Source organism: Nonomuraea sp. NPDC049419 (assembly GCF_040676995.1).
In the GTDB taxonomy this organism is placed as follows: Bacteria; Actinomycetota; Actinomycetes; order Streptosporangiales; family Streptosporangiaceae; genus Nonomuraea; species Nonomuraea salmonea.
In genome coordinates this window covers 280,202-392,431 of the sequence record NZ_JBFAQB010000006.1, presented here as the reverse complement: position 1 = coordinate 392,431, position 112,230 = coordinate 280,202, and the positions used below count along the sequence as shown (strand labels likewise).

106 protein-coding genes and 1 pseudogene (2 of these 107 only partly in view) are annotated in these 112,230 nt (G+C 72.4%); 48 read left to right on the top strand and 59 right to left on the bottom strand.

Features of this window, described 5'->3' with window-relative positions:
* Window positions 1-652, top strand: partial view of a zinc-binding alcohol dehydrogenase family protein gene (locus AB0K12_RS21515; protein WP_364563716.1) — the 3' portion only. Its footprint begins 305 nt before the window's first position; only the last 652 of its 957 coding nucleotides appear in the window; its start codon lies off the left edge, out of view; the stop codon is at window positions 650-652.
* A gap of 88 nt (window positions 653-740) precedes the next feature.
* Here AB0K12_RS21515 and AB0K12_RS21510 read toward each other — a convergent pair whose 3' ends face one another.
* Both AB0K12_RS21510 and AB0K12_RS21505 read right to left on the bottom strand, forming a co-directional pair.
* The gene (locus tag AB0K12_RS21510) at window positions 741-1,544 is read right to left on the bottom strand and encodes an IclR family transcriptional regulator C-terminal domain-containing protein (RefSeq protein ID WP_364563713.1); all 804 of its coding nucleotides are present in this window, start codon (window positions 1,542-1,544) and stop codon (window positions 741-743) included.
* A 159-nt stretch (window positions 1,545-1,703) separates the two neighbouring features.
* Window positions 1,704-2,327, bottom strand: a complete 624-nt coding sequence (locus AB0K12_RS21505) for a helix-turn-helix domain-containing protein (RefSeq protein WP_364563710.1) — start codon at window positions 2,325-2,327, stop codon at window positions 1,704-1,706.
* A 91-nt stretch (window positions 2,328-2,418) separates the two neighbouring features.
* Between AB0K12_RS21505 and AB0K12_RS21500 the strand changes: the two genes are divergently transcribed.
* Both AB0K12_RS21500 and AB0K12_RS21495 read left to right on the top strand, forming a co-directional pair.
* A complete protein-coding gene (locus tag AB0K12_RS21500; protein ID WP_364563708.1) occupies window positions 2,419-3,135 on the top strand; it encodes an SDR family NAD(P)-dependent oxidoreductase in 717 nt (238 codons plus the stop codon).
* 81 nt (window positions 3,136-3,216) lie between these two features.
* Window positions 3,217-5,247 carry a SpoIIE family protein phosphatase gene (locus AB0K12_RS21495; protein ID WP_364563705.1) on the top strand — a complete coding sequence of 677 codons (2,031 nt, stop codon included), beginning with the start codon at window positions 3,217-3,219 and terminating at the stop codon, window positions 5,245-5,247.
* A gap of 4 nt (window positions 5,248-5,251) precedes the next feature.
* On the opposite strand, the gene AB0K12_RS21490 is transcribed toward AB0K12_RS21495, so the two are convergent.
* The 7 genes from AB0K12_RS21490 to AB0K12_RS21460 all read right to left on the bottom strand — a co-directional run bounded on the left by AB0K12_RS21490 (window position 5,252) and on the right by AB0K12_RS21460 (window position 11,445).
* Window positions 5,252-5,995, bottom strand: a complete 744-nt coding sequence (locus AB0K12_RS21490) for an ABC transporter ATP-binding protein (protein WP_364563967.1) — start codon at window positions 5,993-5,995, stop codon at window positions 5,252-5,254.
* A gap of 5 nt (window positions 5,996-6,000) precedes the next feature.
* Window positions 6,001-6,819 carry an ABC transporter ATP-binding protein gene (locus AB0K12_RS21485; protein WP_364563702.1) on the bottom strand — a complete coding sequence of 273 codons (819 nt, stop codon included), beginning with the start codon at window positions 6,817-6,819 and terminating at the stop codon, window positions 6,001-6,003.
* The gene (locus AB0K12_RS21480) at window positions 6,816-7,613 is read right to left on the bottom strand and encodes an ABC transporter permease (protein WP_364563699.1); all 798 of its coding nucleotides are present in this window, start codon (window positions 7,611-7,613) and stop codon (window positions 6,816-6,818) included. The genes AB0K12_RS21485 and AB0K12_RS21480 overlap by 4 nt, the downstream gene beginning before the upstream one ends.
* Window positions 7,610-8,569, bottom strand: a complete 960-nt coding sequence (locus tag AB0K12_RS21475) for an ABC transporter permease (protein ID WP_364563696.1) — start codon at window positions 8,567-8,569, stop codon at window positions 7,610-7,612. The genes AB0K12_RS21480 and AB0K12_RS21475 overlap by 4 nt, the downstream gene beginning before the upstream one ends.
* The gene (locus tag AB0K12_RS21470) at window positions 8,569-10,065 is read right to left on the bottom strand and encodes an ABC transporter substrate-binding protein (protein WP_364563693.1); all 1,497 of its coding nucleotides are present in this window, start codon (window positions 10,063-10,065) and stop codon (window positions 8,569-8,571) included. Before AB0K12_RS21470 ends, AB0K12_RS21475 begins: the two co-directional genes overlap by 1 nt.
* 130 nt (window positions 10,066-10,195) lie before the next feature.
* Window positions 10,196-11,014, bottom strand: a complete 819-nt coding sequence (locus AB0K12_RS21465; protein WP_364563690.1) for an ergot alkaloid biosynthesis protein — start codon at window positions 11,012-11,014, stop codon at window positions 10,196-10,198.
* Window positions 11,011-11,445 carry a nuclear transport factor 2 family protein gene (locus tag AB0K12_RS21460; RefSeq protein ID WP_364563687.1) on the bottom strand — a complete coding sequence of 145 codons (435 nt, stop codon included), beginning with the start codon at window positions 11,443-11,445 and terminating at the stop codon, window positions 11,011-11,013. The genes AB0K12_RS21465 and AB0K12_RS21460 overlap by 4 nt, the downstream gene beginning before the upstream one ends.
* 93 nt (window positions 11,446-11,538) lie before the next feature.
* Between AB0K12_RS21460 and AB0K12_RS21455 the strand changes: the two genes are divergently transcribed.
* The 4 genes from AB0K12_RS21455 (at window position 11,539) to AB0K12_RS21440 (ending at window position 14,336) form a co-directional block, all read left to right on the top strand.
* Window positions 11,539-12,132, top strand: coding sequence for a TetR/AcrR family transcriptional regulator (locus AB0K12_RS21455; protein ID WP_364563684.1), 594 nt, complete (start codon window positions 11,539-11,541; stop codon window positions 12,130-12,132).
* A gap of 53 nt (window positions 12,133-12,185) precedes the next feature.
* On the top strand, window positions 12,186-12,758 hold the full coding sequence (locus tag AB0K12_RS21450) for a TetR family transcriptional regulator (protein WP_364563681.1): 573 nt from the start codon (window positions 12,186-12,188) through the stop codon (window positions 12,756-12,758).
* Entirely contained in the window at window positions 12,755-13,459 is a 705-nt protein-coding gene (locus tag AB0K12_RS21445; protein WP_364563678.1) for a nucleotidyltransferase domain-containing protein, read from the top strand. Before AB0K12_RS21450 ends, AB0K12_RS21445 begins: the two co-directional genes overlap by 4 nt.
* 76 nt (window positions 13,460-13,535) lie before the next feature.
* A complete protein-coding gene (locus tag AB0K12_RS21440; RefSeq protein ID WP_364563675.1) occupies window positions 13,536-14,336 on the top strand; it encodes a glycerophosphodiester phosphodiesterase family protein in 801 nt (266 codons plus the stop codon).
* Window positions 14,337-14,340: 4 nt separating this feature from the next.
* Here AB0K12_RS21440 and AB0K12_RS21435 read toward each other — a convergent pair whose 3' ends face one another.
* A complete protein-coding gene (locus tag AB0K12_RS21435) occupies window positions 14,341-15,261 on the bottom strand; it encodes an FAD binding domain-containing protein (protein ID WP_364563672.1) in 921 nt (306 codons plus the stop codon).
* Between the two features lie 211 nt (window positions 15,262-15,472).
* Window positions 15,473-17,977, bottom strand: a complete 2,505-nt coding sequence (locus tag AB0K12_RS21430) for a molybdopterin-dependent oxidoreductase (RefSeq protein WP_364563964.1) — start codon at window positions 17,975-17,977, stop codon at window positions 15,473-15,475.
* A 105-nt stretch (window positions 17,978-18,082) separates the two neighbouring features.
* Here AB0K12_RS21430 and AB0K12_RS21425 point away from each other — a divergent pair, with 105 nt between their 5' ends.
* Window positions 18,083-18,628 carry a TetR/AcrR family transcriptional regulator gene (locus AB0K12_RS21425; RefSeq protein WP_364563669.1) on the top strand — a complete coding sequence of 182 codons (546 nt, stop codon included), beginning with the start codon at window positions 18,083-18,085 and terminating at the stop codon, window positions 18,626-18,628.
* 172 nt (window positions 18,629-18,800) lie between these two features.
* Window positions 18,801-20,114 carry a M23 family metallopeptidase gene (locus tag AB0K12_RS21420; protein WP_364563666.1) on the top strand — a complete coding sequence of 438 codons (1,314 nt, stop codon included), beginning with the start codon at window positions 18,801-18,803 and terminating at the stop codon, window positions 20,112-20,114.
* A 1-nt stretch (window position 20,115) separates the two neighbouring features.
* Here the strand turns inward: AB0K12_RS21420 and AB0K12_RS21415 are convergent, their stop codons facing one another.
* The gene (locus AB0K12_RS21415; RefSeq protein ID WP_364563663.1) at window positions 20,116-21,276 is read right to left on the bottom strand and encodes an erythromycin esterase family protein; all 1,161 of its coding nucleotides are present in this window, start codon (window positions 21,274-21,276) and stop codon (window positions 20,116-20,118) included.
* A 37-nt stretch (window positions 21,277-21,313) separates the two neighbouring features.
* Window positions 21,314-22,219, bottom strand: coding sequence for an SDR family NAD(P)-dependent oxidoreductase (locus AB0K12_RS21410; RefSeq protein WP_364563660.1), 906 nt, complete (start codon window positions 22,217-22,219; stop codon window positions 21,314-21,316).
* A gap of 60 nt (window positions 22,220-22,279) precedes the next feature.
* Here AB0K12_RS21410 and AB0K12_RS21405 point away from each other — a divergent pair, with 60 nt between their 5' ends.
* Entirely contained in the window at window positions 22,280-23,245 is a 966-nt protein-coding gene (locus tag AB0K12_RS21405; protein ID WP_364563657.1) for an AraC family transcriptional regulator, read from the top strand.
* Here the strand turns inward: AB0K12_RS21405 and AB0K12_RS21400 are convergent.
* The 3 genes from AB0K12_RS21400 to AB0K12_RS21390 form a co-directional block, all read right to left on the bottom strand.
* Complete coding sequence (locus tag AB0K12_RS21400; protein ID WP_364563654.1) at window positions 23,182-23,487, bottom strand: hypothetical protein; 306 nt, start codon at window positions 23,485-23,487, stop codon at window positions 23,182-23,184. The two genes, AB0K12_RS21405 and AB0K12_RS21400, sit on opposite strands and share 64 nt — an antisense overlap.
* A gap of 34 nt (window positions 23,488-23,521) precedes the next feature.
* Window positions 23,522-23,788 (bottom strand): hypothetical protein, encoded by a 267-nt coding sequence (locus AB0K12_RS21395; RefSeq protein WP_364563651.1) that lies wholly within the window; start codon window positions 23,786-23,788, stop codon window positions 23,522-23,524.
* Between the two features lie 99 nt (window positions 23,789-23,887).
* The gene (locus tag AB0K12_RS21390) at window positions 23,888-24,748 is read right to left on the bottom strand and encodes a helix-turn-helix domain-containing protein (RefSeq protein WP_364563648.1); all 861 of its coding nucleotides are present in this window, start codon (window positions 24,746-24,748) and stop codon (window positions 23,888-23,890) included.
* Window positions 24,749-24,896: 148 nt separating this feature from the next.
* Here AB0K12_RS21390 and AB0K12_RS21385 point away from each other — a divergent pair, with 148 nt between their 5' ends.
* On the top strand, window positions 24,897-25,862 hold the full coding sequence (locus AB0K12_RS21385) for an alpha/beta hydrolase (RefSeq protein ID WP_364563646.1): 966 nt from the start codon (window positions 24,897-24,899) through the stop codon (window positions 25,860-25,862).
* A 78-nt stretch (window positions 25,863-25,940) separates the two neighbouring features.
* Here the strand turns inward: AB0K12_RS21385 and AB0K12_RS21380 are convergent, their stop codons facing one another.
* From AB0K12_RS21380 to AB0K12_RS21370, 3 genes are all read right to left on the bottom strand, one after another.
* A complete protein-coding gene (locus AB0K12_RS21380; RefSeq protein ID WP_364563643.1) occupies window positions 25,941-26,381 on the bottom strand; it encodes a carboxymuconolactone decarboxylase family protein in 441 nt (146 codons plus the stop codon).
* Window positions 26,382-26,446: 65 nt separating this feature from the next.
* Window positions 26,447-26,932 (bottom strand): Rrf2 family transcriptional regulator, encoded by a 486-nt coding sequence (locus AB0K12_RS21375; protein ID WP_364563640.1) that lies wholly within the window; start codon window positions 26,930-26,932, stop codon window positions 26,447-26,449.
* 53 nt (window positions 26,933-26,985) lie between these two features.
* The gene (locus AB0K12_RS21370; protein ID WP_364563637.1) at window positions 26,986-27,624 is read right to left on the bottom strand and encodes a TetR family transcriptional regulator; all 639 of its coding nucleotides are present in this window, start codon (window positions 27,622-27,624) and stop codon (window positions 26,986-26,988) included.
* A gap of 185 nt (window positions 27,625-27,809) precedes the next feature.
* Here AB0K12_RS21370 and AB0K12_RS21365 point away from each other — a divergent pair.
* The 3 genes and pseudogenes from AB0K12_RS21365 to AB0K12_RS21355 form a co-directional block, all read left to right on the top strand.
* Window positions 27,810-29,240 (top strand): annotated as a pseudogene (locus AB0K12_RS21365) (MFS transporter); the annotation flags it as partial.
* A 45-nt stretch (window positions 29,241-29,285) separates the two neighbouring features.
* On the top strand, window positions 29,286-30,203 hold the full coding sequence (locus AB0K12_RS21360; protein WP_364563962.1) for a carboxypeptidase regulatory-like domain-containing protein: 918 nt from the start codon (window positions 29,286-29,288) through the stop codon (window positions 30,201-30,203).
* Between the two features lie 85 nt (window positions 30,204-30,288).
* On the top strand, window positions 30,289-31,167 hold the full coding sequence (locus AB0K12_RS21355; RefSeq protein ID WP_364563634.1) for a YceI family protein: 879 nt from the start codon (window positions 30,289-30,291) through the stop codon (window positions 31,165-31,167).
* Here the strand turns inward: AB0K12_RS21355 and AB0K12_RS21350 are convergent.
* Window positions 31,148-31,816 carry a GAP family protein gene (locus tag AB0K12_RS21350; protein ID WP_364563631.1) on the bottom strand — a complete coding sequence of 223 codons (669 nt, stop codon included), beginning with the start codon at window positions 31,814-31,816 and terminating at the stop codon, window positions 31,148-31,150. The two genes, AB0K12_RS21355 and AB0K12_RS21350, sit on opposite strands and share 20 nt — an antisense overlap.
* A 65-nt stretch (window positions 31,817-31,881) precedes the next feature.
* Between AB0K12_RS21350 and AB0K12_RS21345 the strand changes: the two genes are divergently transcribed.
* A complete protein-coding gene (locus tag AB0K12_RS21345) occupies window positions 31,882-32,532 on the top strand; it encodes a TetR family transcriptional regulator C-terminal domain-containing protein (RefSeq protein WP_364563628.1) in 651 nt (216 codons plus the stop codon).
* On the opposite strand, the gene AB0K12_RS21340 is transcribed toward AB0K12_RS21345, so the two are convergent.
* A complete protein-coding gene (locus AB0K12_RS21340) occupies window positions 32,504-34,285 on the bottom strand; it encodes an alpha/beta fold hydrolase (RefSeq protein ID WP_364563625.1) in 1,782 nt (593 codons plus the stop codon). The genes AB0K12_RS21345 and AB0K12_RS21340 overlap by 29 nt on opposite strands.
* 273 nt (window positions 34,286-34,558) lie before the next feature.
* Between AB0K12_RS21340 and AB0K12_RS21335 the strand changes: the two genes are divergently transcribed.
* The 5 genes from AB0K12_RS21335 (at window position 34,559) to AB0K12_RS21315 (ending at window position 37,864) form a co-directional block, all read left to right on the top strand.
* Window positions 34,559-35,164: a DUF6461 domain-containing protein gene (locus tag AB0K12_RS21335; RefSeq protein ID WP_364563622.1), complete on the top strand. Its 606-nt coding sequence runs from the start codon at window positions 34,559-34,561 to the stop codon at window positions 35,162-35,164.
* A gap of 40 nt (window positions 35,165-35,204) precedes the next feature.
* Window positions 35,205-35,570 carry a VOC family protein gene (locus tag AB0K12_RS21330; RefSeq protein WP_364563619.1) on the top strand — a complete coding sequence of 122 codons (366 nt, stop codon included), beginning with the start codon at window positions 35,205-35,207 and terminating at the stop codon, window positions 35,568-35,570.
* A 71-nt stretch (window positions 35,571-35,641) separates the two neighbouring features.
* A complete protein-coding gene (locus AB0K12_RS21325) occupies window positions 35,642-36,229 on the top strand; it encodes a hypothetical protein (RefSeq protein WP_364563617.1) in 588 nt (195 codons plus the stop codon).
* Between the two features lie 520 nt (window positions 36,230-36,749).
* Window positions 36,750-36,983, top strand: coding sequence for a hypothetical protein (locus tag AB0K12_RS21320; protein WP_364563614.1), 234 nt, complete (start codon window positions 36,750-36,752; stop codon window positions 36,981-36,983).
* 101 nt (window positions 36,984-37,084) lie between these two features.
* A complete protein-coding gene (locus AB0K12_RS21315) occupies window positions 37,085-37,864 on the top strand; it encodes an integrase (RefSeq protein ID WP_364563611.1) in 780 nt (259 codons plus the stop codon).
* 41 nt (window positions 37,865-37,905) lie between these two features.
* On the opposite strand, the gene AB0K12_RS21310 is transcribed toward AB0K12_RS21315, so the two are convergent.
* Window positions 37,906-38,847, bottom strand: a complete 942-nt coding sequence (locus tag AB0K12_RS21310) for a WYL domain-containing protein (protein ID WP_364563608.1) — start codon at window positions 38,845-38,847, stop codon at window positions 37,906-37,908.
* 93 nt (window positions 38,848-38,940) lie between these two features.
* On the opposite strand from AB0K12_RS21310, the gene AB0K12_RS21305 reads away from it, so the two are divergent.
* On the top strand, window positions 38,941-39,300 hold the full coding sequence (locus AB0K12_RS21305; protein WP_364563605.1) for a VOC family protein: 360 nt from the start codon (window positions 38,941-38,943) through the stop codon (window positions 39,298-39,300).
* A gap of 7 nt (window positions 39,301-39,307) precedes the next feature.
* On the opposite strand, the gene AB0K12_RS21300 is transcribed toward AB0K12_RS21305, so the two are convergent.
* Window positions 39,308-40,465, bottom strand: a complete 1,158-nt coding sequence (locus AB0K12_RS21300) for a macrolide family glycosyltransferase (protein ID WP_364563602.1) — start codon at window positions 40,463-40,465, stop codon at window positions 39,308-39,310.
* Entirely contained in the window at window positions 40,462-41,118 is a 657-nt protein-coding gene (locus AB0K12_RS21295) for a CatB-related O-acetyltransferase (RefSeq protein ID WP_364563599.1), read from the bottom strand. The genes AB0K12_RS21300 and AB0K12_RS21295 overlap by 4 nt, the downstream gene beginning before the upstream one ends.
* 57 nt (window positions 41,119-41,175) lie before the next feature.
* On the opposite strand from AB0K12_RS21295, the gene AB0K12_RS21290 reads away from it, so the two are divergent.
* A complete protein-coding gene (locus AB0K12_RS21290) occupies window positions 41,176-41,790 on the top strand; it encodes a TetR/AcrR family transcriptional regulator (RefSeq protein WP_364563597.1) in 615 nt (204 codons plus the stop codon).
* Here AB0K12_RS21290 and AB0K12_RS21285 read toward each other — a convergent pair.
* Window positions 41,780-43,048, bottom strand: a complete 1,269-nt coding sequence (locus AB0K12_RS21285) for a hypothetical protein (RefSeq protein WP_364563595.1) — start codon at window positions 43,046-43,048, stop codon at window positions 41,780-41,782. The two genes, AB0K12_RS21290 and AB0K12_RS21285, sit on opposite strands and share 11 nt — an antisense overlap.
* Before the next feature lie 159 nt (window positions 43,049-43,207).
* Between AB0K12_RS21285 and AB0K12_RS21280 the strand changes: the two genes are divergently transcribed.
* The 5 genes from AB0K12_RS21280 to AB0K12_RS21260 all read left to right on the top strand — a co-directional run bounded on the left by AB0K12_RS21280 (window position 43,208) and on the right by AB0K12_RS21260 (window position 46,099).
* Window positions 43,208-43,585: a hypothetical protein gene (locus tag AB0K12_RS21280; RefSeq protein ID WP_364563593.1), complete on the top strand. Its 378-nt coding sequence runs from the start codon at window positions 43,208-43,210 to the stop codon at window positions 43,583-43,585.
* A gap of 14 nt (window positions 43,586-43,599) precedes the next feature.
* Window positions 43,600-43,926, top strand: a complete 327-nt coding sequence (locus AB0K12_RS21275) for a hypothetical protein (RefSeq protein WP_364563590.1) — start codon at window positions 43,600-43,602, stop codon at window positions 43,924-43,926.
* Between the two features lie 165 nt (window positions 43,927-44,091).
* Complete coding sequence (locus tag AB0K12_RS21270; protein ID WP_364563587.1) at window positions 44,092-44,610, top strand: hypothetical protein; 519 nt, start codon at window positions 44,092-44,094, stop codon at window positions 44,608-44,610.
* A gap of 46 nt (window positions 44,611-44,656) precedes the next feature.
* Window positions 44,657-45,166, top strand: coding sequence for a hypothetical protein (locus AB0K12_RS21265; RefSeq protein WP_364563585.1), 510 nt, complete (start codon window positions 44,657-44,659; stop codon window positions 45,164-45,166).
* 57 nt (window positions 45,167-45,223) lie between these two features.
* Window positions 45,224-46,099 carry an alpha/beta fold hydrolase gene (locus AB0K12_RS21260; protein WP_364563582.1) on the top strand — a complete coding sequence of 292 codons (876 nt, stop codon included), beginning with the start codon at window positions 45,224-45,226 and terminating at the stop codon, window positions 46,097-46,099.
* Here the strand turns inward: AB0K12_RS21260 and AB0K12_RS21255 are convergent.
* Genes AB0K12_RS21255 through AB0K12_RS21245 form a run of 3 tightly spaced genes read right to left on the bottom strand, consistent with a single transcriptional unit; the run spans window position 46,055 to window position 48,860 of the window.
* The gene (locus tag AB0K12_RS21255; protein ID WP_364563579.1) at window positions 46,055-46,825 is read right to left on the bottom strand and encodes an ABC transporter ATP-binding protein; all 771 of its coding nucleotides are present in this window, start codon (window positions 46,823-46,825) and stop codon (window positions 46,055-46,057) included. The genes AB0K12_RS21260 and AB0K12_RS21255 overlap by 45 nt on opposite strands.
* Window positions 46,822-47,865 (bottom strand): iron ABC transporter permease, encoded by a 1,044-nt coding sequence (locus AB0K12_RS21250; protein WP_364563576.1) that lies wholly within the window; start codon window positions 47,863-47,865, stop codon window positions 46,822-46,824. The genes AB0K12_RS21255 and AB0K12_RS21250 overlap by 4 nt, the downstream gene beginning before the upstream one ends.
* Window positions 47,862-48,860: an ABC transporter substrate-binding protein gene (locus AB0K12_RS21245; RefSeq protein WP_364563573.1), complete on the bottom strand. Its 999-nt coding sequence runs from the start codon at window positions 48,858-48,860 to the stop codon at window positions 47,862-47,864. Before AB0K12_RS21245 ends, AB0K12_RS21250 begins: the two co-directional genes overlap by 4 nt.
* A gap of 222 nt (window positions 48,861-49,082) precedes the next feature.
* Here AB0K12_RS21245 and AB0K12_RS21240 point away from each other — a divergent pair, with 222 nt between their 5' ends.
* The 4 genes from AB0K12_RS21240 to AB0K12_RS21225 all read left to right on the top strand — a co-directional run bounded on the left by AB0K12_RS21240 (window position 49,083) and on the right by AB0K12_RS21225 (window position 54,362).
* On the top strand, window positions 49,083-50,150 hold the full coding sequence (locus AB0K12_RS21240; protein WP_364563570.1) for a hypothetical protein: 1,068 nt from the start codon (window positions 49,083-49,085) through the stop codon (window positions 50,148-50,150).
* A 389-nt stretch (window positions 50,151-50,539) separates the two neighbouring features.
* A complete protein-coding gene (locus AB0K12_RS21235) occupies window positions 50,540-51,472 on the top strand; it encodes a hypothetical protein (RefSeq protein WP_364563567.1) in 933 nt (310 codons plus the stop codon).
* A gap of 170 nt (window positions 51,473-51,642) precedes the next feature.
* On the top strand, window positions 51,643-52,995 hold the full coding sequence (locus AB0K12_RS21230) for a hypothetical protein (protein WP_364563564.1): 1,353 nt from the start codon (window positions 51,643-51,645) through the stop codon (window positions 52,993-52,995).
* Between the two features lie 32 nt (window positions 52,996-53,027).
* The gene (locus tag AB0K12_RS21225) at window positions 53,028-54,362 is read left to right on the top strand and encodes a hypothetical protein (RefSeq protein ID WP_364563561.1); all 1,335 of its coding nucleotides are present in this window, start codon (window positions 53,028-53,030) and stop codon (window positions 54,360-54,362) included.
* Window positions 54,363-54,366: 4 nt separating this feature from the next.
* Here the strand turns inward: AB0K12_RS21225 and AB0K12_RS21220 are convergent, their stop codons facing one another.
* From AB0K12_RS21220 to AB0K12_RS21170, 11 genes are all read right to left on the bottom strand, one after another.
* A complete protein-coding gene (locus tag AB0K12_RS21220) occupies window positions 54,367-54,762 on the bottom strand; it encodes a VOC family protein (protein ID WP_364563558.1) in 396 nt (131 codons plus the stop codon).
* Between the two features lie 30 nt (window positions 54,763-54,792).
* Window positions 54,793-55,851, bottom strand: a complete 1,059-nt coding sequence (locus AB0K12_RS21215; protein WP_364563555.1) for an LLM class flavin-dependent oxidoreductase — start codon at window positions 55,849-55,851, stop codon at window positions 54,793-54,795.
* Window positions 55,852-55,937: 86 nt separating this feature from the next.
* The gene (locus AB0K12_RS21210) at window positions 55,938-56,666 is read right to left on the bottom strand and encodes a peptidase E (RefSeq protein WP_364563552.1); all 729 of its coding nucleotides are present in this window, start codon (window positions 56,664-56,666) and stop codon (window positions 55,938-55,940) included.
* A gap of 42 nt (window positions 56,667-56,708) precedes the next feature.
* On the bottom strand, window positions 56,709-57,980 hold the full coding sequence (locus AB0K12_RS21205; RefSeq protein ID WP_364563550.1) for a cytochrome P450: 1,272 nt from the start codon (window positions 57,978-57,980) through the stop codon (window positions 56,709-56,711).
* Window positions 57,981-58,017: 37 nt separating this feature from the next.
* Window positions 58,018-58,227, bottom strand: coding sequence for an MbtH family protein (locus tag AB0K12_RS21200; RefSeq protein WP_345404707.1), 210 nt, complete (start codon window positions 58,225-58,227; stop codon window positions 58,018-58,020).
* Window positions 58,228-58,248: 21 nt separating this feature from the next.
* Complete coding sequence (locus AB0K12_RS21195) at window positions 58,249-59,943, bottom strand: ABC transporter ATP-binding protein (protein ID WP_364563547.1); 1,695 nt, start codon at window positions 59,941-59,943, stop codon at window positions 58,249-58,251.
* A 1-nt stretch (window position 59,944) separates the two neighbouring features.
* Window positions 59,945-70,879, bottom strand: a complete 10,935-nt coding sequence (locus AB0K12_RS21190) for an amino acid adenylation domain-containing protein (protein WP_364563544.1) — start codon at window positions 70,877-70,879, stop codon at window positions 59,945-59,947.
* Window positions 70,880-70,959: 80 nt separating this feature from the next.
* On the bottom strand, window positions 70,960-72,747 hold the full coding sequence (locus tag AB0K12_RS21185) for an ABC transporter ATP-binding protein (protein WP_364563542.1): 1,788 nt from the start codon (window positions 72,745-72,747) through the stop codon (window positions 70,960-70,962).
* Between the two features lie 37 nt (window positions 72,748-72,784).
* The gene (locus AB0K12_RS21180) at window positions 72,785-73,792 is read right to left on the bottom strand and encodes an iron-siderophore ABC transporter substrate-binding protein (RefSeq protein ID WP_364563539.1); all 1,008 of its coding nucleotides are present in this window, start codon (window positions 73,790-73,792) and stop codon (window positions 72,785-72,787) included.
* A 138-nt stretch (window positions 73,793-73,930) separates the two neighbouring features.
* Complete coding sequence (locus tag AB0K12_RS21175) at window positions 73,931-74,992, bottom strand: iron chelate uptake ABC transporter family permease subunit (RefSeq protein WP_364563536.1); 1,062 nt, start codon at window positions 74,990-74,992, stop codon at window positions 73,931-73,933.
* Entirely contained in the window at window positions 74,989-76,023 is a 1,035-nt protein-coding gene (locus AB0K12_RS21170; RefSeq protein ID WP_364563533.1) for an iron ABC transporter permease, read from the bottom strand. Before AB0K12_RS21170 ends, AB0K12_RS21175 begins: the two co-directional genes overlap by 4 nt.
* 69 nt (window positions 76,024-76,092) lie before the next feature.
* Here AB0K12_RS21170 and AB0K12_RS21165 point away from each other — a divergent pair, with 69 nt between their 5' ends.
* Window positions 76,093-77,175 carry an alpha/beta hydrolase-fold protein gene (locus AB0K12_RS21165; RefSeq protein WP_364563530.1) on the top strand — a complete coding sequence of 361 codons (1,083 nt, stop codon included), beginning with the start codon at window positions 76,093-76,095 and terminating at the stop codon, window positions 77,173-77,175.
* Here the strand turns inward: AB0K12_RS21165 and AB0K12_RS21160 are convergent.
* Entirely contained in the window at window positions 77,172-78,119 is a 948-nt protein-coding gene (locus tag AB0K12_RS21160) for a methionyl-tRNA formyltransferase (RefSeq protein WP_364563527.1), read from the bottom strand. The genes AB0K12_RS21165 and AB0K12_RS21160 overlap by 4 nt on opposite strands.
* A gap of 112 nt (window positions 78,120-78,231) precedes the next feature.
* On the opposite strand from AB0K12_RS21160, the gene AB0K12_RS21155 reads away from it, so the two are divergent.
* From AB0K12_RS21155 to AB0K12_RS21145, 3 genes are all read left to right on the top strand, one after another.
* Window positions 78,232-79,530, top strand: coding sequence for a lysine N(6)-hydroxylase/L-ornithine N(5)-oxygenase family protein (locus AB0K12_RS21155; protein WP_364563524.1), 1,299 nt, complete (start codon window positions 78,232-78,234; stop codon window positions 79,528-79,530).
* Window positions 79,531-79,622: 92 nt separating this feature from the next.
* The gene (locus AB0K12_RS21150) at window positions 79,623-80,009 is read left to right on the top strand and encodes an alpha/beta hydrolase (RefSeq protein WP_364563521.1); all 387 of its coding nucleotides are present in this window, start codon (window positions 79,623-79,625) and stop codon (window positions 80,007-80,009) included.
* Window positions 79,996-80,469, top strand: coding sequence for a winged helix DNA-binding protein (locus AB0K12_RS21145; RefSeq protein WP_364563518.1), 474 nt, complete (start codon window positions 79,996-79,998; stop codon window positions 80,467-80,469). Before AB0K12_RS21150 ends, AB0K12_RS21145 begins: the two co-directional genes overlap by 14 nt.
* Before the next feature lie 147 nt (window positions 80,470-80,616).
* On the opposite strand, the gene AB0K12_RS21140 is transcribed toward AB0K12_RS21145, so the two are convergent.
* Complete coding sequence (locus tag AB0K12_RS21140) at window positions 80,617-81,015, bottom strand: STAS domain-containing protein (RefSeq protein ID WP_364563515.1); 399 nt, start codon at window positions 81,013-81,015, stop codon at window positions 80,617-80,619.
* A gap of 145 nt (window positions 81,016-81,160) precedes the next feature.
* On the opposite strand from AB0K12_RS21140, the gene AB0K12_RS21135 reads away from it, so the two are divergent.
* Complete coding sequence (locus AB0K12_RS21135) at window positions 81,161-81,493, top strand: helix-turn-helix domain-containing protein (RefSeq protein WP_364563513.1); 333 nt, start codon at window positions 81,161-81,163, stop codon at window positions 81,491-81,493.
* Window positions 81,494-81,508: 15 nt separating this feature from the next.
* Here AB0K12_RS21135 and AB0K12_RS21130 read toward each other — a convergent pair whose 3' ends face one another.
* The gene (locus AB0K12_RS21130) at window positions 81,509-81,898 is read right to left on the bottom strand and encodes an STAS domain-containing protein (protein WP_364563510.1); all 390 of its coding nucleotides are present in this window, start codon (window positions 81,896-81,898) and stop codon (window positions 81,509-81,511) included.
* A gap of 376 nt (window positions 81,899-82,274) precedes the next feature.
* Between AB0K12_RS21130 and AB0K12_RS21125 the strand changes: the two genes are divergently transcribed.
* The 3 genes from AB0K12_RS21125 (at window position 82,275) to AB0K12_RS21115 (ending at window position 85,139) form a co-directional block, all read left to right on the top strand.
* Complete coding sequence (locus tag AB0K12_RS21125; RefSeq protein WP_364381526.1) at window positions 82,275-82,670, top strand: hypothetical protein; 396 nt, start codon at window positions 82,275-82,277, stop codon at window positions 82,668-82,670.
* 268 nt (window positions 82,671-82,938) lie between these two features.
* Window positions 82,939-84,312 carry an MFS transporter gene (locus tag AB0K12_RS21120; RefSeq protein ID WP_364563507.1) on the top strand — a complete coding sequence of 458 codons (1,374 nt, stop codon included), beginning with the start codon at window positions 82,939-82,941 and terminating at the stop codon, window positions 84,310-84,312.
* Window positions 84,309-85,139, top strand: coding sequence for a ChbG/HpnK family deacetylase (locus AB0K12_RS21115; RefSeq protein WP_364563505.1), 831 nt, complete (start codon window positions 84,309-84,311; stop codon window positions 85,137-85,139). The genes AB0K12_RS21120 and AB0K12_RS21115 overlap by 4 nt, the downstream gene beginning before the upstream one ends.
* A 7-nt stretch (window positions 85,140-85,146) precedes the next feature.
* On the opposite strand, the gene AB0K12_RS21110 is transcribed toward AB0K12_RS21115, so the two are convergent.
* The 3 genes from AB0K12_RS21110 to AB0K12_RS21100 all read right to left on the bottom strand — a co-directional run bounded on the left by AB0K12_RS21110 (window position 85,147) and on the right by AB0K12_RS21100 (window position 87,665).
* A complete protein-coding gene (locus tag AB0K12_RS21110; RefSeq protein WP_364563502.1) occupies window positions 85,147-86,088 on the bottom strand; it encodes a hypothetical protein in 942 nt (313 codons plus the stop codon).
* A gap of 52 nt (window positions 86,089-86,140) precedes the next feature.
* The gene (locus AB0K12_RS21105) at window positions 86,141-86,659 is read right to left on the bottom strand and encodes a pyridoxamine 5'-phosphate oxidase family protein (protein WP_364563499.1); all 519 of its coding nucleotides are present in this window, start codon (window positions 86,657-86,659) and stop codon (window positions 86,141-86,143) included.
* Window positions 86,660-86,867: 208 nt separating this feature from the next.
* On the bottom strand, window positions 86,868-87,665 hold the full coding sequence (locus AB0K12_RS21100; RefSeq protein ID WP_364563496.1) for an SDR family NAD(P)-dependent oxidoreductase: 798 nt from the start codon (window positions 87,663-87,665) through the stop codon (window positions 86,868-86,870).
* 85 nt (window positions 87,666-87,750) lie between these two features.
* On the opposite strand from AB0K12_RS21100, the gene AB0K12_RS21095 reads away from it, so the two are divergent.
* Window positions 87,751-88,323: a TetR family transcriptional regulator gene (locus tag AB0K12_RS21095; RefSeq protein ID WP_364563493.1), complete on the top strand. Its 573-nt coding sequence runs from the start codon at window positions 87,751-87,753 to the stop codon at window positions 88,321-88,323.
* On the opposite strand, the gene AB0K12_RS21090 is transcribed toward AB0K12_RS21095, so the two are convergent.
* From AB0K12_RS21090 to AB0K12_RS21075, 4 genes are all read right to left on the bottom strand, one after another.
* Complete coding sequence (locus tag AB0K12_RS21090; protein WP_364563490.1) at window positions 88,283-89,827, bottom strand: long-chain fatty acid--CoA ligase; 1,545 nt, start codon at window positions 89,825-89,827, stop codon at window positions 88,283-88,285. The two genes, AB0K12_RS21095 and AB0K12_RS21090, sit on opposite strands and share 41 nt — an antisense overlap.
* Window positions 89,828-89,892: 65 nt before the next feature.
* Entirely contained in the window at window positions 89,893-90,351 is a 459-nt protein-coding gene (locus AB0K12_RS21085; RefSeq protein WP_364563488.1) for a MaoC family dehydratase, read from the bottom strand.
* Window positions 90,351-91,226 (bottom strand): amidohydrolase family protein, encoded by an 876-nt coding sequence (locus AB0K12_RS21080; protein WP_364563960.1) that lies wholly within the window; start codon window positions 91,224-91,226, stop codon window positions 90,351-90,353. Before AB0K12_RS21080 ends, AB0K12_RS21085 begins: the two co-directional genes overlap by 1 nt.
* Window positions 91,227-91,236: 10 nt before the next feature.
* On the bottom strand, window positions 91,237-92,163 hold the full coding sequence (locus AB0K12_RS21075) for an SDR family NAD(P)-dependent oxidoreductase (RefSeq protein WP_364563486.1): 927 nt from the start codon (window positions 92,161-92,163) through the stop codon (window positions 91,237-91,239).
* A gap of 105 nt (window positions 92,164-92,268) precedes the next feature.
* On the opposite strand from AB0K12_RS21075, the gene AB0K12_RS21070 reads away from it, so the two are divergent.
* Window positions 92,269-93,144, top strand: a complete 876-nt coding sequence (locus AB0K12_RS21070) for a PaaX family transcriptional regulator C-terminal domain-containing protein (RefSeq protein WP_364563483.1) — start codon at window positions 92,269-92,271, stop codon at window positions 93,142-93,144.
* Here the strand turns inward: AB0K12_RS21070 and AB0K12_RS21065 are convergent.
* The 10 genes from AB0K12_RS21065 to AB0K12_RS21020 form a co-directional block, all read right to left on the bottom strand.
* Entirely contained in the window at window positions 93,054-94,376 is a 1,323-nt protein-coding gene (locus AB0K12_RS21065; RefSeq protein ID WP_364563480.1) for a 2-hydroxyacyl-CoA dehydratase family protein, read from the bottom strand. The genes AB0K12_RS21070 and AB0K12_RS21065 overlap by 91 nt on opposite strands.
* On the bottom strand, window positions 94,364-95,428 hold the full coding sequence (locus AB0K12_RS21060) for a 2-hydroxyacyl-CoA dehydratase family protein (protein ID WP_364563478.1): 1,065 nt from the start codon (window positions 95,426-95,428) through the stop codon (window positions 94,364-94,366). Before AB0K12_RS21060 ends, AB0K12_RS21065 begins: the two co-directional genes overlap by 13 nt.
* 1 nt (window position 95,429) lies before the next feature.
* A complete protein-coding gene (locus tag AB0K12_RS21055; RefSeq protein ID WP_364563475.1) occupies window positions 95,430-96,668 on the bottom strand; it encodes a CoA transferase in 1,239 nt (412 codons plus the stop codon).
* On the bottom strand, window positions 96,661-97,782 hold the full coding sequence (locus AB0K12_RS21050; RefSeq protein ID WP_364563472.1) for a CapA family protein: 1,122 nt from the start codon (window positions 97,780-97,782) through the stop codon (window positions 96,661-96,663). The genes AB0K12_RS21055 and AB0K12_RS21050 overlap by 8 nt, the downstream gene beginning before the upstream one ends.
* A complete protein-coding gene (locus tag AB0K12_RS21045) occupies window positions 97,779-98,585 on the bottom strand; it encodes an amino acid ABC transporter ATP-binding protein (protein ID WP_364563470.1) in 807 nt (268 codons plus the stop codon). Before AB0K12_RS21045 ends, AB0K12_RS21050 begins: the two co-directional genes overlap by 4 nt.
* Window positions 98,582-99,430, bottom strand: a complete 849-nt coding sequence (locus tag AB0K12_RS21040) for an amino acid ABC transporter permease (RefSeq protein ID WP_364563468.1) — start codon at window positions 99,428-99,430, stop codon at window positions 98,582-98,584. Before AB0K12_RS21040 ends, AB0K12_RS21045 begins: the two co-directional genes overlap by 4 nt.
* 23 nt (window positions 99,431-99,453) lie before the next feature.
* The gene (locus AB0K12_RS21035) at window positions 99,454-100,347 is read right to left on the bottom strand and encodes a transporter substrate-binding domain-containing protein (RefSeq protein WP_364563465.1); all 894 of its coding nucleotides are present in this window, start codon (window positions 100,345-100,347) and stop codon (window positions 99,454-99,456) included.
* A gap of 110 nt (window positions 100,348-100,457) precedes the next feature.
* Window positions 100,458-101,381 (bottom strand): PaaX family transcriptional regulator C-terminal domain-containing protein, encoded by a 924-nt coding sequence (locus tag AB0K12_RS21030; protein ID WP_364563462.1) that lies wholly within the window; start codon window positions 101,379-101,381, stop codon window positions 100,458-100,460.
* Between the two features lie 66 nt (window positions 101,382-101,447).
* A complete protein-coding gene (locus AB0K12_RS21025) occupies window positions 101,448-102,464 on the bottom strand; it encodes a PaaX family transcriptional regulator C-terminal domain-containing protein (protein WP_364563460.1) in 1,017 nt (338 codons plus the stop codon).
* 100 nt (window positions 102,465-102,564) lie between these two features.
* Window positions 102,565-103,902: an alpha/beta hydrolase gene (locus AB0K12_RS21020; protein ID WP_364563457.1), complete on the bottom strand. Its 1,338-nt coding sequence runs from the start codon at window positions 103,900-103,902 to the stop codon at window positions 102,565-102,567.
* Between the two features lie 215 nt (window positions 103,903-104,117).
* Here AB0K12_RS21020 and AB0K12_RS21015 point away from each other — a divergent pair, with 215 nt between their 5' ends.
* From AB0K12_RS21015 to AB0K12_RS20985, 7 genes are all read left to right on the top strand, one after another.
* Window positions 104,118-105,110 carry a phosphate/phosphite/phosphonate ABC transporter substrate-binding protein gene (locus AB0K12_RS21015; RefSeq protein WP_364563455.1) on the top strand — a complete coding sequence of 331 codons (993 nt, stop codon included), beginning with the start codon at window positions 104,118-104,120 and terminating at the stop codon, window positions 105,108-105,110.
* Window positions 105,103-105,933, top strand: coding sequence for a phosphonate ABC transporter ATP-binding protein (locus AB0K12_RS21010; RefSeq protein ID WP_364563453.1), 831 nt, complete (start codon window positions 105,103-105,105; stop codon window positions 105,931-105,933). The genes AB0K12_RS21015 and AB0K12_RS21010 overlap by 8 nt, the downstream gene beginning before the upstream one ends.
* Entirely contained in the window at window positions 105,926-107,599 is a 1,674-nt protein-coding gene (phnE, locus tag AB0K12_RS21005; RefSeq protein WP_364563451.1) for a phosphonate ABC transporter, permease protein PhnE, read from the top strand. The genes AB0K12_RS21010 and phnE overlap by 8 nt, the downstream gene beginning before the upstream one ends.
* 37 nt (window positions 107,600-107,636) lie before the next feature.
* Complete coding sequence (locus AB0K12_RS21000; RefSeq protein WP_364563448.1) at window positions 107,637-108,923, top strand: cytochrome P450; 1,287 nt, start codon at window positions 107,637-107,639, stop codon at window positions 108,921-108,923.
* Between the two features lie 98 nt (window positions 108,924-109,021).
* Window positions 109,022-109,936 (top strand): hypothetical protein, encoded by a 915-nt coding sequence (locus AB0K12_RS20995; RefSeq protein ID WP_364563446.1) that lies wholly within the window; start codon window positions 109,022-109,024, stop codon window positions 109,934-109,936.
* Window positions 109,933-111,312 carry an alpha/beta fold hydrolase gene (locus AB0K12_RS20990; protein ID WP_364563443.1) on the top strand — a complete coding sequence of 460 codons (1,380 nt, stop codon included), beginning with the start codon at window positions 109,933-109,935 and terminating at the stop codon, window positions 111,310-111,312. The genes AB0K12_RS20995 and AB0K12_RS20990 overlap by 4 nt, the downstream gene beginning before the upstream one ends.
* A gap of 80 nt (window positions 111,313-111,392) precedes the next feature.
* On the top strand, window positions 111,393-112,230 hold the 5' portion of the coding sequence (locus tag AB0K12_RS20985; RefSeq protein WP_364563440.1) for an NADP-dependent oxidoreductase. Its footprint extends 113 nt past the window's final position; only the first 838 of its 951 coding nucleotides appear in the window; the start codon lies at window positions 111,393-111,395; its stop codon lies off the right edge, out of view.

Here is a 112,230-nt window from a genome sequence, read left to right as displayed (position 1 = left end):
GCCCGGTGACGCAGAGCCCGTCGCCGTGGCGGCGCTCGGGCTGTCGGCGGTGGCCGCGTACCAGGCGCTGACCTGGCGCGGCGAGCTGGCCGCCGGGGAGCAGGTGCTGGTGCTGGGTGCGGGCGGCGTGGTCGGGCAGGCCGCCGTCCAGCTCGCCCGGGTCGCCGGCGCGCGCCGGGTCGTGGCCGCCGCCCGCTCGGCCGCCGGGCGGGAACGCGCCGGGAAGGCCGGCGCGGACGCCGTCGTCACGCTCGACACCGACGACGTGGCCGAGCTGGCCCACCGCCTGTCTGCCGCCTGCGACGGCCCGCTCGACCTGGTCCTCGATCCCCTCTTCGGCGCTCCGGCCGCCGCCGCTCTCCGCGTGCTCCGCCCGCACGGGCGCCTGGTCAACCTGGGCGGCTCGGCCGGCGAGACCTCCCCGCTCGACTCCTCCACGCTGCGCAGCCGCTCGTTGCGCCTGCTCGGCTACACCAACAACGAGCTGACCAGCGAACAGCGGGCCGCCGCCGTGGCGAAGGTCGCGGAGCTGGCGGCATCGGGCCGGCTCCACGTGGACCACGAGGCGGTGCCGCTGGAGGAGGTCGCCTCGGCCTGGGAACGCCAGAGCGCGGGAACGACCACCGGCCGCCTCGTCCTCACCCCACCCTGACAGGTGGCCGCCCGGACCGGCCCACACCCCGACGCCACCGCCGGGGCGGCCCTCACCCTCAGGTCAGGCCGGCCCGGCGGGCGGGCGCCTAGGAGGTCATGGTGGCGTGGGGGACGCCTTCGTAGGCGGCCCAGTCGGCGCTGATCGCGCCGGCCGTCTTGAGGAGCAACGGCAGGTGCCCTTCGGCCAGGCGCTCGACCGAGGTCTCGGCGGCGTGGGCGTTGACGTTGATGGCGGCGATCACGTTGCCGAGCCCGTCGCGCAGCGGCGCCGCCACGCTGCGGATACCGAGCGCCAACTCCTCGTCGGTCAGCGCCCACCCTTTGGCCCTGACCTCGCGCAGCGCGGCGTCCCGCTCGGTCACGCCGGGACGCCAGCGCGGCTCGACGCCGGAGCGGCTGGGCTCGGCCAGCACCCGATCGACCTCCTCGGGCGGCAGCGCGGCCAGCAGCACCTTGCCGAGCGACGTCTGCAGCGCGGGAAAGCGGGTGCCGATCTGCACCGACAGCGCGACGATCTTGGGGACGGCGACGCGGGCGACGTACACGATGTCGGAGCCGTCGAGCTGGGCGATGGAGCAGGACTCGCGCGTCTGCTCCACCAGCCGCTCCATGTGCGGCCTCGCCACCTCCCACAGCCCCATCGACCGCACGTAGGAGACGCCCAGCTCCAGCACGCGCGGCGTCAGCGCGTAGCCGCGCGGCTCGCTGCGGGCGTACCCCAGCTCCTGCAGGGTGAGCAGGATGCGGCGGGCGGTGGGCCTGGCGAGCCCGGCGGCGGTGGCCACCTCGGTCAGCGACATGACCGGCCGGCCCGGCTGGAACACCCTGATGACGTCGAGGCCGCGTGCGAGCGCCTCGATGAAGTCGGGGCCGGTGTCAGCACGTGCCATGGAAACGCCTCTCTGGGTCCCGCAGGACCCGACTCTAGACCGTCGCGGCCGGATGTCCGCACAGCGGCGGCCGGAGTGAGCATAACGGTGCCTGCGCCAGCCGCGCTGACAAGGTCCAGCGTACGGGGGAAGTGACGCCGGCGTTGCCAAGCGGTCGTTCTACGGACGGTTGTCCGTCACAACGGAGGGCGCTCCGGGCAGCAGCGGATGGGCGGCCTCGGCGCGCAGCCCGTCGAGGAAGAAGGACAGCACGCGCCGCCAGGTGCCCGGCGCGCTGTCCATCGACTCGCGGATGACCTGCGACATCGCCCAGATCAGGGTGACCAGGTCGGCCATGGTGAAGTCGGCACGCAGTCGCCCGGCTCCCTGGGCCCGCGCGATGATCCGCTCGGCGTCGAGAGAGCCCTGGTGGCACGCCTGGCTCACGTCGGTGGCCAGCGTGAAGCCCTGGGTCAGCGCGTCGTTGAGCATCTGGTCCTGCGACTGCAGGGTGAACAACCCCTCCAGGAACACCACGAACCCGTCCCACGGGTCGGGCTCGGCCATGGCGTCGGCGGAGATGCGCTCGAGCGCGGCGAGCTGCTGCGGCAGGACCTCCGCCAGCAGCGCCTCGCGGGTGGGGAAGTGGTTGTAGAGGGTGCCGATGCTGACGCCGGCGCGGCGGGCGATGTGTTCGAGAGGAGCGTCGATGCCGCGGTCGGCGAAGATCTCGGTGGCCGCGGCCAGGAGCTTGTCGCGGTTGCGCGCGGCATCAGACCGCAGCGGCTTGGGTCCGGCTGCCATGCCTCCCATCATACGAAGATGAGCCAACCCTCAAGTTTCATGATACGGTCGGCCCAACTTGAGGAACCCCTCAACTTCTTCTGGAGGAACCGTGCGCAAGACCGCCGTCGTCATCGGAGCCGGCCCCGGCCTCGGCATGTCCATGGCCCACCGCTTCGGCAGGGAGGGCTACGCCGTCGCCCTGATCTCCCGCTCACCCGACCGCCACCCCGTTCACGTCGCCGCCCTCACCGAAGTGGGCGTCGAGGCCGCCGCCTTCGCCGCCGACGTGTACGACCGCGAGCGCGTCCTGGCGGCCCTCGACGAGATCACCGCCAGGTTCGGCCCGATCGACCTGCTCTACTACGGCCCCGGCGCCACCGACGTCAGCCGGGTGCCGGAGCCGATCACCGAGACCACCTCCGACGACGTCAGGCAGGCGATGGCCATCGCGTACGCGGCCGTCGACGTCACCGGCCACGTACTGCCCGGCATGGTGGAAAGGGGCGAGGGCGGGCTGCTGTACGCCGGCGGGCTCAGCGCCGTCCTGCCCATGCCGCCGCTCGGTGCGCTGGCACCGGCCGCCGCGGCGCTGCGCACGTATGCGCTGACGCTCAACGCCGCCCTGGCCCCGCAGGGCGTCTACGCCGGGAGCCTGACGATCGGCGGGGTGGTCGAGCGCGGCGACATCCACCGGCAGATCGCCGCCGCCCCTGAGCGCTTCGGCGGCCTGAGCGGTCACACCCTCGACCCGGACGTCATCGCCGGGGTGGCCTGGGAGCTGTTCACGAAGCGGGACCGCGCGGAAGAGACCTTCAACGCCCTTTGACGAGACCGGCGAGAACGGCGTTCCGCGCGGTCCCGACACGGGTAGGCATGAGGGGAGATGTGGCCATCGGGGGAGGTCACGATGGGGGATGAGTGTGATCGCGAAACCAGCGGGCTGTCGTTCGACGTGCTGGACCCGGCACCCGTCGGCGTGGCGGTGACGCGAGGGGCGAATCATCAGCTCGTCTACACCAACGCCACCTACCGGGCGCAGTTCGGCCAACGCCCGATCGGCTCGCCGCTGCCCAAGTTGTTCGCCGACGATTACCGGCAACAGTACCGCGAGCTGTTCGACCAGGTCTACGCCACCGGCGAGCCGGTCGTGCTCACCGCCGCGCCGGCCAGCACCGACGAGGAGGACCGGTTCTTCACCTCCAGTCTGTCGCGGCTGTCGTTCGGGGCGGTCGAGCGCGGCGTGCTGGTGGTCACGATGGAGGTCACCGACCAGATCACGGTCGCCCAGCAGGTGCAGGCCCTCGCCAACGAGCGCAGCCACATCCTGCGCCGCTACCAGAGCCTCATGCAGGTCAGCGCGCAGATCTTCTGGGTGGCCGGGCCCACCGGGGACGTCATCGAGCACAGCGCGAGCTGGGAGCGGGTGACGGGACAGCCGTGGGAGGACTACCAGGGGCGCGGCTGGCTGAAGATGGTGCACCCCGACGACCGCGAGGCCACGGTGGCGACCTGGGAGAACGCCGTCGCCACGATGGAGGTGTGGGAGCACGCCTGCCGGCTGCGCACCGCCGACGGCTCCTACCGGCACTTCGAGGTCAAAGGTGTGCCCATCAAGGAGCACGGCCGGCTGGTCGAGTGGGTGGGCACCTGCGCCGACGTCGAGCAGCAGTGGCAGGAGCAGCGGGCCCAGCAGCTGCTCGACCGCGCCGCCGCGGCCACGGCAGACCTGACCAACCTGGAGGAGATGCTCGGCGCGGTCGCCGCCGTCATCGTGCCGGAGATCGCCGACGGCTGCGGGGTGCACCTCGTCACCGACCTCACCGGCGAGCAGCACGGCGGAGCGCCGTTCGTGGTCGAGCGGGTCGCCACAGCCGCCCGGCAGGGGCTGCACCGGCTGCCGCCGTACAGCGAGGAGCGGTTGCCGCCGGACAACGCGCTCGTGCAGGCGGCGCGGCGGCGGCGTCCGCTGGCGAGGAGGTTCCCGCCCGGCTGCCCGCCGCCCGGCCTCGCGCCGTCCTGGTCCCAGCAGTGGATGGTGGCGAACAAGGCCAACAGCGTGCTCGTGCTGCCCGTCGTGGTGGACGGCGTGGTCCCGGTCGTCGTGACGCTGATGACCTGCGGCGACCGCCCGCCGATCAGCCGGACGGACGCCGCGCTGCTGAGCCGCATGTTCGACCACGCGCACGACGCGCTCAGCAGCGCCATCCGCTTCCAGCGCACCCAGCAGATCGCGCTGGCCCTGCAGCACAGCCTGCTCGCCGCGCCGCCGAGGCTGGCCGGCCTGCGCTTCGAGGCCCGCTACCGGGCCAGCCCGGCCGCGGCCGAGATCGGCGGCGACTGGTACGACTCGTTCATCCTCCCGGACGGCGTCCCCGTCATGGCCATCGGCGACGTCGCCGGCCACGACCTCGGCGCCGCCGTCACCATGAGCCAGCTCCGCAACATGCTGCGGGCCCTCGCCATGGACCGGTGCGAGCCGCCGGGGGAGATCCTCACCCGGCTCAACATCGCCATGGGCTCGCTCTCGTACGAGGTGACGGCCACCTGCGCGCTGGCCAGGATCGAGGAGTACGGCGGCCGCCACCAGCTCAACTACGCGGTCGCCGGCCACCCGCCGCCGCTGCTCGTCACCGAGGACGGCACCGGCCGCTTCCTGGAGAGCTGTGTCAACCCGCTGCTCGGCATCCCCAACGAGGACGGCTGCCGCTCCACGGTCGAGCCGCTGCCGCCCGGCTCCACGGTGCTCTTCTACACCGACGGCCTCATCGAGCGGCCCGGCGAGAACCTCGACGACGGGCTCGAACGGCTGCGCCGCCTGGCCGGCTCGCTCGCCCGCTGCCCCGTGGAACGCTTCTGTGACCAGGTGCTCAGCGGCCTGCCGACGACCGGGCTCGACGACATCGCGGTCATCGCGCTGCGCCTGCCGCCCGACCGCTGAGGCGTCAGTACCTGCTCAGTCTCGGCACGCTCTCCACCAGCCGCCGCGTGTACGGATGCGACGGCGCGCCCAGCACGTCGGAGGCGGCGCCGCGTTCGGCGATCGAGCCCTTCTCGATGACCGCGATCTCCTGGCACAGCGCGGCCACCACGGCCAGGTCGTGCGAGACCATCACGACCGTCAGGTCGCGGTCGGCGCTGAGCTGTTTCAGCAGCTCCACCACCCGCACCCGGGTCGACACGTCCAGCGCGCTGACCGGCTCGTCGGCCAGCAGCACCCGGGGCTCGCACACGATGGCCCTGGCGATCGCGACCCGCTGCCGCTGCCCGCCGGAGAACTCGTGCGGGTACCGCTCGGCCGCGTCGGCGGGCAGGCCGACTGCTCGCAGCGCCTCCGTCACCCGGTCGCCGATCTCGTCGCGCGGGCAGGCACGCAGCGCCCGCAGCGGCTCCGAGACGATCCTGCGCACGCGCTGGCGGGGGTCCAGCGACGAGTACGGGTCCTGGAACACCGGCTGCACGGCCCGCCGGAACTCCCTGTCCCGCGTGGACGTCACCGGCCGCCCGTCGAACAGCACCTGCCCCGACGTCGGCCGCGCCAGGCCGAGCAGCAGCCGCAGCAGCGTCGTCTTGCCCGCGCCAGACTCACCGACGATCGCCAGGTTGCGCCCGCGCGACACCTCGACCGACACCCCGGACAGCACCGCCGCCCCGCCCCGGTAGGCGTAGCCGACGTCCCGCGCCTCCATGATCGTCACGGCGCCATCCGATCCAGCTCGGCCTCCAGTTCCCTGGCGCTGTCCACCAGGGATCGGGTGTAGGGGTGGCCCGGTTCGCGCACGATGTCCCGCGTCCTTCCCGACTCCACCGCGGAGCCCTCCTTGAGCACGATCAGCCGGTCCGCGACGCCCGCGACCACCGCCAGGTCGTGCCCGATGAACAGCAGCGCCATGTCCCTGGCCGCGATCAACCGGTCCAGCAGCGCGAGCACCTCGGCCTGCACGGTGACGTCCAGCGCCGTGGTCGGCTCGTCGGCGATCAGCAGCGCGGGCTCGCATGCCAGCGCCATCGCGATCGCCGCCCGCTGCCGCTGCCCGCCGGAGATCTCGTGCGGGTACGCCCGCGCGACCCGCTCGGGCAGGGCCACCTCCTCCAGCGCGGCCAGCACCGCCGAGCGCAGCGCGGCGCCGCGCAGCCCGCGCCGCCGCCTGATCGGCCCCGCCACCTGCCTGCCGACGCGCATCAGCGGGTCGAGCGCGGTGAGCGGCTCCTGGAAGACGACGGCCGCCGCCTGGCCGCGCAGCCGGTCGAGCCTCCGGTCGAGCCGCCGGTCGAGCCGCCGCCTGGGCGCGCCGACGACCTGCGTGCCCGACAGCAGCACGCTGCCGTGCGCGGTCAGGCCGGGCGGCAGCAGGCCCAGCACGGCGAGCGCGGTCAGCGACTTGCCCGAGCCGGACTCGCCGATCAGGCCGAGCCGCTCGCCGGGCGCGAGGGTGAACGCCAGGTCGTGGATCAGCTCGTGGCCGTCGGAGCGGCGTACGGACAGCTGCTCCACCGCCAGCAGCTCGCTCATCGGGACCTCCCTCCGCCCAGGTCGCGCAGCCCGTCGGCGAGCAGGTTCGCGCCGATGACCAGCACCACCAGCAGCACGCCTGGCGCGATCGCGCCGACCGGCGCCGTCAGCACCGTGGCCTGCGCCTCCTGCAGCAGCCGGCCCCACGAGGCGTTCGGCGGAGGCGGGCCGAGCCCCAGGTACGACAGCGACGCCTCGGCCAGCACAGCCAGGCCGAGCTGGAGAGCCAGGTTCACCAGGAGCGTCGGCCAGATGTTCGGCAGCACGTGCTCGGCGATCACCCGCGGCCACGAGCTGCCCGAGGTGCGCGCGGCCGTGATGTAGTCCTGGGAGAGCACCCGCTTGACCAGCACCCGCGTCAGCCGGGCCACCACCGCCGACATGGCGAGGCCGATGGCCAGGATCGCCGAGCCGAGCGACGCCTCGCGCACCGCCACCACCAGCATGGCCAGCAGCAGCGTCGGGAAGGCGATGAGGGCGTCGAGCACCGCGGCCAGCGCGTCGTCCAGCCAGCGGGTCGCGAACCCGGCCGCCAGGCCCGCCGCCACGCCGAGCAGCCCGCCCAGCAGCACCGACCCGGTGCCGGCCGCCAGCGCGATGCGGGCGCCGATCATCAGCTGGGTCAGCAGGTCGCGGCCCAGCTTGTCGGTGCCGAGCAGGTGGTCGCCGCCCGGCGGGGCCAGCCGCCCGCCCGAGGTGTCGGCCGGATCGTACGGCAGCCACACCAGCGACACCGCCGCCATGACCACCACCAGGCCGACGAGCACGCAGCCGGTCAGGAACGACTTCCTCATGAGCGCCCCAGCCTGGTCCGCAGCCGCGGATCCACCAGCCGCTGCACCACGTCGGCGGCGAACCCGATCATCAGCACCGTGAGCGTGCTGACCGCCAGCACGCCCTGGACCACCGGATAGTCGTGCTCGGCGATGCCCTTGACCAGCATCGTGCCGAGCCCGGGCAGCGCGAACACGCTCTCCACCACCACCGCGCCCAGGAACGTCGTCGCCAGCTCGATGCCGAGGATTGAGATGACCGGCACCGCCGCGTTGCGCAGCCCGTGCCGCCACATCGCGCCGCCGAACGATTCGCCCATGGCCCGCGCGGTGCGCAGGTAGTCGGCGGTCAGCACGTCGAGCGTGGCCGCGCGGATGTACCGGATCAGCGACGCCGACATGACCAGCGCGATCGTGACGACCGGCAGCGCGAGCGAGGTCAGCGCGCGGCCCGGCTCCGCCCAGTCCTGGCGCGGGAAGCCGCCGGCCGGCAGCAGCCGCAGCTTCAGCGCGAACACCGTCACCAGCAGCATCCCGATCCAGAACACCGGCACCGCGATGCCGAGCTGCGAGAAGCCGCTGAGCAGCGCGCCGTACCAGCGATCCGCTTTGTGCGCGGCCACGAACCCGACCGGCAGCGCCACCGCCACCGCCAGCGCGAACGCCAGCAGTGTCAGCGGCACCGTGACCGCCAGCCGGGCCGAGATCTCCTCGCCCACCGGCAGCTTGCTGATGTAGGAGGTGCCGAGGTCGAGCCGGGCGAGGTCGCCCAGCCAGGCCGCGTACTGCTGCGCCAGCGGCAGGTCGGAGCCGGTCTCGTGGCGCGCCGCGGCGATCTGCTCGGGCGTCGCGCCCATCGGCAGCAGCGCGTTGGCCGGGTCGCCCGGCAGCAACCGCAGCAGCACGAACAGCAGCGACGCCGCCAGCAGCAGCGAGGCCAGCAGGAACGCGGTACGGCGCAGCAGGTAGCGCCCCATCAGCCCTTCTTGATCCCGTACGCGTAGAACTGCGAGTTGAGCCCGTTGACCGGGTAACCCGACAGGTCGGAGGCGGCCACCACGATCTGCGGGTACAGGTAGAGCCAGTCGCCGGCGGCGTCCTCGGCGATCTTCCTGTTGGCCTTCTTCAGCAGCTCCGTCTGCTCGGCCTCGCTCGGCGCCTGCTCGGCCTCGTCGATCCACTTCGTGACCTGCTCGTCGTCGTAACCCCAGTAGAAGTCGGGGTTGCCGTACCAGACCACGTCGCGGTCGTTGACGTGCTCCTGGAGGGTGGCGGCGAAGTCGTGGTTCTTGTAGACCTTCGTGTACCACTCGTCGGCGGTGATGACGTTGATGTCCACGGTGACGCCGACCTTGGCCAGCTCGCTCTTGATGAACGTGGCGGCCGTCGGGTGGGGGTCGTAGTTGGGCGTGTCCAGGGTGAAGCGGAAGCCCTTGGCGTAACCGGCCGCGGCCAGCTCACGCTTGGCGGCCTCGACGTCGTAGGTGTCGAGCGCGGTCAGGTCCTCGTACCACGGGTCGGTGGGCGGCACCATCGAGCCGATCAGCGTGCCGTGCCCGGCCCACACCGACTCCAGCAGCTTGGCGTCGTCGATGGCCGCCGCGACGGCCTTGCGCACCTGCGGCTTGTCGAACGGCGCCTTGCGGTCGTTGAACGCGAGCAGCAGCTTCGTGGTCGACTTGCCCTCGCTGACCTTGTAGTCCGGGTTGTTGTCGAACTGGGAGAGAGCGTCCGGGCTCTGCTGGCTGGTCACCACGTCCACGGCGCCGGTCAGCAGCGCGTTGTTGAGCGCGGACGCGTCGGTGAAGTAGTGGAAGACCACGCCGCCGTTGGCCGGCTTGGCGCCCCAGTAGCCGGGGAAGGGTTCCAGGCTGAGCGTCGAGCCGCGCTTCCACGCCCCCAGCTTGTACGGCCCCGTGCCGTCGGCCGTGGTCGCCCTGTCCTTGGCGTCGGCGTTGACCACCCACACGTAGCTCAGGTTGTAGACCAGCGAGATCGAGCGGTGCTTCAGCCTCACCACGACCGTGCCGTCGTCGGGCGCCTCGACCGACGTGATGACCTCCAGGTTGCCCTTGCGCGCCGACTGGGAGTCCTCGGCCGTCACGCGCTCGATGCTGGCCTTCACATCGGCCGAGGTCAGCGCCTTGCCCGAGTGGAACGTCACGCCCTTGCGCAGCTTGAAGGTGTAGGTCAGGCCGTCGTCGGAGACCGTGTGGCTCTCGGCCAGCAGCGGCTCCACCTTGCCCGCGTCGGTCAGCCGGAACAGGCCCTCGTAGACGTTGCCGTTGAACGCCTCCGTGATGCCCTGGCCGCCGCCGGCGGTATTGTCGAGGTTCTGCGGCTCGTAGAGGGAACCGATCTCGATCGTGGCCGGCTGGGCCGGGCCGCCGGGCGAGGCGTCCTCCGGGCCGGAGCCGCACGCGGCGAGTGCGAGGGCCAGTGCGACCGCGACGCCGGCGAACTTCCTGTTCAACGTAAACTCCACCATTGCTTACCAATTTAGTAGGTTTACGGAATATACCTCCTTGTCGGGTTCTATGGGGCCTCGGGTCCCCGAGCGGGGCCCCGCTCGGGGACCGGCTGTCCAGTGCGTGCGCTCGTGTTCAGCGGAGCTCGTTGACCGCCCACTCGCGGAAGGTGCGCGGCGGGCGGCCGGTGACGCGTTCGACCGTGTCCGTCACCCGGTCCTCCGTGCCGGTGCCGATGCCGGCGTCCAGGGCGGCGAGCAGGGCGGCGAACTCCCCAGGCATCCCGTGGGCGGCGAAGTGCGCGGCGAGCTCGTCCGGCGTGACCGGGCGGTGGCGCAGCGGGCCGGCGCCCAGCTCGCTGAGCAGTGCGGCCACCTCGTCATAGGTGAGCGCCTCCGGGCCGGTCAGCACGTGGTCGGTGTCGTGTGGCACCGGATCCGTCAGGGCATGCCCGGCGACCGCCGCGATGTCGCCCGCGTCCACGAACGCCACCCGGCCGCCGCCCGTCGCGGAGATCAGCTCGCCGTCGCGGCGGCGCAGCGCGACGGCCTCGCCGGTGAAGTTCTGCATGAACCACGACGGGCGCAGCACCGTCCACTCCGGCATCACCGTACGGACCAGGTCGTACAGCGCCGCCGCCCCCGGCGTCCGCTCCGGCCGCGCCGACGTGCCGAGCAGCACCACGCGGCGCACCCCCTGGCGGACGGCCTCGTGCAGGAACGGCTCCACCAGCGGCACCGGCTCGGTCACCCCGATCGGCGGCAGCACATAGGCGGCCCGCGCCCCGGCCAGCGCCGGGGCGTGGGTCTCCGGCGCGGCCCAGTCGAAGCGCACGAACCCCGGCAGATCGCCCTTACGGCTCGCCGGCCGGACCGGTACCCCGCGCTCACGCAGAAAGGCCGTCACCCGCGAGCCGGTCGTCCCGGTCGCGCCGATCACCAGCACCTCGCTCATGCGGCACCGCCCGCGAACGCGCCCGTGAACGACTCGAGCCCGCCCAGCGCCTCGGCGGCCTGCAACGGGTTCCAGTAGTCGCGGTAGTGCTGGATCTCGCCGTCCCGCACGGTGACGATCGCGACATAGCTCATCCGGTACGGCTTCCCGCTGCGCGGCACGATCCCGGCCACCTCCAGCTCCACGACGACCACCTCCGGGTCCTCCGTCCGGTGGATCACCTTCCTGACGACCTCCCGGATGTCGTAGATGTCCGGGTAGCCGCGCAGGTACTCCTGGATCGCCGCACGCCCCTCCACCCTGGGCGGATACCCGGCGGGCGCGAACGGGAACTCGATCACCCCGTCCTCGGCCCACAACCCCGCGAACCCCGCCATGTCCTTGGCCAGCAGCAGCTCGACGCCGTGCTCGATCACCTCAGTGGCTTGCACAGTTCTCCTCCTCCGTCAGGACGAGACGGTACCGTCCCGACGTGAACCATAGACGAGACGGTACCGTCCCGTCCAATCGCTAGACTGCACGCCATGAGCCGCCGCACTCCCACCGGCGCAGCCTTGCTGCAGCCCCAGGTCACCGAGGCCATCACCGAAGCCGTGCTGGACGAGCTGGCCGCGAACGGCTACGCCCGGCTGTCGATGGAGGCGGTCGCCAAACGGGCCGGCGTCGGCAAGAGCGCGCTCTATCGCCGCTGGGCGTCCAAGCAGGAGATGGCGATGGGGGTGATCTGCGCGTACAGCATCGCCATGATCAGCGTGCCCGACACCGGCACGCTCCGCGGCGACCTGCGCGCCTCGCTCGACGTCCTCACCCAGTGGCTGACCCATCCGCGCTTCGCGCGCATCCTGCCCGACCTGGTGGCCGAGATGGCCCGCAATCCCGAGCTGGGCGAGGTCGTCGGGCTCCTGGTCGGCGAGCCGAAGCGGGAGCGTACGGCGGAGATCTTCCGGCGCGCCATCCAGCGCGGCGAGCTGCCCCGCGACACCGACATCGACCTGGCGCTCGACCTGATCGCCGCCCCCGTCTACTGGCGGCTCGCCGTCCGCGCCGCCGAGGCCGGGCCCACCTACCTCGACGATCTCACCGACGTGCTGCTGCGCGCGCTGTCCGCGACCTCCTGAGTCTCGGATCGATCATCCGAATCGAGCGGCTATCCGGTTGTAGGGTGGGGGACATGCCCACCACACCGCTGAGAAAGGACGCCGCCCGCAACCGCCGGCAGATCCTGCAGACGGCCAGAGCCATGGTCGACGCGGGCGCGACGCTGCAGCTCAACGCCGTCGCCCGGGAGGCCGACGTCGGGGTGGGCACCGTCTATCGCCACTTCCCGACCCCCGAGGCGCTGCTGGCCGCGCTCGCCGAGGAGCGGTTCGAGGCGATGATCGACGAGGTGAGCCGGGCCGTCGCCGCGCCCGACGTCCGCGCCGCCCTGCACGCGTTCCTCGACCACGCGCTCACCGCGTACGTCGAGGACGAGGCCTTCGCCACCGAGGCGCTCGGCCCCGCGCCGACCACCGAACGCACCCGCGAGCTCAGGGACGAGCTGGTCGGCATGATCCGCGACCTGCTCGCCCGTGCGGTCTCCGAAGGCGTCCTGCGGCCCGGCCTCGACGCGCCCGACCTGCTGGTGCTGCTGTGCGGCGTCGCGTACGCGGTCAAGAACAGCCCCTATCCCGACGATCCGGCCGTCGCGGCCCGCTACCTCAAGGCCCTGCTCCACGGCGTGCTGGCCACGGACGCCGGGTGACGGCCGCCGCCCCACCGGCCCCCAGGCTCGCCGCACTCCGCTCCCGCTGGCTCGACGCCGTGACCGCCGAGCTCCGCGACGACCCGGCCGTGGCGGGGGCCGCGCTGGCCGGCTCGTTCGGCACCGGCCGCGCCGACGACTGGAGCGACGTCGATCTGCTCGTCGTCGTGTCCGACGCCCGCCTCGACGGCTACGCGCCGCCCGCGCCCGTCGAGCCGGTCATCACCATCGACGCCCGCCACAACGGCCCGCGCGGCACGCGCGGCCTCAGCTCTCAGTACGTGACGGACGGGCTGCCGCTCTGGGCCGACTGGTACGTCCACCCCGTCTCGCTGGCGAGCTGGCCGTCCGACTGCGACGTCCTGTTCGACCGGCACGGCATCGAACGCAGCCCGCTCACCCTCAGCGAGCAGCTCGCGTCCGGCGAGCCGGAGCCGCCCACCCCCAAGGGCCCCGGCGAGGAACGCGCGCTGAAGCTCGGGCTCGTCCCCGTGGCGGGTAAGGGCGTCGCCCGCCGCTCGCCCGGCACGGCCGAGCTGATCGCGTTCATCGGCGGCCCATACGACCCCGACGCCCCCTGGGACGAGCACCTCGCCGCCCTGCGCCGCCTGCTCGGCGACTTCGCCGACCTCGGCCTGCCCGTCAGCGTGGCGGCCGGGCATGCCTACCTCGACCTGGTCGCCGACGCTCTCACCCGCTGACCTGTTGATCATCCGGGCTCGCGCCGCATAGCCTGCCCGTGCCGATCATCCCACCGACGCTAGGGAGTCAGCACGCATGACGATCATGAGGAAGGCGGCGCTGGTGGCCGCGCTGACCGCGCTCGGCGCGTCGCTCGCGACGCCGGCCGCGTACGCACGGCCGGTCGCCCGCGCCGCCGCCTGCCCCGAGGTCTTCGGCCACGGCGGTTACCCCAGCGGCTCCAACCCCTGGGACCGCGACCAGATCCGCCAGCCCAACCACGCCCGCGGCGTCGACGACCAGCGGGCGTGGGGCGCGGACGGGGTGGAAGGGGACGTCCAGCTCACCAAGCACGGCACGAAGGCCGTCATGTGGCACAACACCTCCACCAACGGCCTGACCGGCGTCCGGCGCAACATCACCGACCTGTGGTGGACGGCGGGCAGCGACAACCTGCGCGACCGCAGCATCGCCCGCGGGCCCTACACGGGGCAGAAGGTGCACACGCTGCGGCAGTGGCTGGACCACGTGCGCTCGCGCGGCATGATCGCGCTGCTGGAGATCAAGCCCGAGGCCCGGCCCGTCCTTTCTGACGGGACGTACGGGGCGGCGGCCTGGAAGGAGGTCTCCGACCCGATCAAGGAACGCCAAGGGTCGATGCGCATCCTCGTCTACTCGCAGGACTCCTGGATCCAGGCCGAACTCGCCAAGCGCCACCCGACCCTCCTCAAGGGCTCCCAGGCCCGCTGGACCGACGGCGTCGCCTGGCAGGAACCCCCGGCCGCCTGGACCGGCAACACCACCCGCTGGACGGAGGTGCTGGCCCAGGCCCCGAAGAGCGTGATGACGAACTACACCAAGGACTACCGCGCCTGGCTCAGCGGCAAGTGCACCTGACCGGTCAGTCGTCGGCCGCCGCTTGTTCCAGGACCTCCAGGACGGTGGCGGTGAGGAGGGTGACCTTGTAGGCGTTGTGCGGGGCCGGGGTGCAGCGGGCGGCGGCCAGGGCGGCGGCGGTCTCGAAGGGGTCGCCGGCGAGGAGGGCGCCTTCCACCTCGGCGAGCCGTAGCGGCACGCGGGCGACGCCGCCGACCGCCACCGCGGCGGTGGTGATCCTGGGGCCGTCCATCACCAGGCGGGCGGTGGCTTCCACCAGCGGCCACTCGCCCTCAGAGCGGGCGATGGCCCTCCGGTACGCGGCCCGCTCCCCGGCGACCGGCGGCGGCAGGTGCACCGAGGTGAGCAGTTCGCCGGGGCCGAGGAGGTGGTCGCAGGTCGGGTCGGAGCCGTCGCCGTACAGGTCGGCGGCCGGGAAAGGGCTCCTGCCGTGCACCTCGACGGCCCCGTCGTACGCCAGCAGCGCCATGGCCAGCGACGACGGGTGGGGTGCCAGGCAGGGGCCGGTGTCGATGACGGCGGCGTACAGGCTCTGGCCGGCACGGGCCGGGCAGGAGTCGCCGCCGTCCTGGTGGCAGGTGAAGGCCGGGTTGCGGTAGTACCAGCAGCGGTTGCGCTGGAGCAGGTTCCCGCCGACGGTGGCGACGGCCCTGATCTGCGGCGTGGCCAGCCCTCGCGCGGTCAGCGCCAGCGCCGGGTACGCGGCCCGCAGGCGCTCGTCGCGGGCCACCTCGGCGACGGTGGTCAGCGCACCGAGCCGGGCGGAGCCGTCCGGCTGCCAGGTGATGCCCGACATGCCGGGCACGTCACGCAGCTCAGCCAGATCCACGAACGGCCCGGCCACCGGCCGGCTCATCACATCGGTGCCACCCGCCCGCGGCACCCCGTGCCGCGCGGCCTCAAGAAGATCGGTGGAGACGGTCAAGGTCGGATCCCTTCGAGATGCGAAACGGCCTGAGGGGGAGAGGCGGCGGCCCGCAGGCGGTGAGGCTCAGCGGCGATCACCGAAAGCTCCCCGAGCGGCGGAGCCTCCTGAGCCCGCGCGTACCAGCGATGCGTGGAACGGCGTGGCATCGGGGTGGTCGCCGGGCGAGGTGCGGAGGCGCCGCCGAGGGGCGTCTTACGGGGTGGGGCGGTCATGGGGTGAGGCCCTTGAGGACGCGGTCGGGGCGGATGGGGAGGTCGTGGGGGCGCCAGCCGGTGGCGTTGTGGACGGCGTTGGCCACCGAGGCCGCCACTCCGACCGTCGAGACCTCGCCGAGCCCGACGCCGCCGCCGTTGACGTGGTCCCAGCCCTCCTGGTGGAAGTGGATGGTCATCTCTGGGGTGTCTCCGATGCCGGGGATGCGGTAGTCCTCCAGGTTCGCGGTGAGGACGGTGCCGGTGACGGGGTCGATGTGGCGTTCCTCGTACAGGGCGTAGCCGATGCCCTGGATGATGCCGCCCTCGCACTGGTTGCGGGCCGGGCGCTCGGCGTAGATGCGGCCGGCCGTGATGCCGCCCCAGACGCTCAGCGGCCTGATCGTCCCGAGCCTGGTGTCCACCTCGACCTCGGTGACGTGCACCGCGCCGCTGAACCCGCGCCCGATCGACATGCCCTGCACCGAGAACGGCGTCACGTACCCGCCCCGGTCGCCCCGCCGCCTGCCGACGACCTTGGCGCCGTGGGTCAGGCCCTGGGCGAGCAGGCGGCGGGCGGCGTCGCGGGCGGCCGGCGCCACCGAGGTGGTGCTGCGGCTGCCCAGCGCGGGCGGCCCCGGCACGGTGGCGGAGCTGCCGATCTCGACGCGGATGCGTTCGGCGGGCAGGCCCAGCTCCTCGCGCAGGACGCCGGCGATGACGCTGCGCACGCCGGTGCCGATGTCCTGGGTGGCGGTGCGCGCCACGACCACGTCGCCCTCGACCTCCAGCTCGACCTGGGTCGCCGTGGCGACGATGTAGATCCAGTTGGCCACGGCCACGCCGACGCCGCGGCGGAAGCGTCCCGTCTGCGACCCGCTGCGCGGTCTGTCCCGCCAGACGGGCAGCTCAAGGGCCCGCTCGTAGAGGGTGTGCCGCTTGGGGTTGCCGTCCCAGCGGCGGCGCAGCACGATCGGGTCCTCGCCGAGCCGGTGCGCCATCTCGTCCACGGCCTGCTCCAGCGCCCACAGCATCGGCGGTGCGCCGGGACCGCGGAAGGGCGTGCCGGGCGGCTCGTTGGTGACCACGTCGTAGTCGCGCAGCCGGCGGGGCGCCTTGCCGTACACCAGGCGGGCCAGCGACGCGGAGGCCGATCCGATGGAGACGCCGCCCCGGCCCCGCACGTCGATCGCGAGCGCGGCCAGCTCGCCCTCGGTGTCGGCGAGCAGGGCGATGTTCGTCCTGCTGCCGGGCCGGCTGCCGGCGTCCGTCAGCTCCTCGGCGCGGCTGAACACCACGCGTACGGGAGCGCCGTACGCCCGCGCCAGCTCGACCGCCGCGACCGACTCGACCGTGATGCCGGACTTCGCGCCGAACCCGCCGCCCACGTGCTCGGCGACGACGTGCACCCGGCTCTCGTCCAGCTTCCAGCGTTTGGCGGCCTGCTCGGCGGCCATGGCCAGCGTCTGCGTGGACAGGTGCAGGTGGAGGTCGCCGCGCTCGTCCCACCGCGCCACGCAGGCGTGCGGCTCCAGCGGCGTGTGCACCTGCACGGCGGTGCTGAACGCGCCCGTCACCAGCAGCGGATCGTCGCGCCGCCGGGCTTCGTCGATCAGCGTGGCCGCCTTGCCCGCCCGCTTGCTCGCCCCGCTGAACGGCCCGCGCACGTTGCCGTCCCAGCCGCCGGGCACCGTCATGCCCTCGCTGGAGCTGTGGGCGTTCTTCCTGCTCTGCTCGTCGTAGACCGGCGGGGCGTCGGGGCCGTCGTCGAGCGCGGCGGGGAACGGCTCGTACCCGATCCTGGCGCTCTCGGCGATCGCCTGGGCCTCCCGGCGGGTCGCGGCGGCGACGGCGGCGATCGGCTGGCCGGCGTAGCGGACGATCCGGTCCTCGGGCAGCAGGTCCACCACGGGGACGCCGTCCACCTCCACGGAGGTGACCCGCGCGTGCGCCTGCGCCGAACGGATGATCACGCCCTCGAGCTGGCCGTCCAGCCGGACGTCCGTGGTGTAGCGGGCGCGTCCAGTGATCTTCTCCATCGCCTCGACCCGGACGGGTGCGGGGGTGTCCGTGTCGTGCTCGCCCCGGCAGGCGGCCGCGACGGCCGCGTAGATCCCCGCGTACGCGCCGCAGCGGCACAGATGACCGGCCAGGGCCGCGGCGATCTCCTCGCGGGGCGGCGTCACGTCGCCGTGCTCGGCCCGCCAGGCGTCCACGAACGCGGCGGCCTCGACCACGAAGCCGGGCGTGCAATAGCCGCACTGCAGCCCGTCGTGGGCGGCGAACGCACGCTGCACGGGGTGGTCGAGCCCCTCGGCGGTGGTCAGGGCCCTGCCCTCCACCGCCGCGCAGGGCAGCAGGCAGCTCGCCTGCGGGGTGCCGTCCACGGAGATCGTGCACGCGCCGCAGACGCCTGTACGGCACACGGCCTTCGTCCCGGTGAGGCCCAGGCCGTCACGCAGGACGTCCACCACCGGATCGTCTCGCCCGGCGTCCACCTCGTGGGGCACGCCGTTCACCATGATCTTCATAGCGCTCCTGCTGACGTTGTCAACATTGGGATATGTTGACAGTGTCAGCGCCAGTGCTGACATTGTCAACACGGGAGGTCGTGAGAGAGTGAAGGCATGATCGACGGCACCAGGTCCCGGCTGATAGAGAGCGCGCTGACGTTGCTGCGCGAGGAAGGGCTCGACGCCGTGACGCTGCGCGCGGTCGGCGAGATGGCCGGCCTGTCGCGCATGGCCCCCTACCGCCACTTCGCCGACAAGACCGCGCTGCTCGCGGCGCTCGCCGCCCGCGTCATGTCCGACATCACCCAGCACATCGCCACCGCCGTGCTGTCGCAGGGCACGCAGGAGGAGCGGTTGCGCGCCTTCTACCGCAGCTACATCGACTACGCCGTACGCCACCACGAGGAATACCGGCTGGTCTTCTCCTCGGTCTTCGTCGCCGGGCGGCACCCCGAGATCGAGCAGGGCATCGACGAGATCATGACCGCGCTCAGCATGGACGACGGCACCGGCGGCCCCCGCGAGAAGGCCGCGGTCGCAGCCGTGCTGGCCAGCGCCCACGGCATCGCCGAGCTGGTCACCGTGGGTGATCTCGCCCACAAAGGGATCAGCACCGACGACATCATCGACGTCATCGTCGCCCGCGCCACCCGCCCCTGACGCCGCGGTACGTCCGGCCGCCCGCCGCTGGCCGCCCGCTTCCTGCGGTCCTCGCCCTGGACAGCCCGATCGAAGCGTCGGCATGCCTCTGGCATACCTCCGGCATACCTCCCCTCCCTACGGTCGTGGCCGTGGCGCCTCACGCCACGCATCCGTACTCGGGAGAGATGTCATGCGATTCTCACGCTTATCCGCCGTCGTCGCCGCGATGCTCATCGTCGCCGGCACGGCGGGCCAGGCGACGGCCACGTCCGCACGCGAGACGATGGCCGCGCCCGATCTCCAGCTCCCCTTCCCCTGCGGCCAGAAGTGGCAGCTGAACACCTGGCAACACGCCCCCGCGCTGGACATGGTCAAGGAGCCTGACCAGCACGGCACCCTGGGCGCGACGCTGATCGCCCCCGCCGCCGGGACGGTCAAGCAGTCGTACCAGCACGCGAACGCCGGCAACATGATCCAGATCGATCACGGCGGCCGCTACTTCACCACCTACATCCACCTGCACGCCCGTGACGTCTCGGTCGGCGACCGGGTGCAGCGCGGAACCGTGATCGGCCAGGTCGGCAAGGACGGCGCGACCGCCAACGGCCACCCGCACCTGCACTTCGAGCTCGGCTACGACGCCAACGGCGACGGACGGGCCTCCTGGGGCAGCGAGAACTCCGAGCGGGTCAGACCGACCTTCAACGGCGTCACCTACGGGCAGGCGGACGGCCGCGAATGGAACAACGTCACCAGCCACAACTGCTCGGCCACGTCCCCTGAGGGGACCGCGAAGATCTATGGGGCGTTGCCGGACGGGCGGCTCACCTACACGACGATCGATGCGGAGTCGGGTAAGCGGACGCATGGGGCGGTGGTTTCGGCGGCGAGTCTCGGTTTCACGCCGAAGGCGATGGCGACGTTGAATTTCAACACGCTGCTGGTGACCAAGCCCGGCAGCGACGGTGAGCTGTATCGGGTGGACATCCGGACGAACAACGAAGAGCTGATCTTCGAGACGCCTGTGCTGCTCGGTACCGGCTGGACGCATGACCTGCTGGCCTATGACGGCAGGAGTCATCTCTTCGGGATCGCGGCGGGCACGTTGCGCCGCTACACGCTCACGGTGGCCAAGCCGGCGATCAGCGACATCACCGGGAACACCCTCATCGGTACGGGGTTCACGCTCAAGACGCTGACGACGACGGGGCCTGACTGGATCCTGGGGACCACCACGAACGGGCTGCTGCTGTCGTACAAGATCAAGGGCAGGGACGATTGGGACCGGCACCAGCTCCGTGACAGCACCTGGCAGAACTTCGACGCCCTCCTGTCGCCCGGCGGAGGCGTCTACTACGGCCACAATCCGGCAGGCGCGCTCTACCGCTACCACGACGGCGACCCCTACGACGGCAAGGGCGACGACCTGAGCGGTCACGGCACCATCGACGCGACCGGCTGGGCCCAGACCCTGCTCTCCGCCCAGCCCGGCACCGTCACCTGAGTCACAGACCTGGCGGCAGGTCTCTGACGTAGAGCAGAGCGTCGCTGCCGGTCAGGTCGGCCGGGGTGAGCGGGAGGTAGCCGAACCAGGGGGAGTCGCGGGGGACGAGGCCGGTGGCGTCGAGCTCCCGGCCGGCGACCAGGAAACGGTCCCCGGGCATCGCGTGGAGCACGCCCTCGACGGTGTCAGGGGGAGGGGCGCCGACGCCCTCGTGGCGGATGGTGCCGACGGCGGTGGCGACGAAGGCGTAGGCCTCGCCGAGCCGGCGCGCGACCTGAGCGCCGGCGCTCCACCAGTCCACCCGCAGCTCGCCCAGCATGACCGTGCTGCGCTGCCGCTGCAGGTGACGGTTGTGGGCGTGGACGAGGGTCGGGCCGCGGTCGGCGAGGGCGAGCAGGTTGGCGGCCATCATCGCGTCGCGCAGGCCCATCATCGCGTTGACCCGGCCGGGCGCGGCGCCGGCCATCTGCGCGTGGTAGCGCAGCAGGCCGGTGGCGGTGCGGGCGTACAGGCGGGCTCGTTCCCACGCGTCGCGCCCGCCCGCCGCCACGAGCCCCGGCGCGTGGACGTCGAGCAGGCAGGCCAGGTCGTCGGCCGCGAGCCGCAGCTCGTTCGCCGCGTCCGACCGGCCGATCGACCGCGACGGGTCGAAGATCGCCTGGTCGTCCGCCCACCGCTCGTCGGGGCCGAGCAGGCGGTCGAGCGTCTCCGGCAGGACGCCGGTGTCCACGTGGGCGGCGAGGTAGGCGTGCAGGGCGGTGAGCGCCTGCCGGGGGCTCGCCGCGTGGGTCATCTCCATGGGCGCGTCGAAGCCCGCGAAGCGCACGCGGTCGGCGGGTGGGCGGCCCCTGTTGTACGCCCGCAGCCACCGCACCAGCTCGCGGTTGCCCGCCGCCGCCCCCGCCCCATGGCTGAAGCCGCTCTCCATCACCGCGGACAGGTCCCCGGCGCCCGAGGTGACGTGGTCGTCCACCACGAGCCCCTTCATGCAGTCGCTCTCGATCGCGACGCACCGGTAGCCCTCCTGCTCGACGAGCCGCCTGACCAGCTCGTTGCGCAGGCCGAGCAGGGTCTCGTCGCCATGGGTCGGCTCGCCGAGCGCGAGCAGCCGTGGCCGGGCGGGCAGCAGCCGCAGGAGATCGTCGTACGGGGAGTTCGTCATACCTTCGACGGTATCGTTGAACTCTCTGTTGAGACTTCTACGCCGAGATCGCGTCCAGCGCGTACGCCCAGAGCCGGTCGGCCGCCGCAGGGTCCACCGCCCACGACGCCACGCCCGACATCACCCCTGGCCCGCCCTGCACCACCTCGGCCTCCTGGTTGTCGGAGAAGAACCGGCCGGTCACGCCCGCCACCAGCGGCGACCCGGCCAGCAGCGCCGACGTGGCGGCCCCCTGCTCGGGGGTCTTGAAGTAGTCGGGGGTCAGCAGGCGGCCCGCCTCGTCCATCGCGCCCATCGCCCGCATCGTCGCGGCGTCCACGTGCCGCTGCAGGTTGGTGTGGATGTAGCCGGGTTCGAGGGCGTTGGCGATGATGCCGTCGTCCGCCCAGCGCCGCGCCGCGCCGACCGCGAGCAGCACGTCGGCCGTCTTCGACTGCGAGTAGGCCGTCCACGGGTCGTACGGGCGCTTCTCGAAGTGGGGGTCGTCGAAGTCGAACGGCGCTCCCAGTTGCGCGCCCGAGCTGACCATGACCACCCGCGCGTCGCCGGCCTGCCGCAGGTTGGCGTGCAGGGCGGTGACCAGCGCGAAGTGGCCGAGGAAGTTCGTGGCGAGCTGCAGCTCCCAGCCGCCGGCGGTGACCTGGCGGGTGGGCAGCGCCATGATGCCGGCGTTCGCGACGATCGCGTGCAGGGGTCCCGTCCATGAGGCGGCGAAGGCGCGGACGGAACCGAGGTCACTCAGGTCCAGCCGCCGCTCGCCCGGGGCCGGGTTGCGGGTGGCGACGGTGACGTCGGCCCCGGCACCCCGCAGCGCGCGTACGGTCTCCAGGCCGATGCCGGAGGCCCCGCCGGTCACGATGATCCGGCGGCCGGTCAGATCGACGCCGGCGAGCACCTCGGCGGCGGTGGTCCTGGCGGTGAAAGGGGTGCTGATACGTGTCATGCTCGTCACCCTAGAAAGCCGCGGTTGGACGCAGAAGCCTCGATCGTCCAGGATAGTTGCGTGACAGTCCGGCAAACCGATCCGCTCGAAGACGTGCTCACGCTCGTCGGCACCACCAGCCGCCTGTCCGTCGGGCTGGTGGCCGGCGGCCGGTGGGCGCTCGCGTTCGACCCTCCAGACGGGGTCAAGTTCAACGCCGTGCGCCGCGGCCACTGCCTGCTCACCGTGGACGGCGTGCCCGAGCCGATCGAGCTGCGCGAGGGCGACTGCTTCCTGCTCGTCCAGCCGCGCGCCTTCACCCTGGCGAGCGGCCCCGGCGTGACGCCCGCCCCGGCCGGGCCGGTGTTCAGGGCGGCGGCGGGTGGCCCGGCCCGCGTCGGCGACGGTGACGACGTCGAGCTGATGAGCGGCCGGTTCCACTTCGGCGAGCGGGCCGGTGAGCTGCTGTTCGACGTGCTGCCGCCGGTGATCCACGTTCCCGGCAGCACCACCGAGGCCACCACCGTGCGCTGGGCGCTCGAGCTGATCGCCGCCGAGCTGCGCGCCTCGCAGCCCGCCGCCACCCTGGTCACCGAGCACCTCGCGCTCGTCATGCTCATCCACCTGCTGCGCCTGCACGTCGCCACCGCGCCGGGCCAGACCTCGGGCTGGCTGGCCGGCCTCGCCGACCCCGTGGTGGCGCCGGCCCTGCGCGCCATGCACGCCAGCCCCGCCCACGCCTGGACGGTCGCCGAGCTGGCCGGCGTGTGCGCGGTGTCCCGCTCGACGCTGGCCGCCCGGTTCAAGCAGGTCGTCGGCAAGGGGCCGCTGGAATACCTCACCGGCTGGCGCATCGAGCTGGCCGCCGGACGGCTGCGCGACGGCGAGGCGACCATGGAGTCCATCGCCCGCGAGGTCGGCTACGCCTCGGTCAGCGCGCTCAGCAACGCCTTCAAGCGCCTGACGGGCTTGGCGCCGCGCGACTACCGCAGCGCCGCCAGCGCCGCCAGCCGCTCCGCCGACGCCGAGCCGGTGGGCGGGGTGTAGACGACGAGATAGAGGTCGGGGTCGGCCGTCGGCGCGAACGTCTCCCAGTGCAGCGTGAAGCCGCCGACCGCCGGGTGATGGAAGCGCTTGTCGCCGTACGTGCAGTAGGTCACCTGGTGCTCGGCCCAGTGCCGGACGAACTCCGGCGAGCGCGCCCTCGGCTTGATCGGCGCCTTCTCGGGCCGTTCCGGCGTGGCAGGCTCGTCCCGCAGGAACTCGCGCAGCTGGTCAGGCCGCCTCATACGGTCAGTAGGCGGCGGGCAAAGCCCAGGTCATTCACCTGGGGTGGAAGCCGCGCAACCGGTCACCGAACTGGCAGCCGTGCTCGACGGCGTAGGAGGGGTCGTCGAGCAGGCGCAGCTGCTCGACGACCCGCTCCAGCCGGGTGACGGCGTCGATGGCGCGGCACAGCAGCGCGTCCACGTCGAGCTCGTCGCGGTGCAGGCGGGCCTCCTCCAGCTCCACCCGCAGCGCGGCGACGGGCGTGCGCAGGGCATGACCGGCGTCCGCGCCCAGCCGGCACAGCTCGTGCGGCAGCGCCATCGTGCACATCTCGGTGACCTCTCCTCGGGTTCATCGGCGTTCACCTGTAGGAACGCCCCGGAACCCGCAGAAAGGGCACGCCGGCTGGCCCCGTGCAGACTAGGTCTGGCCGGTACCACCCACGCGGCTCGGCTCACCGGCCTGCCACGAGGCGAGCAGGCGCAGGCCGTCGTGCGACGGCGTGCCCGGCTCGGCCGTCAGCGTGATGAGCTGCTGGTCGGGGTCGGTGGTGCAGGCCAGGGCCGACCAGTCGAGCACCAGCCGCCCGGAGATCGGGTGGTCGATGACCTTCCTGCCGACGTCGCGCACTTCGACGTGATGGCCGCCCCACCACCGGCGGAAGTCGTCGTCGCGGACGGACAGCTCGCCCACCAGCGCGGCCAGCCGCGGGTCGGCCGGGTCGCGGGCGGCCTCCATGCGCAGCTGCGCCACGCAGGCCCTGGCGACGTGCTCCCACTCGGGGTAGAGCCGGTGGAAGGCGGGATCGAGGAACACCAGCCGCACGAAGTTCCGCTTCTCCTCCGGGAGCTGCGCGAAGTCGGTGAACAGCGCGGCGGCCATCGCGTTCCAGGCCAGCACGTCGGTGCGCCGGCCCAGGACCACAGCGGGGGTGGTGGCCAGGTCGTCGAGCAGCCGCCGCAGCTGCGGCTGGACCTTCTGCGCGGCTCGCCCGCTCGGGGCCGCGGCCTCCTTGCCCGACAGCTCGTACAGGTAGGACCGCTCGTCGTCGCTGAGCCGCAGCACGCGCGCGATGCCGTCGAGCACGGACGCAGACGCCTGGCGGCGGCCCTGCTCGATGCGGGTGTAGAAGTCGGTGCTGATCGACGCGAGCAGCGCCACCTCCTCGCGGCGCAGCCCCTTGACCCGCCGCCTGCCGCCGGCGGGCAGGCCGATCTCGGCCGGGCTCAGCTCCATGCGCCGGGCGCGCAGGAAGGCGCCGAGCTCGGTGGGGTGTGTCATGGGACCAGTCTGCCGCAGGCGGGGCCGTCGTGAGGGGGCCGGTTCTGTCCCAGGACAGCGCTGACCTGGGACACGACTCGCCTCTCCCGTTTCCGTACGGGCTCTGCGAGCCTCGGTGGCGAACCACCCCGTACCGAAGGGAAGTGCGATGCAGACGAACGTCACCTTCCCCAGCGACGGGCTCGCCCTCGCCGGGATCCTGTTCACCCCCGACGGCCACACCGGCGGCCCGCTGCCCGCCGTCGTCATCGGCCACCCAGGAGGCGGGGTCAAGGAGCAGAGCCCCAGCCTGTACGCCCGGCGCCTGGCCGATGCCGGGTTCGCCGCGCTCGTGTTCGACGCGGCGTACCAGGGCGAGAGCGAGGGCGAGCCGCGTGGCCTGGAGGACCCCTTCCAGCGCGCCGAGGACGTCAAGTCCGCCGTCACCCACCTCACCACCCGCGACGACATCGACCCCGGCCGCATCGGCGGGCTCGGCATCTGCGCCTCCGGCGGCTACGTCGCCTACGCCGCCCAGACCGACCACCGCATCCGCGCCGTGGCCACCGTCAGCGCCGCGGACCTGGGCCACGCCTTCCGCGAAGGGCTCGGCAGGACCCAGGACCCCGCGGTGCTGCCTGCCCTGCTCCAGCGGGCCGGCGCCGCGCGTACGGCGGAGGCGCGCGGCGAGGCCCCCTGGATGGCGCCGTGGATCCCCGACGACGCCGAGCAGCGCTTCGCCACCGAGACCCGGCAGTTCCGCGAGACCTGGGAGTACTACCGCACGCCGCGCGGCCACCACCCCCGCGCCGTCCAGGGGTGGGTGCTGCGCAGCATCGACAGGATCGCCCAGTACGACTCCTTCGCCATGGCCCACCTGATCTCGCCCCGGCCGCTGCTGATGATCGTCGGGTCGGAGGCGGAGAGCGCGTACATCAGCCGCGAGGCCATGGAGCGGGCCGCCGAGCCCAAGGAGCTGTACGTCATCGACGGCGCCACCCACATCGACCTCTACGACCGGGACGCGTACGTCACCCCCGCCGTCGCCAAGCTCACCGCCTTCTTCGGCGAGCACCTCGGAGGGGAGGGCCGAGCCCGTCAGGCGGAAGCGGTGAGCTTCGAGCGGCAGCGGTGAGCCTTGTCGTCGGGGAGCGGTGAGCTTTGTCGTGGGGGAGCGGTGAGCTTTGTCGTCCGGGAGCGATGAGCGGCCGGATCAGTCCGCGGGGCCCTTGCGGACGGTGACGTTGAGGCGGTTCCACGTGTTGATCGCGGCGATCGCCATCACCAGCACGGCCAGCGACTCCTCGTCGTAGAGGTCGGCCGCCGCGTCCCACACGTCGTCGGGCACCCCCTCGGGGTTGTCGGCGATCCGGGTCGCGGCCTCGGCGAGCGCCAGCGCGGCCCGCTCCTCGTCGGAGAAGTACGGCGTGTCCCGCCAGGCGGCCACCGCGTGCAGCTTCCGCTCGGGCACGCCCGCCTCGATCCCCTCCTTGACGTGCATGTCGATGCAGAAGGCGCAGCCGTTGATCTGGCTGACCCGCAGCCGCAGCAGCTCCAGCGTGCTGCGGGGCACCGGTCCTGAGCCGACGTACGCCTCCACCGCGTACATGCCCTTGTATCCCGCGGCGGCCGATCGACTGACGTCCATACGCATGATGTGTCTCCTTTACCGATAACCTGGTTACTGAATATCCAGAATTTACGAACGGCGAGAGCCGCTCAGGACCGCCGGCGCGCGAACCACGCCCGCGTGATCTCAGGCGTGTCGGGGACGTGGCGTTCCACCTTCGCCCTGATGTCGGCCAGCGTCTGGGCGGCCAGCGCCTTGCGGTAGGCCGCCTCGGCCTGCCGCATGGCCTGCGAGACGAAGCACGCCTTGCGATAGTCGACGTCCTCCCGCCCGACCGGCCCCTTGCGCAGCACCTGCTCGCACCGGAACGCCTCGCCCGGCCCCTCGATCGCCGTCACCACGTCGAGCAAGGTGATCCGCTCGAGCGGGCGGGCCAGCCTGAACCCGCCCCGCGGCCCCGGCGTCGAGCTGAGGATGCCTGCCCTGGCCAGCGCCTGAAGCTGCTTGTTCAGGTACGCGGGCGGCAGCTCGTAGAACGCCGCCAGCCGCGCCGCGGTCATGGCCTCGTCCGAGTCGAGCCAGGACAGGTTGATGCAGCTGTGCATGGCCCACTCGACGCCCTCGCTCATCCGCATACCTGGATATTAGACATCCAGAATAGGTTCCCGCAAACGCGGCACGCCGTGGCTCATGACGTCGGGGCCAGCCAAAGGCCCACGAGGGCGTCGATGAGGCCGGTCGCCGCGTCGTGCCAGCTCGCCCGGGGTGTGGCGGCGCCCAGTGCGAGCGCGCGTTCGCGGTCGGCGCAGGTGTGCAGGATGAGCTGGCGCATCATCTCGCCGCGCTCGGCCCGCACGGCGGCGGGCAGCTCGGGCAGGCACTGGTGGAAGCCGTCGACGGCCAGGCGCAGCGACGGCGACGTGCGGTTCTCCTCCTGGAGGATCACGCACAGCGCGGGGTCGGTGCCGACCTGGGCGAGGAAGCGGGCGTACCAGGTGGGGGAGCCCAGCTCGGCGAGGTGTTCGGTGACCGGGCGCACCATGCACGAGACCCAGTCGTGTACGTCGTCCGACCCTTCGGCGGCGGCCACCATGCGGGCCCGGCGGGCCTCGATCGGCTCGGCGTGCCTGCGGACGATCGCGCGGACGAGATCGGCCTTCGCGCCGAAGTGGTAGCCCACGGCGGCCGTGTTGCCCTGCCCCGCCGCCTCGCTGATGCGCCGGTTGGAGGCCGCGCACACCCCGTCTTCGGCGAACAGCCGCTCGGCCGCCGTCAGGATCTGCTCGCGGGTCACGCCGACGCGCTCGGCCCGGATGGCCCTCGTCATCTTCATCACCGCACCGGAACTGCTTGCCTGCCCTGCGCCGACGTCCGCCGCCATGATCTCAGCCGGCGCCGGGCATCGCCAAACCCGGAGGCGCAACAAGTCGGAAACATCCGTACTGGTAATTTTAACTCAAGCGCTTGAATTAAACCTGTCGCCCGCGCTCCCGTCCCGCCGGAGGCCCCCGCATGACCAACCCGTCCGCCCGCGCCGCCCACGCGGCCGGCCCGTCGCGGGCGTCCACGTTCGTCGTGGTGCTCGCCTTCAGCGGGATCGCGGTGTCGCTGATGCAGACGCTGGTGATCCCGCTGGTGCCCGAGCTGCCCGCGCTGCTCGGGGCGCCGGCCGCCGACGCCGCCTGGGCGGTCACCGCGACGCTGCTCGCCAGCGCCGCCGCGACGCCGGTGATGGGACGGCTCGGCGACATGTACGGCAAGCGGCGGGTGCTGCTGATCAGCATGTCCATGCTGGTCGCCGGCTCGGTCATATGCGGGCTCAGCGACTCGCTGACCCCCATGATCATCGGACGGGCGCTGCAGGGCCTCGCGGCCGGCGTCATCCCGCTCGGCATCAGCATCATGCGCGACGAGCTGCCGCCCGAGCGGCTCGGCTCGGCCATCGCGTCCATGAGCGCCTCGCTCGGCGTCGGCGGCGCGCTCGGCCTGCCCGCCGCCGCGCTGCTCGCCGAGAACTTCGACTGGCACGTGCTGTTCTGGACCGCCGCGGCGCTGGGCGCCGTCGCCTTCGTCCTGGTGATCGCGCTCGTGCCCGAATCGGCGGTACGCAGCGGCGGCCACTTCGACCTGGTCGGCGCCATCGGGCTGTCGGCCGCCCTGGTCGCCCTGCTGCTGGCCATCTCCAAGGGCGCCGACTGGGGCTGGACCGACCCGCTGACGGTCGGCCTGTTCGTCGGCGCGGTCGTGGTGCTGCTGCTGTGGGGCTGGTGGGAGCTGCGCACCAGGGAGCCGATGGTGGACCTGCGCACCACCGCGCGGCGGCAGGTGCTGCTCACGAACCTGGCCTCCATCATGCTCGGCTTCTCCATGTTCGCGATGTCGCTCGTGCTGCCGCAGCTCCTGCAGCTCCCCGAGGCCACCGGTTACGGGCTCGGCCAGTCGATGCTGGCCGCCGGCCTGGTCATGGCGCCGTCGGGCGTGGTCATGCTGCTGCTCGCGCCGATCGCGGCCCGCGTGTCGGCCGCCCGCGGCCCCAAGCTGACGCTGATGATCGGGGCGATCATCGTGGCGGGCGGCTACGGGCTCAACATCGTGCTGATGTCCCAGGTGTGGCACCTCGTGCTGGTGTCCGTCGTCATCGGGGCCGGCATCGGGTTCTCGTACGCGTCCATGCCCGCCCTCGTCATGGGGGCCGTGCCGGTCACCGAGACGGCCGCCGCCAACAGCCTCAACACGCTCATGCGGGCCATCGGCACCTCCGTCTCCAGCGCCGTGGCCGGGGCCATCCTGGCGGGGATGACGACCCGGTTCGGACCCGCCGAGCTGCCGTCCGACGACGGGTTCCGCGTCGTGCTGGCCATCGGGGGAGGGGCGGCGCTGGTGTCGTTCCTGATCGCGTTCTTCCTGCCGCGCCACGCCAGAGCAGCCGCGCCCGCCCCTGAGGCGCGAGCCTCTGGGGCGCTTGCCCCTGACACGCCGGCCTCTGGGATGCCGGTCCCTGACGCGTCGGCCTCTGGGACGCCGGCCCTCGGGCTCTCGGCCCCGCAGGCGGCGGGCCCGCAGGCGACGGCGCCGCACTCGTCCCTGCCGCACGCCGTTCCCTCCGCCTTCGCCGGGGCACGCGAGCCTGCCTACGCCCAGGCGCCCGGCGGGGTCGAGATCCGCGGCTTCGTCAGCGGCGACGACGGCGCCCCCATCGGGCAGGCCACGCTCACCCTCATCGACATGGGCGGCACCCAGCTCGGCAGGGCCATGACCCTGGCCGACGGCGCCTACAGCATCTGGGCGCCGGGCGCGGGCACGTACGTGCTGATCGCCTCCGTCGCGCACCGCGACCCGCAGGTGGCGACGCTCGCGGTGGGCTCGCGGCCGCTCGACTTCAACGTGCGGCTGGCCGGGTCGAGCCGGCTCGCCGGAACCGTACGCGACCAGGAGGGCAAGCCGGTCCCCGGCGCGGTGCTGGCGCTGACCGACACGCGCGGCGAGGTGATCGCCACGAGCACGACCGACGCGGACGGCGCGTACGCCTTCTCCGGCGTCGCCCCCGGCGCCTACACGCTGGCCGTCAGCGCCGGATCGCACCGCCCCGCCGCCGTCCCCACCGAGGTCACCGCCACCGGCAGGACCCGCTGCGACGTCGAGCTGCGGCCGGGCACCCGGATCCGCGGCACCGTACGGGTGCGTGACGGGGTTCCGCTGACCGACGCCCGCGTGACGCTGCTCGACGCGGCGGGGAACGTGGTCGGCACCACGATCACCGGGGACGACGGCGCGTACGCCTTCGCCGACCTGACCGGCGGCCAGTACACCGTCATCGCCACCGGCTACCCGCCCGTCGCCGACACCGTCACCGTGAACGGCGCCGACGAGGAGGGCCGCGACCTGTGGCTGGCCCACGAGGAATGAGCACGAGGAATGAGCACTCGCCCGGCGGGCCCGGGCGGGGCGAACGACCGCTCGCACGTCGGCGAGCGGGGAGAGCGGGAACACCATGGACACCACCTGGGAGCAGCAGGCTCCCACCGCACGGCCCATCCAACGGCGGGGCGTACATGCCCGGATCCGCACCAGGGACGGCTGGGCCGTGCAGCACGCGATCGTCACCCTGACCGACCCGGCGGGCCGGCAGGCGGCACGGGCCGAGGCGGACCCGCACGGCGCCGTCGCGACCGAGCCGCTCGCGCCCGGCGCCTACACGGCGGTCGTCACGGCGGCCGGCTTCGTCCCGGCCGCGCAGACCGCCATCGTGACCGGCTCGGGCCTGGCCGACCTGGGTGACGTGGTGCTGACCAGGCAGGGCGGGCGTGACCTGCCGCCGCCCGGCGTCTGGACGCTCGACCCCGCCCACTGCACGATCGGGGCCTCGGCCCAGCACCTCGGGTTCAGCCGGGTGCACGGGAGGTTCAGGCAGTTCGCCGGGCGGATCGAGATCGGGACGACTCCGCAGGCGTCGTCGGTCGCCGCCGACATCGCGGCCGCCTCGATCGACACGGGCAACACCACCAGGGACGACCACCTGCGCTCCGCGGACTTCCTGGGCGTGGCGACGTACCCGATGATCTCCTATCGCGGCTCCGGGCTGACCGCGGCCGGCACCGACCGGTGGGTCGTGCACGGCATGCTCAGCCTGGCCGGCACGCAGCGGCCGGTCGATCTCGACCTGACCTACCTCGGCACCGGGCGGGACCCGTGGGACGGGCTGCGGGCGTCGTTCCACGCCGAGACCGAGCTGCGGCGCGAGGACTTCGCGATGACCTACAACCAGATCGTGCGGGCCGGGGTGCAGCTGATCGGCGCGACGGTGAAGGTGGAGCTGGACATCCAGGCCGTACGCGGTGAGTCGGTGCCCTTCACCGCCACGGAACGCTGACCGTCTCGGGGAACAGCGTGGCCGCCGCGTCCGCCACGATGAGGAACCCGGCGATCCAGACGATCCAGCTCAGCGTGGCCCGCGAGCCGGACGCCAGCTTGGCCCGCCAGGTCTCGAACCGCCCGCGCGTCCGCTCGCCCAGAGCGAGCCAGGCCGGCCAGAGCAGCAGGCCCGGCAGGACCATGATGAGCACGTACGCGCCGAGCAGCGTCATCCACTGAGCCGCGGCGAGCCCGGCGGAGGTCATGATGGCGATGGCGGCGAAGTACGGCACGGCGGTGGCGAACTCGAACAGCCACGTGCCGAGCCCCAGCATCAGCATCGCCCCTACGGTGAACGACCGGGCCTCGGGCGCGGCGCCCTGCTGCGGGATGCGGTAGCTCGCCACGATGAGCCCCACGCCCAGCACGATCTCGGCCCAGGCCGGCGCGGTGCCGTCGATGGTCGGCACGACCGCGCCGAGGCCGAGCATGAGCAGCGCGCCCAGCGCGAAGTACGCGACCGCGACCGCGCCTAAGTAGGTGCCGAGCAGCGCCGCCGTCCTCTTCGGGCCGGCCAGCAGCACGTACAGGGTCACCCCGATGACGCTCGGGCTGAGGGTGTCGAGCAGGGCGAGCCCGAGCACCGTACCGATGATCTCGATGGACATGTCCCCCCCCCCTTGGCAGCACACCCGTGTCAGTTAAGGTAACACGGGCGTGTTACCATGGACGAGTGCCCAGACTCGTCGATCATGAGCAGCGGCGGGCGGAGATCGGCGCGGCCGCGATCCGGGTGATCCTGCGCGAGGGCCTCGCCGGCGTGACCGTCCGCGGCGTCGCCGCCGAGGCCGGCTGGTCCACCGGGTCCCTGCGCCACTACTTCGCCAACCAGCACGAGCTGCAGTCCTACGTCGCGCACGCCACCTCCGACGCGCTGCGCGCCCGCCTCCTGCCCCGCCTCATGCGCCCCCGCACGGTCAGCTCCGTCGTCGAGGGCATCATCTCGCTGATGGAGGAACTGCTCCCGCTCGACGACGAGCGGCGCGAGGAATACGCGCTGTGGCAGGCCGTCATCGAATGGGAACGCGACCACCCGCCGAAGGACGGCTCCCAGACCTGGAACGACCAGCGGGCCCTGCACCGCCAGTGCATCGCGCAGTTGCGCGGCCACGAGCCCGACCGCGACCCCGGCGCGGCACTCCGCCCACACCCCGACCCGCAGGTCGAGCTGTGGGCGGCGGTGCTGCACACGTTCGTGGACGGGCTGGCCGCGCAGCTCGTCGACACCCCTGACCGGCTCTCCTGCGACGACGCCAGGCGGCTGCTGCGCGCCCTGCTGGAGGCCGTGCCGGGGTTCACCGATCCCGGGGCTCCGCCAGCGTGACCGTCGAGTCGTGCTCGACCAGCGGGTGGATGCTCGCCCGCTCGTCAGGCGTCCTGTTCGGGCGGTGCAGGGTGAGGGCGAGCGTGCCGTCGCGCAGCCGTACGATCATGCCGTGGCCGCCGTCCTCCGCCCACAGCGGCCGCTCCTCCTGCGTCCACGGCCCGGTCACCTGCCCGCTCTCGCTGCGGGCGACGCCCATCGCGTAACCCTGCTCGCCGAAGCTGGACCACAGCATGATGAGGTTCCCGCTGGACAGCCGGAACAGGAACGGGCCGTCGGTGACGTACGACGGCAGCTTCGCATTCCGCGTCGAGGGATGGTCGAGCGGCCTGACCCAGGGCGCGTCGGAGGCGTTGAACAGGAACACCGGCGTGCCCGCCGTCTCCCGCAGGTCGTCGCTGAGGCGCTGCGCCCAGATCGCGCCGTCGTGCACCTGCTGCCACTCCTGGCAGTAGACGATCCACGGGTCGCCCTTGCCGTCCACGGACAGTGTCCCGTCGAGGCACTGCCACTTGCGCGGGGTGACCGCGCCGTCGCTCCACGGCTCGAACGGCCCCTCCGGCTTCTCCGCCACCAGCACCTGCGTGCCCCGGTAGCCGTCGGGCGCGGTGAACGTGGCGAACATGTACCAGCGGCCCCGGTACGCGTGCACCTCCGGCGCCCAGAACTGGCCCTCGCTCCAGAATCCCGCGGGCGGCCTGAACGCCGCGAACGGGCCCTCCCAGGTGCGCAGGTCCTCGCTGCGGTAGGCGTCGAAGCCGATGCCGGGGCCCGACCAGATGTTCGGGTCGGTGCTGCCGTACAGCCAGTAGGACGAGCCCTCGCTGAGCAGGTACGGATCCCTGATCTGGATCTCGTCCAGCGTCCGGTCCTCACGCACCTGGCGTTCCTGCACGGGTGCTGGGGCGCTGTCGAAGAAGTCGCGCAGGTGTGCCAGCACCACGTCAGGCCGCTCCTCGGCCAGGAAGTGCCCGCACTCGGGGATCTGCGTGCCCCGCACGTCGCGCGCGTACCCGCGCCAGATGTCGAGCGCCGGCAGCGTGCCCAGCAGTCCCGCCGACCCCCACAGCGCCAGCACCGGCATCTCCAGCCGCCTGCCCGCCGCCCAGTCGGCCTCGTCCTGCTCGGCGTCGTCGGGGAACGAGGCCCGGTAGTCGTCGAACCCCGCCCGCAGCGCGCCCGGACGGGAGAACGCCCTGACGTACTCGTCGACGTCCAGCTCCGCCCGGTGCACCGTCCACTTGTCGAAGAAGTAGTCCAGATAACCGCGCACGTCCGCGCCCGCCAGCCGCTCGGGCAGGTCGGGCTGCAGATGGAACGTCCAGTGCCAGGTGCCGCGCGCCACGCCGCTCGTCATGTCGAACCGCCGCCACATCTCCCTGGTGGGGATGATGTCCATGACGACTAGCCGCTCCACCTCGTCCGGGTGGTCGAGCGCGTAGCGGTGCGCGACCCTGGCGCCCCTGTCGTGGCCCACCAGGGTCAGGCTGGTGTGGCCGAGCGCATGGACGAGCGCGCGGACGTCCGCCGCCATCGTGCGCTTGTCGTAGCCGCTCGTGGGCTTGTCGGTCAGGCCGTAGCCGCGCAGGTCGGGCGCGACCACCGTGAACCGCTTCGCCAGCTCGGGCATGACGCGCCGCCAGCAGTGGCTCGTCTGCGGCCACCCGTGCAGCAGCACCAGAAGCGGGCCTTCGCCCTCGATGAGGTAGTGCATGCGCAGTCCGCCGACCACAGCGGTACGGGACTCAGCCATCGATGACTCCTTGATCCGGTGACACCTATGAGGCATACCACCCCGCGTTGGCAGAATTTCGGCAGACGCCGCAAAAAGGGCGGATGTTTAAAGATCCCATGTATCTAGGCGGATTGTCGGAGCCGGGTGGCACAGTGGGTCCGACCAGACGAGACGAGGAGGATCATGGGCATCCCCGAGGACGAGGCTTCCGAAAATCTCACGAACGCACTGAGCTTCCTGTGCTTCGTCGTCGAGACCCTCGCGTAGGCGGCCGTGCGGTCCCCGAGTCACTTGCACGACCTCCTGGTCGACACGCTCTTCACCGAAGGGCTCGACGACGAGGGCGACCTTTGGACGCTGGGCTTCAGCGCCATGTGGATCACGGGCGCCGACGTCGAGTCCGTCGCCCGGTCGTTCGGCCTCGACCCGGTCACCCGGACGCCGTGCCACCTCCACGAGATCCTCGATCACGCCATCGACGACGGATCTCGTTGGGTGGCCGAGGCCGGCGACTGGATCGGCGTCATCCCCGCCCACAGCGACGGCGAGTCCCTGCGCACCCGCACGTACGGCGCCCGGCAGGCACTCGGCCTCACCATGGACATCAACCACAAGGCGTCCTTCGACTACGGCCGCGACGGCCGCCTGATCACGTCCTTCGACCCGCTCGCGCTGGACTGGCGCCGGTACGGGGACGACCCGTACGCGCTCGACCACCTGATGGACGGGCTGCGCTTCACGATCACCGACGACGACGTCAGAGGCGACGACCGCGTGGAGGACCCGGAGAGCATCACCTCGGCCCTGACTCTGATCGGCCGCTTCACGGGCACCGACATCGCCGCCGACTGGATCCTGGCGCGCCACTCCCGCATGAGGCCGGATTGTCGGGCCTGAGTGGCACAGTGGGTCCGACCGGACGAGACGAGGAGAGATCATGGGCATCGGCGTCAGCCAGGTCTCGCTGTACGTACGCGACCAGCAGAAGGCGGTCGACTTCTGGAGCCGGAAGGTGGGCTTCACGGTCACCAGGGACATGGCCTATGGCGAGAACCGCTGGATCGAGGTCCAGCCCCCAAGCGGTGGCACCCGGCTGGCCCTCCTGAAGGCCGACCCGCAGTGGCCGGAGACACCTGCGGGCCCCGGTTATGTGCTGTTCGAGGCCGACGACATCGAGGCGGAGTACGAGCGGCTCAACGCGGCCGGGGTCCCCTTCACCCGTCCGCCCAAGCAGGAGCACTGGGGCTGGTCGGCCACTTTCGTCGACGACGAGGGCCACGAGTTCCACCTCGGCCAGCGGTGAAGCGTCCAGGGGACGTCACCCCGCGCATCTGCGACCATTGATCTGGCGCTGGGCTGAGTGGAAGGTCCGGGATGCGGGAGCGAGACAGGCCGTCCGGGGTTCTGCTCGCCGTGTCCGGCGTCAACGCGCTGGTCGCCGCGTTCACCGGGCTGGTGGGCAACGTCGTCACCGGCGAGAAGCTGCCATTCGGCCTGGAGGCGTTCAGGGGCTGGGCGCCCGACCTGCTGCTCGCGGGGCTGGCGCTGGTCGTCGTGATGGCGTTGCTGCAGGCCATGGTCGGCGATCGGCAATCGGACGAGCCGGAGGCGCCCGAGGAGGGCGGGTCGCGGGCCTGGTCGTGGGCGGTGGCCGCGGCGGGCGCCCTCGCGGCGGGGCTGGTGGCGGCGCGGGCCGCGGGATGGGTGCCGGGGGAGTGGCAGGCCGCCTCGCTCGTGGGTGCGGCGGTGGCCGGCACCGCGACGGGCGGCATCGTCGGAGGCCGTTACGTATGGTGGCGCCGGCGGCTCAAGCCGCTCCCCGAGGCGCTGCGCGGCCTGCTCGAACGCCAGCGCCAGGAGGCGGCCTCGCGCCACCACTACGACTACGCGCTCGGCAGCGCGCCGCCCCTGCTGGTTGCGGGCAGGCCGGGAGTTCGCCATCGGTCTGCGGCAGGTGGGTGAGCTCGACAGCGCGGAGGATCTCGCCTTGCGGGTGCACGCGACCCACCTGCGCAGTTGTGGATCCCGCCATCCCGAGACCATCGCCGCGCTCATCGCCCTCTCCCACGTGCGGAGGTCCGAGGTGAGCTTGGCGAAAGAGGTGGTGGCCGGTTACGCCGAGACGTTTGGGCTGAGCATCCGTTCCATCGCGCACGTACGGCGTTATGGAATGAACGGAAGGTCCTGCTCGAGGAGACCTTCCAGTTGTATGCCGACGCTCTAGGAGTGGTTCATCCGGACGCCGGTCGCGCGGCCAGGAACGAGCGTGTGGACGTGGAGTTCGACCCGCCCCCGCTCTGACCTCGCTTGGAGGCCGAGGCAGGGAGCGCCCCGGCTGCTTCCCCACAGCCGGGGCGCTCCATGCGGGGTGGGCAATCGATCCCTCTTGCCGTATACCCAGGGTGCCCTAATTCTATGCTTATGTCCGTTTTGTCCTGAAGGGTGCGGACTGCTCGGGCGAATCTCGGGCAGGTGCTCAAGCATGAGTCAACAGGACGAAGCCGCCCCCCTGCCCCCGGCTGTCGGTCAGGTGAACGGGGAGAGTGACACCATCGCCCAGAGGGCCGGTGTGGAGGTCAGGGAGACCCGCCGCCCCATCCCGGCCGAGCCCGTCGAACCTCCGCCCGATCCCGAGCAGAAGCTCGAAGAGGAGCGGCGGGAGGCGGCGGCTGACGACGCCGAGGAGCCTCGGGCCGACGCCGAGCCCACTGACTAGTCGTCCGCACCGGCCTTCAGGCCGTGAGCGCAGGAAGGGCTGTGTGGTCGGGTAGGGTCGTCGCCCTGATCGGCGGAGAGGGGCGGCGTATGCGGGTGGCGATGGCCAGTGTCGGGAAGCGGGTCGGCCGCATCAACGAGGACTTCGCCGGGGTCCTGCCGGAGGCGGCGGTGCTGGTGGACGGGGCCGGCATTCCCGGTGGTGAGGTGACGTGCCGGCATGGTGTGGCCTGGTACGCCACCCATCTGGGCGGCACCCTGCTCGGCCTGCTGCCGCAAGACCGCGACCTGGCCGACCTGCTCGCCGAGGCCATCACGCACGTCACCGACGATCACCGCGACACCTGCGCCGTCACCGACCCCATCAGCCCGTCGGCGGCGGTGGCCGTGCTGCGGCTGTCCGACGACCGCGCCGATTACCTGGTGCTGGGCGACGCCACCCTTGTGATCGACCGTTCGGAGGAGGGCGCGCCGGTCGTCGTCACCGATCGCCGGGAGGTGGTGATCAGCGGCAGGTACGAGCCCGCGCTGAAGGCCGCCGACCCGGGCTCGGACGAGTACCGTCGCATCCTGGGTGAGCTGCGTTCGCACCGGAACCGGCCGGGCGGCTTCTGGGTGGCCAAGGACGACCCCTACGCGGCCCGCGAAGCGATCACCGGCACCGTCCCCGGCCCGGCCTCCGCCGCCGCCCTGCTCAGCAACGGCGCCTCCCGCATCGTGGACCGGTTCGGGCTCGTGGACTGGCCCGAGCTGATGGCCGAGCTGGCGCGGAAAGGCCCCGCCGACGTCATCCGCCGCGTCCGGGAGGCGGAGGAACGTGAAGCGGTCCCACCGGATGACGCCACCATCGCCCACTGCACCTCCCTCGCCCGGCCCGCCTGACCTCTGTCCACCTCCGCTGCGCCCGCGTCTCATGCGCGCCCTCAGGAGTAGTGCTGGATGACGCGGGTCGCGAGCTCGCGGAGCCGGGCGCGGGCGGCGGGAGGGCCGGTCACGGTGATGGACTCCGCGAACTGCAGGAGCTGGCGCACGCCCTCGATGTCCCGGTACGTCACCGTGATGGCGACCTCATCGGCATCCCCAGGAGGATGCACGGTCAGGCGGGAACCCAGGATGCGCCGGGCGCGTTCGAGCTGGCCGGCCTGGAGCAACGCGTGCACCTGGACGGTGCCGCCCGTCTCCCAGCGGGCGGTGAGTTCCGCTGCCACGTCGCCGAGGGTCGCGCCGGGACGTAGCCGCCGCTGTTCGCGCAGGGGCCGCCAGCCGGCGAGCCGTTCCAGGGAGTACAGGCGGGCAACACCCGCGTGGTCGGCGACGAGATACCAGCGGCCTGACTTGGCCAGCAGCCCGTACGGGTCGACGACCTGCCACGTCGGCGCGTCCTCCGCCGAGCGCCGGTAGAGGACGCTCAGTCGTACGCCTCTGCGCACGTCGCCGATGAGAGCACTCGGGTCGGCTCCCCGGGCGGCGGGTCCGTACCAGGGCCTGTTGTCGGTGGTGACGACGGCGCTGAGCGGCAGGAGCGGCGGGGTCGACCGGCCGGCCGCCACCTTCTCGCGGGCGCGGCGGCTGTCGGCGGCGGCGCCCAGCTGGCGGCGCTGCTCGTCGTCGAGGCCGTGAAGGGCGAGGTGGTCGCGTTCTGAAGGGGTGAGTCGCGAGGTGTCGAGCGCGCCGCCGGGCAGCAGCGTCACGCCACCCCAGCGGCCCCGCTCGACGAGGACGGGAAAGCCCGCCTCCTGCAACCACCGCAGGTCCCGCAGCACCGTACGCACGGAGACCCCGACCTGGTCCGCGAGGTCACCGGTGGTGATCGTCTCCCGGGTCTGGAGTGCCAGCAGCAGGGAGAAGAACCGATCGGGTGTCATGAGGCCAGACTTCCAGAAATCACGACGGAATCTGTCAGGTATGACAGGCAGGCTCCCCGGTGTCCGGAATCAGCGATCCGAAGGAGTTCTCTCATGACAGTGCCGAACACGTTCATTTTCTACGTCTCCGACGCGCCCGCGTCCGCGCGCTTCTATGCGGAGTTGTTCGAGATGAAGCCGAGTTTCGAGACCCCGGGCTTCATCGCGTTCGACCTCGCGGGCGGGGTGCAGTTCGCCGTGTGGAACAGGGAGGCGGAGCGTGCCGTCGCGTCGCGTACCAGTGAGCTGTGCTTGGCGCTGGACGGCGGCCGCGAGCAGATCGACCGCCTGTTCCAGGAGTGGCAGGGCAAGGGGGTCACCCTCGTGGAGGAACCGCACGACGAGCCGTTCGGGCGTACGTTCGTCGTCGCCGATCCCGATGGCAACCTGATCCGTGTGGCACCCGTGGACTGAGCCGCCGCTAGCCGAGCAGGCCCTCGATCAGGTCGGCGGCGCGCTGGGTGCCCCCTTCGGCACGCGCTTCGGCCTTCAGCACGCGAAGGCGGCGGGCCACGTCCGAGTCCGTGACGAGGGTCAGGAGGGCGGTGCGCAACGCGTCGGGTGTGGCGGCGTCGGTGTCGAGGCGGTGGGCGACGCCCAGCTCCACCAGGCGGTCGGCGTTCATGACCTGTTCGGCGCCCTGCGGCACCGCGATCATCGGCACACCGGCCGCCAGGCCCTCGCTGCTCCCGCCCATCCCGGCGTGCGTGACGAAGGCGTCCGCCTCGGCGAGGATCGCCCGCTGCGGCACCCAGGAGTGCACGTCGACGTTCGCGGGGATGGGGCCCAGCTCGCTCACCTCGGTGTGGCGGCCGATCTGCAGGACCACGTGCCAGCCGGGCAGGTCGCCGAAGGCGGCCAGGCAGGAGCGGTAGAACGCGGGGCGGTGGTTGTAGGCGGTGCCGAGGGAGATGAGCAGGACCCGTTCGGCATTGACCGGACGGGTCCAGCGGTCCTCGGCGGGTCCGTAGCAGGGGCCGACGAACGTCACCCGGTCGCCGTCCACCCGTTCGGCTTTCGGCTGCATGGCCCGCGGGATCAGGGCCAGCACGCGGTCGGGGAGACCGGAGAAGGCGTCCACGTCGGTGGTGGTCGCCCCGCACTCCGCCAGCCACCGCCCGAACCGCTCCTGGTAGGCGTCGGCGCCCGGCAGCCGCCGCAGGTGCGCGGCGACGTCCTCCTCGTAGCCCTGCCAGGCCACGAAGGTCGGCGAGAGCTGCAGCAGGGGACGGCGCTGCGCCTCGGCGAGCGCGCGGGCGGCGTACGCGCCGATGTCGTACAGGTAGAGGTCGGCGGGATCCTGGGCGTACGCCGCGCGCAGCTGAGGGAGCGACTGGACGGCGTCGTCGAGGAAGAGGCTCGCGGCGGCGATGGGGTCGTCGGGCCAGGAGTTCCCGGCGAACGGCAGCACCGACGTGCACGGCACCAGCTCCGCCCCCACCCCCTTGACCAGGTCGGCGCGGGCCGGGTCGGTGGCGTACGTCACCCGGTGCCCCCGGGACACCAGCTCGCGGATGACCTCCAGACCGGGCAGGACGTGGCTGACGATCGGGACGTTCACCATCGCGATGTGCGTCATGACGCGCTCCTGGACGGTGCGGCGGCCTCGAGGTCGGCGACCGTGCCGGACATGATCGTGCGGACGTGCCGGGTGATGTGCTCGGCCGGCCAGTCCCACCACGCGACGGCCAGCAGCCGGGCGACGTCGCCGGCGTCGTAGCGGGTGCGGATGAGCCGCGCCGGGTTGCCGCCGACGATGCCGTAGTCGGGGACGTCGGAGGTGACCACGGAGCCGGCGCCGATGATCGCGCCGTGCCCGATCCGTACGCCCGGCAGCACCGTCGCCCCATGCCCGAACCACACGTCGTTCCCCACCACCGTGTCACCCCGGCCGGGCAGGCCGGTGAGCAGGTCGAAGTGGTCGGCCCACGAGCCGCCGAGGGTGGGAAAGGGGAAGGTGGAGGGACCGTCCATGCGGTGGTTGGCGCCGTTCATGATGAACCGCGTCCCCGTGCCCAGCGCGCAGAACTTCCCGATGATCAGCTTTTCCGGCCCGTAGTGGTAGAGCACGTTGCGGGTCTCGAACGCGGTCGGGTCGTCCGGATCGTCATAGTACGAGTAAGCCCCCACCTCGATCAGCGGCGACGTGACCAGCGGCCTGAGCTGCACCACCCGCGGCTGCCCCGGCATGGGGTGCAGCACGTCGGGGTCGGCAGGCGCCAGGGAATTCATGGGTGTTCCTCGCAAACGGGGCTCTTAATGCGACAACTGCTACATTAAGATGCTGTCATGGCTTCGCCGGATCAGCAACCCGACACCCCTCGCCGCCGCCCGGGTGGCCGCACGAGCCGCATCCGTACGCAGGTCATCGACGCCGTACGCGCCGAGCTGGCCGAACGCGGCTACGACGAGCTGACCATCGACGGCGTCGCAGCCCGCGCCGGCGTCCACCGCGCCACCGTCTACCGGCGCTGGCGCGACGTCGGCGGGCTGCTCGCCGACGTCTTCGCGGCGGCGGGCGACGACGACTGGCAGCCGCCCGACACCGGCTCGCTGGAGGGCGACCTGACCGCGCTCAACCAGGAGAGCCAGGACTCGATGACCGCGCAGCCGCCGCTCGTCATGGCCCTGTTCGCCGCCTCGTTCCGGTCGGAGGAGGCGGCGCGCGGGGTGCGGCGGCTCTGGGAGGACCGCTACACCCGCTGCGAGGCCATCGTCCGCCGGGCCGTCGAGCGCGGTGAGCTGCCGGAGGGCACGGACGCGCGCCGGCTGCTGGTCGCGGCGACCGCGCCGGTCTACCACCACCTGGTGCTCCTGCGTACGCCGCCCGACCCCGCCCTGCCCGCCGACGCCGCCAGGACCGCGGTGCTGGCCGCCCGCGCCGGCGCCTTCGTCACGAGGTGATCGGCACGGCGGCGTACGCCGGGATCGTGCCGAGATAGGAGCCGTCGGCGACCGGCAGGGCGTACCAGAGGTAGTAGGGCGGCAGCGCGCGCACGGTGAAGCGCTGCGGGCAGCCGTCGGGGTTGGTGCACCGCAACGGCGTCTGCTCCGACGCGCAGGCGGCGAGGGTGTCGAGCGCGACCGGGTACAGGCGCGGGTCGGCGTTGGTCAGGAAGCCCGCCACGTCGATGCCCGGCCGGTCCGGCTCCCTGATGCTGCACCGGGTGCACTGCAGGAGCGGCAAGGTCCAGAACTCGTCATCGAACGCCTCGTCCCGTGTCAGGGGCAGCCGGGTCGGGCGCAGTTTGCGGAGGGCGGCCATGCTTTCCGCTGCCATAAGGTCGGGGTGGCTGTTCACGAAATATCGGGCCAGCCGCTTGCGCCCCGTTGCGTCGAGTGTCGCCATGTACTTCTCGGGCGCGGGCCCGGCGCTGCCTCTCGCCGGATCGTAGGCCATCAGCGTGCCAGGCCAGGCGAAGTACGCCAGGCAGACCAGCTCGCCCTGGGTGAACCACGACTGAAGAAAGCGCGGCGTGTCAACGATCCACGTCTCGCGGGCGTGTTTGAGGACGTCGCTGATGAGCGCGAGGACCTTCCAGCGGATCAGGACCGGCAGCACGGCCTCCGGATGCGCCAGCTGCCCGGCGTCGAACATCTTCACCCGCTGCCTGCGACCCCCGTGGTGATCGCCCTTCTCTAGCGCGGCCCGCAGTGCCTGCGCGGCCTCTGCATCGGTGCCTCGATAGCTGATGAAGACGTCCGCAGATTCCGTGTGTGTGCCCGCCGTCATACCGACCAAGCCGCGCACCCGCTGCAGGAACGACGGTCGCCTACGCCCGGCCAGCTCCCGCACCTGGGCCGCGACCCAGACGGCGATCTCCTCGGGGTCGAGGCGGCCCGGGTACGGGGCGGTCCCGCCAGGGCGGACCGGTTCGATGTTCAGCGGCAGGTACGACCGCGACACCGCGAGCACCTTGTCCTGCCGCCACGGATACGCCATCGCGGTGTAGCGGTGCGCCGCCGAGCCGGGGGTGAGGTCGAGCACCACGGCGTCGGCGGCGACCATCGACGCGGCCAGCGCGAACGGCTGTGTGCTCGTCACCTCCCGCACATCCACGCCGTGCAGCCGCCCCCGGATCAGCTCGGCCATGGCGGCGCCCTCGTCGTCGAGGGTGGGGAACACGTCGACCCGCATCGCACCCGCCTCCGTTCCGGTCACGTGGCGACGGTCTCTTGAGCACATGGTCGCCGATATGACGCCGTTTCGCACGAGAATGCGGCGCATTGTGTCCGACAAATGTCCGGCCGGTGGCCTGTCCCGTCCTATTTCCGAATGTCATGCTCGGGTCAGCGAAAAGTCAGAAAGGAAAAACGCCGTATGCGACTACTGCGCAGATTGGTGACCACCGCTGTGGCGAGCGCCGCCGTCGTGGCCACGCTGGCCGTGCCCGCCCAGGCCGCCGGCGGGACGAAATACTGCCCCTCGACCAGTGGCGGCGAGCCGTGGTGCACGCTGTACCTCTACCCCACCCGCTTTCCCGGCGGCACCATTTCCATCGACGTCGACGTGAGCGGGACGACGCCCGTTCTCTCCCGCTGGAATCTCTACATCGACGGCGGAAAAGTGTGCTCGGCGGAATTCACGCACCAGGACCCGCCCCGGTCGTGGGTGTGCAATAACGTACGGGCCGGGGTACCGACCCTTGAGGCGGGACGGGCGATCGGCGCATGGGCGCGTATCGGGCTTCGCTGGTGAAAGGTCGGATGACGATGCGAACACCGACGAAACTGCTGGCGCTCACCAGTGCCGCTTTCCTGCTCGGCGCGGCGCCGCTCACGGCGGCCCACGCCTCGGCGCCGGCGGTGGCCGCCGCCGACTGCACGATCACCCCGTACCCCGACTGGAGGCCGCCCGAGGTGCACGTCTGGTGCCGTACGACCGGCCCCTACAAGGCGATCGCCCTCTGCACGAGCAAGTGGTACAAGGACAAATGGTTCGAATCGCCCTGGACCAGCGCGGGCTCGACCGCGCAGGTCGCCTGCCCCCTCACCGACACGCTGACCGGCTGGGGGAAGCAGGGCGGCGGCAGCGCCTGAGATCGCCCACGGCGTCCGCTCCGGCAACGGAGCGGGCGCCGTGCACGGCTGTCCGGCGCACGTATTCCGGCCATATCCCGCAGGTATACCGAGGCCCTTTACCGTGCTGCGTCAGGCCGGGTAATCGTCCGGCCGGAAAGCGTCATGCACGGTGAAGGAGAATCAGTGCGACCTCTCACGCGACTGCGCGTTGCCACGATGGGCGCGGGTCTCGCCGCCACGCTCGGAGCCGGTCTGCTGGTGGCGCCCGCCGCGCAGGCTCTGCCGCCCGACCAGGCCATGGTCTACGTCAAGCGGGTCAAGCCGATCCAGACGGTGACCGCCAGGGTCAGGATCAAGGATCACAAGGGCCGGAACTACCCGATCAAGGTGTCCGTCACCTTCCGCTACATCAACTCGAAGACCGCGCAGATGCGGACCATCGTGCTGCGCGAGAACGGTTTCCCCAAGGGCACCTGCATCTACCCGGACCTCGCCCTGACGACGTCGAGCTGGAAGGCGCTGCGCAACAAGCACGGCATCCTCTGCGACGGCGGGTACAAGGCGTACACGGTCATGAGGACCCTCAAGGTGCGCCAGGCCCGTAACCTCGGGCAGCTCTGGATCCGCACGCCCAACCCGCCCCACCCCGGCTGCTGCGGCGCACGGCAGTACACCATCCAGTACAACATCGCGGCCAGGTAATACCGGACATCCGTCCAGAACCGCCTTGCATGACAAAGGAGAACAGGTGCGACCTCTCACGCGACTCCGCGTCTCGACGATCGGAGTGGCTCTCGTCGCCGGCCTCGGTGGCGGCCTGCTGGTGTCACCCGCCGCGCACGCCGCGCCCGACCAGAAGATCAGCTACGTCAAGCGCATCAAGGCGATCCAGTCCGTGGTCACCACGGTCAGCATCAAGGATCACAGGGGCCGGAACTACCCGATCAAGGTGACCGCGACCTGGGCCTACAAGTCGTCCACGTCCGCGCAACTGCGCAGCATCGTGATCCGCGAGGCCGGCTTCCCGAAGGGCGCCTGCATCTTCCCCGACCTCTCCTTGACGACCTCGAGCTGGGAGGCCCAGCGAGGGCGGTACGGCAAGATCTGCGACGGCGGCAAGAAGGCGTACTCGGTGATGAGGACCCTCAAGGTACGCAGGGGAAGCTTCGGCCAGCTGTGGATCCGCACGCCCAACCCGCCCCACCCCGGCTGTTGCGGCGCACGGCAGTACACCATCCAGTACAACCTCGCCAAGTGAGCGCCCCGGCCCGATAAGGGTTGGAGGACGGCGGCCTGGAGTCGCTAGCGTGCCCTCGTGACGCGAACGCATGAGCGGTACGTGGACTCCGGACCGGTACGGATATGGACGGAGCGCATCGGGCAACCCGACGATCCCGCGGTCGTGATGGTCATGGGGTCCGCCGCGCAGGGCGTCAGCTGCCCCGATGCGCTCGTCCACCGGCTGGTCGAACGGGGCGCGCAGGTCATCAGGTACGACCATCGCGACACCGGCAGGTCCGGCCTCGTCGACTTCGACGCGCACCCGTACACGATCGGCGACATGGCACGCGACTGCCTGGCCGTGCTGGACGGCCACGGGCTCGACGCGGCGCACGTGGCCGGCACGTCCCTGGGCGGCATGATCGCGCAGTGGCTGGGCGTGCACGCGCCGGACCGGGTCAGGTCGCTCACCATCATGTCCAGCTCGCCGATGGGGCATGACCCGGCTCCGGTGTGGGAGCGGGCGCAGGCGGGCGAGCCGGCCGACCCGGACGATCTGCCGCCGCCGTCCCCGGAGTTCCTCGCGCACATGGCGGCCGGGCTGCCGCCGGGCGTGGAGTCGGACGTGGCGCTGTTCCGGATGTTCAACGGGCCGGTCAGGCCGTTCGACGAGCAGGCCGCCCGGGCGATGCTGGAGCTGGCGCTGTCGCGGGCCACCGATCCCGGCGCGGCGGCCAACCACCACCGGGCCGTCTGGCGGGACGATCCCACCCTGAAGGCCCCCTTGTCGTCGATCACCGCGCCGACCTCGATCGTGCACGGCGACCGGGACCCGCTCTACCCGCTCGCGCACGCCGAGGCGCTGGCGGCGGCCATCCCCGGCGCGGTCCTGCACGTCGTGCCCGGCATGGGGCACGTCATGACGTCACCTGGCCTGCCCGAGGAGGTCGCCGACCTCGTCCGCCTGTGACCGTTCGAAGACGAGCTGGGTGCGGCGGACGGCGCGCACGCCGTACACCTGCGCGATCAGGCCGGGGGTGAGCACCTCGCCGGGCGGGCCGCCGGCGACGATGCGGCCGGCGTTCATCACGTACAGGCGGTCGCAGAAGGCGGCGGCCTGGTTGAGGTCGTGCAGCACGGCCAGGGTGGCGAGGCCCAGCTCGCGTACCAGATGCAGGAGGTCGAGCTGGTGGCGGATGTCGAGGTGGGCGGTGGGCTCGTCCAGCAGGAGCAGCCGCGTGTCCTGCGCGAGCGCCCGCGCCAGCAGCACGCGCTGCTTCTCGCCGCCTGACAGCGTCGCGAAGATCCGCCCGGACGCCTCGGCCAGGCCGACGCGGCCGAGCGCGCGCCCACACAGCTCCTCGTCCACAGAGGCATCGGCCCGGTACGGCGTGCGCCCCATCCGGACGATCTCCGCCACCGTGAAGTCCAGGTCGGCCGGCGTCTCCTGCGCCACGACGGCGGTCCTGCGCGCGGCCTCGCGGGCCGGCAGCCGGTGCACGTCGTCGCCGTCGACGGCGATCAGCCCGGCCGAGGGCCGCAGCGCCCGGTAGATCGAGCGCAGCAGCGTGGACTTGCCGCACCCGTTCGGCCCGACCAGCGCCACGAACTCGCCGTCGCCCACCTCCAGCGCGGCGTCGTGCACGATCGGCGTGCCCTCGACCGCGACGGACACCCCGTTCAGCGCCAGCCTCACGTGACGCTCACCTCCCGGTCCGCGGACCTGCGGCGCAGCAGCCACAGGAAGAACGGCACCCCGAACAGCGCCGTCACGATGCTGAGCGCCAGCTCCTGCGGCGCGTTGACGGTCCGCGCCGCCACGTCCACGAGCTGCAGGAACGCCGCGCCGAGCAGCGCCGTCACGGGCAGCACCCGGCGGTGGTCGGCGCCGACCAGCAGGCGGGCGGCGTGCGGCACGATCAGGCCGACGAACGCGATCGCGCCGCTGGTCGCGACCAGCACCCCGACCAGCAGCGAAGTCAGCAGGAACAACGTCAGGCGGAAGCGGCCGACGTTGACGCCGAGCGAGACGGCCGTCTCCTCGCCGGCGGCGAGCGCGTTCAGCGGGCGGTGCTGCATCAGCAGGTACGTCACCCCCGCCGCCAGCACCACGGCCGGCACCGGCAGCAGGTGCCAGCGGGCCCCGCCCAGGCTGCCCATCAGCCAGAACAGCACCTGCTGCGCCGCCCGCCCGCTCTGCGCGAGCTGCAGCACGAAGGAGTAGGCCGACTGGAACAGGTACGCCAGCGCCACCCCGGCCAGCACCAGCCGCGACGGCGTGAGCCGCCCGGCCCGCTGCGCCAGCAGGTAGACCAGGCCCAGCGCGAGCAGCGAGCCGGCGAACGCGGCGGCCGACATCGACAGCCCGCCGAGCGCCGAGGCGCCCACGATGGCCACGAGCACCGCGCCGAACGACGCGCCCGACGAGATGCCGAGCAGGAACGGGTCGGCCAGCGGGTTGCGTACCAGCGCCTGGAGCACCGCGCCGACCACCGCCAGCCCGGCCCCGACGAGCAGTGCCAGCAGCGCGCGCGGCAGCCGGAACTCCCACACGATCTGCTCCTGCACCGGCGTCCACGTGCGCGGCACCAGCCCGGGGGCGAGCTTGTCGGCCACGATGCCCCACGCCTGCCCGAGCGCCACCGGCACCGCGCCGATGCTCACCGCCAGCCAGGTCGAGGCGACGACGGCGAGCGCGAGCACGGCCACGAGCACGGCGAAGCGGCTGCTGTTCACTGGTCGAACGCGTCCGGGTGCAGGAACCTGGCGATGTCGGCGACGGCCAGGAGGTTGCGGTAGCCGGGGTGCTGCGCGGCGACCGGCAGCGCGAGATAGCGCTTGTCCCTGGCGGCCGGGCTGTTCCTGGCGATCGCGAACGCCTCCTCGGCCTTGGCCGGCGAGGTCGGCATGTCCGCGCCGCGCAGCGTGGCGTAGTCGCTGACCAGCAGCGCCTCCGGCTGTGCCGCGCTGATCCGCTCGGCGCTGACCTCGGTGTAGTCGGCCTTGACGCCGGCCAGCACGTTCTCGCCGCCCGCCAAGGTGATCATCTGGTTCGTGACGCCCGCGCCGCCGTACGCGTTGACCGGGCCCTTGCCGCCGTCCGTGGCGAGCACCTTGACCGGCGTACGGCCCCCGACCCGCTGCTTCACCTCCGCCAGCCGCGCCTGGAGCTCGCCGGCCAGCTTCTCGGCCCGGTCGGGGACACCGAAGATCTTGCCGAGGTTGCGCAGGTCGGTGAAGGTGTCGTCGATGGTGAACCGCAGCACCTCCTCCGGGCTGCACCAGCCGCCCAGGATGTAGACCGGGCTGCCGGCCGCGTCCAGCTCCTCCACCGTGGCGTAGCCGCCGGCCGCGTCGAAGCTCGCCATCGCGTTGTCGAGGACGAAATCCGCGCCCTGGGAGAGCATGACCTCCTTCTGCGGCAGCATGATCGTGCCGGAGATCTGCGGGATCTTGTCGTACTGCTCCTTCTGCCCCGGCAGGAAGGCGCTCTCGCCGAAGTACGTGCGCCCCGCGATCCGGTCGCCCAGGCCGAGCGCCAGCAGCGTCTCCAGGCTCGGGTGGTAGCCGGTCACGACCTTGGAGGGCGGGCGGTCGAAGGTCAGCTCGCGGCCGCAGTTCTCCACCGTGACGGGGAAACCCGGTGCCGGGGGCTGCTCCTGCGCTTGCGGCGCGGGCTGAGAGCAGGCGGTCAGGGTCAGGGCCGCCACCAGGACGAGCAGTCTCCTCATGGGGCCCCATTCTGCACTTAATTCGCAACTGCCATCAAATCGCAACTAGGTGGCCGGTGATGTCCTGGCTGGTCGGCGCGAAGGTGGACATCCGGTCGGCGGCTCCGGGGCGGTGGCCAGTGGACGGGGGCGGACATAACGCTCTGGCTGGTCAATGTGGGGGGCCATAGGCATGCCTTCAGGAAGGTCCAACGGACCTCAAGTCCCTCACGGAGGCACTCGATGAATATGCATTCACGGCGACGCCTGACGTACGCCGCTCTGGCCGGGGTCATCGCGCTCGGCGGTACCGGGCTCACCGTCGGGGTCGCGACGGCTCAGCTCGGCGACGACGACCCCGACCTGACGATGGTGGAGGAGGCGGCCGTCACCAAGGACTCCCTCCTGGCCACCGCCGACGACACCGACCCTGGCGCGTCCGCCGACTCCGCTGACTCCGCCGACTCCGACGACGAGATCAGCGTCGCGGACGAAGGCGACGACGCCGAGGAGACGACGGACACCGACACCGACACCGACACCGACTCCGGGTCCGACGACGCCGAAGTCTCCGACGAGACCGAGGACGCGGAGGAGACGGGCACCTCGGAGAAGGCCGGGCAGACCATCGCCGAGGTCGAGCCGGACGAGGTCGAGGACACCGCCACCCCCCAGACGGCCGACGATCCCACCCGCTGCCCCTTCACCGTGACGTACAAGGGCAGCGTCCGGCAGATGCTGATCAAACGGGAAGGCGGGGCCAGGACGAAGGCGTACGACGCCGGTGAGCGGACCAGGAGCGGCAAGAGCCGCAACATCGTCACCATCGGCATCGGCTTCAACATGAGCCGCGGGGACGCCCGTACGATCATCAACCGCATCCTCAGCGAGACCAGCCCGCAGTCGAAGCAGGCCGACATCAAGTCGGGCAAGGCGTTCGACGACCTCAAGGCCGGGGTGACCGAGCTGACGGACGAGCAGGTGACGATGCTGTTCGAGGTCACGTACGAGGAGGCCAAGGACATGGTCACCCGGCGCGGCATCGAGAGCTTCGACAAGCTGCCCCGGGCCGTGCAGGCCGCGCTGATCGACGTGGCGTACCTGCGGCCCGGCAACATCAACGACATCGCCGACGAGGTGAACGCGGCGACCCAGGCGGCCCTGGCGGAGAAGCAGCCGCTGACCGAGGCCGACTACGAGGCCGCCGCCAAGCGGCTGGAGACGTTCGGTGCCATCGCCGCCAAGCGCGGCCAGGGCGGCAACAAGATCCGATTCTCGGAGGACGCGGCCATGCTCCGCAACAAGTGCTGAGCCCTCCGCAACCACGACCGCACCCACGACCGCACCCACGACCGCACCCATGACCGGGGTCGTGCCCGGGCCTCCTCACCGGAGCCCGGGCACGGCACTTTCTCATGCGCGGCGTTCCGGTCGCACGCGCGGCGTTCCGGCCCTCCGCACGCGTGCTGAGCTGGGCGTTGCCCGGCCCCCGCGGGCCGGCTGAGCAGTGCGGACAAGGACAACCCCGACGATGGCCAATGGATGCGGGCAATGGACATCGTCCGCCCCTGGATGGTCATTACCCGGCCCCTTAAGCAGGAGTGGCAGGAAACATCCGGACGCCACCCGGCGGCCCGGGGCGGCTCCCCGAAAGCCCGCTCCCGCCGCATACCGGCGTCACCATGAGAGGGGAAACCACCGTGAAAGCACCTTCGAAGCTTCGTATCGCGGCGGCCGGCCTGGCGGTCGGCGGCGTGCTGGTCGGCAGCGGCCTGACCGGCGGCACGGCGCACGCCCAGACGGCGGACCCGTTCGGGTTCGGCAGCCCCGGCGGCTCGGGCAGCTCGTTCGACTTCGGGCTCACCGCGCCGCAGCCGGCGCCGCCCGCGAGCAGCTCCTCAGGCTCGCTCGGCGACTTCCTGAAGGACCTGGGCAAGGACCTCGGCCGGCAGCTCGGCAACCGGGCGATCGACGAGCTGCTCAACCGCGACAAGAACAAGAACAACAGCGGCAACAGCGGCCAGTCCGCGCCCAGCACCTCGACCGGGCAGAGCGGGCAGTCCGCCGACGCGGGCCTGGCCCAGCAGCTGCCCAGCACGACCGCCGCGGGCAAGCGCATCCCCGAGCAGGTCGAGCGGGTCCTGCGTGAGGCCGGCATCAACTTCGTGGACTGGCTGGTCAAGCGGCAGCCGGGACGGGACCGTAAGGGTTACGGCTCGTTCGGGCAGCCCGACCGCTACTTCAAGCCGGAGCTGCAGCGGCAGTCGTGCCGGGTGCCCGGCAACGTCCGTCTCTTCGGCACGACCATGCGCAGCGGCCGGTTCACGCCGCGGGCGTTCGTCGGCGGCGTCAACCTGGGCCGGACGCTCGTCGTCGGGCCCAACACGTTCCTGGCTCCGTCCGGCAACAAGCTGAAGAAGTTCAGCACGGTCAACTACGTGTTCCTGTCGAACAGGGGCGCCGAGGTGCTGCGCCCGCAGCCGCGGGTCGCCGGCAACACCGTCCTCGAGGACCGCGTCCGCTACTCGACCGGCTTCCTGAAGAGGGGCGTCACCTACAAGGTGATCGTCCGCTATGTCAACACCTGCAACGAGCCCGTCGTGGACGTGCTCGGCAAGATCAGGCGTCGATAGCCGGGTGATTTTCGCGCGGCGGGTGGTCCTCTGAACGTGAGGGCCACCCGCTGGCATGTGGTCATCGTCATTTTTCGACGCCGAAGGGGACGTCCACGGGCCGCGTGACCGCGAATAGGGGCCGAAGTCAAATCGCCGGGGGCCGCGATTCACATAGGTCAGGGGGCACGATGATGCACCAAGGCACCACCACCGCGCGGGGCAGGCGGGAACGGCCGGTCCCGCCCGGCCCGCTCCAGGAGTTCGCCCAGGGGCTGCGCGACCTGCGGGCGGCGGCGGGAAACCCGAGCTACCGCGCCATGGAGCGCAGGGCGGGCTACTCGTCGTCGGCACTCTCCGCCGCCGCCGCAGGCGACCGCCTGCCGAGCCTGGCCCTGACGCTGGCGTACGTGGGGGCGTGCGGCGGCGACCAGGACGCCTGGAGCGACAAATGGCACGACCTACGCGCCGACCAGAACAACACCAGACCCCAGGAGACCGAGGCTCCCGCAGCCGGCACCGATCGTCCTGAAGGCGAGGCTTCCGCAGCCGGTAGTGGCCAGCCTGGGGTCGGGGCTTCCACAGCCGCTGCCGGCCGGCCTGGGGTCGGGGCTTCCGCAGCCGGCACCGGCCGGCCTCAGCAGGGTGGTGCTTCCGCCGCCGGCGGATCCGAGCCGGGGCAGGAGTCCTGTCGGCGGCCGTACCAGCGGTTCGTCAAGCTGTCGGCGCTGCTCGTGGCCCTGGGCGTGACCGTGCTGGCCACGGCCGGTGCGTTCCGTCATGACGTGCTGTTCCGTTTCCTGTCGGCGACCGGTGAGGTGGCGCAGGAGGGCGGGCAGACGGGCGAGCTCGGCCGGCCGGCTCAGCAGACGGGCGGGATCGGGCAATCGGGCGGGATCGGACCGGCGGCCGGGGCCGGACCGGCAGCCGGGGTCGGACCGGCGGCCGGGGTCGGACCGGCGGCCGGGGGCGGACAGGCGGGTGGGGGCGTGGGGCAGATGGTGGAGTCGGGCCGGCAGAGTGCGCCTTCCTTCACCGCCGTCGCCGGGCCGAGCTGTCCGCGCGACACCACGAGGAGCGTCCGCATCGAGGCGTTGCCCGGCCGCGATGGCTGGAAGGACGCCGCATCCTCCGGCTGGCGGGGCGCCGGCTGCGGGGACGGCTTCCTGTTCTCGGAGCTGCGCGGCGATGAGCGGCGCGGCGCCGAGCCGGCCGAGCCGGCGCGGCGGAACGTCTTCCAGTGGCGCTTCACCACCGGCCTGCCGGGGCCGCGCCACTGCACGCTGTCCGTCCACGTCCCGAAGTCGGGGCTGGCCGGGCAGCGGGTCTGGTACACGGTGCGCGACGGCTTCGACGAGGAGGCGCGCACGGTGGGGGAGTTCACGCTCGACCAGCGCGTACGGCAGGGCCAGTGGGTGCCCGCGCCGGCGCCTCTGGTCATCACCGGCGGGCTGGTGATGGTCGAGATCGCCGATGACGGCCACGGCAACACCACCGGCAACCAGGCCATGGCGGCCGGCCCGGTCCGGCTCTCCTGCCCGTGACCACAGGGACCGACACGATCGTTGGGGGCACGATGACGAGGAACGACACGATCAGGAGGACGCCGCGCGGCGGCCCGCGAGGACGGCACGCACGCCCGGTCGCGCCCGACCCGCTGCAGGAGTTCGCACGGGGCCTGCGCGAGCTGCGGGCGTCGGCGGGCGGCCCGAGCCTGCGCGCCATGCGCCGCAGGACCGGCCACCCCGTGGCCGAGCTGTCCGCCGCCGCATCAGGCGACGCACTGCCCACCTTGAAGACGACGCTCGCCTACGTGGCGGCATGCGGCGGCGACCGCGCCGAGTGGACGAGAAAGTGGCACGTCCTCAACGCCCTCCTCCAGGTGGGCGACACCGACCGCGCCTACGAAACCGTCCACTACCCCCGCTCCACCCCGAGCCACCGACCCCCGCAGCCGCTGCCCGCCACGGGAAACCCGGCCGGGCCGGCCGTCGCTGGAGGCGTGCCTGTGCCGCCGGCGGACGCCGGAGCGCGCTCGGCCGCTGAGCCGCCTCCTGCCAGGAGGCGCAGGATCCGGCCGTGGGTGGTGGTGGCTGTCGTGGCGCAGTTGGCCGTGCCGGGGGCGTTGCTGGTGTATCAGAACCAGGCGTCCACGGCCGTCTCGGCGGCGGGGGGCCGGGACGTGGCGCCGGCCGCTGAGGCCGGCCGGGCATCCGAGAGTCAGGCATCCGAGAGTCAGGCATCCGAGGGCCGGGGACCCGAGGGGCGTGCATCCGAGGGGCGTGCATCCGAGGGCCGGGGATCCGAGGGGCGTGCATCCGAGGGGCGTGCATCCGAGAGGCGGTTGCCGGAGAGCCGGGCGTCGGAGAGTCCGTCGACGGCGAGCGCCGAGCCCCGGACGGTCAAGCCGGCCTTTCTGGCGGTCGCCGGGCCTTCCTGCCCGCGTGACGCCAGGAGGAGCGTCCGCATCGACGGTCTGCCGGGCCGGGACGGGTGGAAGGACGCCCGCGCCCCGGGTTACACCGGGGCGGGGTGCAGTGACGGGTTCCTGTTCTCGGAGCTGACGTACGACCCGGCGGCGCAGCCGCACCCGCGCAACGTCTTCCAGTGGCGCTTCACCACCGGGCTGGACGGTCAGCACCAGTGCTTCGTCGGCGTCTACATCCCGCAGACCGGGTTCGCCGGGCAGCGCGTCTGGTACACGGTGAAGGATGGTTTCGACCAGGACGCCCGTACGGTCGCGGAGTTCACCCTCGACCAGCGCATGCGGCGCGGCAAGTGGGTCGCCGCGCCGACCCCCGTCGTGATCGGCACGGGGCTGGCGATGGTGCGGATCACCGACACCGGCATGGGCAACGCGACCGGCGACCAGGCCATGGTCGCCGGCCCGGTCCGCCTCGCCTGCCTCTGATACGTCAGCGAGGGCGATGGGCCCGGATGTCGACCGGGCGGTCGTCGGGGTCGCGAGCCGTCATCGTCCACTGCGTCGGCAGGGTCTCGATCTCCCCGACGGGCTGCCCGGCCGCCAGGATCCGTTCGCGGAGGCCGGCCAGCCGCTTGTAGGTGGCCACGCGCAGCCCCCAGCCCGCCCGGTTCAGCGGATCGAGGGAGGGGACAGGCGCGGCGGAGGTCTCGACGATCATGAGATGGTCGGCCCCGCCCACGTCGAGGACCGCGACCCGCGGATCGGCGGCGGTGGCGGCCCGCTCGAAGGCGAGCGTCGCTCCGAGCAGATCGGTGTAGTACGCCACGAGCCGGTCGAGGTCGGTGGTGGACAGCGTCAGATGGTTGATGCCAAGGAGATCGGTCATGATCCCCGACCGTAGCCGAGCGCGGGAGCGTCAGTCGCGGAGCAGGGGGAGGAGCTGGGTGCCCTGGCGTTCGATCTCCGGCAGGTACGGGGTGTCGGACAGGACGAAGTGGGTGATGCCGAGCTCCTGGTAGCGGCGCAGCGACTTGGCGACGTCCTGGGGCGAGCCGACCAGCCACGTGGTGCCGGCTCCGCCGCCGCCGTACCTGCCCGGCGCGGTGTAGAGGTTGTCGTCGAGCACCTCGCCCCGCGCGGCCAGGTCGAGCAGGCGCTGCTGGCCGGCGGCGGGGTGCCGGTTGGGGTCGCGGAAGGTGCCGTCCTGCGACATCCTGGCGACCTTGGCCTCGGCGTCGGCCCACGCCTGCTCGGTGGTGTCGCGGACGAACGTGGTGATCCGCAGCCCGAACTCCAGCGGCGGCAGTTCGCGGCCGAGCCGGGCGCTGAGGGTCTTGAGCCGGTCGATGCGCTCGGCGACCCCGTCGAGCGGCTCGCCCCAGAAGAGCTGGACGTCGGCGTCCGTGGCCGCCACCCGCTCGGCGGCCTCGGACGCGCCGCCGAAGTAGAGCCTCGGATGGCGGCGCTCACCCCTGGCGACCGGGCGCGGCACGACGGTCGAGCCGGTGACCTGGAAGTGCTCGCCGTGGAAGGTGACGTCCTCCTCGGTCCAGAGCCGCCGCACGATCCGCAGGAACTCCTTGGTACGCGCGTAGCGGTGCGCCTGGTCGCCCTCGCTGTCGCCGTACGCGGCCAGATCGTCCTTGCCCGAGACGATGTTGATGAGCACGCGCCCGCCGGTCAGGTGGTCCAGGGTGGCGGCGGCGGAGGCGAACTTGGCGGGATGCCAGTAGCCGGGCCGTACGGCGATGAGCGGCTGGAACGTGGTCGTGCGGGCGGCGAGCGCGGTGGCGACGGTGAAGGTGTCGGGCCGCCCCCAGCCGGTGCCGATGAGCGCGCCCGTCCAGCCGTGCTGCTCCAGGGCCCGGGCGTGGTCGGTGAGGGTCTCCAGGCTGTTGTGGCCGGCCACGACGTCGTCGCCGCGGTGTCCTGGGTCGTTCCGGTTGGGGATGTACCAGAGGAACTCGAGGCTCATCGATGCGTCTCCATATTCCTAGTATTTGGATAGGAAAAGCATAAAATGAACGTACGCCGCCACGGAAGCGTCTGACGAGAAAGTCCTCAGGGCACCCAGAGCCGGGCGGGCACCCTCGTCTCCCGGTGTTTCCCGTCCTGATCCGGCTCGACAAGCCAGGCGTTGCGATCGGGCAGCACGGCCAGCGCCTCATGGAAGCGGGTGCCCACGTAGTGCAGGGCGACGCCGTCCTCGGTGGCGTACCCGGCGGGCAGCTCCCCCGCGCCCACGGCCCGGCGGAAGCTCGTCCGCCTGGGCTGGTCGCCGAGGTCGTCGTGCACGCCGTTGGAGAACGGCAGGAACCCCAGCCCGTCGGCCACCACGTCGAGCCGGTCACCGAAGGAGTCGGTCACCCCGCCCAGGTGCCAGCACAGGCTGCCCGCGCTCTGCCCGGCCAGCACCACCCCCGACTCCCAGCACTCCCGCAGGATCGGCTCCAGCCGGTGCGCGCGCCAGACCGCCAGCAGGTTGACCACGCTGCCGCCGGCCACGAAGATCACGTCCTGGGCGAGCAGGTGGGCGCGCACGTCGGGCACGTTCGGCTGCGTGAACAGCGTGAGGTGCGACAGCTCGGCGTCGCCGAACGCGGCGGCCCGCTCGTACCAGCCCTGGATGTGCTCGCGCGAGTCGCCGGTCGCGGTGGCGACGAGGCAGACGCGCGGCCTGCGGACGTCCGCGAGCCGCATCGCCTGCCAGATCTGGGCGCCGGGGTGGCGGTAGCCGGCGGGCGGGAACAGGACGCCGGAGCAGGCGAGGAGCTGCGGTTGTCTGATCATGGGCACCCATGCTCCGCCCTGCCAGGGACGGGCCGCAAGCGCTCAGGCGGGGTCGCCCTCGGCCTGCCGTACGGGCGCCGCGGGCCGGCGCATGGGGGTGAGCGCGGGGACGAGCACGAAACCGCTGGACAGCCGGGCCGGCATGCGCCGCAGCGAGATGCTCAGATCCTGGCGCGGCACCTCGTAGTCCAGCCTGGCCAAGCGCGGCGCGAGCGTGCGCAGCAGCGCCACGGTGAGCGCCTCACCGGGGCAGCGGTGCCCGCTCGCCGGGTCGCCGCCGCCCTGGGGGATCAGGTCGTACGGGCCGGGCTCGGTGCCGAGGAACCGCCTGGGATCGAACGTGTACGGATCCCGCCAGAACCGCGGATCATGGTGCTGCCCGTACACGTCGAGCAGCACCAGCGACCCGGCCGGGATGTGCTCGCCCCGCCAGTCGAGGTCGCGCGCCGCCCGCCCGCCCAGCAGCGGCGCGAACGGGTAGAAACGCCGCAGCTCATGCGCGAACGCCTCGGCGAACTCCGCGTCGCCGCTCGCCAGCCGCGCCCTGTGCTCGGGCCAGCGGTGCAGCGCGTGGGCCGCGTACGTGACGAACCAGGACACCGCCACGGTCGGCCGCAGCACGTTGAGCAGCTCCACCGCCGCCACGCGCGGGTGGAGCGGCCGGCCACCGGCGTCGCGGTGCACGGCCACCGCCTCCGCCGCCGAGCCGGGCGGCGCGTCCTCGCCGCCGTCACGCAGGTCGCGGACGAACCGCTCCAGCCACGCCTCGCGCCGCCGCCTGGCCTGCCGCGCCCGCCAGTGGCGCGGCCCGGACGAGCCCAGCCCGTCCACCATCGTCACCAGGTCGGCGGCCAGCTCGGGCAGGTCGCCGTCGTCCACGGCCACCCCGGCCCAGTCGCACACCGCCCTGGTGATCACCTCGGCCGTCTCGTCGAACAGCACCACCCGCCGCCCCTCCCAGGAGGCGACGGCGAGATCCCATTCCGTGGTGACGTGCGCGACGAGCGCGGCCACCGCGGGCGCGCCGAACAGCGACGTGAACATCGCCTTGCGCACCCGGTGGGCGGCCCCGTCGAGGCTGTGCACCGAGCCGTGGCCGAACAGCGTGCTCTTGACCGGCCCGGGAAGTGCCGTGCGCCGCTCCACGTTGCGCTCGTCGTAGAAGAAGCGGGCGGCGTCGGGCCCGCACAGCCCGGTGGCCCGGCGGCCGAGCAGCCGCGTGTGCACCACGTCGCCCGCCGCCCGCCTGCGGAGGCCGGGGAGCCAGGCGTAGCCCTTGAGCAACAGCATCGAGGTCTGGTCGACAACAGGCATGCGCCGTGCCTGCCCCGCCGGGCGGCCCGCAAACGGGTCAGCCGTCCACGGTCTCGGCGAGCGATCGGGGCCGCAGGTCGGTCCAGTGGGTCTCGATGTACTCCAGGCAGGCCGCGCGGGTCGTCTCGGGCAGCACGACCGTCCACCCGGCGGGCACCGCGGCGAACGACGGCCACAGCGAGTGCTGGTTCTCCGGGTTGACCAGGACCAGGAAACGGCCGTCCGCGTCATCGAAGGGGTTGGTCATCGTGGATCCTCTCTATGCCGGTCACCTGGCGAGGGCCAGGCGGTAGGTCTCGTCGCGGGTCAGCAGGTCACGGTGGGCGCCCTCGGCGGCGACGCTGCCGCCGTCCAGCACGAGGACGCGGTCGGCGGCGTCCAGCAGGGCCGGGCTGCCGGTGATCACGATCGTGGTGCGGCCGCGGCGCAGCGTGGCCAGGTTGCGGGCGATGAGCTGCTCGGTGACCGCGTCCACGGCCGTGGTCGGGTCGTGCAGCACGAGGATGGCGGGGTCGGCGGCGAGCGCGCGGGCCAGCGACAGGCGCTGACGCTGGCCGCCCGACAGGTTCGCGCCGCGGTCGCGTACGGGATGGTCGAGCCCCTCAGGCTGCAGGGCGACGACGTCGGTCAGCATCGACGCCTCGACCGCCGCCGCCAGGTCATGTCCTGTGCCCGCCGGGTCGATGTTGCTGCGCAGGGTGCCCGCGAAGATCTCCGCGTCGTACGGGTTCACCAGCAGGCGCTCGCGGATCCCGTCGATCGACAGCTCCCGCGTGTCCCGGCCGCCGACCCGCACGACGCCCTCGTACGCGCCGGGCGGCACCCGCGCCGCCAGGATCGCGACGAGGTCGGCCGCCGCGCGCTGGTCGTAGGCGGCGATCGCGACGAACGCGCCCGCCGGCACGTGGAACTTCAGCCCGTCGAGCGCCCCGTGACGGACGCCGTCCACCTCCAGCTCGCCGGAGCCGGGCGGCAGGTCCGGGCCCGGCGTCATCACCGGCGGCGCGGCCAGCACCAGCGCCATCCGGTCGGCCGAGGCCCGCGCGACCATCACGTACTTCGGCATCTCGGAGAACAGCTTGAGCGGCTCCATGATGAACTGCGCCAGCCCCACCGCCATCACCAGCTCCCCGATGGTGATGTCGCCGGCCAGGGCCAGCCAGCCCGCGGTCAGCGTCACGGCGGCGGCGAGGAGCGTGTTGAGCGCCAGCGCGGTGCCGGCGTACGCGCCACCGGCCTTCGCGACCGTGACCGCCTGGTCGCGCGCCCGCGCGCTGACCTTCCTGTACGACAGGAACGCCGCGTGCCCGCCGCCGAAGCCGTGCAGCGGGCGCAGGCCGTTGATCAGGTCGGCGACCTTCGCGCCCGCCCGCGCCACCCTGGCCTGCTGCTCGCGGGTGCCCGAGCCGATCCGGCGGGACAGCACGCTGAGCGCCGACAGGATCGCGACCGTGCCGGCGACCACCAGCAGGCCGAGCGGCAGGCTGGCCAGGCCGAGCGCGACCGAGGCGATCACCACCGCGACCAGCGAGCTGATCAGCAGCGGCACCACCTCGATGATGTCGGCGGTCTGGTCGGCGTCCTCGGTGGCGATGGTCAGCACCTCGCCGGACTTGAGGTCGGTGTCCCTGGCGACCGGCTGGAGCGCGCAGGAGGCGACCCTGACCCGCCAGCGGTGCGCCTCGGTCGTGTTGGCCTTCTGCAGGATGCGCATGCCGAACCGCCACGACAGCGACACCGTCGTGATGATCACCGCCAGCGCGGCGATCGACAGCGCCAGCGAGTCAAGGCCGCGCTCCTGCAGCGTGTGCTCGACGATCAGGCCGAGCGCGATGGGGAAGGCGGTCTCGGCCGCCTGGTACATCCCCATGAGCAGGGTGCCGGCGGCCATCGCGCCGGCGTTGCGGCGCAGCGCGGCGCGCAGCACGTCGGAGCCCGTACGGACCGGGCGCTGGTCGTTCACGTCAGGACAGCTCATCGATGTGTCGGGCCAGCGCTTCCGGGGTTCGCAGGGTGAACAGGTCGCGTACGGTGACGATCGGGCCGAACTCGCGGCGCAGCAGCCCGGCCAGCCGCAGCGCCAGCATCGAGTGGCCGCCCATGGCGAGGAAGTCGCTCACCGCGCTCACCTCGTCGTCGTCCAGGTCGAGCGTCTCGGCGAACAGCTCGCACACCACCGCCTCCGTCTCGGTCGCCGGCCCGCGCTCGCCCGCCGACGTCAGCGCGCCCAGCGGCTTGGCCTCCGGCAGCGCCTTGGTGTCGGCCTTGCCGTTCACGGTCAGCGGGATCGCGGCGACCTGAGCGTAGTGCGTGGGCCGCAGGTAGTCGGGCAGCGCGGCGCCCACCTCGGCCGCGACGGCCGCGAGGCCGGCGCCGTCGAGCACGAGGTAGGCGGCCAGCCGGTACGCCCCGTCCACCCCCGGGTCGGGCTGCGCCACCGCGGCGGCGAACCGCACGGCGGGATGCGCCGCGAACGCCGCCTCCACCTCGCCCGGCTCCACCCGGTGGCCGCGGATCTTGACCTGCTGGTCGGTACGTCCCAGGTAGGCGAGGTTCCCGTCCGGCCGTCGCAGCACCAGGTCACCCGTGCGGTACATGCGCTCGCCCGGCTCGCCGAACGGGCAGGCGACGAACCGGTGCGCGGTCTGCCCGCTCTGCCCGAGGTAGCCGCGGGCGATGCCGACGCCGGAGACGTACAGCTCGCCTGGCACCCCGTCGGGCACCGGGCGCAGCCATGGATCCAGCACGTACACGTCGGTGTTGTCGATCGGCACGCCCACCACCGGGTCGGCGCACTCGAACGTGCCGACGCCGAGCGTGTTGATCGTGTACTCGGTGGGCCCGTACAGGTTGTAGCCGCACGTGCCCTCCGTCTCCGCGAGCCGCCGCCACAGGCCGGGCGTCACCGCCTCGCCGCCCAGCAGCACCAGCGGCGGCCGCCGCGCCGGGTCGTCGAGCAGCCCTTCGGCCAGCAGCTGCTGGGCGTAGGTGGGGGTGACGTTGACGACGTCGATGCCGTGCTCCAGGCAGTACGCGACCAGCCGCGGCGCGTCCCTGCGCAGCTCCTCGTCACAGATGTGCACCTCGTGGCCGTCGGCCAGCCACAGCAGCTCCTCCCACGACATGTCGAACGCGAACGACACCGTGTGCGCGATCCTGAACACCCGGTGCCCGTGCTCGGCCAGCACCGGCTCGAAGATGCGGCGCTGGTGGTTGACGAGCATGTTGGTCAGCCCGGCGTACTCGGTCACCACGCCCTTCGGCCGGCCCGTCGAGCCCGAGGTGTAGATGACGTACGCGGGATGCCGCAGCCGGCCGGGGTCGTCCGGGGCGAACGTCACGTACGGCTCCGCCTCCGGCAGCGGCCGGTCCAGCTCGATCAGCTCGCCGCTCAGCCTGGGCGCGACGGAGCTCACGGTGAGGATGACGTCGGGGCGGGCGTCGGCCACGATGGCGGCGATCCGCTCGTCCGGGTGGTCCAGCTCCAGCGGCACGTACGCGGCCCCGGTCCGCAGCACCGCGAACAGCGCCACGATCGAGTCGAGCGAGCGCGGGATCGCCAGCCCGACCGTCCGCTCAGGGCCGATGCCCCGCTGGGCGAGCACCCCTGCCACCGCCCTGCTGCGCTCCATGAGCTGCTCGAACGTCATGCTCGCGCCGCCCGCGACGAGCGCCGTCCTGCGCGGTGAGCGTTGGGCCGCCCGGTCGAACCTGTCCACCACCGTGTCGGTGCCGACGTCGCCGCGCGGGCCTGGCACCGGCACCGCGCCCAGCCCCGGCAGCGCGCCGACCGGGCCGCTCGCCCGGGTCAGGCCGTCCAGCAGGCGCAGGTAGTCGTCCAGGAGGCGCTCGGCGCGGCCGGTGTCGCCGTCGCGGTACTCCAGCTTCACCGTCAGCCGCTCGCCCGGCGTCACGACCCAGGTGAACGGGTAGTGCGTCGAGTCGTCGGACAGCACCTCGACGATGCCGTGCCGCGCGTTGATCTCGCCGAGGGCGTCCAGATCGAGGAAGTTCTGCAGCACGAAGAGGGTGTCGAACAGGGCGTCGTGGCCGGTGTCGCGCTGGATGTCGCCCAGCCCCAGGTGCTCGTGCTCCATCGCGGCGACCCTGGCCGCCTGCACGCCGGCCAGATAGTGGCGTACGGTGTCGGCCGGGCGGGGGCGCGTCCACATCGGGACGGTGTTGAGCAGCACGCCCACCATGTCGTCCAGCGCCCGGCCGCCGGGCCCTTCGCCGTCGCGGCCCGAGACCGTGATGCCGAAGACCGCGTCGGAGCGGCCCGTGTGCGCGCCGAGCAGCAGGCCGAAGGCGCCCGTCAGCACCGTGTTCAGGGTGACGCCGTGCTGCTTCGCCGCCTCGCGCAGCCGCTCCGACTGCTCGGCCGGCAGCGTACGGACGAGCGCGCGCGGCAGCTCGTCCCGCAGCGCCGGCGCAGGACCCGCCAGCAGCGTCGGGCCGGACAATCCGGCGAGCTGGTCGGCCCAGAAGCGCCGGGCCGGGGCGAGGTCCCTGGCGTCGAGGGCGCGGGCGTGCTCCTCGAAGCTCGGCGTCGCCGGCTCCGGGTCGAGCGGCTCCCCGGCGAGCGCGGCTTCGTAGGCGGTGAACAGGTCGCGCAGCACGATCTCGCGCGACCAGCCGTCCCACAGCAGCAGGTGGTAGCTCAGCAGCAGCACGTCCCCGCCGCCCGGCAGCCGGAGCACGGTCATCCTGATCAGCGGCGGCGCCTCCAGGTCGAAGCCGGTCGCCCGATCCTGCGTGCGTATGGCCTCGACCTCGGCGTCCGACGCCACGTCCAGTGTGCGGACGGCGACCCGGCGGCCCGCCGCGAGCACCTGGACGGGGTCGCCGTCCGCGCCGGTCGTGAACCCCGCGCCCACGCCGGGGTGCCGGGCGATCACGTACGCCATCGCGTCGGCCAGCGCCTCCGGGTCGAGACGGCGGTCGAAGGTGAAGCAGCTCTGCGCCACGTAGTCACCGGCGTAGTCACCGGCGTAGTCACCGGCTGGGCCCGCCAGCTGCGCCTGGTAGAACAGGCCCTTCTGCAGCGGCGTCACCGGCGCCGTCCGCTCCGCCGTCCCGGCCTTGCGCGCGATCTCCGCCACGGCCTCCCGCCAGCGCTCAGGCAGCTCGTCCGGGAGGTCGCCGGCCAGCGCGAACGTGGCCCGCAACCTCCCGGTCGCCGCGTCCAGCCAGGCGTTCACCTCGACCGCGTACGGGCCGCCTGCGTCCGCGCCCGTGATCGTCACCGCCTGCGACTCGCTGCCCCGGCCGAGGTAGTTGAACAGCACCTGCGGGCTCGTGGTCAGCAGCGGCGCGGTCTGCGGGTTGAGGTGGCGGAGCTGCCCGTACGCGAGGTGCGCCCGCTCGTCCGGCTGCCGCTCGCTCAGCTCACGCGCCGCCTGCACCGGGTCGGTGTGCGGGCTGAGCCGGACGGGCGCGATGGAGGTGAACCAGCCGACCGTCCGCGTGTAGTCGTGGTGCGGCAGCACGGGGACCCGTCCATGCCGTTCCAGATCGATGGCCAGGTCGCCCGGCACGTCCTGAACCCGGGTCAAGGCGACCCGCAACGCCCCGCACAGCAACTCGGTCACGCCGACGCCGAGCGCGGCAGGCGCCTCCCGCGTCACCACCGCACTGACCTCGGGAGCTATCTCCACCGTCACCTCCCGCCGTCGTGCCGGCGGGACAGGCAGCAGCGGAGGCGCGGCCAGGGTGGTGAGCCACCGGTCGAGCGTGCCGGTGTGATGGGTCGCCGTCGCGGCCAGGGCATCGGCATAGTCCGCGAAGGGCGTGGTCTCCGGCGCGAGCGCGGCACCCCGCATCGCGGCGGCCAGGTCATCGAGCAGCACCAGCCAGGAGACCGCGTCCACGGCGAGATGATGCGCGGTGACGACCAGCGTCCTGCTCGCCTCCAGCCACGCGAACGCGATCATCTCCCCGGCCCCGGGATCGAGCCGGTCGGCCGCCTCGTTCGCCGCCGCGCCCGCCGCGCCCGCCGCGCCCGCCGCGTCGGCCTCGCCGGCCCGGACGACCGTGACCGGCCTGGGCGGCTCGGTCCGCAGCGTCCACACGCCGTGCTCGGTGCTCAGGCGGAGCCGCAGGGCCGGGTGGGCGGCGACGACCGCGTTCGCGGCCCGCCCGGCGTCGGCGAAGCCGGTGCCCTCGGGCGCCACCAGCGTCCTGGCCTGGGCGAACCTGGCGAGCGAGCCGCCCAGCCCACGCTGCCGCAACATGATCGGGGTCGGCGCGAGCGGGCCGTCCGCGCGGGCGATCGGCACGGGTTCCGCGGACGTCCCCACGTGCTCGGCGAGCGCGCGCGGCGTCTTGTACAGGAACACCTCGCGCGGCGTGATCGGCAGCCCGAACGCCCTGGCCCGGTTGACCAGCGCGATGGCCACGATGCTGTCGCCCCCGGCACGGAAGAAGTCGGTGTCCGCATCCACCTCGACACCGGGCAGCGTCTCGGCGAACACCTGTACCAGCGCGTGCTCACCACCTCTCGCGGGGGTCGCAGAGGGTCGTGGGGCGCGGGTGGTCAGCAGGGCGCGGTCGAGCTTGCCGTTGACGGTCAGCGGCAGCGCGTCGACAGGGGCCACCTGACCAGGCACCATGTACGCCGGCAGCCGCGCCGACAGCAGCTCGGCCCAGTCGTCCGGCACCCGGCCCACCACGTGCGCCACCAGGTGGTCGCCCGACGGAGCCACGGTGACGGCCACGTCCATCACCTCGTCCAGGTCGCGGATCGCCGACTCCACCTCCCCGAGCTCGATCCTGAACCCCTTGAGCTGCACCTGATCGTCGGCCCGCCCGGCGAACTCCAGCTCGCCGTCCAGCGTCCGCCGCGCCAGATCGCCCGTGTGGTACATCCGCGACCCGTCACCGGCGAACGGATCCGCCACGAACCGGGACGCCGTCAGCCCCGGCCGCCCCAGGTAGCCGAGCGAGACCTGCGCACCGGCCACGTAGATGGCGCCGACCCGGCCGGGCGGCACCGGCCGCAGCCGGTCGTCCAGCAGGTACGTGACCAGCCCGGGGATCGCCCGCCCGATGGGGGAGACGGAGCCGCCCGCGAAGTCCTCGTCGGTCAGCACCCGATGGGTGACGTGCACCGTGGTCTCGGTGATGCCGTACATGTTGACCAGCTCAGGCGAGCGCGTGCCGTACCGCTCGACCCAGCCGCGCAACCGGCCGGGGTCCAGCGCCTCGCCGCCGAAGACGATCACCCGCAGCGACTCCACCGGCTCCGCCGCGTGCCGGTCGGCCTCGGCGAACTGGTAGAACGCCGACGGCGTCTGGTTCAGCACGGTCACCCCGCGCTCGCGCACCACGCGGTGGAAGTCGGTGGGGGAGCGGGTCAGCGCGTACTCGGGGACGAGCAGCTCGCCGCCGTGGGCCAGCGCGCCCCACAGCTCCCATACCGCGAAGTCGAAGGACGCGGAGTGGAACTGCACCCACACGTCGTCCGGCCCGAACCGCAGGTCCGGCCACGTCCCGGCGAGCAGCGACAGGACCGCGGCGTGCGGCACCACGACCCCCTTGGGGCGGCCGGTGGAGCCCGAGGTGTAGATCACGTACGCGGGGTCGTGCGGCCCGACGGCCGGCCTGGTGTCGTCCAGCGGCAGGTCGTCGTCCTGCACGAGCACCCGCGCCCGCCCGCCGGTCAGCCGCTCCATGCGGTCCCGCCGCTCCCGGTCCACCAGCACCACCTTGGGCGCGGAGTCGGCCAGCAGGTACGCCAGCCGCTCGTCCGGGTACGCCGGGTCGAGCGGCACGTACGCGCCGCCCGCCGAGACGACCGCGATGAGCGCGACCACCTGCTCCAGCGAGCGAGGCACCGCCACCGCGACCCGCTCACCCGGTCCCACCCCGGCCGCCCGCAGCGCCGACGCCACCCGCTCCTTGGCCTCCCGCACCTCCCGGTACGTCATCGACCGCGCGCCCCCGTCGATCCCGCACCGGCTGACGGCGACCGCATCCGGATACCGCGCCGCGGCAGCATCGAACAACCCGCCCAGCGTCCTTTGCGAGGCCCCGGGCCACCCGCCGTCCTGCAGGGGCCGCGCGTCCGCGAGCGGCGCGCCTTCGTGGAGGTCGGCCGCCGGGGAGATCCCGTCCAGCTCGCCGACCGGGGTGTCCGGGCGATTGAGGAGTGCGGTGAGCGTGCGGGTGAAGGTGGCGAGGATGGTCTTGGCGCCGCGTTCCCGCAGCAGCGCGCGGTCGTAGATGAGCGTGAAGCGCGGCCCGCCGCCGGGCTCCCGCTCCACCACCAGGGTCAGCGGGTAGTGCGGCGCGCCCTCGTTGAGAACCTCGGTGATGACCACCTCGTCCCCGGGCCGCCGCAAACCGGCCACGTCGGTGGCGACGTCGAACACCACCAGCGTGTCGAACAGCGGGCCCCCGCCCGCCAGTCGCCCGATCGCGGACAGCGAGACGTGCTGGTGGTCCCGTACGGCGCTCTGGTGCTCGTGCACGGAGGCGAGCAGCTCGCCCGCCGTAGCAGTGCCGTCCCACCGGGCGCGTACGGGGATCGTGTTGATGAGCAGCCCCACCATGTCCTGGATGCCGGGGAAGTCCGCCTCGCGCCCCGACACCGTGGAGCCGAACACCACGTCCGTGCTGTGCAGGATGCCGCCCAGGGTGGCCGCCCACGCGCTGTGCACGGCCACGCTCAGCGGCACCCCGGCGGCCCTGGCGGCGTCATCGGCATCGAGAGCCTCGCTGACGTCCGCGACGTGTTCCGACGCGGTGTGCCCCTCGGCGACCAGCGAAGGACCGGGCAGCCCGGCGAGCTGGTCCCGCCATACCCGCTCGCTCTCGGCGTCGTCCCGCCCGGCCAGCTCCCGTACATACGCGGCGAAGCCGTCCTGCGCGTACCCGCTGCCGGGCGCGTGGTACTCGGCCAGCAGCGCCCGCAGCATCACCGGCACCGACCAGCCGTCGGCCACGATGTGGTGCACGGTCTGCACCAGAACGTGGCGATCGGGGCCCCGCCGGATGAGCGTGTACCGCATCAGCGGGCCCACGGCCAGGTCGAACCCGGCGCGGCGGTCCCGCTCGGCGAGGTCGCGCAGCTCCTCGTCCGTGATGCCGGGCCGGTCGAGCGTGGTGAACGGCGCGCGCACGCCGTCCTCAAGCACCGACACCACACGGCCGTCGGCGAGCGCCACGAACCGCGCGGCCAGGTTGGGGTGGAGCGCGAGCAGCCGGGTGGCCGCCGTGGCGAGCAGGTCGGCGTCCACGGGGCCGTCCAGGGTGAGCACCTGCTGCTCGACGTAGCTGCCCGCCGAGTCGTCGTCGAAGACGGAATGGAAGTACAGGCCCTCCTGGAGCGGGGTCAGCGGGAGGACGTCGCGCAGGTTCGGGCCGTCCAGGGCGTCCACGTCGGCCTGGGTGAGGGCGAGCGGCAGGAAGTCGCTGGGGGAGTGGCCGCCGCCGTCGAGCGCCGCGAGGCCCTCCAGAGCCTGGCGGAAGTAGCCGGCGAGGGCCTCGATGTCCTCCCCGGTGAACACGCCGTCGGGCCAGGAGATGGTGGTGACCAGCTCGTACGCGCCCGTCGGCCCCGGCTCGGCGACGGCGTTGAACTCCAGGGCGCGCGGCAGCCGCATCCCCGGGTCGCGCCGCTCGCCCAGCTGCCCGGTCGCGACCGCGAGCTGCCAGTCCGACCGCGTGCCCGCCTCGTACCTGCCGAGGTAGTTGAAGAGCACCTGCGGCGCGGGCGTGTCGAACGCGACGCCGTGCAGGTGGCGCAGCACCCCGTAGGCGATGCCGTTGCCGGGAACCCCGGCCAGGTCCTCCTTCACCTTCTTCAACGCCGCCGCCAGGTACGCGGGGTCGGTGAAGTCGCCGCTCGCGCCCGGGTCCACGGTCACCGGGAACAACGTGGTGAACCACCCGACCGTCCGCGACAGTTCCGGCTCGAACCCGGCCGCTCCGGCGAGGAACCGCGCCTCGCGCCCGTGCCCCTCCAGCTCGACGTGCGCGAACGTCTGCCCCTGCCCCAGCTCCCGCCGCCGCCGTGCGAGCGCGACGGCCAGCGCCGTGAGCAGGACGTCGTTGACCTTCGCATGGAACCGCGCAGGCAGCTCACCCAGCACCGCGGCGGTCACCTCAGGGCTTGCGGTGACGACGTGCGCCCGCTCCCGCGCCACGGTGTCCGACGCCTCCAACGCTCGCCTGCCCAGCGGCAGATCCTCACCGGGCAGCGGCCGAGCGAAGTACGCCCGATCGCCGTCGAACGCCGCCGACTCCAACACCTGCGTCCACCGCCGGAACGAGGTCCCGACCCGCGGAAGCACGATCGGCTCACCTGAGGAGAGCTGCCGCCAGGCAGTGGCCAGATCCTCCATGAGAATCCGCCACGACACCCCATCGATCACCACGTGGTGAGCAGCGAGAACCAGCTGCCGCTCCGCCCGCCGCCAAACGGCGCGCACCATGACGCCCCGATCGGGATCGAGCGAGCCCACGGCCCGCTCCACACACTCCTCAAGCCCGCGGTCGCTCTCCTCCCACACCTTCTGGAGAGTCAGGGAGCCCGGGACGTCGAAGCCCCAGGCATCGCCGCGAGTCAAGCGGGCGCGCAACATGGGGTGGTGGTCGAGGAGGGTGGTGAGCAGGGTGTCCAGAGCGTCGGGGGTCAAAGCCTCCGGGGTGTTGAGGACCACCGACTGGGCGAAGCCGTCGATGGCGTCGGTCGTCCCGCCGAGCCAGCGCACGATCGGGGAGCCCGTGATCGGGCCCGTGGCGACGTCGGCGGAGTCCGCCGCGGTCGCCCCCTCGCGGGTCGCGACCGCGGCGAGGGCGCCCAAAGTCGGGCCGGCGAAGACCTGGGCGGCGGTGACGTGGAGGCCGCGTTCGCGTAGCGCGCTGATCAGCGAGATCGCCAGGATGCTGTCGCCGCCGAGGCGGAAGAAGTTGCGGTCCACGCCGACCTCGTCCAGGCCGAGCAGCCCGGCGACGGCCGCGCACACCGCGCGTTCCTCGTCGGTGGCGGGCGCCACGACGCGGGAGGCGCGCAGCTCGGGCTCGGGCAGGGCGCGGCGGTCGAGCTTGCCGTTGGGGGTCAGGGGGAACGCGGTCATGACGACGACGTGCGCCGGCACCATGTACTCGACCAGGTGCTCGGCGGCCCACGCCGTGACGTCGCCGGGCCGCAGGTCCTCGTGCCCCGCCGCCGGGATGACGTACCCGACGAGGTACGTGCCGCCGGAGGCGTGCTTCCTGGCGACGACGCACGTGTGCCGCACGCCGGGATGCTCGGCCAGCGCGACCTCGACGTCCTCCAGCTCCAGCCGCATCCCGCGGATCTTGACCTGGTTGTCGGCCCGGCCGAGGAAGTCGAGCGACCCGTCGGGGGCGAACCTGGCGAGGTCGCCGGTCCGGTAGAGGCGGGAGCCGTCGGAGGCGAACGGGTTGGCGACGAACCGGGAGGCGGTCAGTCCGGGCGCGTTGACGTAGCCGCGCCCGAGCAGGAAACCGCCGACGTACAGCTCGCCGCCCACCCCGGCGGGGACCGGCCGCAGCTCGTCGTCCAGCACGTACAGGCAGGTGTTGGGGTTGGCCTTGCCGATCGAGGTGGACAGGCGCTCGGCCGCGCCACGGTAGATGACGTGGGAGACGCCGATCGTCGCCTCGGCGGGGCCGTAGCCGTGGTAGAGGGGGATGCCGAGGCGGGTGCGGAAGCGTTCGTACAGCTCGGGGGTGAGCACCTCGCCGCCGCACCACACGTGCCGCAGGCTGTCGAGGCGGCCGGAGTCGCCGGCCATCTCCAGCAGCACGTCCAGCATCGACGACACCAGATACGTGAACGTCACCCGCTGCTCGGCGATCACGCTGAGCAGGTGGTGCGGGTCGCGCTCGCCGCCGGGCCGCAGCACCACCAGCCGCCCGCCGCACACCAGCGGCAGGAAGATCTCGTTGATGGAGATGTCGAACGACAGCGGCGCCTTGAACAGCGAGGCGTCGTCGGGCCCGAAGCCGAGGATCTCGCGCGACTGCCACAGCAGCCGCTCGCTGATCGCCTCGTGCCGGATCATCGCGCCCTTGGGCCGCCCGGTCGAGCCGGAGGTGAAGATCACGTACGCCAGCGCGGGCCCGGGCAGGTCGATCCCCGCCGGGGTGGTGGGGTAGCAGCCGTAGCCCCAGGCGTCGAGGTCCACGGCGACGGCGTCCGGCTCGGCGGGGTCGTGCTCGCCGGTGCGGTTGAGCTGCGCGACGAGCCCGGCGTCGGCGATGACGAGCGCCCGCCGCTCGGCCGGCCAGCGCGGGTCGAGCGGCACGAAAGCGCCGCCCGCCATGAGGACCGCCAGCAGGCCGATCACCATCTCGGCCGAGCGGTCCAGGGAGACGCCGACGGTCTGCTCGGCGGCGAGCCCGCGTTCGAGGAGGTGGTGGGCGAGCTGATGGGCCAGCTCGGCGGCCTCGCGGTAGGTGAGCGTGCGGCGCTCGTCCACGATGGCGACGGCGTCGGGACGGGTGCGTGCCTGCTCGTGGAACAGCTGCACGAGGGTCGGCCTGTCCCGGTCCGCGTGGGTGTCGTTCCAGCGGGCGAGTTGCGCGAGCCGGGCTTCGACGCTGGACGGGGCGATGGTGCCGATGGGCCGGTCGGGGAAGCCGGCGAGGTCGTCCAGCGCGAGCTGCGCGTCCGCCGGGTCGACGTGCCCGGGGACGGACAGATCAGAGCCGTCCACCCGCCAGCCGCGGGGCGCGCGCCCGCCGCCCGCCGCCCACGCCACCACGTCGGCGAAGAGCGTGGCCGGCGACAGGTCGAGCCCGTCGGGGCTCAGCCCGTCCGCCCAGAAGGCCAACCCGATCGCGCACGCTTCGAGCAGGACCCCGTCGGAATGGTCCCCGGCACGGCGGCGCAGGCCGGCCAGCCGTTCGGGAGAGAGGGATACCACACGAGTGCTTGGTTCCAGCATGAAGACCTCAGCCGCCCCTTCAGACACTAGTAAGGTAAGCCTAACCTAACAATGATCGGCTAACCAGCCTCGCGCCAGGCCCGCCAGAGCCGCGCGTACCGGCCGCCCGCGGCCACCAGCTCCTCGTGGGTGCCCTCCTCGACCACCTGGCCCGCGTCCAGCACCGCGATGCGGTCGGCCGTCATCGCCTGCGTCAGCCGGTGCGCCACGAACAGCGCCGTACGCCCCCGGCACGCCGCCAGCACCGCCCGCTCCAGCTCGGCCGCCCCCTGGCTGCCCGCCTCCGCGGTCGACTCGTCCAGCACCACCACCGGCGCCCGCCCCAGCACCAGCCGGGCCAGCGCGAGCTGCGCGGCCTTGGTGCCGTCGAGCCGCTCGCCGCCCTCGCCGACCAGGGTGTCCAGCCCGTCGGGCAGCGCCGTCACCCACGGCTCGGCGCCCACCGTGCGCAGCGCGTCCATCAGCTCGGCGTCGCTCGCCCCGGGCGCGGCCAGCCGCAGGTCCTCGGCGAGCGTGCCGGAGAACACGTGCGTCTCCTGCGTCAGGATGCTCACCAGCGCCCGCGCGTCGGCCTCGTCCAGGCCGGAGATCGGGGTGTCGCCGACGCGCACCGAGCCGGCCTGCGGCGTGCCGATGCCGGCGATCAGCGCCGCCAGCGTCGTCTTGCCCGCGCCCGTGGCCCCGACCAGCGCCAGCGAGCCGCCGGCCGGGATCGTCAGGTTCACGTCCTTCAGGACGGGCCGCTCGGAGCCGGGATAGGTGAACGTCAGCCCCTCCACCGTCACCGGGTACGAGCCGGACCCGGCGGGTACGCCGCCCGCGAGCCGGTCCTGCGTGGCCTCGCCCAGCACCCCGACCAGGCGGGCCAGGCTCGCGCCCGACTTCTGCGCCTCGTCGAAGGTGAACATGATCGACCCGAGCGGGTTGAACAGCCGGTGGAACAGCAGCGGCGCCACCGACGCCTCGCCCAGGGTTACCGAGCCGGTCTCCAGCAGCACGTACCCGACGACGATGATGAGGACGAGCCCGATGAACTCGGCGCGGTTCTCCCTGCCGACGAACCGGCCGAAGAAGCGGAACACCTCGATGCCGAGGTCGCGCACCCGCCACGACTCGCGGGCCACCCGCTCGCGGAAGAGGGGTTCGAGGCGGTAGGCCCGCACGGTCTCGATCCCGTTCAGGCCGCTGATGAAAGCCTGCGCCCGGTCGGCCTGGGCCTCGCGCTGGCGCCGGTAGAGCGGCGCGGAGCGGGGCAGGTACCAGCGCAGCGCCAGCGCGTACGCGGGCAGCGCCCCCGCCCCCGCCAGCCCCAGCCGCCAGTCGAGTCCGAACATCCCGATCGTGGCGATGACGACGAGCACGGCAGCCGAGAACAGCGTGGGGACGGCCGTGCGGATGCCCTTGGACACCACGGCCACGTCGTCGCCCACCCGCGACAGCACGTCACCGTGCCCGACCTGCTCGATCCTGGCGCTGGGCAGGCCGAGCACCGCGCGTACGGCGCCCTCGCGCAGCCGCGCCAGCAGGTCGGCGCCGAGCCGCCCGATCAGGTACGTCGAGGCCGCCGCGGCCACCGTGCCGAGCAGCAGCGCGACCGCCAGCAGCACCCCGACCGTGACCAGCAGCTCCCGCGCCTCGCCGCTCCCGGCGCCGGCGACCACGCCGTCCACCACCCTGCCGAGCAGGAACACCGGCAGGACCTGCAGCGCCGCCCCCGCCACGGTGGTCACGACGGTGGCGGCGGTCAGCCACGGCGTGTCGCGGCAGTGCGCCACGACCCACCGGGCGGCCTCGCGCGCGCTCGCCGTGCGCAGGATGGCGGGGGCGGATGCGGTGCCGGTGCTCACACCAGGACCGCCGCAGGCGGGGGAAGGGGTGCCGCCGTCACGACTGGACCGACTTGACGAGCTCGTCGATCGCGTACGGCAGCGACAGCAGCGTGCCCTGCGACATGGCCGCGCCGATCGCCGGGCCCTCGCTGTCCAGCAGCCACGACACGTTGCCCTCCTTGACCGCGGGCAGGTTGGCGAACAGCTTGAACTTCTTCAGCGCGTCCTGGTCGGCCTGGTCGGCGATGACGAAGATGTGGTCGACGTCCACCAGGTCGATGCGCTCGGGGGACAGCACCGTGTAGAAGTCGCCGCCGGCGATCTCGTCGATCTCCGGCTGCCCCTTGAAGCCGATGCCCGTCACCATCCGGCCGCGCACGTCGGTGGTGGTGAAGGGCGCGACCGAGTTCTTGTACCAGGACAGCGCGACCGCCGTCTTCTCGGCCCACTCGGGGTGCGCCTCACGCGCCGCCTTGAGCTTGGCGTCGATGTCGGCCACCATCGTGGCGCCCTCCTCGGCCTTGCCGAGCGCCTTGGCGATGTGCAGCGCGTTGTCCTGCCAGGGCGCGCTGAACGGCTCCTTCTCGGTCTTGGTACGACCGACCGTGGGGGCGATCTTCGACAGGCGGTCGTAGGCGGCCTGGTCGATCTCCGAGTAGACGGCGATGATCAGGTCGGGCCGCAGCGCGGCGATCTTCTCGTAGTTGGGGCCCGAGTCGCCGTTGGTCATGATGACCTCGGGCCGCGTGTCGCCCCATTTGTCCTTCACCCAGGGCCACTGGGTGTTGATGTCGGGCGTCTTGCCGGGCGGGTTCGGATATTGGTCCACCATGCCGACCGGCTTGATGCCGAACGCCAGGATGGCCTGGTCGTCGGTGTAGCCGACGGAGACGACCCGCTCGGGGGCCTTGGTGATCTCCGTGGTGCCGAAGGCGTGCTCCACGGTGACGGGGAACGCGCCGCCCGCGCCGGCGGCCTGGGTGGCGGAGGTGGTCGCGCCCGGCTGCTCCGTGGCTCCGGAACCGCACCCCGCGAGGAGGGCCGCGGCGGACAACACCACCATTAACCGCCGCAGGGTCTTCGCAACTGTCGTTCGTGGGGAGAGCATCCGCAAGTCCCTTGCTGTCGTGCTTTGGCTGCACCACCGACGTGGGCAGGCAAACCGTAACACGAATAGGTTAGGTAAGGCTAACCTAACGCTTCAGTGCCCTCTGGCTCTCCTGAGATTGGCCCGCACGAGGACGTACACGAGGAACGGGCCGCCGATCGCGGCCGTCACCACGCCGACGGGCAGCACCACCGGCAGCACCGTGCGCGCCACCAGGTCCGCGCCGATCAGCAGCACCGCTCCCATCAGCCCGGAAGCCACCAGCGGCGGCGTCGCGTACCGCGTGAGCCGCATCGCCACCTGCGGCGCCACCAGCGCCACGAACGCCACGGGACCGGCCGCGCTCACCGCCACTCCGGCCAGCAGCACCGCGCAGAGCAGCAGCACGCCCCGCACCACCGAGAACCGCACGCCGAGCCCCGCCGCCACCTCGTCACCGAAGTGCAGCGGTTTGAGATGGAAGGCCACGTACGCCACCACGGCCAGCAGCACGAGCAGGCACCACGCCGCCGGCAGCACCTCCTCCCAGGTGCGCGAGTCCAGCGAGCCGACCAGCCACGCCTGCGCCCGCGCCACGTCGCGGATGTCCGCCGTGGCCAGCAGCCACACCGTGATCGCCTCCGCCACGGCGCTCACCGAGATGCCGATGAGGATCAGCCGCATGCCGTCGATGCCGCGCCGCCAGGCCAGGAAGTACACCAGCAGGCCGGTGCAGAGGCCGCCGCCCAGCGCCGCCGCGGGCAGCCCCACCGTGCCGACGATCGCCGAGGCGGCGCCGCCGGTCACCGTCACCAGGAACACCGCGACCACGCTCGCGCCGCCGGTGATGCCCAGCACGTCGGGGCTGGCCAGCGGGTTGCGCGCGATCGACTGCGTGATCGCCCCCGACACCCCGAGCGCGACCCCGACCACCAGCCCGGCCAGCGCGCGCGGCATCCGCAGGTCCATGACCACGAACTCGTCCACCCGCTCGCCCTGCCCGAACAGCGTCGCCACCACCTGCGGCAGGGCGATCGGGAAGTCGCCGAGCGCGATCGACAGGCAGAACACCAGGAACGCCGCCGCCGCGAGCAGCAGCGTCGCGCACACCATCCACGGCCGCCACACGAACGACGCGCGGCCGACCCGCACGCCGCGCACCACCGTCGCGATCACGTCTTCCTGAACTTTCCGCGCCACACGAGCGCCGCGAAGAAGGGGGCCCCGGCCAGGGCGACGACGACGCCCGCGGGCAGCTCACCCGGCCGCGTCACCACGCGCCCCAGGATGTCGCAGGCCAGCAGGATCACCGCGCCGAGCAGCCCGGCGAACGGCACCAGCCACCGGTAGTCGGGCCCGGTCACGTAACGGGCGACGTGGGCCACCATGAGGCCGAGGAACGCGATCGGCCCGCACGCCGCCGTCGCCGCCCCCGCCAGCACGGTGATGGCGGCGATGCCGACGGTCCTGTTGCGGGCGATGTTCACGCCCATCGCGCGGGCCACGTCGTCACCCAGGTTGAGCAGGTTGATGGCGGGCAGCGTGGTCGCCGCCAGCACCAGCCCCGCCCCGATGAACACGACCACCGGCCAGATCACGTCGAATCCGACCCCGGCGACCCCACCCGCGTTCCAGAACCGCAGCGCGTTCAGCGAGGTCTGGTCGGTCAGCGCGATCGCCGTGGTCATCGCCGCCAGGAACACCGCGATGCCCTGCCCGGCCAGCGCCAGCGTCAGCGGGTTGCCCGCGCCCTGGCCGATGCTGGCCAGCCCGAACACCACCACCCCTGCCGCCGCCGCGCCCAGGAAGGCGAACCACACGTACTGGTACGGGTTGGCCAGGCCGAACAGGATGATCACCGTGACCACGGCGAACGAGGCGCCCGCGTTCACGCCTAACAGGCCGGTGTCGGCGATCGGGTTGCGGGTGTAGCCCTGGATCAGCGCGCCGCCGACGCCGAGCGCGATGCCGGCCGCGATGGCCAGCACGGTCCTCGGCACGCGGACGGTCTGCACGATGAGCGTGATCTCGGTGAGCCGCTGATCACCGCCCGCCGCCGCGAACAGGCCGTGCCACACCTCGCCGGGGCTCAGCGCGCGCGCCCCGACGGCCAGTGACGCGCCCGCCACGACCACCAGGACCACCGCGAGGGTGCCCGCGCCGACGACGCGCCGCCGGCGGGCACGTTTCACCACACTCGTGCTCATGGGTCCTTATCGTTCGACTTAGGTAAAGCTATCCTTAGCTGACGGTCAAAGGGAAGGGTACGGGAGCGCATGGGGGAGACGTTCGCCAGGTACGGGCTCACCGGTGAACCCGGCACCGAGGAGTTCTGGCGGGCCGCGCGCTCGCCCGCCGTCGCATCGGACGGCGAGGGCTGGACGACGCTCTTCCTGTGGCGCGGCGGGCCGGCGCGCGTCGTCTTCGAGAGCTGGTCGGAGCCGGTGCCGCTGGCCCGGTTCGGCGGGACCGACTGCTGGTACGCCGAGGTCGCCATGCCCGCCCGGCTGCGGGTGACGTACCAGGTGGAGACGGGCGACGGCGCGTTCGCCGACCCCCTCAACCCCGTCGGGGCCGGTGGCGAGCGGTCGATCGCGGCCACGCCCGACGTGCCCGAGCAGCCGTACTGGCCCTCCGTCGGCCCCGACGACGTGCTGCCGCTGCCGGACACCCGCCTGCGGTGGGCCAGCGCGGTGCTGGGCGGGCGGCGTACCGTGCGGGTGCATCCAGCGGGCGGCGGCGGGCCCGTCGTGCTGCTGCTCGACGGCGACGACTGGCTGCACCTGCACCCGGCCATGACCGCGTTCGACGCCGCCGTGGCCGCGGGCGCGCTGCCGCCCGCCACGCTCGTCTTCCTGCCCGTCCGCGACCGCTCCCACGAGTACGCCTGCCGCCCCGAGCTGTGGCGGGCCGTCCGCGACGAGCTGCTGCCCCTGCTCGCGGGCAGCGGCGTGCCCGCCGACCCCGGCACGCTGGCGGTCGCCGGGCAGAGCCTCGGCGGGCTCACCGCCCTGTACGCCGCCCTGGAGTTCCCCGGTCTGATGGCCGGCGTGGCCTGCCAGTCGGGCTCGTTCTGGTGGGAGCCGGGGGCCGAGTCGCGCGCCGACCCGCTCGGCGGCCCAGCGGGCGGAGCCGTCGCCGCCCGCCTGGAGCGGGACCGCCCCGACCTGTCCGGCCTGCGGGTCGCGTTCGACGTGGGGGAGCACGAGCACCGCGTGCTGCCCCACTGTGAACGTGTCGAGAGCCTGGTCGCGCGGGCGGGCGCCACCGTGCGCGTGTCGCGCTCACCGTCGGACCACGACCGGGCGGGCTGGCGGCACGCCCTGCTCAGAGACGTCGCCTGGGTGCTCGGGTCCTAGGGGTGCCTGGTCAGGTAGCCGCCCATGGCGCGGAACACCTCGGTGGCGGGCAGGTCGGCGCCGTCCTCCGTACGGACCCGCTCGATCACCAGCCCGTGATCACGCCCCTTGCGCGCCTCGGCGCCCGCCACGATGACCACGCCGTCGCCCTCGCGGATGAAGACCCGGCCCGGCGTGCCGCCGTAGATGCCCTGCGACACCGACGCCTTGGTGACGCGGATCCGCTCGCCCTTGTAGTAGGTGAAGGCGTTCGGGTACGGGTCGGACTGGGCGCGTACCAGCCGCTCGATGTCCTCGGCGGGCCAGGTCCAGTCGATGTTGCCGTCCTCGACCGAGCGCTTGTGGAAGAAGCTGGCCTTCGAGCGCTCCTGCGGGGTGAAGACGGTCGTGCCGGAGTCGATGAGGTCGAGCGCCTCGGTGACGATCGGCCCGATCAGATCCACCGTGCGGTGGAAGAGGTCGGTGGCGGTGTCCCGGGGCCCGACGGGAACGGCACGCTGCACGACGATGTCGCCGGCGTCCAGCTCCTCGTTCATCATGTGGGCGGTCACCCCCACCTCCTTCTCGCCGTTGATCAGCGCCCAGATCAGCGGGGAGAAGCCGGCGTAGGCGGGCAGCAGCGAGTCGTGCACGTTGAGCGTGCCGTGGCGGGGGAGCGCGAAGATCTCCGGCGGGATCCACGTCCGCCAGTTGTTGGCGACGATGAGGTCGGGCTCGGCCTCCTTGAGCCGGGCCATCAGCTCGTCGTCGTCGGGCCTGTTGCGCAGCAGCACCGGCACCCCGTGGGCCTCGGCCAGCTCGGCCACCGAGTCGTTCCAGATCCTCTCGTACGCGTGCTCGCTCCTGGGGTGCGTCACCACCAGCACGACCTCGTGCGTGGAGTCCAGAAGAGCCTGGAGCGTGCGGTGCCCCCAGGTCTGGTAGCCGAACATCACGACCCGCATGGTGTCTCCTTGTCGAGAGGAACCGCTTCGGTTAGGGTGACCTTAATTAGGCAAGGCTAACCTAATTTGGGCCTCGTCTCCACCCCCGGTTCGGTCGTCTAGAAAGGCCTCCATGTCAGCGGAGCAGCACGTCCACGACCTCATTGGCATCGGCTTCGGGCCCTCCAACCTGGCCCTGGCCATCGCGCTCAAAGAGCGTCACGGTGACGGAGTCGACGCGGTCTTCCTGGAGAAACAGCCCGCCTTCGGCTGGCATCGCGGCATGCTCATCGAAGGCACGACCATGCAGGTCTCGTTCTTGAAGGACCTGGTCACCATGCGCAACCCGGCCAGCGAGTTCAGCTTCCTGTGCTATTTGCAGGAGAAAGGCCGGCTGCTCGACTTCATCAACCACAAGACGATGTTCCCGTCCCGGCTGGAATTCCACGACTACCTCGAATGGGCAGCAGCGCGTTTCACCGACCAGGTCGAGTACGCCGCCGAAGTCGTCGCCGTCACCCCCGTCGAAGCGGGCGGCGCCATCGAGTTCCTCGACGTGGTGGCCCGGCAGGGCGACGGCACGCTCGTCACCCGCCGCGCCCGCAACCTCGTGCTCGCCGCCGGCCTCGAGCCCGTCCTGCCCGGCGGCATCGTGAGCGACGAGCGCGTCTGGCACAGCGAGGAGCTGCTCGCCAAGCTGCCCACGCTGCGCGACCCGCGCAGGTTCGTCGTGGTCGGGGCCGGGCAGAGCGCCGCCGAGGTGGCGGGCCACCTGCACGGAGCCTTCCCCGCCGCCGAGGTCTGCGCCGTCTTCGCCAAGTACGGCTACACGCCCGCCGACGACAGCTCCTTCGCCAACCGCATCTTCGACCCCGAGGCCGTCGACCACTTCTACACCGCACCGGACGAGGTGAAGGAGCGCCTGCGCGCGTACCACGCCTCCACCAACTACTCCGTGGTGGACCTGGAGCTCATCGACGAGCTCTACCGCCGCCACTACCAGGAGAGGGTGCAGGGCAAGGAGCGGCTGCGCATCTTCAACGCCTCCCGCCTGACCGGCGTCGAGAACGACTCCAGCGGCCTGCGCGTCACGGTCGAGTTCCTGCCCACCGGCGAGCGCACCCTGCTGGAGGCCGACGTCGTCGTCTACGCCACCGGCTACCGCCCCACCGACCCGCTCACCCTCCTCGGCGAGACGGGCGGCCTGTGCGAGCGCCTCCCCGGCGGCGGCGTCCGCCTCGGCCGCGACTACCGCATCGCCACCTCGCCCGAGCTGCGCTGCGGCATCTACGTCCAGGGCGCCAGCGAACACACCCACGGCCTCACCTCGACCCTGCTCTCGAACACCGCCGTCCGCGTAGGCGAGATCGCCGCCTCCCTGACCGACCGGCTCCGCACCCCAGCCTGCGCCCGGGTGCGAGCACTGGTGTAGCGCGCAAGGGGCCGGTCGGCTGGCATCCAGGCCGGTCCCGCTGCGCCCACGACATAGATTACACGACATAAATGTCATGTAATGTGTGTGGCATGTCGAACGAATCGACCTTGGTCCCCGTCCCGTGCCTGTCCGGCGCCCCCTGGGAGATCGCCCGGCTCGCCCCGCTCGCGCACCGGCCCCTGCGCACCTTCCGCCGCCCCGACCACCCCGCCGACGTGGAGGCCTACGCCGACGCGCTCGCCGCCGACCACACCGACCGGCTCGGCCAGGTGGACGTGCCCACGCTCATCATCACCCCGTCCCACGACCGGCTGATCGGCGAGCGGGCGGCGGAGATCATGCGTACGGGCATCCCCGGCGCCCGCGAGGTCGTGCTCGACCGCACCGGCCACAAGTTCCGCTTCACCCGGCCCGAGACCTACGCGGCGGCGGTGGAGACGTCCCTGATGAACGAGGTGGCGCATGCGGCCCGCTGAAGAGCTGCGCTACCTCATCCTGGCCGCCCAGCGCGAGGGCAACCGGCTGCTCGCGCAGGCGCTGCGCCCGCTCGGCGTCACCCCGTCCCAGGCGGAGGTTGTCCGCGTCCTGCAGCAGCACGGGCCGCTCACCCTCAACGGCCTCGGCGACCTGCTGGTGTGCGAGAGCGGCAACAGCCCGAGCCGGCTGGTCGACCGCATGGTCACCGCCGGCCTGGTCAGCCGCGACGTCGCCGCCCACGACCGCCGGCACGTCGAGCTGACGCTCACCGAGGAGGGCGACCGGCTGGGCCGGCGGATCGTGGAGATCGAGGAGGAGCTGTACGCGACCATCGATGGGGCGTCGGCCGGGCGTGACGTCGGCGAGGTGCTCGGCTTCCTGCGCACCTTCGTCGCCGGCCTGCCCGCGGGTCAGGCCGTGGCCCGCCGCGCTGAGAGTTTCACCCGCGATCCGGCTTGACCTGGGGCGGCGAAGAGGCCTTGCCGCCGTCCGGTCCTCGTCTGGTCCTCGTCCGACCAGCGGGCCACCTGGGCCAGCGGCGGCTGCTCGTCGAGCGGCGGTCTCGACTTCCGTGCCAACAGCTGCTCGGTGTCGGCGAGCTGAGGGTCATGGGCCGCACCGGCCGGCGAACGCGTCGCCGGCGGGGCCCCCGTGGATGTCCAGGACCTCCCACAGGCCGGTGATCTCCAGCAGCCGGACCAGTACGCCGTGGACGCCTGTCAGGCGGAGCGAGCCGCCGCCGTCGCGCAGGGCGTTGTGCAGGCTCTCCAGGGCACGCAGCCCATTGCTGTCCATGAACGTGAGCATGGTCAGGTCGAGCGCCACGTGCTCGCCGGGTGCCGCCTGCTCGCGGACGTACTCCTCCAGCAGGGCGGCGTTCGTCATGTCCACCTCGCCCAGCACGGTGATCACCAGGCCGGCGTCGTGCCACCGGGAGTCGAGGGTCAGGGGCGACCCGGCGGGTTCGAGGCTGTCGCCAGGCCGGTGGGCGAGGTGAAGGTGCATGGCGTCCTCCCGGTCATGGTCGATCTCACGTCCTTCTTTGGATCTGAAGCATAATGCCCGAATTGCAATGCCGGAAGCATTTTTCGTGTGATCTTCCTCGCCCGGCGCACCTGACGTGCTCTTATCTGGTACAACTTGAGTTTTCGTGAGCACGTCCATCAATCGGTCCAGCTCCTGGACCTTCCTGACCAACCACGCCCGCGTGCTGGTGGAACTCGCCCGCGACCCGCGCGCCCGCGTCCGCGACATCGCCGCGGGCATCGGCATCACCGAGCGCGCCGTCCAGGGCATCGTCTCCGACCTCCAGCAGGCCGGCTACGTCACCATCGACCGCGTGGGGCGGCGCAACGAGTACAGCCTCAACCCCGAAGCCCGCTTCCGCTACCCGACCGAGGCCGACCTGCCTGTCCGTCTCCTCATCGACATGTTCACCCAGCACGATCTGGCGAGCGCGGAGCCGGAGAAGGCCACCGAGTGACCTCGGGCCGAGACGTCAAGGGGCGGCCTCGATGGCCGGCCGCGTCACCGGGGCGGGCAGGCGCAGGGCGGCCAGTACGGCTTCTTCGACGGTGTCGTGCACGTGCAGGACCGTGTGCGCGCGGGTGATCCGCATCATCGCCGCCAGCCGGGGATGCGGCGCCGCCAGGCGCAGGGTGCCGCCGTGCTGGCGGGCGAAGGCATGGGTGTTGAGCAGGACCCGCAGCCCGGCGCTGCCCAGGAAGTGGGCGTCGCTGAGGTCGATGACCAGGTGCTCATGGGGCGCGCGGCGGGTGGCGCGCAGATGACGGTCGAGCAGGACGGCCGTTACGGCGTCGATCTCGCCCGCCACGGAGATCACGCTCACCCCCGGAAGCCGCTGCATGGCGAACGTCAGTTCCGGCACGGGCATCCTCCCCCACCACGAGAAGTTCGCAGCCCTACGGTAACGGCGCGGGAGACGGGCGTACAGAGGTCGGAGGACACGTAAAGGAGACGAAATTCCCGGGACAGCCGGAATGGCCGCCGAATCGGGGCGCGAATGGCTTGCGGGGGCAAAAAGGGGAGACCCGGAAGCGTTCTTTTACCGTCGCCGTGATTCCCCATGGATTCGCCTGTGACGGTTGTGGGCAACGGATGCCACTCGCGGCTTGGTCACGGGTTCTCTTGCGAACCGCCAAGGTTTCTTGATCATCTTTGTCGGGGTGGCGAGCGGCGTCCCGGCACACGCCGACTTACTTTCTTTCTTGCTTCCTATCGGGACGCGATCGAAAGGAAAACACATGCTCCGTCGTACTGTGTCAGGCGCTTTCGCTCTGACGGTCGCCGGTCTCATCACGGCAGCGGCGTCTCCCGCGCTCGCCGAATCCCAGAGCCCGGCGGACTTCTACGACTCCGCCGCGGCCATCATCAACTCCGACGGCAGCCTCAACAACGGGACGAACGTCGTGCGGTCGTGGCGGGCGGGCACTGGCAGGTACTGCGTCCAGCTCGATCACTCGGTGTCCGCGCCCCACACGCTCATCCAGCTCACTCCGCGCGAACCGCGGAGGCTGCCGAACATCGCCTACCGTAACCCGTCCACGACGTGCTACCGGCACAACACCATCACCGTCACCGTGTACGACACCAACACGGGGCAGCTCGCCAACGGGGGATTCGACCTGCTGGCCATCTGACCGGAGCGCGCGCCGCCGCGGAGCCCCACAACGGGCCCACGGCGGCGCTCGCGCGTCCGGGCGGCATCACGGCAGCGCCCCGGCAGCACCCCAGCAGCACCCCAGCAGTGTCGGGGCTGATTCCGTGACCTGCTCGCGATCCCCGCGCGCGACACTGTCTGTCGACGTCCGGCACCCCCGCGCCTCACCCGCCGTTCGCCTCGCCGTGCGAACGTGACGCCGTGCGGCGCATCGGCGCCGCAGTCGCGACGGCAGAGAAGGTGATCGCGTGTCCCTCCCCGGCCCGGCCCCCTCCCCGGGACGGACTCCCGCCTGGCGCTACGCCATCGGAATGTTCGGCACCTCCATCCCGATCAACATGATCAAGGGATCGATGATCCTGTTCTACGTCGACATCCTCGGGCTCGACGTACGCGCCTACGGCGTGGTCATGGTGATCTACGCGGTCATCGACGCCATCGACAACCCGGTCCTCGGCCACCTGTCCGACCGCACCCGCACCCGCTTCGGCCGCCGCCGCCCCTGGCTGCTGGTGGGCGCGCCGATGCTGACGGCCTGCATGATCGCGTTCTTCTCGGCGCCGGAGTCGCTGGAGGGCATGGGCCTGCTGCTGTGGTTCGCGGTGTTCGCCATCCTGTGCGAGGCTTTCGACTCCATGCTCAACGCGAACTACGGCGCGCTGCTGCCCGAGCTCTACCCGCGCGAGCGCGAGCGGGCCGTGGCCAACAGCCTGCGCCAGGGCTTCCAGCTCGTCGCGCTGGTGATCTCGCTGGCGGTCACGCCGGTGCTGACGACGCGGGTGTTCGGCACCGAGACCTCCACGCAGGGCTTCCGCACCACGGCGATCATCTACGGCGTCATCGCGGTCGCGGTGATCGTGTTCATGGCGCTCAGCGCCCGCGAGAACCCCCGCTACGCCACCCGCGAACGCCCGATGCTGCTGCGCAGCGTCTCGTCGATCCTGCGCAACCGGCTGTTCTGGACGGTCGGGCTCACCGGCGCCTGCTACGGCATCGCGATGGCGCTCGTGCTGTCGGGCATCCAGCTGTACGTGCGCTACTCGCTCGGCCTGCCCGTCAGCGACGCGCTCTACCTGCAAGGGATCGTCATCCTCGTCTCGGCGGGCGGCCTGGTCGCATGGACGCGGGTCGTCGCCCGGCACGGCGCGCTGTGGACCTGGCGGCTCGCCTTCGCCGTGCTCGCCGTCAGCTTCGCCGGTCTCTTCCTCGCCACCGACCTCGTCACCGCGATCGCCGCGGGCGTGCTGGTCGGCGCCGGCTGGTCGGGCATGCTGGCCACCAACGACCTCATCGTCGCGCGCGTCCTCGACGCCGACGCGGCACGCAACGGCGAGCACCGCGAAGGGCTCTTCCTGTCGGCGTTCGGCTTCTTCTCCCGGCTCAACGGCGTCGTCACCGGGCTCGCGCTCACCTCGCTCGGCGTGTTCTTCGGCTACAACTCGGGCGACGACCCGGGCGGCGACCCCGGGCTGGCGTTCCGCATCTACCTGTGCGTCTATCCGTTCGTGCTGACCGCCATCGGCGCGGTCGCGGCCCGCTTCGTCTCCGTACCGATCGAGACGCCGGCCGAGCAGCAGCCGCCCGGCGCCGACGGCGCGCCGGCCGTGGAGCAGCCGCGATGAGCCGCCGCCTGGTCATCACCGCTGACGATCTCGGCCGCGAGCCCGGCACGACCGAGGTCATCGCCGGCCTGCTCGCCGAGGGCCACGTCAGCGCCACCACCCTCATCTGCGTCTCGCCCGAGGCCGAGCGGGCCGCGCGGCGGGTACGCGAGCTGGGCGTGCTGCCGCGCCTGCACGTCACGCTGACCAGCGAACGCGGGGTGCCGCGCTGGCGGCCGCTCAACGGCGCCGCGAGCATCGCCGACGCCGACGGGACGCTCAGCGACGACCCCTTCGCCTTCGCCGCCCGCGGGCAGGCCGACGACGTGCTCCGCGAGGCCGACGCCCAGCTGCGCTGGATGCGCGCGCACGACCTCGCGCCCGTGGCGGCCGATTCCCACGCCGGCACCCTCTACGGCCTGCACGGCAGGTCGTTCCTCGCCGAGTCGCTGCACTGGTGCGCCGGCCACGGCCTGGCCTTCCGGCTGCCCCGCGACCCCGCGCCGTACATCGGCGGGCCCCTGCCGCCGCCGCTCGCCGCCGCCCACGAGAGCGCGATCGCGCTGGCCGACGCGCTCGGCGTCGCGCTGCCGGAGACGATCGCCACCAACCGGGGCACGGCCGCCGACCTCGGCTCGTACGAACGGCTCCGCGACGACTACCTGCGCCGGCTCGCCGCCCTGCCGGAGGGCACCAGCGAGCTGTTCCTGCACCCCTCCCGCGAGGACGCCGTCACCGGCCCCGACGGCATCGTGCGCACGTGGGAGGCGCGGCTGCTGCGCGACCCGGTGTGGCACGCGGCGCTCGAACGCGAGGACGTCCAGGTCGTCCCCGGCTGGTGGAGCTGAGCCCGGGTCAGGAGAACCAGTTCGCGCCCAGCTCCTGGATCGTCCTGCTGCCCTTGGGCACGAACAGCGCCTCGCTCAGCACCTGGTTGACGCTCTGGGGCTTGTTCAGCATGGCGAACAGGAACAGCGAGCCGCCGTCGGCCGTACGGAAGCCGTAGACCGAGCTGCGGCCACGGAAGGCGACGTACAGGCCCTTGTAGACCTCGGGGAACGCCTTACGGCTGAAGCTGTCCTTGGCCAGCCGGTAGCCGGAGGCGCCCTCCTTCTTCTCGTTGTTCCAGAAGTTCTGGTACTCCAGCGCCACCGCGCGGGCCATGTCGTCACCGATGTCGGTGATGTAGCCGTCCGCGTCCAGCTCCGGCTTCGGCACGCGCTGCCCCCAGTGCACCGGGGTCACGACGGCCAGCCTGAACGGCTCGCCGCCGGTGCGCAGGAAGGCCAGCAGATGCGCGCGGACATGCCCCTTGACGTCCTTGTACGTCGCCTGCGCCATGAACCACTCGTTGTCGTCGGGCTGGTTCTCCGGCCGCGGCAGGTAGATCACCGGCGTGCCCTGGACGTTGATCGGCCGGTGCTCGGGCTGCTGCCCGAAATCCTCGTGGTTGCGTTCGAGCACGCCTTCGTGCAGGGCCCCCTCCACGAACAGCGCGTCCAGCGTGCTGTTCTTCCGCCACCACTTCGCTTTCTTGACGGTCTTGTTGTACGTGCCCAGCCACTTCCGCATCTCCTGCCCGGCCTGCGCGGCGGTCAGCGCCGGCCTGGTGGGGGAAGGGGTCGGGCTGGTGGGGGAAGGGGTCGGGCTGGGGCTGGCCGGCGGAGCGGTCGGGGAGGGGGACGCCTTCGCCACGGCGGACGGCCGGGCCAGCCCGGGGACCGGCGGCGGCAGCGTCCCGCAACCGGCCAGCCCGGCGACCACGGTCAGGCCCAGCACCGTCCGGCGTACCGACATGCGCCCCCCAATCCGAAATTACGGACATGCCGGAGAGAACATATCGGACGGATCAGGTGGTGGTGAGCTTGCTGGGGTCGGCGGCGTAGACGGTCATCCAGTGCGGGTGCAGCCGGTAGTAGACGACCTCGTTGTCCCAGTCGAAGGCGTCGGCGCCGTAGAAGTCCTGGAAGTACGCCAGCAGGTCGGGCCAGTCCTCGGCGGGCTCGCCGTCCCGCGGGTTGAGGATCTCCACCGTGCCGTGCGCGAACACGCCAAGGTCCTCGCCCCGCATGTGCGCGACGCTGGCGGCCGGGCGGGCCGCGAGGTGGCGGGCCTTGGCGGCGGTGCGCGCCGTGCCGAAGTGCCACTTGCCGCGCAGGAAGTGCCCGTCCGCGCCGCTGATCCGCGGCTCGCCCTTGGCCGTCACGGTGGACAGGGCCAGCGTGCACATGCCCGTCAGGACCTGGGTGAGCTGCTCCGCCGTGAGGGTCCGGTCGGTGACGATCGACTGGAGATGGGAGGTGGAGCGGGACAGCGAGGCGTCGAGCAGGTCCTGGAGCTGCTGAAGGTCTTCCGGTGTTTCGCGCATGAGAGTCCTTAACTATCTGAAGGCCGCGGTTCGCGGACCGATGCGACCATGTTCGACCGAAAAGCCGACACCTTGTGTCTTGTTTCCCGGCCTGATGATCGCAACGCTGATTCAGCCGCTCGACCGCGCCGCCGCCCCCGAACTGCACGCGACCGCCGACCGGGCGGCCCGCGCGATCAAGGGCTTCGGCCTGATCTCCTGACCGGGGTCAGTGCACGCCGCGGATCGTGCCGCCGTCCACCCGGAGCGTGGTGCCCGTGACGTAGTCGGCGAGCGGGCTGCACAAATACAGCACGGCGGCGGCGATCTCCTCGGGACGCCCCAGGCGGCCGGCGTCGTTGGGCACCAGGTCGGCGATGGCGTTCCGCTCGATCTCCGCCCAGGTCTCGCCCCATCCCCGCGCGGGCGCGAGATCGGTGAGCAGGCGCTGGACGGAGTCGACCAGGATGGCGCCGGGCGCGACCGTGTTGGACGTGACCCCGGTTCCCGCGAGCTCACGCGCGAGCGAGACCGCAAGGTTGTGGCGGGCGGCCAGAGTGGCGGTGTAGTGCGGCAGGTCGGCGCCCGGCTGCAGGGCCAGCCCGCCGCCGATCTGGACGACCCGCCCCCACCCGCGCTCCCGCATGCCGGGGAGCAGGCGCTGGATCATGCGGACGCCGGAGACGACGTTCACCTCGTACGTCCGCCGCCACTCCTCGGCCGTGGCCTCCCATCCCCGGTGCGGGTAGGAGCCGGCGTTGTTGACCAGGACGTCGATCGGCCCGCCCGCCAGGGCGGCGGCGGCCGTGGCATCGGCCCCGTCGTCGGTGGCGAGGTCGCCGACGGCCGCGTCGGCGCTGCCTCCCGCGGCCCTGATGGTGGCGGCGACCGCCTCGGCACGCGCCGCGTCGCGCCCGTGCACGACGACCGCCGCGCCCTCGGCGGCCAGGGCGGTGGCGACGGCCGCGCCGAGCCCCGAGCTGGAGCCGGTGACGAGGGCGCGCCTGCCTGCCAGGTGGAGTTCCATGGTGCTCCTCAGATCGTGCCCTTCTGACCAGGGCACACGCGATGTCTACAGTCGTAGACTACGACCAGAGTATACGGTTGTAGACATGACGGTTCCCAAGGCACCCGTGAAACGCCGGCGCGACGCCGCCGCCACCCGGCAGGCGATCCTGGAGGCGGCGATCGCCGCCTTCACCGCGCACGGCTACGCCGGCGTGGGCGTCCGCGACATCGCCGCGAACGCGGGCGTGACCGCGATGCTCATCAACCGCTACTTCGGGTCGAAGGAGCAGCTGTTCGCCGAGGCGGTGGACGCGGCCTTCGCACCGCGTACGGTGATCTCCGGCACCGGCGCGGAGCTGGCGGGGGAGACGGCGCGCACGCTGGTGGCGCGGACCGCGCCCGGCGCGGACGAGCTGGGGCCGTTCCTGCTCATGCTGAGGTCGGCGGCCGACCCCAGGGCGGCGGAGATCATGCGGGCGGCGATCGCCCGGCACCCCGGCAGGCACCTCACCGAGGAGCTGGCGGGGGAGGAGGCGGCGGTGCGGGCCGAGCTGATGCTGGCCCTGCAGGCGGGGGTGTGGCTGATGCGCAGCGTCATCGGCACGGACGCGCTCAAGGACGCCGGCCCGGACGACCTCACCCGCCGGATCCGTGACCTCCTCCAGGTCCTGGCCTGAGGGCGCCGGCGGGCAGCGGGAGGCCGCGCAGACGGGGTTTGTGAATCTTGCCGGAGCCGGTCTTCGGCAGCTCGTCCACGACCTCGACATGGGCGGGGATCTTGTACGCGGCCAGCCGGGGCCGCAGGAAGTCCCGCAGCTCGCCGGCCGTGACGTGCGCCCCGGGACGCAGCACCAGGAACGCGCGGCCGACCTCGCCCCACCTGGCGTCCGGCACGCCGAGCACGGCCACCTCGGCGACCGCCGCGTGCTCGAAGATCGCCGCCTCCACCTCGGCCGGGTAGACGTTCTCCCCGCCCGAGATGAACATGTCCTTCACCCGATCCACCACATAGAGGTGACCGTCCTCGTCCAGCACGGCGAGGTCGCCGGAGCGGAACCAGCCGTCGGAGAACGCGGCCCTGGTCGCCTCGGGGTCACGCCAGTAGCCGGGGGTGACGTTCGGACCCTGGATGAGCACCTCGCCCGGCTCCCCGGCCGCCGCGTCGGTGCCGTCGGGCCGTACGACCCGGACGTTCGAGAAGAACACCGGCACGCCCGCCGACCCCACCTTGCGCACGCTCTGGTCGGCCTCCAGGAAGGTGGCGCCGGGAGCGGTCTCGGTGAGCCCGTAGCCCTGGCAGAACACCAGCCCGCGCTCCTGGTACGTGCGGATCAGCGCGGCCGGCACCGACGCCCCGCCCGCCATGAGGTGCCGCAGCGACGACAGGTCGGCCCCGGCCCACCGGGGCGAGCCGGCGAACGCGGCGAACATCGTGGTCACCCCGAACATCCAGGTGACGCCGTGCTTCTCGATGAGGTCGTAGCACGCGTCCACCTCCCACGACGGCATGATCACCGAACGGCCGCCCTTGAGGAAGGTCGGCAGCAGCGTCTGGTTCAGGGCCGCGACGTGGAACAGCGGCGCGCTGATCAGCGTCGTCTCGTCGCTGGTGACGTCCACGCCGAGCAGCAGGTTGAAGCAGTTCCACACCAGGTTGCCGTGGGTGAGCGTGGCGCCCTTGGGGCGGCCCGTCGTGCCGGAGGTGTAGAGGATGAGCGCCGGGTCGTCGAGGTCGGCGGGCGTGTCGATCGGGGTGGGGTCGCCCTGGGCGAGCCAGCTCTCGTACTGCCCCTCGCCGAGCGCGACCCGCCGCCCCGGCCCGTCCGGCAGGGCGCGGACGACGTCGGCGCACTCGGGCGCGTAGATCAGCGTCTCCGCGCCCGAATGGTCCAGCATGTACGCCACCTCGGGCGCCGCCAGCCGGAAGTTCAGCGGGACGAAGATCGCGCCGAGCAGGTGCGCGGCGAACATCGTCTCGACGAAGGCCGGATGGTTACGCCCGAGGTAGGCGACCCGGTCACCCGCCCCCACTCCTGAGGCGCGCAGCTGAGCCGCCAGCCGCGTCGTCCTGTCGTGGACCTCGGCGTAGGTGACGGAACGGCCGTCGAAGACGAACGCGGTCCGCTCCGGCGTCATCATGGCCCGGCGGGCGGGCCAGCCTCCCAGTCCGGTGTTGCGCATGCGGTGTACGGCCTCCTGTCGGCGAGGGGGGATCGGCCAGGACCCGGCCGGCGGGCAGGGGGTGGTCAGGCGTAGTGGCGGTAGATGGCGCGGGCGACGCAGGCCGGCCGGTCCGAGCCCTCGATCTCGACCTTGAAGTCGAGGTGCATCTGCACGCCGTCGTTCGGGACGTCCTCGACGGAGGCGACGACCGCGCCCAGCCGCACCCGGGCGCCCACCTTGACCGGGCTGGGGAAGCGCACCTTGTCCAGGCCGTAGTTGATGCTCATCTTGACGCCTTGGATGTCGAGCAGTTCGGTGAACAGCGGGATGAGCAGCGCCAGCGTCAGGTAGCCGTGCGCGATCGTCGCGCCGAACGGCCCGTCCGCGGCCCTGACCGGATCGACGTGGATCCACTGGTGGTCGTTCGTGGCGTCGGCGAAGGTGTTGACGCGGTCCTGGGAGATCTCCAGCCAGGCGCTGTGGCCGAGGTCCTTGCCGGCCAGGGCCTTGAGCTCCGTCAGTCCGTGCGCGGTGGTCGTCATCAGGCGTTTCCCTTCAAGCCGAGCAGGCGGGCGGCGTTGTCCTTGAGGATCTTCGGGCGGACCTCCGGCTTGATCTCGAGCTTGTCGAAGTCGCTCAGCCAGCGGTCCGGGGTGATCACGGGATAGTCGGAGCCGAAGAGCACCTTGTCCTTCAGCAGCGAGTTTGCGTACCTGACGAGCTGCGGCGGGAAGTACTTCGGCGACCAGCCGGACAGGTCGATGTAGACGTACGGCTTGTGGGTGGCGACCGCGAGCGCCTCGTCCTGCCAGGGGAACGAGGGGTGGGCGAGGATGATCCGCAGCTCGGGGAAGTCCACGGCCACGTCGTCCACCAGCAGCGGGTTGCTGTACCTGAGCCGGATGCCGCCGCCGCCTGGCACGCCCGCGCCGATGCCGGTCTGCCCGGTGTGGAACAGGGCGGGCACGCCCAGCTCCTCGATGGCCTCGTACAGCGGGTAGGCCATGGGGTCGTTGGGGGAGAAGCCCTGGATGCTGGGATGGAACTTGAAGCCGCGCACGCCGTAGTCGTCGACCAGCCGCCGCGCCTCGCGCACCCCCGCCCTGCCCTTCCAGGGATCGACGCTGGCGAACGGGATCAGCACGTCGGCGTGCTCGGCGCAGCCCTCGGCGACCTCCTCGTTCGCGATGCGCGGGTGCCCGGTGGCGTGCTCGGCGTCCACGGTGAACACCACCGCCGCCATCTTCCGCTCCCGGTAGTACGCGGCCGTCTCGGCGATCGTCGGCTGCCGGTGGCCGTGGGCCTTGAAGTACTCCTCCGAGGCGCCGAACAGCTCGGGGCTGAGCGAGCGGTGGCCGTCCTTGGAGATCTCGGCGTGGGTGTGCACGTCGATCGCGACCAGGCCGGCGACGTCCATGGCCGCCATCTCAGGCATCCTGCCCGGAGTCGGCGGGCGCCTTGGGAGCGGGGATCCCGTACGTCTCGGGCTCGGCGCCGACGCCGGCCTGCCACGACTCGGCGATGGCGTCGGCCGTCCAGCCTCCGTCGGCGAAGGCGACGGCCTTCTCGGCGGGGTGCGACCACAGCGCGAGCCGGTCGCCGCCGATCCCGATCGCCTGGCCGGTGATCCCGGCGGAGGCGTCCGAGGCGAGGAAGACGATGAGCTCCGCGACGTCCTCGACGGTGCCCATGCCCTCGTCCCTGCGCAGCCAGGCGGGGAACGGCTCGCCGGTCCGCTCGGCCTCCTCGATGACGGGCGCGAAGGCGGGGATGGTCTTGGTCATCTCCGTCGCCGCGACCGGGACGACCGCGTTGACCGTGACGTTCGCCCTGGCCAGCTCCATCGCCCAGGTTCTGGCCATGGCCACGATCCCGGCCTTGGCGGCGGCGTAGTTGGTCTGGCCGAAGTTGCCGCGCTGCCCGGCGGGGGAGGAGATGAGGATCAGCCGCCCGCCCTCGCCCTGCTCGCGCATCTTGACGGCGGCGGCCCGCGCGCAGGTGAAGGTGCCGCGCAGGTGCACGTCGATGACGGCGTCGAAGTCGTCGTCCGACATCTTCCACAGCACCTTGTCGCGCAGGATGCCGGCGTTGGTCACCATCACGTCCAGCCGGCCGAACTCGCTGACGGCGGTCTCGACCAGCTGCTCGGCCGCCTTGGCGGAGCCGACCGGGGCGACGACCTCGCGGGCCCGGCCGCCCTTGCCGGTGATGCCCGCGACGACCTGGGCCGCCGCTTCGGCGTCCACGTCGTTGACGATCACCGCCGCTCCGGCCGCGGCCAGCGCCTCGGCGTACGCGCGGCCGAGCCCGCGGCCCGCACCTGTGACAACGGCGACCTTGCCGGAAAGATCCATGGGATTCCCCCTGAAGTGATAAGGCGGACGAAAGCGAATATATGTCACTGTTCTGACGGGCGTCAAAGATTTGCCCAACGTTAGCGGTCTGCCTACGCTCGTGCTGTGACGCGTACCGAGGGGAACGACTCCCGCCAGGCGGCCGCGCGGCCGCAGTCCCTGCTGCTCAGCTTCCTGGGCATCTACGTCCTGGGCCAGGGCACGGCCGTCTACTCGGGCAGCCTCATCGAGGTGTTCGCCCGGCTCGGCGTCTCCGAGGAGGCGGTCAGGTCCACGCTGGCCCGCATGGCCAAGCGCGGCCTGCTGGCCCGCCACCGCAGGGGGCGCAAGACGTACTTCGGGCTCACCGACCGCGCGGAGGAGGTGCTGGAGGACGGGCGCCGGCGCGTCTGGGAGACCGGCGCGGTCAACCGCGCGTGGGACGGCACCTGGACCCTCGTCGGGTTCTCGCTGCCCGACAGCTCCACCCGGCACGACCTGCGCTCCCAGCTCATCTGGGCCGGCTTCGGCCTGCTGCAGAGCGGCCTGTGGATCGCGCCGGGCACCAAGGACGTGCACGGCATCCTCGCCTCCCTCGAGGCGAGCGACCTGCGGGTCTCCGACCACGTCACCGTGCTGCAGGCCAGGGCGCTCGGCCCCACGGAGTCGGCCGACATCGTGCGCAAGGCGTTCGCCATCGACGAGATCGCCGGCCGCTACCGCGCCTTCCTCGACCGCTGGGACACCGAGCACCCGGCGCCCGAGGCGGCCGACGATCTCGCCCGCCAGCTCCTCCTGCACACCGACTGGCTGCAGCTCATCCGGCAGGACCCGCACCTTCCGGCCGAGCACCTGCCGCCCGGCTGGCCGGCGATCCGCGCCGAGCAGGTCTTCCACCGGCTGGCCCGCGTCTATGAGCCGCCCGCGGCGACGCTCGCCTCGGAGATCGTCGAGACGTCCGACGACCCCGAGCGCGGCAGGACCACGGTCTCCAGCCACTGACCGACCTGTTCGGCCACGTCGCCGCCGAAGGTGCGGGTGTCGACGTTGTCGGCGTGCACCTCGATCACCGGGAACCCGGCCGACTCCAGCGCCCTGGCCGTGAAGTAGCTGCCCCTGGGGTCGTCGGAGACCAGGTGCACGACGCCGTCGATGCCGTGCAGGCGGGCCTCCTTGACGTACCACTCGCTCGACCACGGCGGCGTGTAGAGCTGGTCGCCGAACGCGGCGAAGCGCGCCGCCAGCGCCCGCATGGGGTCGTCGCCGTAGCGGATGTAGCCGTCGGCGGCGATGGCGAGGTACATCGACCAGACGAAGACCGCGCCGTACTCCTCCTGGAAGCGCTGGTAGAAGCCCATGTCGTACCAGAGGCCGCGGCCGATCCACATCAGCCTGGCCCGCTCCTTCTCGCAGGCGCCGACGCCCGCGTCCACGCGTTCGCGCACCTCCTCGTAGAAGCTCTTGGCGAGGTCGCGGGCCCACTCGGTGCCGCGGTGCCACTGCGGCAGCATGACGCTGGGGATGCTGTCCACCACGCCGAGCGGCGCCGGGCGGGCGCGGGCGATGAGGTCGCGGGCCTTCCTGTTCCACTCCTCCTGCTCGTTGACCAGGGCCATCACCTGGCGGAAGCGGGACTCGTCGAACCGCCTGCCGGTGGTCGTCTCCAGGAACCTGACGAGGTTCTCCAGCTCCGCGGTGAGCAGGTCGAGCCGGGCCGGGCCGACGGCCTCCTCCCACCGGTGCGGCATCAGCTCCCACCAGTTGACCGGCACCTCGTTCTCGGCCGCGCTCTCCAGGGGGAAGAAGGTGACGCCCGGCTCGTGCCCCCAGACGTCGAAGATCTTGCGGGTGACGTCGCCGGTGGCGTCGCCGACGATGATGTCCGGTTTCGGCAGGCCGCCCCACGGGCCCGCATCGGGGTCGGGGTCGAACGCGGAGCCGAGGGTGACCGCGTTGTACTGCTCGGAGTAGTCGGGGTAGCCGCGCTGCCGTACGAGGTCGAGGTAGTGCCCCGAGCGCTGCTTGGCGGTCACCAGGGACGCCCACCACTGGCCGACCGCGTACGGGATGTCCATCGTGCGGAAGATCTCGTGCGGGACGTCCGCGTTGAGCAGCGCGAACGGCTCGCCGGCGGCGACCCGGCGGCGCAGCTCGGCGAACCATTCGCGCTGGTGCCTGCCCGCCTCCGCCGCCGTGGCGAGGGACTTCACGCTGCGTGAGCTCACTTCGGGCATGCAGGTTCCTTCCGCAGGGCGGCCAGGTCGGCGCGCCCGTACTCCTGGTGTTCGAGCAGCACGGCCGGGATGTCCAGGGCCGCGCGCTGCGCGGGGAAGTCCCACGCCGGTGCCTCGTCGGACTCGCGGCAGTAGGAGACGAACAGTTCGGCCCGGCAGCGGCGGACGGCCGCCGCCGCGTACGCGGCCCGCGCGCCCGGCGTGGCCCGGTGCGCGGTCAGGGTGCCGCGATGGTAATGCTCGGCCAGCGCGTCGAGGCTCGCCGTGCCCACCGGGCCGGTGACGGCGAGGTCGCCGAAGGAGTGGTCCTCGCCGACGATCACGTGGCCCTCGGCCTCGATGGCCTCGTACACGTGCGGCGTGTCGTGGGCGCTGCCGCTCAGGAAGACCCGCCGCCCGGTGTGCTCGTCGAGCCGGTCCGCCTCCGACAGCAGCCTGGCCAGCAGCGCGATGTGCTCGGTCACCGGCAGGGCGGCGTTCGCCGCCGCGAGGAACTGCCGCCCGGTGAGCCGGGCGGGCACGACCCTGCGCAGCTCGGCGACGGCGGCCAGCAGCCGGCGCCGCTCGTCGTGTGCCGCCACCGCCCCGGCGAGGTCGAGCCTGCGGCCGGTCCACGCCTCCAGGCGGGCGGCGAACTCGCCGACCCTGCGCCGGTTGTAGCGGGCGGTCGTGCGGTGCGGCAGGTGCAGCAGGTCCACCAGGTACGCCTCGGGCAGCCCCCGGCCCGGCTCCACGCGGCGCAGCTCCCGCAGCGCGTAGAACAGCCGCAGCGACGCCTCGCAGTCGTGGCTGACGACCACCCGGTCCAGGTCGCCGAAGGCGCCGTCGAGCAGCCGGGTGAGCACCGAGCGGGCCGCCGGGTCCACCCCGCGCCCCAGAAAGCGGTCGCCGGGCTCCGAGCCGGACTCCGGGTCGCCGGTGAGCCGGATCGCGCGCAGCCCGGCGGCGGTCAGCAGCTCGACCGGTACGTCAGCGCCGACGTAACCGACGGCAGGGCCCTGCCGGGTGCGGCGGGCGTACGCCTCCTCAAGCGCGGCCAGTGCGCCGCCCACGTCAGATCACCCCTTCGTCGGCCAGCGTCTTCAGCTCCTCGGCCGAGTAGCCGAGCAGCCCGCCGTAGATCTCGTCGTTGTGCTCGCCGAGCCCCGGCGCCGGCCGGTCGAGCGCCGCCTCCGAGCCGGAGAAGCGGATCGGCACACCCGTGCCGTACAGGTCGCCGGGGTCGCCGTGCCGGGGATGCGTCAGCGGCACGACCTCCTCGCGCTCCAGCACCAGCGGGTCGCGTACGGCGTCGCCCGGCTCGCGCACCTCGGCGGCCGGCACCCCGTGCCGCGCCAGCAGGTCGAGGACCTCGGCGAGCGGGCGGTCCGCCGCCCACGCGCCCACCAGCTCGTGCAGCTCCCCGGCGTTGGCCACTCGCGCGTCGCGGGTGGCGAAGCGCGGGTCGGCGGCCAGGTCGTCGCGGCCCATCGCGGTGAACAGGCCGCGCGCGAAGGCGTCGGTGGGCCCGCACAAGGCGAACCAGCCGTCCGCGGCCCTGAACGTGCCGAACGGCGCCAGCCTGGGCACGGTCGCCCCCGTCCGCATGGGCAGGCCCAGCTTCTCGTAGGCGTCGAACGGCTCGCACGCCACCAGTGAGGTGAGCGCCCCGAGCATGGACACGTCCACGTGCTGGCCCTGGCCCGTCGCGTCGGCCCGCAGGACCGCGGCCAGCGTGCCGATCACCGCGTACAGCGGCGCGACCAGGTCGCCCACCGGCAGCCCGAAGCGGACCGGCGGCTCGCCGGGCGCGCCCGCGGTCATCATCACGCCGCTCAGCGCCTGGATGATGGTGTCCATCGCCTTGCCGGAGCCGGGGCCGCCCTGCCCGCCGAAGCCGCTGATCGACGTGCACACGATGCGCGGGTTGATCGCGCCGGCCCAGTCGTGATCGATGCCGAGCCGCGCCGTCACGCCCGCGCTGTAGTTGTCGATCATGATGTCGGAGACCTTGACCAGCCTGCCCAGCACGTCCCGCGCCTGGGGATGCTTGAGGTTGAGCGTGACGCTCTGCTTGTTGCGGCCGCGCAGGAGCATCGACACCGACATGTCGTCCTCCGCGCCGCGGGCCAGCGACAGCCCGCCCGCGCCGAGGTAGGGGGCGTTGTTGCGGGAGCTGTCGCCGCCGGTCAGCGGGTTCTCCACCTTGATGACGCGGGCGCCGAGCCCGGCCAGCAGCAGGGTCGCGTACGGGCCGGACAGCGCGGTGGTCAGATCGATCACCGTACGGCCGGCCAGCGGGCGCTCAGCCATGCAGCACCACCTCGTCACCCTCCCAGCGGAACTCCGTCTTCAGGCCCGCCTGCCGCGTGATGCGCTCGATGTAGGCCACCACCTTGCGGCCCTGCGCGTCGTCGCCGAGCGGCACCGGGCGGCCCGCGTCGTCGATCCAGCACGGCACCAGACCGGCCGAGACCAGGCCGTCGCGGTCGAAGCGGCACAGCGCGATCGCGGTGTTGCGGCTCTCCGGATGGAACGGGTAGTACGGCATGTCCGGGTCGGGGGCGAAGCCGTAGAGCTCGACCCGGCGGCGCGCCCATTCGGCCCGCTCGCCCTCGTCGCCCGACGCGGGTGTCAGCGCGTGGGTGACGGTCACGAAGTTGCCCAGCCCGTGATAGATCGGCTTACCTCGGTACATCTCGACGCCCCGCATGATGTGGGCGTGGTGCGCGAACACGGCCTGCGCGCCCGCGTCGATCGCGGCGTGCGCGACCGGCCGCTCGTACATCGCGAGCACCGCCGGCGTGTGCCCGACGCCCTTGTGCAGCGACACCAGCACCACGTCGGCCTCGCCCGCCAGGGCCTCGACGTCGGCCGCCATCCGCTCCAGCCCCGCCGGGTCGGCGAAGGTGTAGATCTCGGGCGGGCCGCCGGGGCTGGCGTGGTCGAGCTCGTAGTGGGTGAGCACCTTGACGTACGCGCAGCCCGGCTTGCGGCTGGTCGCCCACGACTCGCGGGGGCCGACGCAGTTGTAGCTCAGCACGCCGACCCGCAGCCCGTCGCGGGTCACGATCGCGGGACGGCGGGCCTCGGCTAGCGTCATGCCGGCGCCTGCGGTGGCCATCCCGGCCTCGGTCGCGTACGTGATGGTGTCGGCCACGCCCTGGTCGCCGACGTCGTAGACGTGGTTGCCCGCGAGCGTCACCACGTGGAAACCGGCCTCGGCGACCGCGCGCAGCGCGGCGGGGTCGGCGGGCGGCGCCGGCACGTCGGTGCTGACCTGGGCGGTGGACGTGCTGTGCGGCACCTCCACGTGGCCGATCACCACGCCGCCCCGGCTCAGCGTCTCCCGGGCGGGGACGAAGAAGGACGCGGGATCGGGCTCGTCGACGACCAGGTCGCCGACGGCCATCACCGTGAGACTCAAGACGTGCTCTCCTCTACAGGGGTCTTTCCGGCCTGGCCGGTGAAGCGCGACAGGAAGCTGCGCAGGCGGGGCGAGGAGGGGGCGTCGAAGATCTCCTTCGGCGTGCCGGTCGCGGCCACGCGGCCCTCCTCCATGAAGACGCAGCGGTCGGCCACCTCGCGGGCGAAGCTCATCTCGTGCGTCACGATGATCATGGTCATGCCGCCGCGCGCCAGGTCGCGGACGACGCTCAGCACCTCGTCCACCAGCTCGGGGTCCAGGGCGCTGGTCGGCTCGTCGAACAGCATGATCCGCGGGTTCGTGGCCAGGGCCCTGGCGATGGCGACGCGCTGCTGCTGTCCGCCGGAGAGCATCCGGGGATGGGCGTCCGCCTTGCCGGCCAGCCCCACCCGCTCCAGCAGCCGCAGCGCCTCCGCGCGCGCCTGCCCGGGGTCGCGGCCGTGCACCGCCACCTGCGCCTCGACCACGTTGCGCAGCACGCTCCAGTGGCCGAACAGGTTGAACTGCTGGAAGACCATGCCCATGCGGCTGCGCTGGGCGGCCACCCTGCGGTCCGGCAGCGGGCGCAGGTGGCCCCGGTGCCTCTCGTAGCCGAGCAGCTCCCCGTCGAGGTACATCGCCCCGCCGTCGATGCTCTCCAGCTGGTGGACGCAGCGCACCAGCGTGGACTTGCCCGACCCGGACGGGCCGATGACGGTGACCACCTCGCCCTCGTGCACGTCGAGGCTCACCCCGTCGAGCGCCGCGTGGCCGCCGAACCGCTTGCGCACGTCACGGACGTGCAGGACCGGCGTGTCGCTCACCGCTGCCCCTTCCCGAAGTGCCGCTCCAGGCGTCGCTGGCCGAGCGAGAGCACGGTGACCACCGCGAGATACCAGGCGCAGGCCACGATCAGCAGCGGCACGATCTCGTACGTCCTGTTGTAGATCACCTGCACGGAGTAGAGCAGGTCGGCCATCGCGATCACGCTGACCAGCGAGGTGCCCTTGAGCAGGCTGATGAACTGGCTGCCGGTGGGCGGCACGATCACCCGCATCGCCTGGGGCAGCACGACCTTGACGAACCCCTGCCCGGCGGTGAACCCCATCGCGCGGGCCGCGTCACGCTGCCCGTGGTCCACGGCCAGGATGCCCGCCCTGACGATCTCCGCCATGTACGCGGCCTCGTGCAGGGTGAGCCCGATGATCGCGGCGGTGAGCGAGCTGATCACGGAGTTGGTCGGCCACGAGACGAACGTCGGCCCGAACGGGATGCCCAGCGAGATGCGCGGCAGCAGGTAGCCGAGGTTGAACCAGAAGATCAGCTGCACCAGCGGCGGGATCCCGCGGAACACCGCCACGTAGATCCCGCAGGCCCAGACCACCGGCTTGAACCCGCTCAACCGGCCGGCCGCGAGCAGCACCCCGAGGAGGCTGCCCAGCGTCATGCCGATGACGGTGAGCAGCAGCGACATGCCGAGGCCGCGCAGGATGTTCGGGTCGAAGAGGTAGCTGCCGGCCACCGCCCACTCGAAGCGCGGGTTGGTGAGCAGGAACCAGACGAACTGCGCGGCCAGCACGAGCAGCACGGCTCCGGCCACCCAGCGCAGGGGGCGGACGCGGGGCCGGGCGGACGCGATGTCCACGCGGGCGTCCATGGGGGCGTCCATGCCGGCTTCTGCGGGGGCGAAGCTCACTGCGCGCCCGCCGTGTTCAGCGCGGGCTCCTCGACGGCGACGTTCTGGAGCCCGTACTTGTCCATGATCTTCTTGTACTCGCCGTTCTTGAAGATCTCCTTGAACGCGTCGAGCATGACCGGGCCGAGTCCGCTCGACTTGGGCACCAGCATCGCCAGCTGGTCGACGCCGGCGCCCTGCTCGTCGGTCTGGGTGACGTAGGTGAAGGCGTCCTTCTCCTTGCCCAGCACGTCGAGCGCGGCGCTCTCGGTCATGCCCGCGGCGTCGGCGCGGCCCGACCGGGCGGCGAGGATGGTGCCGTTGGTGTCGGCGAGGCCGATGAACTCGATCTTCGGCTTGCCCTGCTTGGCGCACCAGTCGGTCAGGCGCTTGGCCTGGTCCTCCACGATGCTGCCCGCGGTGCCCGCGACGCGCTTGCCGCACAGGTCCGCCGAGCTCTTGATGGCCGCCGACCCGGACTTGGGGATCAGGTAGGAGGTCCTGGTGACCATCCACACGATCGCGTCGAACTGCTTCTCGCGCTCGGCGGTGTCCTTGACCGGGCCGTTGAAGGCGTCGTAGCGGGAGGCCAGCATGCCGGACAGCGCCGCGGGAAGCCCGTTGACGATCGAGATCTCGGTGCGGACTCCCAGCACCTTGCCGAGCGCGTCCTGCAGCTCCTTGTCGATGCCGGTGACGGTCTTGCCGTCGTTGGCGACGATCCGGTAGGGCGGATGCGAATCACCGGCAAATCGGATGACGCCCGCCTCCTTCACGGCATCGGGCAGGGCGTCGTACAGAGCCGTCGCGCCGGCCGGCCGCTGCGGCTCGCCGCCGCCTCCGCCGCACGCCGAGGCGGAGGCGAGCGTCACGGCCGCCGCGCCCGCGAGCATGGTCCTGGACAGTCTCATGGTGGTCCTTCCGCGACCGGCTAATGATGCAGTTAGTTTTGCGGTCGTTGGGGCAAGTGTCACATCTCAGGGTGCACACCTGTCAAGGGCCCACTGTGCGGCGGGGACGGTCAGGAGGGGGTGAGGATGGAGCCGGTCCCGTGGTGGGAGACCAGGCCGGCCAGCGCCGGGTCGAACTCCGCGACGATCTGCCTGACGCGGAACTCGGCGAGCGGCCCGAGGGTGTCGTAGATCTCGACGAAGAGCTTGCGCGCCGCCGCGCGCGGCCAGTCCGCGGGCAGCAGCTCGGCGGGCAGGTCGGGGTCGTGGTTGGGGAACGTCCGCCAGGTGTCCATGATCCCCGAGCGGGCCACCAGCGCCTCCGACGCGCCGACGGTGCCCTTGCGCACGCGGTCGAGGAGGGGCGCGTACTGGGCGACGAACCCCTCGTACGTGCGGCGCAGCTGCTCGAAGTCCCACGCCTCCTGCGGCGCCCGCATGCCGGGCAGGTCGAGCGCCTCGGCGCGGAAGACCGTCGCCATGGGGATCTCCAGCTCGCTCAGCACCGCCGCCGCGCTGTCGGCGTCGGCCCTGGGCGAGACCCACAGCCCGTCGTAGAGCGGGGCGAAGCCCAGCCAGCGCAGGCGCGCCCGCAGCGTGTGGCGCAGGTCGCGCTGCTCCTCGGAGATGGAGAAGGCGGCCATCACCCACCTGCCGTCCCAGGCCCCCTGCTCCAGGCCGAACGACATGATCCGCTGGCGGCCCTCCTGCAGCACCGCGGCGGCCTGGTCGGTCAGCCGGTAGTAGGTGCGCCGCCCCGACTTCGACGACACCAGCAGGTCCCGCTTGGTCAGGCGGCTCAGCGCGGCCCGCGCGGCCACGGGCGAGACGCCGAACTCCTCGGTCAGCCGCACCAGCGCCGCCGAGGGCAGCTGCTCGGGCCGGCTGATCCAGTAGTCGCCGAGCAACGTGGTGATCAGGTGCTGCGGGGGCGCGCCCACCTGGTAGCGCGGAAAGTCGACGTCTACAGCTTCGGCCAGTTTCCGGTCATTCACATCCCGAGTATATTGACAACGTTTACGCGTGCGGTCGTTGCCATGCTGTCATGCTTTGTGATGCGGTCAGCCGTCGGTGAGGAGGTCGAGGCGAGCCCGGTCGGTCGTCTCGTCGAAGGTCGTGCGGCGGTGGGCCGCCGGCGACTCCAGGGCGGACACCTGAGCGAAGGTGTGATGCGCCGCCAGGCCGGCCAGAGCGGGGTCGAACCCGGCGAGGATCTCGCGGAACCGCTCCTCCGCCGGCTTGCCCAGGGAGTCGTAGATGTGCACGCACAGCCGCCTGGCCTCGTCGCGCGGCCAGCCCGCGGGCAGCAGTTCGGCGGGCAGGTCGGGGTCGAGCGCGGGGAACACCCGCCAGTCCGTCATGATCGCCGTACGCAGCCGCAGCGCCTCGGCGGGCGCCGGGCTCGAGCCGGCCAGCCGCTCGGCGACCGGCCGGTGGGCCTCGATGAAGCGCGCGTAGCGCTCGCGCAGCGCGCCCACGTCGAAGGCCCGCTCCAGCACCGGCTCGAGCTCGCCGCCGGCGACCTCACGGGCACGGAACACCGCGGCCCCGCGCACGCCCAGCCTGCCCAGCAGCGCGACGGCGTCCTCCGCCCGGTCGTGCGGCGACACCCACACCGCGTCGAACACCATGCCGAAGTGCAGCAGGCGCAGCCCGTCGCGCAGCAGACGGCGGACGTCGCGCTGGTCCTCGGGCACCGAGAACGTGACGACCGTCCACCGCCCGTCCCACAGCGGCGTGGCCGCGCCGAACGTCAGCAGCCGCCGCATGTGCGCCACGATCACGTCGTGCGCCCTGGGCGGCAGCCCGTACGCGGTCGTGCGGCCGTTGCGGGAGCTGGTCAGCAGCCCGCGCGAGGTGACCCGCCGCAGGGCGGCGCGGGCGCCCGCCGGAGTGATGCCGAACTCCTCCAGCAGCCGCACCAGCGCCGCCGACGGGATGTGCTCCTGCCGCCAGAACCAGTAGTCGCCGAGCAGCGTGGTCAGCAGGCGCTGGGGCTCGGCGCCCTGGCGGGCTCTGGGCAGGGATCCGGGCAGGGATCCGGGCTCCGGCGACGCGGCCACCAGGTGTCCCCCCATCGTCAGACTCCTCGGCCGGGACGGCCGTCCCGGCCACGGGAGGGCTCGCCGGGCCCGGCTTGCGTGAATCCTACGTCCTCACCGATGACGCGCACCCCCTTCACCGCGGCACGTGCGGGCGCAGGAAACGCCCCGGATGATGGGCGGTGAACTCCGCCGTGCCCAGGTCCGGGTAGGCGGCGGCCAGCCGGTTGAGCCGGTGCGCGCCGGTGTCCGCCCACCGCCCGGTGGCCACCCGGTCGCGCAACGTCAGGACGGCGGCGACGAACTCGGCCCCGGTGTAGCGGCAGTGGCCGGGCCGGTCCACGAACGCCTGCCGCAGCAGCGGGTTCTTCCCGGCGTGCCGGACCACGTCGGCGTACGCGCGGGCCTGGGTGACGGTGGGGTAGTTGTCGCCGCGCTCGTGCATCGTCAGGACGGGGACGCCGAGCCGGCCGCGCGGGGTGAAGTAGTCCTCCATGTACGCGACGGCGGCCGGGTCGGCGGCCACGCGGGGCGCCTTGGCCAGGGCCGCGAGGTCGGCGTCCAGGCTCAGGCCCGCGCGGTCGTAGAGGGCGCGCACCTGCTGCAGGCGCCCCGACTCGCGCAGCTGCCTGCGGTAGTCCACGCCGGTGTTCCAGGAGAAGTTCCCGCCCGCCCGCTGCTCCAGCGGATGTCGGGGGGAGAAGACGGTCGGCATGAACGCCGCGTACTCCTGGGCCTGCTGAGCCTCCCAGTCGCGGGGCGCGGGCTCATCGGTGCCGGGCGCCGACCAGGTCGAGACCTGGGCGAAGGACGCCGCCAGCGCGATGCGGGCCCGGCCGGCCGCGCTCTGCTGGGCGGCGTCCAGGATGGTGCGGGCGGCCGTGGTGCTGCGCGCCTCCTCCTCCGCCGAGGCCAGGCGGACGAGCTTGATCGCGTCCTCGCCCGGCGCGAGCAGGGTCTTGAACGCGAATGCCGCGTCCAGCGACTGGTTGAGCATCGCCACAGGGCCGGCGACCGAGGCGCAGTACGGCAGCGCGCCGTCGATCAGGTCGGGCCGGAGCTCGGCCAGTCCGGCCGCGATGGCGCCGCCCATCGAGGCGCCCCATGCCAGGGTGATGGCCGGGTCGCCGGCCTTCTCGGCGAACGTCGCCAAGGTGTCGGCCGAGGCTTTGAGCGTCTCCTCGACGGCCCAGCCGTCCCCGTAGGGCCGGGAGCCGGCGAGCGCGTAGCCGTGGGCCAGCAGCCACGCGCGCGAGGCGGCGTCGCCGCCGAGGCCGGCCGGCAGGTGGTCCGGGCCGGCGCCCTGACCGTAGCCGGGGGTGAACGTCAGCACGGTGCCGTTCCAGCCGCGCGGGACCTCGATGGCGTACGTGGCGCCGCTCGGGTGCACGCCGGAGAGGCTGAGCGCACCCGTCTCGGCCGACGCCGGTGGCGTGAGGGCGAGCGCGGTTGCCGCGACCGAGGCCACGGCCATGGCGCGAGATGCCCGTTTGATCACTGTACGGGGATTGATGTCCGCCTCCAAGGGTGGGAAGCTGCCAACGCAAGAAAGACAACACATCGCTGGACGCTCGTCCGAAATGAGCCGCCGATGTTATTAGACACAAATCCTACGGTCGTCATATAAGTGTTGACAATGGTGCCGGTGCTGCTTACTTTGGCCCGACCACCTGCATGTGAGGAGCCTCGATGTTCCGCAAGTCAGCTCTGGGCGCCGTCGCGGCATGTGCCGCGATCGCACTCCTGCCCGCCTGCGGCGCCGGCCCCGGAAGCACCCGCAGCGCGTCCGGCGACGGCGGCCGGCCCACCGAGCTGGTCTTCGCCGCCATCCCGTCGGAGCAGAGCGACAACCTGGAGGCGTCGTTCGCCCCGATCATCTCCGCGCTCGGCAAGGAGCTCGGCATCCCGGTGCGCTTCCAGGCCGTCACCAGCAACGCGGCCGTCGTCGAGGCGCAGGTCGCCAAGCGGGTGGACGTCGCCGTCTACGGCGCCTTCAGCTACTACCTGGCCCGCACCCGCGCCGACGTCGAGCCCGTCGCCGTCCCGATCGCCGCACCCGACGGCGAGCCCGGCGCCTACGCCTACGGCGTCACCCGCGGCGACGAGAGCGGCATCGCCTCGCTCAAGGACGTCGCCGGCAAGGACGTCTGCTTCACCGACCCCGGCTCCACCACCGGATACCTGCAGCCCCTCGCCTCGCTGCGCGAAGCCGGCGTGGACGTGGACAAGGACGTCAAGACCGTGTTCACCCACGGTCACGACACCGCCGTCGCCTCGCTGCTGGCGGGCGACTGCGACATCGCCTTCGTCGGCGACGTCTTCATCGACCAGCTGCTGCCCGCCCGCGGCCAGCTCAAGCCCGGCCAGGTGACCAAGGTGTGGACCTCGCCCCTCATCCCCGGCCCGCCGATCGTCGCCGGCACCTGGCTGCCGCAGGACATGCGCGACAAGATCGCCGCCGCTGTCACCGGCCTCACCGCCACCGGCGCCGCCTCGGCCGGGCTGTGCAAGGGCAGCGAGATCAAGGGCCCGAAGACCTGGGGACAGCACGCCGGCGCCTCCGCCTGCACTCTCGGCACCTCCACCGCGTGGACGTTCGTCAAGGCCACGGACGCGACGTACGAGCCGATCACCCGCATCTGCGAGATCACCAAGGCCGAGGTGTGCACGTCCGGTGGCTGAGCGAATCTCTGTGAACAGCCCTGAGACCGGCTCGGCGAGCAGCCCTGGTGGCGGCCTGGTGGAGGGCGAGCCCGTCCTGCGGCTGTCGGGCGTCGGGAAGAGCTTCAACGGCGTCACCGTCCTCGACGGCGTCTCCCTTGAGGTGCCGCGCGGCCGCTTCGTCGCGCTGACCGGCCCCTCGGGAGCCGGAAAGTCCACCCTGCTGCGGCTGGCCAACGGCATGCACCTGCCGGACCGCGGCACCGTCAGCACACTGGGGGAGAACCCGGCCGCCTGCTCCCGCAGCCGCCTGCGCGCCCTGCGAGCCAGGGTCGGGTTCGTCTTCCAGCAGTTCGGCCTCGTCGGACGCCTGTCCGCCATGGAGAACGTCCTGATGGGCGCTCTCGCCACGCTGCGCCTGCCCCGCTACGGGGTGATGAGCTACCCGCGTGCCCTGCGCGTCCGCGCCGTCGAGCAACTCGACCGCGTCGGCCTGGCCGACCAGCGCTTCCAGCGCTGCGACACGCTCTCCGGCGGCCAGCAGCAGCGCGTCGCGGTGGCCCGCACCCTGCTGCAGAGCCCCGAACTGATCCTCGCCGACGAACCGGTCGCCTCCCTCGACCCGGCCGCCAGCGTCCTCGTCCTCGACACCCTCAAGCGCATCAGCACCGAGGACGGCATCTCGGTGCTGTGCAGCCTGCACCAGGTAGAACTCGCCCTCACCACCGCCGACCAGATCGTGGCCCTCCGGAACGGCCACCTGATCCTGAACGAACCCGCCACCACCCTCACCCCAGCCCGCCTCCACGAGATCTACACCCCGGCAGGTGAGCACGATGCCTGACGTATCGGCGCCGTCCGGGCAGGTGAGCGCGAAGGCCGGCGCCGCCTCCGCCCCACCTTCTCTCACCCCCAAGGATCCCGGCCCCCTCCGGCCGCCCGTGAGTGTCCGGGGGCTCGTGGCGGGTGGGTTGCTCGCGTCGGCGGTGGCCGTCGCCTGGGTGGCGTTCTGGTGGATCGGGTTGTCGCCGGTCACGCTCGCCGCCGGGCTTGATGACACCGCGCGACTGCTGGGGCGCATGTGGCCGCCCAGTCTGCCCGCCGCCGCGGACGTCGCCGCGATGATCGTCGAGACGTTGCTCATCGCGGTGGCCGGGACCGGGCTCGCCACGTTGGCGTCGGTGCCGTTGGCGTTCATCGCCGCACGTACCCACCGGGGAACCCCGTGGCTGCGGCCGGTCGCTCAGGCGGTGATCGTGCTGAGCAGGGCCGTGCCGACGCTGGCGTTCGCGATCCTGTTCGTGCGGATCTTCGGCCTCGGCCCGCTGGCGGGCGCGCTGGCCGTCGCCGTGCACTCCGTCGGCATGATCGCGAAACTGCTCGCCGACGCCATCGAGGAGGCCGACCCCGCACCCGCCGAGGCGGCCCGCGCGTGCGGCGCCCGCGAGGCGCAGGTGGCCGCCGCCACCGTGCTGCCCCGCGTGTTCCCTGCGCTGGTCGCCATCGTGCTGTACCGGCTCGACATCAACATCAGGGCCTCCGCCGTGCTCGGCATCGTCGGCGCGGGCGGCATCGGCGTGGCGCTGCAGACCGCGCTCGGCAGCCTCAACTACCACCGCGCGGCCGGCATCATCTGCGTGATCGTCGCCCTCGTCCTGATGCTCGAACTGCTGTCGGTGGCCCTGCGCGGCCGAACCAGCGGGAAGGCGGAGGGCACGGCGCTGCCCGCCGGCCGGACCCCGTACGACGTCGGCTGGGACCGCGCCCGCGTGCTGCGGGTGGCCGGCGCGACCAGCACCGGCGTGATCTTCCTGGCGTCGCTGTGGTCCCTCAGCCCCGACCCCGGGCGGCTGTCCAGCGCCTGGCCCAACCTGCAGAGCGTCCTCACCGGGATGTGGCCGCCCGCCTTCTCCGCCGACCTGCTCATGGCGGTCCTGGAGAGCCTGCTCATGGCGCTCGGCGCGGCAGCGGCCGGCACCGCGTGCGGCCTGGTGGCGGCCCTGCTCACCGCCACCGGCACCGCCCCCTGGCGCCCGCTGGCCGCCGCACTCAGGGTGCTGCTCGTGGTGGTCAGAGGCATCCCCGACCTCGTGTACGCGCTGCTCTTCGTGGCCGCGCTGGGCCTGGGACCGTTCGCCGGCTTCCTGGCCCTGTGGATCTCCTCCACGGCACTGGCAGCCAAGTTCTTCACCGACTCCCTGGAACAGCTCGACCCCCTGCCACGCGAGGCGCTGACCTCGGTCGGGGCCGGCCGGTGGCAGGCGTTCACCGCCGGGACGTGGCCGCAGTTCGTGCCCGCCTTCACCGGCAACGGCCTGTTCGTCGCCGACCTGGCGCTGCGCGAGTCCGTCGTGCTCGGCATCGTGGGCGCGGGCGGCATCGGCTACCTCATGCAGGAGTCGATCGCCACCCTCCGCTACGACACCACCGCCGCGATCATCATCGCGATCGCCGTCGTCGTGTACGCCATCGAGACCCTCGCCCGCACCGCCCGCCGCCACCTGCTGTGACCGCCCCCGGACGAGCCCATGACGAAGGGACCTCACCATGACCACCCCCGCGGGCCCCGAACGCGCCTCGACCGCGGGTCCTGCGCCCGCCTCCGACCGGCACCGCGCAGCGGCCCCCGAGCACGCCTCGACCGCGGGTCCTCAGCGCGCCCCGGACTGGGACCCCACCGCGCCCGAGACCTTCGACAGCTCCCACGGCGTCTACGCCGACCTGCGGCGACGCTGCCCCGTGCCGTGGAGCGACGCCTTCGGCGGCTTCTGGGCGGCCACCCGCTACGCGGACGTCGTGCGCGTTGCCCGCGACAGCGCGACGTTCAGCACCGCCACGCAGAACGTCGTCCCGCACGTGCCGCGCACCCAGCGCCGGCCGCCGCTGCACTACGACCCGCCCGAGCACGGGATCTACCGCGCCCCCATGGACCGGGTGCTGCGCCGCGCCGTGCTCAGGCGCCTTGAACCGGCCTTCGCCCAGGCGGCCCGCGAACTGCTGGAACCGCTGCTGGCGCGCGGCGGCGGCGACTACGCCAAGGAGTTCGCGCTGCCGTACGCGGCGCAGTGCTTCGCGATCTTCCTCGGCCTGCCGGTCGAGCAGGTGCTGGAGATCCGCCGGATCGGCGTCGCGTACAGCTTCGCCATCCAGGAGATGGACCGGGCCCGGATCATGACGGCCAGCGAGGAGCTGTACGCCATCGCCCGCACCATCGTCGCGGACCGCCGCGCCGACCCCAAGGACCCGGACGAGGACCTGGTGTCCAGCCTGCTGGAGGCGTCCGGTGACCCCGAGCGGCCGATCCCGCCCGACCTGGTCGTGGCCACCGTACGGCAGACCGTCGTGGCCGGCATCGGCGCGCCGCACGCCGTGCTCGGCAGCGCCGCCGTCCACCTGTCCCGCGACCCCGGGCTCCAGGACCGGCTGCGCGCCGACCCCACCCTGCTGCCGGCGGCCATGGAGGAGCTCTTGCGGCTGTACGCCCCGTACCGCGTGTTCGCCCGCACCGCACTCCGCGACGTCGAGCTGGGCGGACGGACGGTACGCGCAGGAGAGCCGATCGCGATGATCTTCCCCTCGGCCAACAGGGACGAGACGGTCTTCGACGACGCCGACCGGCTCGACCTCGACCGGCGGCCCAACCGCCACCTCGCCTTCGGCCGCGGCGCGCACCGCTGCCCGGGCGCGGCGATGGCCCGCATGGAGCTGGCCGCCGCGCTCGGAGAGCTGCTCGCGGGCACTGATCGGGTCGAACCGGATGGCGAGGTGGAGATGTTCAACTGGCTCGAGTTCGGCCCCAAGTCCGCTCCGCTCCGCCTCGTCCCCCGCACCTGACCCCGGCGGCCCGCGGTCGTCCGCCACGCCCTTCGTCCCACCCCCCGTTCCGGCACCCTCTTGCCGGCTTCGCCCATCGATTGTGGAGGCAACCACCCATGTCGGCCCCCTTCAAGACCGCCCGGATCCTGCTGGCGGCGACCCTGGGAGCGGTCGTCCTGGCCGGCTCCGGCACCGCGACGGCCTCGTCCCCCGAGAACCCGCCACCGCCCGAACCACCGGCGGCCCCGGCTCCGGCCATCCTGCCCACCGTCCGGGAGGCCGCCGACGGCCTCCCGGGCCACACCGTCTACCGTCCCGCCGACCTGAAGAAGCTGCGCAAGAACAGCCTCCCCGTGATCGTCTACGGCAACGGCGCCTGCGCGGCGAGCAACCTCGAAGGCATCACCTTCCTCACCGGCCTGGCTTCGCAGGGATACATCGTGGTGGCCAACGGCGGCGTGGCCGACTTCCCCGTCCCGAGCACCCCTGAGCAGACCACCGCGCACCCGGAGGCGCTGCTCGCCGCCGCCCACTGGGCCACCGAGTCGAAGCAGGCCCGCAAGCAGTTCGACGGACGCGCCGACACGACCCGCGTCGGCGTGCTCGGGCACAGCTGCGGCGGCGTCGAGGCCCTCGCCGCCGGAACCGACCCGATGATCGACGCGGTCGCCGGCTTCAACACCGGGTACCTCCCCGACCCCTTCTTCGGCGGCTTCGGGCGCGACCGCCTCGCCGGCCTGCACACCCCGACGCTCCTGGTGAACGGCGGCCCGGACGACGTGGCGTACCAGAACAGCATCGACAACTACGCCCTCCTCGACGTCCCCGCCGTGCTGGCCTCCGACGCGACGGCCGGGCACGTGGGCCTCATCGCGGGCCTCCAGGCGACGACGGGCTGGCAGGTGGCCGCGGACTGGTTCGACTACGTCCTGCGCGGTGACCGCACCGCCGGGGCGCGCTTCATCGGCCCAGACTGCGGGCTGTGCACCGAGGACGGCTGGACCGTCGAGTCGAAGGGACTGTCACTGTGATCCGCCGCGCCGCCATCGTCTCCCTGGCCATCGCGGTGACGACCACCGTAGGCGGCCTTCCCGCCGTCGCCGAGAGGGGCGCCACCCCGGCCGTCGCCCCCGGTGGCACGCCCTGCCTGCCGGACTCGCCGTCCCGTCCCACCTGCATCAGCGGCACCCTCGACGACGGCACCCCCTACGAGTTCGTCGTCCCCGCCCGCTGGAACGGCACCGTGGTCGTCGCCCTCGACTTCGCCGGCCCCGGCCGCACCGAGCAGCTGACCGCGCGCCTGCTGGCCGACGGCGTGGCCCGGGGCGGCACGAGCCGGACGGTCACCGGCTGGAACATCCGCGCCGCCATCGACAACCAGGCCGAAGCCCTGGCCCGGTTCGAGCAGGCGTACGGCGAGGCTCGCAGAGCCATCGCCTCCGGGACGTCGATGGGCGGCTTCGTCTCCGCCGGTGCCGCCCAGGTCCACCCTGGGAAGTTCGACGCGGCCGTGCCCATGTGCGGCGGCCTGAGCGGCTCGGTCGCCCAGTGGAACCAGAAGCTCGACACGATCTTCGTCCTGGAGCGCCTGGTCGCGCCGGGCCTCCCGGTCATCGACATCCCGGAGGACGTCGAGTCGGCCCGCCAGGCGTGGATCGACGCCCTCGCCGCCGCCCAGCGCACCCCCGAGGGGCGGGCCCGGATAGCGCTGGCCGCCGCGATCGGCCAGCTCCCCGCCTGGGGCAGGAACCCCGACGGCACCACCCCGCCGCCTCCCGCCCCCGGCGACGCCGCCGGCCTGGAGCAGGGCGCCTACCTCGCGCTGGCCGGCGGCCCCCTGCCGTACGTCGGGCAGGCCATGAGCAGCCGCCGCCAGATCATGCAGGTGGTGGGCGGCAACCCGTCCTGGAACACCGGCGTGGACTACGCCAAGCAGCTTCGCGAGGCCGGCCCCGCCCTGCGGCGCGCCGTCGGCAAGCTGTACGAGCAGGCGGGCCTGAAGCTGACGGACGACCTGAAGACCCTGGCCAAGGCGCCTCGCATCGCCGCCGACCCAGACGCCGTGGACCGATTCGCCCGCGGCATCGTCCTGGACGGCAAGCTGCGCATCCCCGTCCTCACCCTGTCGAACATCGGCGACCAGATCTCGACCGTCGCCCAGCAGCAGTCGTACGAGGAGAAGGCACGCCAGGCGGGATCGGCGTCCTTGCTGCGCCAGACGTACACGCGCAGCGCCGGCCACTGCGACTTCTCCCCGGCGGAGCAGCACGCCGCGCTGACCACCATGTTCGACCGCCTGCGTACGGGAAGGTGGCCGGCGACGTCCGCGCCCGCGATGAACGCCCGCACCGCGGACCCGGCCGCCCGCTACATCCCCTTCACCCCACCTCGCTTCAACCGTCCGTAACCAGTTGCTTACGGGTTCTTGCTCTTGCCTCTACCCCTCTCCGGGCAGGTGCCGTACGAACCGAGCAAGGACCCATGCCCATGCAAGCGATCATTCAGGACACCTTCGGCGGCCCGGAGGTGCTGCGCCTGGCCGAGGTGCCGCGACCGGCGCCGCTGCCCACCGAGATCCTGGTACGGGTGCACGCCGCCGGCGTCAACCCCGTCGACTGGAAGACCCGCCAGGGATCCGGCATGGCGGAGGTGCTCGGCGACCCGCCGTTCGTGCTGGGCTGGGACGTCTCCGGCGTGGTCGAGGAGACCGGTTTCGGGGTGACCCTCTTCCAGCCGGGCGACGAGGTGTTCGGCATGCCGTGGTTCCCGCGCCAGGCGGGCGCGTACGCCGAGTACGTCACCGCCCCCTCCCGCCACTTCGCCCGCAAACCCCGCTCGACCAGCCACGAGGCCACCGCCGCCACCCCACTGGCCGCCTTGACCGCCTCGCAGGCCCTGATCGACACCGCCCACATCGGCGCCGGCCACCGCGTGCTCATCCACGCGGCGGCCGGCGGCGTCGGCCACCTGGCGGTGCAGCTCGCCAGGCACGCGGGCGCGCACGTCATCGGCACCGCCCGCTCGGAGAAACACGACTGGCTCCGGGACCTGGGCGCCGACGAACTGATCGACTACACCACCACAAACTTCGAGACCGCCGTACGCGACGTGGACGTGGTCCTGGACCTGCTGGGCGACGCCGTAGACCGGACCAGCACCCGCTCCCTGCAAACCCTCCGCCCAGGCGGCCTGCTGGTGGCGGTCCCCTCAGGCGTCGCCCCCGAACTGATCGCCCGCGCCCGCGAGGAGGGCATCCGAGCCACCGGCATCCTGGTAGAGCCCGACGGCGCCGCCCTCACCCAGCTCGCCACCCTGATCGACGAGG

Coding starts and splice junctions, on each gene's coding strand:
- AB0K12_RS21465 (WP_364563690.1), bottom strand. CDS start 11,014: ATGAGCGAGGTGCTGGTGATCGGCGCGACCGGGACGACCGGCTCGCGG.
- AB0K12_RS21155 (WP_364563524.1), top strand. CDS start 78,232: ATGTCAGCGGAGCAGCACGTCCACGACCTCATTGGCATCGGCTTCGGG.
- AB0K12_RS21220 (WP_364563558.1), bottom strand. CDS start 54,762: ATGACCGATCTCCTTGGCATCAACCATCTGACGCTGTCCACCACCGAC.
- AB0K12_RS21475 (WP_364563696.1), bottom strand. CDS start 8,569: ATGGGGCGCTACCTGCTGCGCCGTACCGCGTTCCTGCTGGCCTCGCTG.
- AB0K12_RS21020 (WP_364563457.1), bottom strand. CDS start 103,902: ATGGCCGTGGCCTCGGTCGCGGCAACCGCGCTCGCCCTCACGCCACCG.
- AB0K12_RS21210 (WP_364563552.1), bottom strand. CDS start 56,666: ATGATCAGACAACCGCAGCTCCTCGCCTGCTCCGGCGTCCTGTTCCCG.
- AB0K12_RS21430 (WP_364563964.1), bottom strand. CDS start 17,977: ATGGTGAACGGCGTGCCCCACGAGGTGGACGCCGGGCGAGACGATCCG.
- AB0K12_RS21280 (WP_364563593.1), top strand. CDS start 43,208: ATGCGACTACTGCGCAGATTGGTGACCACCGCTGTGGCGAGCGCCGCC.
- AB0K12_RS21225 (WP_364563561.1), top strand. CDS start 53,028: ATGACGAGGAACGACACGATCAGGAGGACGCCGCGCGGCGGCCCGCGA.
- AB0K12_RS21295 (WP_364563599.1), bottom strand. CDS start 41,118: ATGAATTCCCTGGCGCCTGCCGACCCCGACGTGCTGCACCCCATGCCG.
- AB0K12_RS21100 (WP_364563496.1), bottom strand. CDS start 87,665: ATGGAACTCCACCTGGCAGGCAGGCGCGCCCTCGTCACCGGCTCCAGC.
- AB0K12_RS21400 (WP_364563654.1), bottom strand. CDS start 23,487: ATGAGGCGGCCTGACCAGCTGCGCGAGTTCCTGCGGGACGAGCCTGCC.
- AB0K12_RS21240 (WP_364563570.1), top strand. CDS start 49,083: ATGAATATGCATTCACGGCGACGCCTGACGTACGCCGCTCTGGCCGGG.
- AB0K12_RS21275 (WP_364563590.1), top strand. CDS start 43,600: ATGCGAACACCGACGAAACTGCTGGCGCTCACCAGTGCCGCTTTCCTG.
- AB0K12_RS21380 (WP_364563643.1), bottom strand. CDS start 26,381: ATGCGTATGGACGTCAGTCGATCGGCCGCCGCGGGATACAAGGGCATG.
- AB0K12_RS21040 (WP_364563468.1), bottom strand. CDS start 99,430: ATGGACGCCCCCATGGACGCCCGCGTGGACATCGCGTCCGCCCGGCCC.
- AB0K12_RS21310 (WP_364563608.1), bottom strand. CDS start 38,847: ATGACACCCGATCGGTTCTTCTCCCTGCTGCTGGCACTCCAGACCCGG.
- AB0K12_RS21300 (WP_364563602.1), bottom strand. CDS start 40,465: ATGACGCACATCGCGATGGTGAACGTCCCGATCGTCAGCCACGTCCTG.
- AB0K12_RS21125 (WP_364381526.1), top strand. CDS start 82,275: ATGCTCCGTCGTACTGTGTCAGGCGCTTTCGCTCTGACGGTCGCCGGT.
- AB0K12_RS21000 (WP_364563448.1), top strand. CDS start 107,637: ATGACCACCCCCGCGGGCCCCGAACGCGCCTCGACCGCGGGTCCTGCG.
- AB0K12_RS21455 (WP_364563684.1), top strand. CDS start 11,539: ATGAGCCGCCGCACTCCCACCGGCGCAGCCTTGCTGCAGCCCCAGGTC.
- AB0K12_RS21330 (WP_364563619.1), top strand. CDS start 35,205: ATGGGCATCGGCGTCAGCCAGGTCTCGCTGTACGTACGCGACCAGCAG.
- AB0K12_RS21480 (WP_364563699.1), bottom strand. CDS start 7,613: ATGAGGAAGTCGTTCCTGACCGGCTGCGTGCTCGTCGGCCTGGTGGTG.
- AB0K12_RS21395 (WP_364563651.1), bottom strand. CDS start 23,788: ATGGCGCTGCCGCACGAGCTGTGCCGGCTGGGCGCGGACGCCGGTCAT.
- phnE (WP_364563451.1), top strand. CDS start 105,926: ATGCCTGACGTATCGGCGCCGTCCGGGCAGGTGAGCGCGAAGGCCGGC.
- AB0K12_RS21215 (WP_364563555.1), bottom strand. CDS start 55,851: ATGAGCCTCGAGTTCCTCTGGTACATCCCCAACCGGAACGACCCAGGA.
- AB0K12_RS21180 (WP_364563539.1), bottom strand. CDS start 73,792: ATGGTGGTGTTGTCCGCCGCGGCCCTCCTCGCGGGGTGCGGTTCCGGA.
- AB0K12_RS20995 (WP_364563446.1), top strand. CDS start 109,022: ATGTCGGCCCCCTTCAAGACCGCCCGGATCCTGCTGGCGGCGACCCTG.
- AB0K12_RS21440 (WP_364563675.1), top strand. CDS start 13,536: ATGACGATCATGAGGAAGGCGGCGCTGGTGGCCGCGCTGACCGCGCTC.
- AB0K12_RS21305 (WP_364563605.1), top strand. CDS start 38,941: ATGACAGTGCCGAACACGTTCATTTTCTACGTCTCCGACGCGCCCGCG.
- AB0K12_RS21160 (WP_364563527.1), bottom strand. CDS start 78,119: ATGCGGGTCGTGATGTTCGGCTACCAGACCTGGGGGCACCGCACGCTC.
- AB0K12_RS21385 (WP_364563646.1), top strand. CDS start 24,897: ATGCAGACGAACGTCACCTTCCCCAGCGACGGGCTCGCCCTCGCCGGG.
- AB0K12_RS21080 (WP_364563960.1), bottom strand. CDS start 91,226: ATGGACGTCGCCGGCCTGGTCGCGATCGACGTGCACACCCACGCCGAG.
- AB0K12_RS21110 (WP_364563502.1), bottom strand. CDS start 86,088: ATGTCGGTACGCCGGACGGTGCTGGGCCTGACCGTGGTCGCCGGGCTG.
- AB0K12_RS21115 (WP_364563505.1), top strand. CDS start 84,309: ATGAGCCGCCGCCTGGTCATCACCGCTGACGATCTCGGCCGCGAGCCC.
- AB0K12_RS21065 (WP_364563480.1), bottom strand. CDS start 94,376: ATGCCCGAAGTGAGCTCACGCAGCGTGAAGTCCCTCGCCACGGCGGCG.
- AB0K12_RS21025 (WP_364563460.1), bottom strand. CDS start 102,464: ATGGGGGGACACCTGGTGGCCGCGTCGCCGGAGCCCGGATCCCTGCCC.
- AB0K12_RS21370 (WP_364563637.1), bottom strand. CDS start 27,624: ATGACGAGGGCCATCCGGGCCGAGCGCGTCGGCGTGACCCGCGAGCAG.
- AB0K12_RS21505 (WP_364563710.1), bottom strand. CDS start 2,327: ATGGCAGCCGGACCCAAGCCGCTGCGGTCTGATGCCGCGCGCAACCGC.
- AB0K12_RS21090 (WP_364563490.1), bottom strand. CDS start 89,827: ATGCGCAACACCGGACTGGGAGGCTGGCCCGCCCGCCGGGCCATGATG.
- AB0K12_RS21375 (WP_364563640.1), bottom strand. CDS start 26,932: ATGCGGATGAGCGAGGGCGTCGAGTGGGCCATGCACAGCTGCATCAAC.
- AB0K12_RS21350 (WP_364563631.1), bottom strand. CDS start 31,816: ATGTCCATCGAGATCATCGGTACGGTGCTCGGGCTCGCCCTGCTCGAC.
- AB0K12_RS21340 (WP_364563625.1), bottom strand. CDS start 34,285: ATGGCTGAGTCCCGTACCGCTGTGGTCGGCGGACTGCGCATGCACTAC.
- AB0K12_RS21415 (WP_364563663.1), bottom strand. CDS start 21,276: ATGACGAACTCCCCGTACGACGATCTCCTGCGGCTGCTGCCCGCCCGG.
- AB0K12_RS21145 (WP_364563518.1), top strand. CDS start 79,996: ATGCGGCCCGCTGAAGAGCTGCGCTACCTCATCCTGGCCGCCCAGCGC.
- AB0K12_RS21490 (WP_364563967.1), bottom strand. CDS start 5,995: ATGGAGGCGCGGGACGTCGGCTACGCCTACCGGGGCGGGGCGGCGGTG.
- AB0K12_RS21105 (WP_364563499.1), bottom strand. CDS start 86,659: ATGCGCGAAACACCGGAAGACCTTCAGCAGCTCCAGGACCTGCTCGAC.
- AB0K12_RS21390 (WP_364563648.1), bottom strand. CDS start 24,748: ATGACACACCCCACCGAGCTCGGCGCCTTCCTGCGCGCCCGGCGCATG.
- AB0K12_RS21315 (WP_364563611.1), top strand. CDS start 37,085: ATGGCCAGTGTCGGGAAGCGGGTCGGCCGCATCAACGAGGACTTCGCC.
- AB0K12_RS21170 (WP_364563533.1), bottom strand. CDS start 76,023: ATGAGCACGAGTGTGGTGAAACGTGCCCGCCGGCGGCGCGTCGTCGGC.
- AB0K12_RS21205 (WP_364563550.1), bottom strand. CDS start 57,980: ATGCCTGTTGTCGACCAGACCTCGATGCTGTTGCTCAAGGGCTACGCC.
- AB0K12_RS21360 (WP_364563962.1), top strand. CDS start 29,286: ATGCCGGTCCCTGACGCGTCGGCCTCTGGGACGCCGGCCCTCGGGCTC.
- AB0K12_RS21245 (WP_364563573.1), bottom strand. CDS start 48,860: ATGAGGAGACTGCTCGTCCTGGTGGCGGCCCTGACCCTGACCGCCTGC.
- AB0K12_RS21320 (WP_364563614.1), top strand. CDS start 36,750: ATGAGTCAACAGGACGAAGCCGCCCCCCTGCCCCCGGCTGTCGGTCAG.
- AB0K12_RS21450 (WP_364563681.1), top strand. CDS start 12,186: ATGCCCACCACACCGCTGAGAAAGGACGCCGCCCGCAACCGCCGGCAG.
- AB0K12_RS21015 (WP_364563455.1), top strand. CDS start 104,118: ATGTTCCGCAAGTCAGCTCTGGGCGCCGTCGCGGCATGTGCCGCGATC.
- AB0K12_RS21230 (WP_364563564.1), top strand. CDS start 51,643: ATGATGCACCAAGGCACCACCACCGCGCGGGGCAGGCGGGAACGGCCG.
- AB0K12_RS21200 (WP_345404707.1), bottom strand. CDS start 58,227: ATGACCAACCCCTTCGATGACGCGGACGGCCGTTTCCTGGTCCTGGTC.
- AB0K12_RS21495 (WP_364563705.1), top strand. CDS start 3,217: ATGGGGGATGAGTGTGATCGCGAAACCAGCGGGCTGTCGTTCGACGTG.
- AB0K12_RS21035 (WP_364563465.1), bottom strand. CDS start 100,347: ATGAGACTGTCCAGGACCATGCTCGCGGGCGCGGCGGCCGTGACGCTC.
- AB0K12_RS21325 (WP_364563617.1), top strand. CDS start 35,642: ATGCGGGAGCGAGACAGGCCGTCCGGGGTTCTGCTCGCCGTGTCCGGC.
- AB0K12_RS21165 (WP_364563530.1), top strand. CDS start 76,093: ATGGGGGAGACGTTCGCCAGGTACGGGCTCACCGGTGAACCCGGCACC.
- AB0K12_RS21410 (WP_364563660.1), bottom strand. CDS start 22,219: ATGACACGTATCAGCACCCCTTTCACCGCCAGGACCACCGCCGCCGAG.
- AB0K12_RS21485 (WP_364563702.1), bottom strand. CDS start 6,819: ATGAGCGAGCTGCTGGCGGTGGAGCAGCTGTCCGTACGCCGCTCCGAC.
- AB0K12_RS21055 (WP_364563475.1), bottom strand. CDS start 96,668: ATGGCTGAGCGCCCGCTGGCCGGCCGTACGGTGATCGATCTGACCACC.
- AB0K12_RS21420 (WP_364563666.1), top strand. CDS start 18,801: ATGCGATTCTCACGCTTATCCGCCGTCGTCGCCGCGATGCTCATCGTC.
- AB0K12_RS21425 (WP_364563669.1), top strand. CDS start 18,083: ATGATCGACGGCACCAGGTCCCGGCTGATAGAGAGCGCGCTGACGTTG.
- AB0K12_RS21510 (WP_364563713.1), bottom strand. CDS start 1,544: ATGGCACGTGCTGACACCGGCCCCGACTTCATCGAGGCGCTCGCACGC.
- AB0K12_RS21290 (WP_364563597.1), top strand. CDS start 41,176: ATGGCTTCGCCGGATCAGCAACCCGACACCCCTCGCCGCCGCCCGGGT.
- AB0K12_RS21075 (WP_364563486.1), bottom strand. CDS start 92,163: ATGGATCTTTCCGGCAAGGTCGCCGTTGTCACAGGTGCGGGCCGCGGG.
- AB0K12_RS21150 (WP_364563521.1), top strand. CDS start 79,623: ATGTCGAACGAATCGACCTTGGTCCCCGTCCCGTGCCTGTCCGGCGCC.
- AB0K12_RS21095 (WP_364563493.1), top strand. CDS start 87,751: ATGACGGTTCCCAAGGCACCCGTGAAACGCCGGCGCGACGCCGCCGCC.
- AB0K12_RS21355 (WP_364563634.1), top strand. CDS start 30,289: ATGGACACCACCTGGGAGCAGCAGGCTCCCACCGCACGGCCCATCCAA.
- AB0K12_RS21140 (WP_364563515.1), bottom strand. CDS start 81,015: ATGCACCTTCACCTCGCCCACCGGCCTGGCGACAGCCTCGAACCCGCC.
- AB0K12_RS21085 (WP_364563488.1), bottom strand. CDS start 90,351: ATGACGACCACCGCGCACGGACTGACGGAGCTCAAGGCCCTGGCCGGC.